Origin of the sequence: Janthinobacterium sp. PSRC1-1 (assembly GCF_049897525.1) — a bacterium.
Taxonomy (GTDB): domain Bacteria; phylum Pseudomonadota; class Gammaproteobacteria; order Burkholderiales; family Burkholderiaceae_D; genus Janthinobacterium; species Janthinobacterium tructae.
Map to the genome: position 1 here is coordinate 1 of NZ_JAFCWK010000016.1, position 110,313 is coordinate 110,313.

105 protein-coding genes, 2 tRNA genes and 1 pseudogene are annotated in these 110,313 nt (G+C 55.8%); 48 read left to right on the plus strand and 60 right to left on the minus strand.

The annotated features are described in order from the left end of the window. Positions 1 to 378 precede the first annotated feature (378 nt). The 8 genes from ACP7DW_RS25310 to hisC all read right to left on the minus strand — a co-directional run bounded on the left by ACP7DW_RS25310 (position 379) and on the right by hisC (position 7,985). A complete protein-coding gene (locus ACP7DW_RS25310; RefSeq protein ID WP_426057257.1) occupies positions 379 to 1,389 on the minus strand; it encodes a porin in 1,011 nt (336 codons plus the stop codon). Positions 1,390 to 1,459: 70 nt separating this feature from the next. Beyond that, positions 1,460 to 2,275: a thiazole synthase gene (locus ACP7DW_RS25315; RefSeq protein WP_426057258.1), complete on the minus strand. Its 816-nt coding sequence runs from the start codon at positions 2,273 to 2,275 to the stop codon at positions 1,460 to 1,462. Between the two features lie 26 nt (positions 2,276 to 2,301). Continuing rightward, positions 2,302 to 3,651 carry a D-amino acid dehydrogenase gene (locus tag ACP7DW_RS25320; protein ID WP_426057259.1) on the minus strand — a complete coding sequence of 450 codons (1,350 nt, stop codon included), beginning with the start codon at positions 3,649 to 3,651 and terminating at the stop codon, positions 2,302 to 2,304. 16 nt (positions 3,652 to 3,667) lie between these two features. Next, complete coding sequence (locus ACP7DW_RS25325; RefSeq protein ID WP_077401830.1) at positions 3,668 to 4,732, minus strand: YeiH family protein; 1,065 nt, start codon at positions 4,730 to 4,732, stop codon at positions 3,668 to 3,670. Positions 4,733 to 4,938: 206 nt separating this feature from the next. Beyond that, positions 4,939 to 5,808: an NAD(P)-dependent oxidoreductase gene (locus ACP7DW_RS25330; protein WP_426057260.1), complete on the minus strand. Its 870-nt coding sequence runs from the start codon at positions 5,806 to 5,808 to the stop codon at positions 4,939 to 4,941. An 81-nt stretch (positions 5,809 to 5,889) separates the two neighbouring features. After that, on the minus strand, positions 5,890 to 6,420 hold the full coding sequence (locus ACP7DW_RS25335; RefSeq protein WP_426057261.1) for a DUF2812 domain-containing protein: 531 nt from the start codon (positions 6,418 to 6,420) through the stop codon (positions 5,890 to 5,892). Between the two features lie 11 nt (positions 6,421 to 6,431). Next, on the minus strand, positions 6,432 to 6,761 hold the full coding sequence (locus ACP7DW_RS25340; RefSeq protein WP_426057262.1) for a PadR family transcriptional regulator: 330 nt from the start codon (positions 6,759 to 6,761) through the stop codon (positions 6,432 to 6,434). 168 nt (positions 6,762 to 6,929) lie between these two features. After that, positions 6,930 to 7,985, minus strand: a complete 1,056-nt coding sequence (gene hisC / locus ACP7DW_RS25345; protein ID WP_426057263.1) for a histidinol-phosphate transaminase — start codon at positions 7,983 to 7,985, stop codon at positions 6,930 to 6,932. A 134-nt stretch (positions 7,986 to 8,119) separates the two neighbouring features. On the opposite strand from hisC, the gene ACP7DW_RS25350 reads away from it, so the two are divergent. Continuing rightward, entirely contained in the window at positions 8,120 to 8,824 is a 705-nt protein-coding gene (locus ACP7DW_RS25350) for a hypothetical protein (protein ID WP_426057264.1), read from the plus strand. 167 nt (positions 8,825 to 8,991) lie between these two features. Here ACP7DW_RS25350 and ACP7DW_RS25355 read toward each other — a convergent pair. The 5 genes from ACP7DW_RS25355 to ACP7DW_RS25375 all read right to left on the minus strand — a co-directional run bounded on the left by ACP7DW_RS25355 (position 8,992) and on the right by ACP7DW_RS25375 (position 12,718). Then, positions 8,992 to 9,081, minus strand: a tRNA-Ser gene (locus ACP7DW_RS25355). A gap of 270 nt (positions 9,082 to 9,351) precedes the next feature. Continuing rightward, positions 9,352 to 9,441: transfer RNA gene (locus ACP7DW_RS25360), tRNA-Ser, on the minus strand. Between the two features lie 78 nt (positions 9,442 to 9,519). Next, the gene (serS, locus tag ACP7DW_RS25365) at positions 9,520 to 10,809 is read right to left on the minus strand and encodes a serine--tRNA ligase (RefSeq protein WP_426057265.1); all 1,290 of its coding nucleotides are present in this window, start codon (positions 10,807 to 10,809) and stop codon (positions 9,520 to 9,522) included. 134 nt (positions 10,810 to 10,943) lie between these two features. Beyond that, positions 10,944 to 11,147 (minus strand): hypothetical protein, encoded by a 204-nt coding sequence (locus ACP7DW_RS25370; RefSeq protein WP_219135596.1) that lies wholly within the window; start codon positions 11,145 to 11,147, stop codon positions 10,944 to 10,946. Between the two features lie 149 nt (positions 11,148 to 11,296). Next, positions 11,297 to 12,718 (minus strand): PLP-dependent aminotransferase family protein, encoded by a 1,422-nt coding sequence (locus ACP7DW_RS25375; RefSeq protein WP_426057266.1) that lies wholly within the window; start codon positions 12,716 to 12,718, stop codon positions 11,297 to 11,299. Between the two features lie 180 nt (positions 12,719 to 12,898). On the opposite strand from ACP7DW_RS25375, the gene ACP7DW_RS25380 reads away from it, so the two are divergent. Both ACP7DW_RS25380 and ACP7DW_RS25385 read left to right on the plus strand, forming a co-directional pair. Next, entirely contained in the window at positions 12,899 to 13,189 is a 291-nt protein-coding gene (locus tag ACP7DW_RS25380) for a DUF2917 domain-containing protein (RefSeq protein ID WP_426057267.1), read from the plus strand. Continuing rightward, positions 13,186 to 13,923, plus strand: a complete 738-nt coding sequence (locus ACP7DW_RS25385) for an NAD-dependent epimerase/dehydratase family protein (RefSeq protein ID WP_426057268.1) — start codon at positions 13,186 to 13,188, stop codon at positions 13,921 to 13,923. Before ACP7DW_RS25380 ends, ACP7DW_RS25385 begins: the two co-directional genes overlap by 4 nt. 1 nt (position 13,924) lies before the next feature. Here ACP7DW_RS25385 and ACP7DW_RS25390 read toward each other — a convergent pair. Continuing rightward, positions 13,925 to 14,908 (minus strand): annotated as a pseudogene (locus ACP7DW_RS25390) (replication-associated recombination protein A); the annotation flags it as partial. Positions 14,909 to 15,035: 127 nt separating this feature from the next. Here ACP7DW_RS25390 and ACP7DW_RS25395 point away from each other — a divergent pair. The 9 genes from ACP7DW_RS25395 to ACP7DW_RS25435 all read left to right on the plus strand — a co-directional run bounded on the left by ACP7DW_RS25395 (position 15,036) and on the right by ACP7DW_RS25435 (position 24,303). Then, on the plus strand, positions 15,036 to 16,316 hold the full coding sequence (locus ACP7DW_RS25395; RefSeq protein ID WP_426057269.1) for a tyrosine-type recombinase/integrase: 1,281 nt from the start codon (positions 15,036 to 15,038) through the stop codon (positions 16,314 to 16,316). A gap of 264 nt (positions 16,317 to 16,580) precedes the next feature. Next, complete coding sequence (locus ACP7DW_RS25400; RefSeq protein ID WP_426057270.1) at positions 16,581 to 17,711, plus strand: GTPase; 1,131 nt, start codon at positions 16,581 to 16,583, stop codon at positions 17,709 to 17,711. A gap of 177 nt (positions 17,712 to 17,888) precedes the next feature. Then, positions 17,889 to 18,368 carry a hypothetical protein gene (locus tag ACP7DW_RS25405; RefSeq protein ID WP_426057271.1) on the plus strand — a complete coding sequence of 160 codons (480 nt, stop codon included), beginning with the start codon at positions 17,889 to 17,891 and terminating at the stop codon, positions 18,366 to 18,368. A gap of 67 nt (positions 18,369 to 18,435) precedes the next feature. Next, positions 18,436 to 18,978 (plus strand): hypothetical protein, encoded by a 543-nt coding sequence (locus tag ACP7DW_RS25410; protein WP_426057272.1) that lies wholly within the window; start codon positions 18,436 to 18,438, stop codon positions 18,976 to 18,978. Positions 18,979 to 19,104: 126 nt separating this feature from the next. Further along, on the plus strand, positions 19,105 to 19,647 hold the full coding sequence (locus tag ACP7DW_RS25415; protein WP_426057273.1) for a GNAT family N-acetyltransferase: 543 nt from the start codon (positions 19,105 to 19,107) through the stop codon (positions 19,645 to 19,647). Positions 19,648 to 19,716: 69 nt separating this feature from the next. Beyond that, on the plus strand, positions 19,717 to 20,199 hold the full coding sequence (locus ACP7DW_RS25420) for a hypothetical protein (RefSeq protein WP_426057274.1): 483 nt from the start codon (positions 19,717 to 19,719) through the stop codon (positions 20,197 to 20,199). Between the two features lie 219 nt (positions 20,200 to 20,418). Next, on the plus strand, positions 20,419 to 20,706 hold the full coding sequence (locus ACP7DW_RS25425; RefSeq protein ID WP_426057275.1) for an H-NS family nucleoid-associated regulatory protein: 288 nt from the start codon (positions 20,419 to 20,421) through the stop codon (positions 20,704 to 20,706). 1,268 nt (positions 20,707 to 21,974) lie between these two features. Next, positions 21,975 to 22,382: a hypothetical protein gene (locus ACP7DW_RS25430; protein ID WP_426057276.1), complete on the plus strand. Its 408-nt coding sequence runs from the start codon at positions 21,975 to 21,977 to the stop codon at positions 22,380 to 22,382. An 889-nt stretch (positions 22,383 to 23,271) separates the two neighbouring features. Then, a complete protein-coding gene (locus tag ACP7DW_RS25435; protein ID WP_426057277.1) occupies positions 23,272 to 24,303 on the plus strand; it encodes a replication initiation protein in 1,032 nt (343 codons plus the stop codon). 799 nt (positions 24,304 to 25,102) lie between these two features. On the opposite strand, the gene ACP7DW_RS25440 is transcribed toward ACP7DW_RS25435, so the two are convergent. Further along, complete coding sequence (locus tag ACP7DW_RS25440; protein WP_426057278.1) at positions 25,103 to 25,564, minus strand: hypothetical protein; 462 nt, start codon at positions 25,562 to 25,564, stop codon at positions 25,103 to 25,105. Between the two features lie 438 nt (positions 25,565 to 26,002). Beyond that, complete coding sequence (locus ACP7DW_RS25445) at positions 26,003 to 26,269, minus strand: helix-turn-helix domain-containing protein (protein WP_426057279.1); 267 nt, start codon at positions 26,267 to 26,269, stop codon at positions 26,003 to 26,005. Positions 26,270 to 26,772: 503 nt separating this feature from the next. Here ACP7DW_RS25445 and ACP7DW_RS25450 point away from each other — a divergent pair. The 4 genes from ACP7DW_RS25450 (at position 26,773) to ACP7DW_RS25465 (ending at position 28,406) form a co-directional block, all read left to right on the plus strand. Next, positions 26,773 to 27,315, plus strand: coding sequence for a hypothetical protein (locus ACP7DW_RS25450; protein WP_426057280.1), 543 nt, complete (start codon positions 26,773 to 26,775; stop codon positions 27,313 to 27,315). 142 nt (positions 27,316 to 27,457) lie between these two features. Beyond that, the gene (locus ACP7DW_RS25455) at positions 27,458 to 27,787 is read left to right on the plus strand and encodes a hypothetical protein (protein ID WP_426057281.1); all 330 of its coding nucleotides are present in this window, start codon (positions 27,458 to 27,460) and stop codon (positions 27,785 to 27,787) included. Beyond that, a complete protein-coding gene (locus ACP7DW_RS25460) occupies positions 27,787 to 27,951 on the plus strand; it encodes a hypothetical protein (RefSeq protein WP_426085240.1) in 165 nt (54 codons plus the stop codon). The genes ACP7DW_RS25455 and ACP7DW_RS25460 overlap by 1 nt, the downstream gene beginning before the upstream one ends. Positions 27,952 to 28,025: 74 nt before the next feature. After that, positions 28,026 to 28,406: a hypothetical protein gene (locus tag ACP7DW_RS25465; RefSeq protein ID WP_426057282.1), complete on the plus strand. Its 381-nt coding sequence runs from the start codon at positions 28,026 to 28,028 to the stop codon at positions 28,404 to 28,406. A gap of 28 nt (positions 28,407 to 28,434) precedes the next feature. Here the strand turns inward: ACP7DW_RS25465 and ACP7DW_RS25470 are convergent, their stop codons facing one another. Next, positions 28,435 to 31,224 (minus strand): DotA/TraY family protein, encoded by a 2,790-nt coding sequence (locus tag ACP7DW_RS25470; RefSeq protein ID WP_426057283.1) that lies wholly within the window; start codon positions 31,222 to 31,224, stop codon positions 28,435 to 28,437. Positions 31,225 to 31,815: 591 nt separating this feature from the next. Between ACP7DW_RS25470 and ACP7DW_RS25475 the strand changes: the two genes are divergently transcribed. The 6 genes from ACP7DW_RS25475 (at position 31,816) to ACP7DW_RS25500 (ending at position 35,803) form a co-directional block, all read left to right on the plus strand. Beyond that, positions 31,816 to 32,637: a DNA-methyltransferase gene (locus ACP7DW_RS25475; protein ID WP_426057284.1), complete on the plus strand. Its 822-nt coding sequence runs from the start codon at positions 31,816 to 31,818 to the stop codon at positions 32,635 to 32,637. Positions 32,638 to 32,648: 11 nt separating this feature from the next. Beyond that, positions 32,649 to 33,005 carry a hypothetical protein gene (locus tag ACP7DW_RS25480; protein WP_426057285.1) on the plus strand — a complete coding sequence of 119 codons (357 nt, stop codon included), beginning with the start codon at positions 32,649 to 32,651 and terminating at the stop codon, positions 33,003 to 33,005. Between the two features lie 135 nt (positions 33,006 to 33,140). Next, positions 33,141 to 33,497, plus strand: a complete 357-nt coding sequence (locus ACP7DW_RS25485) for a hypothetical protein (RefSeq protein WP_426057286.1) — start codon at positions 33,141 to 33,143, stop codon at positions 33,495 to 33,497. A 175-nt stretch (positions 33,498 to 33,672) separates the two neighbouring features. Next, on the plus strand, positions 33,673 to 34,068 hold the full coding sequence (locus ACP7DW_RS25490) for a helix-turn-helix domain-containing protein (protein ID WP_426057287.1): 396 nt from the start codon (positions 33,673 to 33,675) through the stop codon (positions 34,066 to 34,068). A gap of 119 nt (positions 34,069 to 34,187) precedes the next feature. Continuing rightward, complete coding sequence (locus ACP7DW_RS25495) at positions 34,188 to 34,925, plus strand: hypothetical protein (protein ID WP_426057288.1); 738 nt, start codon at positions 34,188 to 34,190, stop codon at positions 34,923 to 34,925. A 125-nt stretch (positions 34,926 to 35,050) separates the two neighbouring features. Then, the gene (locus ACP7DW_RS25500) at positions 35,051 to 35,803 is read left to right on the plus strand and encodes a hypothetical protein (protein ID WP_426057289.1); all 753 of its coding nucleotides are present in this window, start codon (positions 35,051 to 35,053) and stop codon (positions 35,801 to 35,803) included. A 53-nt stretch (positions 35,804 to 35,856) separates the two neighbouring features. On the opposite strand, the gene ACP7DW_RS25505 is transcribed toward ACP7DW_RS25500, so the two are convergent. From ACP7DW_RS25505 to ACP7DW_RS25535, 7 genes are all read right to left on the minus strand, one after another. After that, positions 35,857 to 36,156 (minus strand): hypothetical protein, encoded by a 300-nt coding sequence (locus ACP7DW_RS25505; RefSeq protein WP_426057290.1) that lies wholly within the window; start codon positions 36,154 to 36,156, stop codon positions 35,857 to 35,859. A gap of 177 nt (positions 36,157 to 36,333) precedes the next feature. After that, on the minus strand, positions 36,334 to 37,065 hold the full coding sequence (locus tag ACP7DW_RS25510) for a hypothetical protein (RefSeq protein WP_426057291.1): 732 nt from the start codon (positions 37,063 to 37,065) through the stop codon (positions 36,334 to 36,336). Positions 37,066 to 37,198: 133 nt separating this feature from the next. Beyond that, positions 37,199 to 37,660 (minus strand): glycine zipper 2TM domain-containing protein, encoded by a 462-nt coding sequence (locus ACP7DW_RS25515; protein ID WP_426057292.1) that lies wholly within the window; start codon positions 37,658 to 37,660, stop codon positions 37,199 to 37,201. Positions 37,661 to 37,840: 180 nt separating this feature from the next. Next, a complete protein-coding gene (locus ACP7DW_RS25520; RefSeq protein WP_426057293.1) occupies positions 37,841 to 38,413 on the minus strand; it encodes a hypothetical protein in 573 nt (190 codons plus the stop codon). Between the two features lie 275 nt (positions 38,414 to 38,688). Then, a complete protein-coding gene (locus ACP7DW_RS25525; protein WP_426057294.1) occupies positions 38,689 to 39,186 on the minus strand; it encodes a Csu type fimbrial protein in 498 nt (165 codons plus the stop codon). A gap of 289 nt (positions 39,187 to 39,475) precedes the next feature. Further along, positions 39,476 to 39,814: a hypothetical protein gene (locus tag ACP7DW_RS25530; protein WP_426057295.1), complete on the minus strand. Its 339-nt coding sequence runs from the start codon at positions 39,812 to 39,814 to the stop codon at positions 39,476 to 39,478. Beyond that, positions 39,807 to 40,115, minus strand: a complete 309-nt coding sequence (locus ACP7DW_RS25535; protein ID WP_101484338.1) for a hypothetical protein — start codon at positions 40,113 to 40,115, stop codon at positions 39,807 to 39,809. The genes ACP7DW_RS25530 and ACP7DW_RS25535 overlap by 8 nt, the downstream gene beginning before the upstream one ends. A 697-nt stretch (positions 40,116 to 40,812) precedes the next feature. Here ACP7DW_RS25535 and ACP7DW_RS25540 point away from each other — a divergent pair. The 7 genes from ACP7DW_RS25540 (at position 40,813) to ACP7DW_RS25570 (ending at position 47,366) form a co-directional block, all read left to right on the plus strand. Next, a complete protein-coding gene (locus ACP7DW_RS25540) occupies positions 40,813 to 41,229 on the plus strand; it encodes a plasmid mobilization protein (RefSeq protein WP_426057296.1) in 417 nt (138 codons plus the stop codon). Continuing rightward, the gene (locus tag ACP7DW_RS25545; protein WP_426057297.1) at positions 41,226 to 41,525 is read left to right on the plus strand and encodes a hypothetical protein; all 300 of its coding nucleotides are present in this window, start codon (positions 41,226 to 41,228) and stop codon (positions 41,523 to 41,525) included. Before ACP7DW_RS25540 ends, ACP7DW_RS25545 begins: the two co-directional genes overlap by 4 nt. Beyond that, positions 41,522 to 42,856 (plus strand): hypothetical protein, encoded by a 1,335-nt coding sequence (locus ACP7DW_RS25550; RefSeq protein ID WP_426057298.1) that lies wholly within the window; start codon positions 41,522 to 41,524, stop codon positions 42,854 to 42,856. The genes ACP7DW_RS25545 and ACP7DW_RS25550 overlap by 4 nt, the downstream gene beginning before the upstream one ends. Positions 42,857 to 42,959: 103 nt before the next feature. Further along, positions 42,960 to 43,658 (plus strand): hypothetical protein, encoded by a 699-nt coding sequence (locus ACP7DW_RS25555; protein WP_426057299.1) that lies wholly within the window; start codon positions 42,960 to 42,962, stop codon positions 43,656 to 43,658. A gap of 223 nt (positions 43,659 to 43,881) precedes the next feature. Then, positions 43,882 to 46,287: an AAA family ATPase gene (locus ACP7DW_RS25560; protein ID WP_426057300.1), complete on the plus strand. Its 2,406-nt coding sequence runs from the start codon at positions 43,882 to 43,884 to the stop codon at positions 46,285 to 46,287. A gap of 169 nt (positions 46,288 to 46,456) precedes the next feature. After that, complete coding sequence (locus ACP7DW_RS25565; protein ID WP_426057301.1) at positions 46,457 to 46,738, plus strand: hypothetical protein; 282 nt, start codon at positions 46,457 to 46,459, stop codon at positions 46,736 to 46,738. A gap of 295 nt (positions 46,739 to 47,033) precedes the next feature. Beyond that, a complete protein-coding gene (locus ACP7DW_RS25570; protein WP_426057302.1) occupies positions 47,034 to 47,366 on the plus strand; it encodes a YegP family protein in 333 nt (110 codons plus the stop codon). A gap of 54 nt (positions 47,367 to 47,420) precedes the next feature. Here the strand turns inward: ACP7DW_RS25570 and ACP7DW_RS25575 are convergent, their stop codons facing one another. From ACP7DW_RS25575 to ACP7DW_RS25610, 8 genes are all read right to left on the minus strand, one after another. Further along, a complete protein-coding gene (locus ACP7DW_RS25575) occupies positions 47,421 to 48,626 on the minus strand; it encodes a hypothetical protein (RefSeq protein ID WP_426057303.1) in 1,206 nt (401 codons plus the stop codon). A 105-nt stretch (positions 48,627 to 48,731) separates the two neighbouring features. Continuing rightward, positions 48,732 to 49,358: a hypothetical protein gene (locus tag ACP7DW_RS25580; RefSeq protein ID WP_426057304.1), complete on the minus strand. Its 627-nt coding sequence runs from the start codon at positions 49,356 to 49,358 to the stop codon at positions 48,732 to 48,734. Between the two features lie 94 nt (positions 49,359 to 49,452). Continuing rightward, on the minus strand, positions 49,453 to 52,209 hold the full coding sequence (locus tag ACP7DW_RS25585; RefSeq protein WP_426057305.1) for a DEAD/DEAH box helicase: 2,757 nt from the start codon (positions 52,207 to 52,209) through the stop codon (positions 49,453 to 49,455). A gap of 12 nt (positions 52,210 to 52,221) precedes the next feature. Continuing rightward, on the minus strand, positions 52,222 to 53,892 hold the full coding sequence (locus ACP7DW_RS25590; RefSeq protein ID WP_426057306.1) for a site-specific DNA-methyltransferase: 1,671 nt from the start codon (positions 53,890 to 53,892) through the stop codon (positions 52,222 to 52,224). A 71-nt stretch (positions 53,893 to 53,963) separates the two neighbouring features. Beyond that, positions 53,964 to 55,268 carry a replication-associated recombination protein A gene (locus ACP7DW_RS25595; RefSeq protein ID WP_426057307.1) on the minus strand — a complete coding sequence of 435 codons (1,305 nt, stop codon included), beginning with the start codon at positions 55,266 to 55,268 and terminating at the stop codon, positions 53,964 to 53,966. Continuing rightward, a complete protein-coding gene (locus ACP7DW_RS25600; protein ID WP_426057308.1) occupies positions 55,261 to 55,707 on the minus strand; it encodes an AAA family ATPase in 447 nt (148 codons plus the stop codon). Before ACP7DW_RS25600 ends, ACP7DW_RS25595 begins: the two co-directional genes overlap by 8 nt. 70 nt (positions 55,708 to 55,777) lie before the next feature. Continuing rightward, complete coding sequence (lolA, locus tag ACP7DW_RS25605) at positions 55,778 to 56,434, minus strand: outer membrane lipoprotein chaperone LolA (RefSeq protein ID WP_257224860.1); 657 nt, start codon at positions 56,432 to 56,434, stop codon at positions 55,778 to 55,780. A gap of 6 nt (positions 56,435 to 56,440) precedes the next feature. Continuing rightward, positions 56,441 to 58,801 (minus strand): DNA translocase FtsK, encoded by a 2,361-nt coding sequence (locus tag ACP7DW_RS25610; protein WP_426057309.1) that lies wholly within the window; start codon positions 58,799 to 58,801, stop codon positions 56,441 to 56,443. 215 nt (positions 58,802 to 59,016) lie between these two features. Here ACP7DW_RS25610 and trxB point away from each other — a divergent pair, with 215 nt between their 5' ends. From trxB to ACP7DW_RS25625, 3 genes are all read left to right on the plus strand, one after another. Beyond that, entirely contained in the window at positions 59,017 to 59,970 is a 954-nt protein-coding gene (gene trxB / locus ACP7DW_RS25615) for a thioredoxin-disulfide reductase (RefSeq protein ID WP_141172421.1), read from the plus strand. Between the two features lie 7 nt (positions 59,971 to 59,977). Further along, entirely contained in the window at positions 59,978 to 60,652 is a 675-nt protein-coding gene (locus ACP7DW_RS25620) for a Smr/MutS family protein (protein WP_426057310.1), read from the plus strand. Positions 60,653 to 60,787: 135 nt separating this feature from the next. Beyond that, positions 60,788 to 61,417, plus strand: a complete 630-nt coding sequence (locus ACP7DW_RS25625; protein ID WP_071078511.1) for a trimeric intracellular cation channel family protein — start codon at positions 60,788 to 60,790, stop codon at positions 61,415 to 61,417. A 154-nt stretch (positions 61,418 to 61,571) separates the two neighbouring features. Here the strand turns inward: ACP7DW_RS25625 and ACP7DW_RS25630 are convergent, their stop codons facing one another. Then, a complete protein-coding gene (locus tag ACP7DW_RS25630) occupies positions 61,572 to 61,910 on the minus strand; it encodes a P-II family nitrogen regulator (protein ID WP_034758685.1) in 339 nt (112 codons plus the stop codon). A 59-nt stretch (positions 61,911 to 61,969) separates the two neighbouring features. Beyond that, entirely contained in the window at positions 61,970 to 63,586 is a 1,617-nt protein-coding gene (locus ACP7DW_RS25635) for an NAD+ synthase (protein ID WP_426057311.1), read from the minus strand. 91 nt (positions 63,587 to 63,677) lie between these two features. Here ACP7DW_RS25635 and ACP7DW_RS25640 point away from each other — a divergent pair, with 91 nt between their 5' ends. Beyond that, positions 63,678 to 64,823: a GNAT family N-acetyltransferase gene (locus tag ACP7DW_RS25640; RefSeq protein WP_426057341.1), complete on the plus strand. Its 1,146-nt coding sequence runs from the start codon at positions 63,678 to 63,680 to the stop codon at positions 64,821 to 64,823. Positions 64,824 to 64,883: 60 nt separating this feature from the next. On the opposite strand, the gene ACP7DW_RS25645 is transcribed toward ACP7DW_RS25640, so the two are convergent. Both ACP7DW_RS25645 and ppa read right to left on the minus strand, forming a co-directional pair. Continuing rightward, a complete protein-coding gene (locus tag ACP7DW_RS25645) occupies positions 64,884 to 65,465 on the minus strand; it encodes an HdeD family acid-resistance protein (protein ID WP_426057312.1) in 582 nt (193 codons plus the stop codon). 207 nt (positions 65,466 to 65,672) lie between these two features. Further along, the gene (ppa, locus tag ACP7DW_RS25650) at positions 65,673 to 66,209 is read right to left on the minus strand and encodes an inorganic diphosphatase (protein WP_426057313.1); all 537 of its coding nucleotides are present in this window, start codon (positions 66,207 to 66,209) and stop codon (positions 65,673 to 65,675) included. A gap of 627 nt (positions 66,210 to 66,836) precedes the next feature. Here ppa and ACP7DW_RS25655 point away from each other — a divergent pair. Continuing rightward, the gene (locus tag ACP7DW_RS25655) at positions 66,837 to 69,266 is read left to right on the plus strand and encodes a membrane-bound PQQ-dependent dehydrogenase, glucose/quinate/shikimate family (protein ID WP_426057314.1); all 2,430 of its coding nucleotides are present in this window, start codon (positions 66,837 to 66,839) and stop codon (positions 69,264 to 69,266) included. 99 nt (positions 69,267 to 69,365) lie between these two features. Here ACP7DW_RS25655 and ACP7DW_RS25660 read toward each other — a convergent pair whose 3' ends face one another. From ACP7DW_RS25660 to hemC, 4 genes are read right to left on the minus strand one after another with little or no spacing between them, the layout of a single operon-like run. Then, positions 69,366 to 70,562 (minus strand): heme biosynthesis protein HemY, encoded by a 1,197-nt coding sequence (locus ACP7DW_RS25660; RefSeq protein ID WP_081344819.1) that lies wholly within the window; start codon positions 70,560 to 70,562, stop codon positions 69,366 to 69,368. Between the two features lie 4 nt (positions 70,563 to 70,566). Continuing rightward, positions 70,567 to 71,739: a uroporphyrinogen-III C-methyltransferase gene (locus tag ACP7DW_RS25665; protein ID WP_426057315.1), complete on the minus strand. Its 1,173-nt coding sequence runs from the start codon at positions 71,737 to 71,739 to the stop codon at positions 70,567 to 70,569. Further along, complete coding sequence (locus tag ACP7DW_RS25670) at positions 71,736 to 72,518, minus strand: uroporphyrinogen-III synthase (RefSeq protein ID WP_426057342.1); 783 nt, start codon at positions 72,516 to 72,518, stop codon at positions 71,736 to 71,738. Before ACP7DW_RS25670 ends, ACP7DW_RS25665 begins: the two co-directional genes overlap by 4 nt. Beyond that, positions 72,511 to 73,515 carry a hydroxymethylbilane synthase gene (gene hemC, locus ACP7DW_RS25675; RefSeq protein WP_426057316.1) on the minus strand — a complete coding sequence of 335 codons (1,005 nt, stop codon included), beginning with the start codon at positions 73,513 to 73,515 and terminating at the stop codon, positions 72,511 to 72,513. Before hemC ends, ACP7DW_RS25670 begins: the two co-directional genes overlap by 8 nt. Positions 73,516 to 73,758: 243 nt before the next feature. On the opposite strand from hemC, the gene ppc reads away from it, so the two are divergent. The 3 genes from ppc to ACP7DW_RS25690 all read left to right on the plus strand — a co-directional run bounded on the left by ppc (position 73,759) and on the right by ACP7DW_RS25690 (position 79,768). Continuing rightward, the gene (ppc, locus tag ACP7DW_RS25680; RefSeq protein ID WP_426057317.1) at positions 73,759 to 76,599 is read left to right on the plus strand and encodes a phosphoenolpyruvate carboxylase; all 2,841 of its coding nucleotides are present in this window, start codon (positions 73,759 to 73,761) and stop codon (positions 76,597 to 76,599) included. 177 nt (positions 76,600 to 76,776) lie between these two features. Then, on the plus strand, positions 76,777 to 78,573 hold the full coding sequence (locus tag ACP7DW_RS25685) for a PAS domain-containing sensor histidine kinase (protein ID WP_426057318.1): 1,797 nt from the start codon (positions 76,777 to 76,779) through the stop codon (positions 78,571 to 78,573). Positions 78,574 to 78,628: 55 nt separating this feature from the next. Continuing rightward, positions 78,629 to 79,768, plus strand: coding sequence for an HAF repeat-containing protein (locus ACP7DW_RS25690; RefSeq protein WP_426057319.1), 1,140 nt, complete (start codon positions 78,629 to 78,631; stop codon positions 79,766 to 79,768). A 64-nt stretch (positions 79,769 to 79,832) separates the two neighbouring features. Here ACP7DW_RS25690 and rpoD read toward each other — a convergent pair whose 3' ends face one another. After that, entirely contained in the window at positions 79,833 to 82,391 is a 2,559-nt protein-coding gene (gene rpoD / locus ACP7DW_RS25695; RefSeq protein WP_426057320.1) for an RNA polymerase sigma factor RpoD, read from the minus strand. Between the two features lie 576 nt (positions 82,392 to 82,967). On the opposite strand from rpoD, the gene ACP7DW_RS25700 reads away from it, so the two are divergent. The 3 genes from ACP7DW_RS25700 to ACP7DW_RS25710 are packed head-to-tail and all read left to right on the plus strand — an operon-like array spanning position 82,968 to position 84,575. Next, on the plus strand, positions 82,968 to 83,471 hold the full coding sequence (locus ACP7DW_RS25700; RefSeq protein WP_165829359.1) for a ProQ/FINO family protein: 504 nt from the start codon (positions 82,968 to 82,970) through the stop codon (positions 83,469 to 83,471). 9 nt (positions 83,472 to 83,480) lie between these two features. Beyond that, a complete protein-coding gene (locus ACP7DW_RS25705; protein ID WP_426057321.1) occupies positions 83,481 to 84,128 on the plus strand; it encodes a 3'-5' exonuclease in 648 nt (215 codons plus the stop codon). Positions 84,129 to 84,149: 21 nt separating this feature from the next. Further along, positions 84,150 to 84,575 (plus strand): SMI1/KNR4 family protein, encoded by a 426-nt coding sequence (locus tag ACP7DW_RS25710; protein ID WP_426057322.1) that lies wholly within the window; start codon positions 84,150 to 84,152, stop codon positions 84,573 to 84,575. A 21-nt stretch (positions 84,576 to 84,596) separates the two neighbouring features. Here ACP7DW_RS25710 and ACP7DW_RS25715 read toward each other — a convergent pair whose 3' ends face one another. Both ACP7DW_RS25715 and ACP7DW_RS25720 read right to left on the minus strand, forming a co-directional pair. Next, complete coding sequence (locus tag ACP7DW_RS25715) at positions 84,597 to 84,944, minus strand: DUF4870 domain-containing protein (RefSeq protein ID WP_071078568.1); 348 nt, start codon at positions 84,942 to 84,944, stop codon at positions 84,597 to 84,599. Between the two features lie 90 nt (positions 84,945 to 85,034). Further along, positions 85,035 to 86,456, minus strand: coding sequence for a PLP-dependent aminotransferase family protein (locus ACP7DW_RS25720; protein ID WP_426057323.1), 1,422 nt, complete (start codon positions 86,454 to 86,456; stop codon positions 85,035 to 85,037). A gap of 150 nt (positions 86,457 to 86,606) precedes the next feature. Here ACP7DW_RS25720 and ACP7DW_RS25725 point away from each other — a divergent pair, with 150 nt between their 5' ends. Together ACP7DW_RS25725 and ACP7DW_RS25730 are read left to right on the plus strand one after the other, a co-directional pair. After that, positions 86,607 to 87,329, plus strand: a complete 723-nt coding sequence (locus tag ACP7DW_RS25725) for a c-type cytochrome (RefSeq protein ID WP_426057324.1) — start codon at positions 86,607 to 86,609, stop codon at positions 87,327 to 87,329. Next, entirely contained in the window at positions 87,326 to 88,600 is a 1,275-nt protein-coding gene (locus ACP7DW_RS25730) for a c-type cytochrome (protein WP_426057325.1), read from the plus strand. The genes ACP7DW_RS25725 and ACP7DW_RS25730 overlap by 4 nt, the downstream gene beginning before the upstream one ends. Positions 88,601 to 88,652: 52 nt before the next feature. Here ACP7DW_RS25730 and ACP7DW_RS25735 read toward each other — a convergent pair whose 3' ends face one another. Next, positions 88,653 to 89,288, minus strand: a complete 636-nt coding sequence (locus ACP7DW_RS25735; RefSeq protein WP_034758744.1) for an SAM-dependent methyltransferase — start codon at positions 89,286 to 89,288, stop codon at positions 88,653 to 88,655. Between the two features lie 188 nt (positions 89,289 to 89,476). On the opposite strand from ACP7DW_RS25735, the gene ACP7DW_RS25740 reads away from it, so the two are divergent. Beyond that, positions 89,477 to 90,265 carry a head GIN domain-containing protein gene (locus tag ACP7DW_RS25740; RefSeq protein ID WP_426057326.1) on the plus strand — a complete coding sequence of 263 codons (789 nt, stop codon included), beginning with the start codon at positions 89,477 to 89,479 and terminating at the stop codon, positions 90,263 to 90,265. On the opposite strand, the gene ACP7DW_RS25745 is transcribed toward ACP7DW_RS25740, so the two are convergent. Together ACP7DW_RS25745 and ACP7DW_RS25750 are read right to left on the minus strand one after the other, a co-directional pair. Further along, positions 90,262 to 91,149, minus strand: a complete 888-nt coding sequence (locus ACP7DW_RS25745) for a dihydrodipicolinate synthase family protein (protein ID WP_426057327.1) — start codon at positions 91,147 to 91,149, stop codon at positions 90,262 to 90,264. The genes ACP7DW_RS25740 and ACP7DW_RS25745 overlap by 4 nt on opposite strands. 26 nt (positions 91,150 to 91,175) lie before the next feature. After that, positions 91,176 to 91,991 (minus strand): aldolase, encoded by an 816-nt coding sequence (locus ACP7DW_RS25750; protein ID WP_426057328.1) that lies wholly within the window; start codon positions 91,989 to 91,991, stop codon positions 91,176 to 91,178. A 141-nt stretch (positions 91,992 to 92,132) separates the two neighbouring features. On the opposite strand from ACP7DW_RS25750, the gene ACP7DW_RS25755 reads away from it, so the two are divergent. Then, positions 92,133 to 92,681 carry a helix-turn-helix domain-containing protein gene (locus ACP7DW_RS25755; RefSeq protein WP_426057329.1) on the plus strand — a complete coding sequence of 183 codons (549 nt, stop codon included), beginning with the start codon at positions 92,133 to 92,135 and terminating at the stop codon, positions 92,679 to 92,681. A 64-nt stretch (positions 92,682 to 92,745) separates the two neighbouring features. Here ACP7DW_RS25755 and ACP7DW_RS25760 read toward each other — a convergent pair whose 3' ends face one another. Together ACP7DW_RS25760 and purU are read right to left on the minus strand one after the other, a co-directional pair. After that, on the minus strand, positions 92,746 to 93,288 hold the full coding sequence (locus tag ACP7DW_RS25760; RefSeq protein WP_071078577.1) for a YaeQ family protein: 543 nt from the start codon (positions 93,286 to 93,288) through the stop codon (positions 92,746 to 92,748). Positions 93,289 to 93,327: 39 nt separating this feature from the next. Further along, a complete protein-coding gene (gene purU / locus ACP7DW_RS25765) occupies positions 93,328 to 94,209 on the minus strand; it encodes a formyltetrahydrofolate deformylase (protein WP_298412192.1) in 882 nt (293 codons plus the stop codon). 360 nt (positions 94,210 to 94,569) lie between these two features. On the opposite strand from purU, the gene ACP7DW_RS25770 reads away from it, so the two are divergent. From ACP7DW_RS25770 to ACP7DW_RS25780, 3 genes are all read left to right on the plus strand, one after another. After that, positions 94,570 to 95,067 carry a phasin family protein gene (locus ACP7DW_RS25770; RefSeq protein WP_426057330.1) on the plus strand — a complete coding sequence of 166 codons (498 nt, stop codon included), beginning with the start codon at positions 94,570 to 94,572 and terminating at the stop codon, positions 95,065 to 95,067. 34 nt (positions 95,068 to 95,101) lie between these two features. Next, a complete protein-coding gene (locus tag ACP7DW_RS25775) occupies positions 95,102 to 95,497 on the plus strand; it encodes a KGG domain-containing protein (RefSeq protein WP_426057331.1) in 396 nt (131 codons plus the stop codon). A gap of 134 nt (positions 95,498 to 95,631) precedes the next feature. Beyond that, positions 95,632 to 96,144 carry a YgjP-like metallopeptidase domain-containing protein gene (locus ACP7DW_RS25780; protein WP_071078582.1) on the plus strand — a complete coding sequence of 171 codons (513 nt, stop codon included), beginning with the start codon at positions 95,632 to 95,634 and terminating at the stop codon, positions 96,142 to 96,144. Positions 96,145 to 96,159: 15 nt separating this feature from the next. Here the strand turns inward: ACP7DW_RS25780 and ACP7DW_RS25785 are convergent, their stop codons facing one another. From ACP7DW_RS25785 to ACP7DW_RS25835, 11 genes are all read right to left on the minus strand, one after another. Then, positions 96,160 to 96,705, minus strand: coding sequence for a TIGR00730 family Rossman fold protein (locus ACP7DW_RS25785; protein ID WP_282408712.1), 546 nt, complete (start codon positions 96,703 to 96,705; stop codon positions 96,160 to 96,162). A gap of 11 nt (positions 96,706 to 96,716) precedes the next feature. Then, positions 96,717 to 97,490 (minus strand): hypothetical protein, encoded by a 774-nt coding sequence (locus tag ACP7DW_RS25790; RefSeq protein ID WP_426057332.1) that lies wholly within the window; start codon positions 97,488 to 97,490, stop codon positions 96,717 to 96,719. A gap of 41 nt (positions 97,491 to 97,531) precedes the next feature. Further along, the gene (locus tag ACP7DW_RS25795) at positions 97,532 to 98,203 is read right to left on the minus strand and encodes a TetR/AcrR family transcriptional regulator (protein WP_034758777.1); all 672 of its coding nucleotides are present in this window, start codon (positions 98,201 to 98,203) and stop codon (positions 97,532 to 97,534) included. Between the two features lie 138 nt (positions 98,204 to 98,341). Next, positions 98,342 to 98,971 (minus strand): phasin family protein, encoded by a 630-nt coding sequence (locus ACP7DW_RS25800; protein WP_426057333.1) that lies wholly within the window; start codon positions 98,969 to 98,971, stop codon positions 98,342 to 98,344. Positions 98,972 to 99,105: 134 nt separating this feature from the next. Beyond that, entirely contained in the window at positions 99,106 to 102,738 is a 3,633-nt protein-coding gene (locus tag ACP7DW_RS25805) for an EAL domain-containing protein (RefSeq protein WP_426057334.1), read from the minus strand. A 301-nt stretch (positions 102,739 to 103,039) separates the two neighbouring features. Beyond that, positions 103,040 to 103,999, minus strand: coding sequence for an esterase/lipase family protein (locus ACP7DW_RS25810; RefSeq protein ID WP_426057335.1), 960 nt, complete (start codon positions 103,997 to 103,999; stop codon positions 103,040 to 103,042). Further along, positions 103,996 to 105,642: a GMC family oxidoreductase N-terminal domain-containing protein gene (locus tag ACP7DW_RS25815; RefSeq protein ID WP_426057336.1), complete on the minus strand. Its 1,647-nt coding sequence runs from the start codon at positions 105,640 to 105,642 to the stop codon at positions 103,996 to 103,998. The genes ACP7DW_RS25810 and ACP7DW_RS25815 overlap by 4 nt, the downstream gene beginning before the upstream one ends. Before the next feature lie 7 nt (positions 105,643 to 105,649). Further along, a complete protein-coding gene (locus tag ACP7DW_RS25820; protein WP_426057337.1) occupies positions 105,650 to 106,177 on the minus strand; it encodes a hypothetical protein in 528 nt (175 codons plus the stop codon). Between the two features lie 72 nt (positions 106,178 to 106,249). Beyond that, positions 106,250 to 107,446 carry an MFS transporter gene (locus ACP7DW_RS25825; RefSeq protein ID WP_426057338.1) on the minus strand — a complete coding sequence of 399 codons (1,197 nt, stop codon included), beginning with the start codon at positions 107,444 to 107,446 and terminating at the stop codon, positions 106,250 to 106,252. Between the two features lie 90 nt (positions 107,447 to 107,536). Then, positions 107,537 to 108,439 (minus strand): LysR substrate-binding domain-containing protein, encoded by a 903-nt coding sequence (locus tag ACP7DW_RS25830; protein ID WP_426057339.1) that lies wholly within the window; start codon positions 108,437 to 108,439, stop codon positions 107,537 to 107,539. Beyond that, positions 108,436 to 109,200, minus strand: coding sequence for an RNA methyltransferase (locus ACP7DW_RS25835; protein WP_426057340.1), 765 nt, complete (start codon positions 109,198 to 109,200; stop codon positions 108,436 to 108,438). The genes ACP7DW_RS25830 and ACP7DW_RS25835 overlap by 4 nt, the downstream gene beginning before the upstream one ends. Positions 109,201 to 109,395: 195 nt before the next feature. On the opposite strand from ACP7DW_RS25835, the gene ACP7DW_RS25840 reads away from it, so the two are divergent. Beyond that, complete coding sequence (locus ACP7DW_RS25840) at positions 109,396 to 110,178, plus strand: inositol monophosphatase family protein (RefSeq protein ID WP_035826389.1); 783 nt, start codon at positions 109,396 to 109,398, stop codon at positions 110,176 to 110,178. 46 nt (positions 110,179 to 110,224) lie between these two features. Here ACP7DW_RS25840 and ACP7DW_RS25845 read toward each other — a convergent pair. Continuing rightward, positions 110,225 to 110,313: integrase core domain-containing protein (locus ACP7DW_RS25845; protein ID WP_426057343.1), on the minus strand; the 89-nt coding region annotated here is incomplete at its 5' end.

Sequence of the window (110,313 nt, forward strand, 5' to 3'; positions counted from 1 at the left end):
GGGTCCATGAAGGCCGAGCCCATGATGCCGAACATGTCGGTCACGCCATTGGCGGCCAGGGTTTCCACGAACGCTTCGGAAGGCGTCATTTTTTGCGGGCCGGTGGGGGTGGCCACTGCTGCGGCGGCTTTTTGGTCGGACAAATCGGTCATGGCTCAGTCTCCTTACGGTTTTATAAGAAATCGGTATATTTTGTTCCGATATTTGAAATACATGTTCAATTTAACGGTTGCGAAATGCGCTGTCAATGAAAATTCATGAAAAATCGGACTGTTTCATTCCTGAATCCGGAATCCGTGACTTTGCGCCACTGCTGAAACAACAATGGCGGGCTATCCGCAACAGACAGCCCGCCATCGATGCGTCCTGCGCCGCGCCTTAGAACTTCAGGCGCATGCCCGCCGTGAAGGCGCTGGAGTTATGCCCAGGCAAGGGCACGCTGCCGCCGCTCGATGCGTCACCGACGAAGTTGCTGCCCGCGCCATCGTTGTTGATGCGCCCGTACGAGGTGTACAGATTGGTGCGCTTGGACAAGGCATAGGTGTAGCCGATGGCCAGCTGGCGCCCGCCGCGGCGCGCATTCGTGCGGTCATCCTTCTTGATGTACGACGCCATCACGCTGCCCGCCGCGCTGACCGGCGCGGACACGCCCAGCATGACGTTGCGGAAATCCGTGCCCGCATCGTCCTTGTCCGTCTCATACGCGGCGTGCAGCTTGGCGGGGCCGAAGTCGTAGGTGCCGCCCAGCAAAGTCACCTTTGCTGTGTTCAGCTCGCTATCCTTGCGTTTGTCGTGGGCCAGGGTCAGCACCAGCGGGCCGTTGGCATAGTCGATGGAAAAGTCGATGGTGCGGCCCAGGCTGGCGCTATCCGGCTTTTCACCGAGGCCAACCATGATGGCGGCCGACAAGCCCTTGACCTTCGGCGTTTCGTACATGATGGCGTTTTTCGTGCGCAGGCTGGCCACGCTCATCAGGTTGAGCGAGGCGCCCGTCAGACCCGTCTCGAAGGGGTCGATATTGTCCAGCGCGGTGAACAGCGGGTTGTGTTGCAAGCCCAGGTTGACGGCGCCGAAGTCGCCGGACAGGCCCACATAGGCCTTGCGGCCAAACAGCGCGCCCTGGCGGTTGGCGCCCGTATCGAGGTCGAGGCCATTTTCCAGCAAGAAGTTGACCTTCAGATTGTTGCCCAGGTCTTCCGTGCCCTTGAAGCCGATGCGGCTGCCCGACTGCACGCCGGTGGCCAGCTTGGTGACGGAACCGTCCGCGCCGCCGTGTTCGGACGTCAGGCCCGCGTCGAGCAAGCCATACACGGTGACGGACGATTGGGCGCTGGCGTTGCCGGCAAGGAAGGAGGCCAGGATGGCTGCCGCTACGAGTGTGTGTTTCATGTCATCTCCAGGTATTGTGGTTTTTATAAACGCTTGAAACGAAAATCAACTACGGTGCTACAAATCTGGCTCAGGCGATCAGCCCGGCCATCGGCGACGAGGGCGTAGCGCTCATGACGCCTGCTCTGCGGGGCATGCGTCCGGCCAGATAGGCCTCGCGTCCGCCCTGCACTGCCAATTTCATGGCGCGCGCCATGCGGATCGGCTCGCGCGCCGCCGCGATGGCGGTATTCATCAGGATGCCGTCACAGCCGAGTTCCATGGCGATGGCCGCGTCCGACGCCGTGCCCACGCCCGCATCGACCAGCACGGGGACCTTGGCTTGCTCGATGATCAGCGACAGATTCCACGGATTCAAAATGCCCATGCCCGAGCCGATCAAGGACGCCAGCGGCATGACGGCGATGCAGCCGAGGTCTTCCAGCATGCGCGCCTGGATGGGGTCGTCACTGCAATACACCATCACCTGGAAACCGTCGCGCACCAGCTCCCCGGCCGCCTTCAACGTTTCCGGCATGTTCGGAAACAGGGTCTTTTCATCGCCGAGCACTTCCAGCTTGCACAGCGGGTGCCCGCCCAGCAGCTCGCGCGCCAGTTGCAGGGTGTAGACGGCGTCGCGCGCGTTGTAGCAGCCGCCCGTGTTGGGCAAAATCGTGTATTTCGATGGCGCAATGAAGTCGAGCAGGTTCGGCTCGCCCTTTTCCTGGCCGATGTTGACCCGGCGGATCGTCACCGTGACGATCTCGGCGCCGCTTTCCTCGATGGCCAGGCGCGTTTCCTCGAAATCCTTGTATTTGCCCGTGCCTACCAGCAGGCGCGACTGGTAGGTGGTGCCGGCCAGGGTCAGGCCGGTCGGTGCTTGGCTGGGGGTGGCGTCGTCTCTCATCTTGATCTCCTAAGTTAAAGCTGGGGTCAGTCCTTCCGGGATTGGAATGTGCCCCATTGGGGCATATTCCCCCAGCGGGTCTGACCCCGGAATTCCTCTGCCGCAGACTGCGGTGCCAAGCGTTGCCCGCAAAACGCAAAATCGACTTCCGGCCGCCGTCCCGATACGAGGTCGGCGATCGCCCTGCCCGCGCCGCAGCCCATGGTCCAGCCCAGGGTGCCGTGGCCCGTGTTGAGGAACAGCTGGCGGTAGCGCGTGGCGCCGATATACGGCACGTTCGACGGTGTCAGGGGGCGCAGGCCAGCCCAGTAAACGGGGTCGCGGTAATCGCAGGCGTGGGGAAACAGCGCTTGCACGCGGCGCGTGATGGCGGCGCAGCGCACGGGGTTCAGTTCGCGCGTGTAGCCGTTCAGCTCGCACGTACCGGCCACGCGCAGGCGCTCGCCCAGGCGCGAAAAGACCAATTTATGGCCATCGTCCGTCAGGGAGACGGAAGGCGCGCTGACGGGGTCGATGATCGGATACGTGGCGGAATAACCTTTTCCCGGATACAGCATCAAGCGGATGCCCAGCGGCTGCAGCAGCGGTGCGGAAAAACTGCCCATGGCCACCACCACGGCATCCGCGTGCTCGATGCGGTGGCGCCCTTGCGCATCGATGCATTCCACGCCCGTGATGCGCTCGCCATCTGCCAGCAAGCGCGTCACCGTCGTGCTGAACTGAAAATCCACGCCGGCCGCAGCCGCGCGCGCGGCCAGGGCCGTGGTAAACAGATGCACGTCGCCCGACTCGTCGCTGGCCGTAAAGTCGCCGCCGACGATGCGGCCGCGCGCGTGGCGCAGGGCCGGTTCCAGCCGGATCACTTCATCGGCGCTGACGGTATTGCGCGGACAGCCCAGTTCGCGCAACAGCGCGGCGCCCGCTTGCGATTTGTCGAACTCCTGCTGGTCCGTATAGAAATGCAGGATGCCCCGCTCCAGGTGGTCGTAGGCGATGCCCGTCTCGCGCCGCAGCGCCTGCAAACTCTGCCGGCTGTACTCGGCCAGGGCGACGATCTGGCGCATATTGCGCGACACTCTCGACGGCAGGCATTCGCGCAGGTAGTGCAAGGCCCACCGCCATTGCAGCGGGTCCAGGCGGGGACGGAACAGCAGCGGCGCATCGTCCTTGCCCAGCCATGTGAGCACCTTGCGCAGGGTGGCGGGATTGGCCCACGGCTCGGCGTGCGAGACGGAAATCTGCCCGCCGTTGGCAAAACTGGTTTCCTGCGCGGCGCCCGCCTGGCGTTCCAGCACGCGCACGTCGTGGCCCGCCTGGCGCAAATACCAGGCCGATGCCGTGCCGACCACGCCGGCGCCGAGGACAAGGATCTTCATGGCGTGCCCGGCTCGCTTAGCGCGTCAGCAGGACGGCGATGGCGACGAAGGCGGCGATCCACACCGTTTCCATCACCAGCATGATGACGGGACGCCAGCCCAGCGAGGCCAGCGACTGGAACGAGGTTTTCACGCCCAGCGCGGCAATCGCAATGACCAGACAGGCGCGCGAGGCATTGTTGATCCAGCCATTCACTTCCTGCGGGATCAGGCCCAGGCTGTTGGTAATGACCAGCCAGACAAAGCCGATCAGGAAAAACGGCACCAGCGGCGGCGCATCGACTTCGCTCTTGCCATCCTTGCGCTTGAACATGATCGACAGGCCCAGCACGACGGGCACGAGGCAAGCGACACGCGTCAGTTTGACGAAGGTGGCCACGTCGCCCGTGTGGTTGCTCACCAGATAGCCGGCGCCCACCACTTGCGCCACGTCATGGATGGTGCCGCCGATGAACACGCCCGCTTCCGTCGGGTCAAAGCCCAGCAGCTTGACCAGCAGCGGGTAGACGATCATGGCCAGGGTCGACAGCGACGTCACGCCCACCACCGTCAGCAGCGTGAACTTTTCGTTTTCCTTGGTTTGCGGCAGCACGGCCGAGATGGCCAGCGCGGCCGAGGCACCGCAGATGGCCACCGAGCCGCCCGACAAAATGCCTTCCGTGATGGGGCGTTTCAGCCACTTGGCCAGCAGGTAGCCAAAGCCTAAAGTCGCCACCAGGCCGCCGACGACGATCAATAATGGCGTCACCCCGACCGAGGCGATCTGATTGAAGGTGATGCGCGCGCCCAGCAGGGCCACGCCCGTGCGCAGCAGGATCTTGCTGCAAAATTCGATGCCGGGCTTGCAGGTGGGGTCGGACGCGAGGAAGTGGAAGGCCAGGCCGAAGAACAGCGCGTACAGCAATTGCGGGCCGCCGTAATTGCTGGAAATAAAGGTGGCCGACAGGGCGATCACCAGCGCGATGGCCACGCCGGGCCAGCTGCGCAGCACGGCGCGGGGGCGCCAAATGGCAACGGCGGAAGACAGGTAGGGAATGTTCTTGTCGACAACGCGTGTTATCGCTGAGGAGTTGGTTTTCATGCGGGTCCGCTCATAATGTTTTAAAAATTGGGACATTTCATCTCGTTTTTTAATAATACACGATGATCTAGCGAAGTCCATGCTTTTCCATGAAAATCGAAACCGGATGTTCCGGAAACTGACGCTTTTTATTTTTACCCCCCCCGTAAACGACGAACGGCGCGGCCCTTCGCAGGGACGCGCCGCCGTTGCCAGTACTTGAAGGATTACTTCTTGCTCAAGCGGGTGATCAGGCTGGACGTGTCATAACGGTTGCCGCCTGCCTGCTGTACTTCGCCATAGAACTGGTCCGTCAAGGTCGTCACGGGCAAGTCGCTGCCGTTGCGCTTGGCTTCGGCGAGGCAGATGCCGAGGTCCTTGCGCATCAGGTCAACGGCGAAACCGAAATCGAACTTGCGTTCGATCATGGTCTTGCCCCGGTTTTCCAGCTGCCACGACTGCGCCGCGCCCTTGGAAATCACGTCCACCACCAGCGCCGCATCGAGGCCAGCGTTTTCCGCGAATGCGATGCCTTCGCTGAGCGCCTGCACCAGGCCGGCGATGCAGATCTGGTTGACCATTTTTGTCAGCTGGCCGGAACCGGACGCGCCCATATAGGTGACGGCGCGCGAGAACAGGGCGATGACGGGTTCGGCCCGTGCATACGCCTGCGCATCGCCGCCCACCATCACCGTCAGCTTGCCGTTTTCCGCGCCCGCCTGGCCGCCGGACACGGGCGCGTCGAGGAAGAACACGCCCTGCTCTTGCGCCGCCGCATGGAGGGTGCGCGCCGCTTCGGCGGAAGCCGTCGTATGGTCGATCAGGATGCTGCCCGGCGCCATGGCCGACAGCAAGCCGCCCTCTTCCAGGATCACCTGGTACAGGTCGTTATCGTTGCCGATGCAGGTAAACACGAACTCGGCGCCCGCAGCGGCGGCGGCCGGCGTGGCGGCGCTGCTGCCCTTGTGCTGCTCCAGCCAGGCGGCCGCGCGGGCCGGGTTGCGGTTGTACACGGTGACGTCGTGCCCGCCCGCCGCCAAGTGACCTGCCATGGGGAAACCCATGACGCCCAAACCGATGAATGCCACTTTTGCCATATTGTCCGTCCTGTCGAGGTATGAATCCGATTATTGTTGCACAAATGGCCGGGCATGACAGCAGTCAGCGGCCCGAAACCCCTAGAGCGCCTGTCGGCGCAGACGGCGCAAGCGGCTGATGGTACGCCAGATCAGGTAGGACATGGGCACGAGCAAGGCCAGTTGCACCCCCGTCAGCACCATCCGCAGCGCGTCCATCTCGCGGTCGCTGCTGCCCATCAGGTTGTACATCAACAACAAACCGGTCAGGCCGAAGTACGTCAGCAGGCGTTGCTGCCTGGCGATCTTCGATGGCGTATCCGTATAGATGTCATTCGGCTTGCCGTCTGCCGCAGGCTTGCGCCAGCAATAGCTGCCCCACCAGCAAAACACCAGCTCCCAGCCGGCATCCTGGCAAAGCTGCTCATAATCGCTGCTGCGCTTCCATGCGGGAAAAGAATCGAAGCGGTAGACTTCATCGGCAGGCTCACGCCGCACAAAGCTAAACCGGCAGGGCGCGAGAAAGCGCTGCAAATGCCATCCAGCCAGGGCCTGCGCGCGCAGCCATTGTTCGATCTCGCCATCATCGAGCTCGATGAACCATTTATAGACATGCGACCGTTGCTCACTCATCCTGTTTCACCTCAGTATTCTGATAAAAAGGGCGCACTCGCCTCGCCGACGCGCACCATCACCCGCAGGCGCCGCAATTGCGCCAGCAGCACATGGCGTCCCATGTCCGTCATGGTGTAGACCTTGCGCCGCTCGGCTTCCCTCACCATCACGATCAAGCCCTGTTTTTCCAGGTTGGCAAACGCCCCATACAGGGTGCCCGGCCCGATCTTGACGGCACCTTCGCTGATGGCCTCGACCTGCTGCATGATGGCGTAGCCATGCGCAGGCTCGCGCAAGGCCAGCAAAATGTAGTAGGTGGCTTCAGACAAGGGCAGCAGTTTGTCTATCGATGCATCCATATTCCTCCAGTAAGGCGATAGCCGATATAGCGCAGATCGGTATATCGTCAAGTGATATATCGGCTTGCGCTATAGTAACATGCCAATCCGGCATGCCTACACTTTTTGATAAGATCGGGAAAAACAGCGCCACCGCCGCCCTGGGCGGTGGCCGCTGGGAGGAAGCAATTACAGCAGGGCGCGCAATGCGGCCATCAAGGCTGCACACTCGGCCGGGTTGCCGATGCTGATGCGCAAATACTGGCTGATGCGCGGTGCATTGAAATGGCGCACGATGACGCAGCGAGCACGCAAGCCGGTCGCCAGTTGTGCCGCGTCGTGCTGCGGGTGGCGGGCAAAGATGAAGTTGGCCACCGATGGCAGCACCTCGAAGCCCAGCGCCGCCAAGTCTGCTGCCAGCTGTTCGCGGCTGGCGATGACGGCCTGGCGCGTCTGCTGGAAATACGCTTCGTCGTGCAGCGAGGCGACGGCGCCGGCCAGCGCCAGCCGGTCCAGCGGATACGAGTTGAAACTGTTCTTGACTCTTTCCAGCGCCTCGATCAGGTCCGCATGCCCGAAGGCACAACCCACGCGCAAGCCCGCCAAGGAGCGCGATTTCGAGAACGTCTGCACCACCAGCAAGTTCGGATAACGCTCGACCAGGGCCACGGCGCTCTCGCCGCCAAAATCCACGTACGCTTCATCGACCACCACCACCGCGTCGGGATGGGCGCGCAACATCGCTTTCACGCCAGCCAGCGGCAAGTCCACCCCGGTCGGCGCGTTGGGATTGGGGAAGATGATGGCGCCGCACGGCCCCTGATAGTCTTCCGGGCGGATGCGCATGGCGTCGTCGAGCGCCACCGTGCGGTAATCGATGCCATACAGTTTGCAATACACGGGATAGAAACTGTAGCTGATGTCGGGGAACAGCAGCGGCGCATCGTGCTTGAGCAAGGCCATGAAGGCCAGCGCCAGCACTTCGTCGGAACCATTGCCGACGAACACTTGCGCGCTGGTCAAGCCGTGGTAGTCGGCCAGGGTTTGCTTCAATTCGCTGGCGGACGGGTCCGGGTACAGGCGCAGGCTGTCGTTGGCTGCTTCGTGCAGCGCGGCCAGCACCTGCGGCGACGGGCCGTAGGGATTTTCGTTGGTGTTGAGTTTGACCAGGTCGGGCAGTTTCGGCTGCTCGCCGGGGATGTAGGGGGTCAGCTCGCTGACGATGTTGCTCCAGAATCGGCTCATTGCTTTGCTTTGGTATGGGGGCAGGATGGGGATACGGTAGATTACCATAGGCTGAGCGGGGTCAAGGTGGGCGCCGATGGCGAGGGGTAGCGTGGACAACATCGGCACCACCCCGAAGTTGAAGAGGACGCGGCATGAACAGCATGCACAAGCTGAGCGATACAAGGGTGCGGCCTGATGCGCTGGAGCGACAGGCACACCAGCGCAAGATCGATGCATGGCTGCAGGTTGCGGCCAGTCTCAGCGAACAGATCGCCGTCGAATTGCAGACTGCCACGGACCAGCTACAGGGCGAAGGAATAGTCGACCTGCAGCGCGCGACGGCACTGGCGCAACGCCTGGCCAAGAATAGCAGGGCCATGCACGATACCCTCGGGACACTGTTTGACAGGGGTAAAAAAAGCGAGGAGCATGGAATGAAACGCACGGAGGATGGCACCATGGACGAGCAGGTCAACGCACTCGCAAAAGACATGGCTGGTGTAAAACTGGATGTTGCTGATTTGAAGGTGGATGTGGCTGGCATCAAGGTGGATGTTGCGGGGCTGAAAACGGATGTTGCGGGGATCAAGGTGGATGTGGCTGGTATCAAGACGGATGTAGCTGTTCTCAAGACGGATGTAGCTGGTCTGAAAACGGATGTAACTGTTCTCAAGACCGATGTCGGCGTTCTCAAGACGGATGTCAGTGGCTTGAAACTGGACCTTGCTGTGGTGCGCTCCAATTATGCGACCAAGTCAGATGTGGCTGAGGCGAAATCGGCTGTCATCCTGTCGTGTGTGGGGACGATCATTGCCATGTCGGGCGTCGCGTTTGCGGTGGCGAGGCTGGTGCACTAGCTTGCGTTCGTTCGTGGCGGCGCTGGCTTTCAAAGCCTGAATGGAGGAAAAAACGCCTTGCGCTGCGCGCTTTGGGCGGTTTTTCTACCTGGGTTTGATGCGCTGGTGGTTTTTTGACCTTGCGGGAATAAAAAAAGCTCCCTTGCGGGAGCTTCTCTTATGTATTCTGGCGGAGAGGGTGGGATTCGAACCCACGGTACGATTTAACGTACGCTTGATTTCGAGTCAAGTACATTCGACCACTCTGCCACCTCTCCGTTTACTGCGGTCTATTCATTCAAACTGGCGTGCCGGTTTGAATGAGGCGCTATTTTAGCATGGGTGTTGTTGGGTTGGGTAGGGGTTTTATTGGTGATTTGCAACTGAGGGCTGGTAGCCAAACCAAAAAACCAATTGGACGATTCGGGGAGCCTCGCGCGAGTACGCGCTCGTCTTCGAATCCCACGCGTACGCCCCGCAGGGGGCGTACTCCTCTTCGCCGGCACAAATAAAAAAAGCTCCCTTGCGGGAGCTTTCTCTATTTGTTCTGGCGGAGAGGGTGGGATTCGAACCCACGGTACGATTTAACGTACGCTTGATTTCGAGTCAAGTACATTCGACCACTCTGCCACCTCTCCATTTACTGCGGTCTTTTCCTGCATTGCTGCGGGAAGGCAAGATTATAGCAGCCCGCAACAAAAAGAAAAGGACTATTTTTAAGCCTTCAGATGCGTCAGGCCACCCATGTACGGGCGCAGCACGGCCGGGATCTCGACGCTGCCGTCTGCTTGCTGGTAGTTTTCCAGCACGGCGACCAGGGTGCGGCCCACTGCCAGGCCGGAGCCGTTCAGGGTGTGCACCAGTTCCGGCTTGCCGGCGGCGTTGCGGAAACGCGCCTGCATGCGGCGGGCCTGGAAGGCTTCGCAGTTCGACAGGGACGAGATTTCGCGATAGGTGTTTTGCGCCGGCAACCACACTTCCAGGTCGAAGGTCTTGGTGGCACCGAAACCCATGTCGCCCGTGCACAGCGACATCACACGGTATGGCAGGCCCAGGCGTTGCAAGATCGCTTCCGCATGGCCGACCATGTCATCGAGCACCTGGTACGACGTGTCCGGGTGCACCACTTGCACCATTTCCACCTTGTCGAACTGGTGCTGGCGGATCATGCCGCGCGTGTCGCGGCCGTAGCTGCCCGCTTCCGAGCGGAAGCATGGCGTGTGGGCCGTCATTTTCAGTGGCAATTGATCGAGCGCCAGGATTTCATCGCGCGCGATATTGGTCAGCGACACTTCCGACGTCGGGATCAGGTAGAAGGTCTCGCCCTCGCCTTCCGCGCCGCCTTTTTTCACCGAGAACAGATCGGCTTCGAATTTCGGCAACTGGCCCGTGCCGCGCAAGGAATCGGCGTTGACCATGTACGGCGTATAGCATTCCGTGTAGCCATGCTCGTCCACGTGCGTGTTGAGCATGAACTGCGCCAGCGCGCGGTGCAGGCGGGCGATGCCGCCCTTCATGACGGAGAAGCGCGAACCGGTCAGTTTGGTGGCCACTTCGAAATCGAGGCCCAGCGGGGCGCCCACGTCGACGTGATCCTTGACTTCAAAATCAAACGTGCGTGGCGTGCCGACCTTGCGCACTTCCACGTTGCCCGCTTCGTTTTCGCCCGCTGGCGTCGATTCGTGCGGCAAATTCGGCACGGCCATGATGAAGTCGCTCAGCTTGGCTTGCACCAGGGTCAGCGCCGCTTCATCGGCTTTCAGCTCATCGCCCAGGCCGGCCACTTGCGCCATCACGGCCGAGGTGTCTTCCCCCTTGCCTTTCAACATGCCGATTTGCTTGGACAGCGCATTGCGCTTGCCCTGCAGTTCCTCGGTGCGCGTCTGGATCGCCTTGCGTTCGGCTTCGAGGGCGGTAAAACCGGCCACGTCGAGCGGGAAATTGCGCGTCGCCAGGCGTTCTGCGACGGTGGCGATGTCTTTACGGAGAAGTTGGATATCTATCATGGGTGGATGGCGGTGCCGATGTATCGAAAGCACTCATTGTACCAAGACCCTGTTCACTTCGATGAGTTTTGCACATGCCCTGCCATCGTCATGGCGGCACGGCTGGGCACTCGCGCCCGCTTTACAACTTGTGTTCAGATAAAGGCGGCTTTTTCGGCAGCGGTCAGGCGGCGGGCGCTGACGGTGACGACAGGCATGGTGCTGTCGGCAGCCTGGGCGATCACGGTGCTGCTGGCGCTCACTTCCACGGTGTTCGCGCCGGCGCTGGCGAAGCTGGCGCCGATGGCGATGATGGCGGCGGCGACAAAGGTGATTTCCATGTTTTTCAGTGCGTGCATGATGTGACTCCTGGTTAGTTTGCGTCGTTGACTGCTGCTGGTATGGTGGTACTTTAGCCAACGGCGACAAACAAGGCCACCGGCTTGCGACCAGCGGCGAAAAACAGGGAGCGAACGGTGAAAAACAGGGACTGAAACGCAGACAATAGTTACAAGGCCTCATGCACCAGGCGGCCCAGGCGGCCAATCGCCTGCTCGATGCGCGGCGTCCACGCATTGCCGCAATTGAGGCGCAGATAATTGCTGAACTTGCCCGAGGCCGAGAACAGCTGGCCCGGCATATACGCCACGCCGTCGGCGATGGCCTGGCCGTGCAGGGCCAGCGCATCGACTTGCGGCGGCATCTGCACCCACAGCACGAAACCGCCCTGCGGCTCGGACAGCATGCAGTCCGCCGGAAAGCTGGCCGCCACGGCGTCGGACATGCGGGCGATGCGCTGCACCAGGGTGCGCCGCATCTTGCGCAGCTGCTGGTCATAGCTGCTGCCTTCCAAAAAATCGGCCAGCACGGCCTGGAAGAAATGGCTGGTGGCGCCGCTCGACACGGTTTTCAGCAAGGCCACTTCCTGCGCGAAGCGCCCGGCCAGCACGTAGCCGACGCGCGACGCGGGCGTGATCGCCTTGGAAAACGAGGAGCACAATAAAACGTTGCCGCTCGTATCGTAAGCCTTCACGGGCCAGGGACGCTGCGCAGCAAAGCACAGGTCGCCATATACATCATCTTCCACCAGCGGAATATTGAATTCCGACAGCAACCCCGCCAGCCGCTTCTTGTTGGCCTCAGGCATGACGCAACCGAGCGGATTGTTCGCGTTCGGCACGAACAGGCACGCTTGCACGAGGCCGGCGCGCAAGGCCAGCTCCAGCGCATCGAGCGACGGTCCCGTCTTCGGGTCGGTGGGAATTTCCAGCGCCTTCATGCCCAGACTTTCGATCATCTGCAGCAGCACGAAATATGTGGCCGACTCGATGGCGATGGTGTCGCCCGGCCTGGCCACGGCGCGCAGGCACAGGCTGATCGCTTCCGTGCAGGAATTCGTCACGACGATCTCGTGCGGGTCCAGCTTGCCCCAGTCCAGCGCGCGGCGCGTCACCTGGCGCAAGAAATTGCCTTCGCTGACGTCGTAGCAGCTGACCTTGCTCAATAACGCGGGCTCGCGCCGCGCCACCGCACTGATGGTGCGCTGCATGCGCTTGACGGGCAGTATCTCGTCGGGCGGCCAGGCCGTGCCCAGCTGCACGATATTCGCCGTCTCGTTGTCCTTCAGCACGCGCATCAACAGATTGTTGATGCCGACAAAGGCCGGCTCCTTCAAATGCTGGGCGTCGGCACTGCACGGGCGGCGCGGCGCCCGGTGGCGCACGAAATAGCCGGACTGGGGCCGCGCATCGACCTGCCCCCGGTCTTCCATCAGGCGCAAGGCTTGCATCACCGTGCTGACGGAAATGCGCTTTTGCTGCGCCAGGTGGCGGATCGATGGCAAGCGGTCGCCGGGCGCGAACACGCGCGCGTCGATCAGGGCGCCCAGCTCGTTGGCCAGGTGCTCGTACAGATTCAAATGCGCGCTCATGTTCATCCCTTCAGTATGCGGCTGCCGCACGCGGCACGCACAGATACAGTTGCCCGATTTTTTGACAAGCACAGTGTACGACGAAGCACACTGTATGCATCACAATTTCGTTTTCCTGCATCTGTCATGGTTTGCCGCAAGGGCCTAAGCTGTTCCTGTCAGCACAACAGGAGCGATGCCATGCATACCGACCACGAATTACCCAGCGAACGACCCTTGCGCCTGGAGCAAGCGCACGCCAGGGTCATCGAATGCCTGTCCGGCACGGCGTGGATCACGGCCTACGCCCAGTTCGACGATTGTGTGCTGCGCAGCGGCGAACGCTACACGATACCGAATGACGGCCTGGTGCTGGTCGAAGCGGTGGGCAGCGGGCGCATCCGCGTGCATGGAAGCAGCGCACCGCGCCCCGCCCTGCTGCGCTGGCTGAACCTGGCACTGCCTCACACCTTGAATATTAGGAATACATGACTCAACAACCTTTGCGCGTCCTCGTCACGGGAGCGGCCGGCATCATCGGCAGCGCTTTCTGGAAGCGCCGGCACGGGGAATTCTCGCTGCGCCTGGCCGACCTGCACACGGACGGGCTGGCCGGAGCGCCCTGCCCGTCGATGCAGCTCGATGTGGGCGACTACGCCGCCTGCCTGGCCGCCTGCGCCGGCATCGACGTGGTGCTGCACCTGGCCGGCGTGCCGCACGCCAGCGCCGATTTCGATGCGCAGCTGCTGCAGCCGAACATCATCGGCACGCACAACCTCTTCCGCGCGGCACAGGCCCAAGGCGTGAAAAGAGTGGTGTTTGCCAGCAGCGCGCAAGCCATCGAGGGCTATCCGCTCGATATGCAAGTGCACGAGCACATGCCGGCGCGCCCGGCGAACATGTATGGCGCCAGCAAGGCCTTTGGCGAAGGCGTGGCCTCGGTCTTCGCGCACCAGCATGGCATGACGGCGATCGCCGTGCGCATCGCCAACGTGGCCCGCTTTGCGCCAGGCCAGCAGCACAGCGCGCGCGACATCGCCGCCTTCATCAGCGAACGCGACATGGTGCAGCTGCTGGCTTGCTGCGTGAGTGCACAGGTGCCGGCCGGCTACCACGTCGTGCATGGGGTGTCAGACAACCGCTACAAGCGGCTATCCATCGAAGCGACGCGCCAGCTGGTCGGCTACGCGCCGCAGGATGACGGTTTCAGCTTGCTGGGCTTGTAATTCAGCCCTTGCCGGCCGGTTTTCCTGCTTTCCTGTCCAGCTCGCGCAACCACGCCAATTTATCGGCAATTTTGCTTTCCAGGCCGCGCGGCACGGGCTGGTACCAGCCCGGCTCGGCCATACCGTCCGGGAAATAGGTTTCGCCGGCCGCATACGCATCGGGTTCGTCGTGCGCGTAGCGGTAGGCGTGGCCGTAACCGAGTTCCTTCATCAGCTTGGTCGGCGCATTGCGCAAGTGCACGGGCACTTCCTTCGATTTATCCTTCTTCACAAACGCCATGGCCGTGTTGAACGCGTTGTAGCCGGCATTGCTTTTCGCGGCGATGGCCAGATAAATCACGGCCTGACCCAGGGCCAGCTCGCCTTCGGGCGAACCGAGGCGTTCATAGGTTGCCGCCGCGTCGTTGGCCATGGTCAAGGCGCGCGGGTCGGCCAGGCCGATGTCTTCCCAGGCCATGCGCACGATGCGCCGCGACAGGTAGCGCGGGTCGGCGCCGCCATCGATCATGCGGCAAAACCAGTACAGGGCCGCATCCGGGTTCGAGCCGCGCACGGATTTATGCAACGCGGAAATCTGGTCATAGAAATTGTCGCCGCCCTTGTCGAAGCGGCGCGAATTGAGGGTCAGCGCATTGTCAACGAAGGCTGCGTCGATGGTCGTCGTGCCCGTCGAGCTGGCGGCCGTCTCGGCCTGTTCCAGCAAATTCAGGAAACGCCGCGCATCGCCGTCCGCGTAGCCGATCAGGGTGTCGGCGGCCGCCTCGTCAAACGTCAGGTGCGTCAGGGCCGTCGATTGCGCCTTGGCCAGCAGCAGCTTCATCTCGTCTTCGTTGAGCGATTTCAACACATACACTTGCGCGCGCGACAGCAGCGCCGAATTGACTTCGAAGCTGGGGTTTTCCGTCGTTGCACCGATGAACGTCACCAGGCCCGATTCGACGAAGGGCAGCAAGGCGTCCTGCTGCGACTTGTTGAAGCGCGATACACTTATTTGGACTCGTTAAAAATCAGTGAGTTATATCTGCAATAGACCGTGATATTGCACAAAACATAGGTTTTCATGCACAATTAAATGCACCACGGAAAATCATTGTGCGAATAGGGAGTTTAACATGTCGGTGTACCCGATCAAATACAAGGTTTTGAACAAGGAAACTGGCCGCAAAGTCAGTGTCACGCGCTGGCGAGTCCAGATCCGCAAAGGCGGTGAAAACATCTCCAAGCTCTTTGAGGACGAGGCCGTGGCGCGGTCCTGGGAAACTCAGGAACTTCACCGTATCAACACTGGGGTTCCTCAAAATCTCATTTTTGACATGAAGTATCAACTTGAGATGCCTGACATGCGACGGCTTCTGAGGGACTACTTCGAACAATACATGAGCAAGCACGCCGCCTCTTCACTCAAGAGCAACCATAACCGTTGCCTTCAAGCGATTCCAGCTATTCCAGTGTACATCAACGACCTTGGGGCAAAGCTTGATAATTATCGCTACAAGAATACGATTGTCGATGCAATGCTGGGCCGAACTTACGACAAGGACTTCATTGAGTTCGGCAGCTTCAAAATCGACACCGTCAACTTCTGGCTGCTCATTGCCTACATGGACTCAAGAAGGAAGGCAGGAATCAAGGACAACACCATTCTTCGTGAAATCTCCACGATCAGTTCGGCGTTTGAAAAGGTCTATAAGCTCTATCCTGAACAGTTCCCAAACGGGTTGATGAACCCAGTAAAGATGCTTCCCAAGGGCGAAAAGCCCAAGCCTTTTCTTGGACGAAAACGGGTTCTGTCCGATGATGAGGCAGTACAGATTGCTGAGTGGCTGAAGCTCAAAGCCAACCAAGAGCCCTACTACCTCTTCATTTCCTGCCTTGAGTCTGGCGCACGAAAAAGCGAAGTGCTCAATGCTCAATGGGAAAACGTGAATTTAGATCTTTGGTCCATCCACTTGCCAAAAACCAAGAATGGCAAACCAAGGGACATCATGATCCCCGACGACGACGAATTCAGGCAATGGCTGAAATCTAATCGCATTGCCAGAGGTCCCATCTTCAAACTGACACCCTGGAATTTCCGTCAATACTGGGTTGATGCGTTGAAAGCGCTTGGTCTTTATGACGATGCCGCGACACGGCTTCATTTTCATGACACACGAAGGACAGCCCTGACCAAGCTCATTCGCCAAAAACGGTTGAACAACTTCCAGATTGCCAAGGAGATGGGAGTGTCACCTCAAACGGTTGAAACCACAATTCAAGCAATGCCTGATCGCTTGGCTGCACTGTTTGCCAAGCTGCGATCTGGTCAGGCACTGTCTGAGGACGAAATCATGATGTTGGCTGGTCATAGCTCATCAACCATGACGAATGCATACTACGGCGACAGGAACTAAGTTCATACATAGAGGTGGTTTTTCGAGATGGACACTTAATGTATGCGCCAACCACAACGTCTAAATTTAAGAATCTTCCCATAACCGTTCCACCTACTCAAATCCTTGAGCACTGAACCACAGCCTTGCCCGGTTTTCTGATAGGCACAGCAAAAATTTCCATCAGGAAAGAATTAGTGATAAGCTTTACAGTAGCTTCCCCCACAGGAGGTGAGCACATCACTTCCATCACTTAACCAACTCAAATAAGTACCGCCATAATTTATGAATGCAGAAGACTCAAAAAAAGATTTTGAAAAAACTTTTGATAAAGCATATAGTGAAAAATCGCCAAACTTTGACCAGCATGTCAATATTGCACTTGTTGGGAAAGTTAGTGCAGGTAAAAGCTCCCTTCTTAATGCCATCCTTGGCTGCACTCGTACAGACCCAATAGCTATTGTAGGCGCTCACTCAGGGGTGACTACAAAAGTCACACCTTATAAGCTCGATGATCAAGTACTTATCATTGACTGTCCTGGTTTGGATGACGTCAGAAAAGAAAATAGTGAAGAAACTAAAGGTTTTTTGACATCTATTGATTTGGGAATATTTGTCGTCACAGGCTCCGCTGATGCCACACAAAAATCAAATTTTGAAGATCTTCAAAGAAGCGCAAAAAAAACGATTGTTGTACTCAACAAAATTGACGAGTGGGATGATCTTGAAGAAGAAGCGTATGAAGGCGTTGTCAATCAATGGAAAGTAGTATTAGGTGTTGATAAGATTTGGGGAACATGTACCAAAGGCTTTGATCCAAAAATGCGCAAATCTGCCGCCATGGATTTAAGGGGGGTTGAAGAAGTGAAAGAAGAAATATTTTCTTTTCTCAAAACACATAAAAAAGACATACTTCTCGCAAGACACCTTAAGAACAAAGAAGGCTACGCACTTGGAATCATTAGTTCTGCAATCGCTGCCGTCTCCGCTGAGGCTTTCATTCCTGGCAGTGCGGCTTATATCACGGCGACTCAAATAGCATCGATAACAGCCCTCAATTATCTGTATAAAGGCGAAGCACTTAGTAAATCCTCTGCTCTGGCCCTACTGCCTACCTTTGCAGGACAATCAATCGGTACTACGGCGTTTCTGTGGGCAAAGTCGTTCTTACCGCCGACCCTGGTTTTGGATTTTGCAGCAGCAGGCATCGCAGCAGTTATCACCTTTGCTATGTTAGCCGCAGTCAAGTGGATGCATGAAAATGAACATTCACTGGATGAAAAAGATTTATTAAAACAAGTCTTCAATAAATTCACAAAAATTGGCGAAGGACTCAAAGATATAAAATTTGAAGACTTTAAAAATAAACAAACTCTATTGGCTTTCTTGACTCGTCTTATGACGCAGGCATCTTAATAGATACCATATATTTAATCTGGCGGAGAAAGATCACAAAAACCAAGAAGATAGTTGACGTCGCGTTTTATCCGTCATAAAGTACCACCATCAACAAGCAAAACGGCAATGTAGTGTCTTGTTGAACCTTTCAAGCTACTACAGTCTAACTATCTAACGCATTTACTGGAGAAATTCATGGCAGAAGCAAAAAAACTCTCGTTGGCTGACATCCTTGCAAAACGCAAAGAATTTGAAGACATGGTAGCCGCTCAGTTGCAGTCCGAACGTCCTGCTGCCTTGGCAAGTGTCCTGGAGCAAATCGAGCTGTTTAACTTCACTGCTTCTGAACTCGGTCTTCATGCCGCGCCTGTCGCACGTGCTTCTACAGCCAACGCATCAAACAAAGCCGCTGGCACTCGCGTCATGACAAAGCCGCTTAAATCCACCAAGGGCGAAGAGACTGGTGTGTGGCTGGCCCACCCTCCAAAGTTCCTGGAAGCTGAAGGTGCTTTTGCAAGTTACAAGGCTGGTAAGTCTGTTGATGCATGGCTGGTTACTCCTGCCGAAAAAAAGGCCAAAATCAACTTCCTGAAGAAGTTGGCAAGCCGTGAAGGCAAGGTTCCTAACAAGGACCAGTTGGGTGAAATCACTGAAGCCGAATTCAAAGCAGTCTAAGGCTCATAGGGCAGTAAAAAGCAAGAGCACCTTCGGGTGCTTTTTTCTTGATGAAAAATAAAATAAAATGAAACTAGAAAAGAACATCCCGTCCACGCCAGCTAAGATATTAACGAGTGTCTGCTTATGGGCTTGCGTATCGTTAATATTCCCAATAATCGCTTACTTTTACAAATCTTTAGAACCAGAAAAAAATCCAACTTTAAATCATGACGAATTTCTTAAAATAGTTAATTATTTCGATAGTAGATTATTTTGGGGGATCGTTCTTGGTGGTGGTTTGCTATTGCTTGTGACAAAGCTAGTCCAGTTGGTGTTAGACAAAAATTCGATCAATCCAGATAGAGATATGATGAGCTACGTCGTCGATGAATTATTTTCTCAACTGGTTGCAATCGGTTCAATTATCACCGTTGCCAACATAATGATATTATTTTTTAACTATAAAAAATCAACATCACCAAGTATAAATCTACTTACAGATTTTGGCTGGTTAGGATTGGTTCTCTGGGCAATCGCGATAATTTTAATGTGGTTAAAACCAGCTAAAAAACACCCAACCACAGCCGACGACCAACAAGACGACACCACAAAGAACAAGCATGTCTAGATAAGTTGGTTCATATTTTTTCATTTTTACCTCCTATTGATATGAATATTTATACATCGATAGGAGTTAATGTCAACAATACCTCCTAAAAATATCTGATAAATTTAGTCAAAATAATATAATCAAATGTTCAGAAAAATATTTAGCAAAGCCAAACATCGTCTAAAATATCGAGAAATTGCCACTGTAGGGGAATTTGATTTCATCATTGGTCGTTGTACCGCAGAGGCGCAAGATGGTCATTTTTCAGACGTGTTCGGCACATCAGACCCGGATATACAGGAAGGACTCAGATACCAGATGGCTTGCGCGGTGAACGACATGCCTTACCCATTTGAACCTGGCAATCCACGTCATGGAACCGGGGCAAAGATGCTACTTATCGAACAAGGGGAAGAACGTGTTGGGTTTGTCCTGCTGTTAGAGGACATGCCTGGTTCATGGCACCAAAAGATGGAAATTCACCTGGTATCCATACTGCCTAACGTCAGAGGAACTGGTATTGGGAAGCAACTTGTCAATGACATTCCAAGTATGACCAAAGCTAAAGAAATATACGCACGCTGCTATCCGCAGTCAGTTGCTATGATGAATATATTAAAAAGGGCTGGATTCAAGACGACCAAGGTATCTCAGCAAGGAACAACAACTTTGACACTTAAGCGGTAAATTCGACTCAGCACTGAGTGCCAAGGTCTCCTTCCGTTTTTAGCACTGGATCAAAAGTGAAAGCAGAGCATGGATGAAAAGCAGATTGCAGAACTGAAGAAATTCATAAACACGTTGGCTAATCCAAAAATCGGCCCCCTGATCGATCTCAAAAAGCTATGTCAGTCAGGTATCTACAAGCTCGCTCTACAGATGGCGGCAGACCATGCATTGAAGTTCAAGGACCTGACATTCCTAAACAATATTTTCTTCTTATTCGATGGTTCACCGTATGAACGAGACTTCATCTCAGACCTTAAGCCAAAGCTTAACTTTACCTTAACCGACACTAAGCCTCGTAAGCTAAAACACGCCACTCTTGAGCAAGTAATACAGGCAACAAAGCAACCCATAGCTAAACCTACAAATCAGTCTACGGCCAAGCCAATTGCCGTTAAGAGCTCGGCCCCTAAACGAGCTAATGTATACGACGAAAAGCGTAAAGTCAGCCAAGATCTAATGGACTCACGGCTCATGCTACCTGGTAGCTATGGAACAGGAAGAAGACGATAATAAGAATGTTGATTTAAACGAAAAACTCCCCTAGTTCCTTTTTTCCTCTTCTGCACCTGATCACGTCAGTGAGAGTGCTTCGCCACTCTTCTGGCAAACATGCATATAGTGAAAGACCATCCGACGTGGAGATGCATTAATGATTCTTATTGTTAGGTTTGGGGAATTTACAAAAAATCGTGTAAAGTGCTATCTATCGTCAAACCATTGAAGGAACTTATGCCTACTTATCAGGAATACCAAGCGAAAATCGCTGAACTGCAACAACTTGCCGAAGCTGCACGCAAGGACGAAATTGCAGGCGCCAAGGCAGAAATCGCCTCTATCATGAAGACATATGATCTGAGCATTGAAGACCTGAAAGATACCAAAACGAAGCCTGTCAAAGCTCCCAAGTCAGTCGCTGTAAAGTATCGCGATGATGCCACTGGCGAAACCTGGACAGGTCGTGGACGTCCTCCACGGTGGCTCGATGGCAAAGACAAGAATCAGTTCCTGATTAAGTGATTCAGGGGCAACGTTTCCCTTGGCTTAGGTATCTCCAAGTCACTAGGTAAAAATGCGAAAAGCACCTACGGGTGCTTTTTTTCCTTCAAGAATATAAGACGGCTGACCAGAAGCTGTACTGCTGGGTATTTTTAAATTGATAAAAAACGAATAAAAAATAAAAGGCCAGTCAGTTAAGACTAGCCTTTTATTTTGTTAGATTCGGCACCACCCGGTTTCTAACAGTACACCTCTTGACAAATTAAAAATTTACAATATAAGTGTACTACCAAGAACAATTTGATAATAGTATATTAATATAAATTTGTCAACAATTAATTTTATGAGTTGCTCTTGGTAAAAAATCAAGGGCATTTTTTTTGCCCAGAAAGATAGATTGAAGTGTTATATGTCATTGGGCAGCGAGAGTGATCAAGCGATTAAAAAGACCCCTTACTCAGCGTCGTTCAATCTAGGAAGAATACAGAATTTTGAGAAAGCTTGTTGTTCATTGCGCTACAGAGCGAAGAACAAATGCAGAACTTGAGTGATTGGGAACTAATTGGCAACCAGGAAGTATCCTGTGATCCACCCAACAAGCAATTTCAATATTCTGGAAGTATTCAGTTAGTCATTTGTGTGACGAAAAGAGCATGACTCATAAAAGTAAAGTAATTTGGCGAAACAATTACAGCGATACGGCATAAGATAAGTCCGAACAGTAGAAGGTGAGAATCTACTAAATTAGCCAAATGAAACGAGTCCAATAGCACAAGTGCCACTATGCAGATAGTGGAGCTTCTTTCAAAGCTACTGACGGCAGATTATTCGTACCGATCTGCCACAAGCCAGATGTTGGATGGTGCGAGCAAATATAGGTTTAGGCTTACTTCTTTAAAAGGAAGGTCCTGGATACCCTGCACCCTACCGTTAGATTGGTAGAAAGAAACCAGGATTCGGAAAGGTTGCTAACAACCTCACGGGCCGCAGTTTAATTGAATAAACTCGGGACGAGCAATATTGCTCTGGAACTCAAATTTGTTGAGAATTTTCCAGTTTGCAAGGGATAAGGCTTTGCCGCAGTTTCTTAAGAAACAAGGTAAAGCAATGTACTATCTATAAACATATTAATTAATCATCATCCAAGCAAAGATGATGATGACTCAGTCAAGCAAAGAACATTCTCGTAGAGGTTCTATGAAATAGAATAAAATTGGAAAGCGCAAAAACTTGACAAAATCCTTTAAATTTCATAAATTTCATATATAAATAAGATATTAAGGATTTATATGAATATTGCAGAAAGAAGAAAGCTAGAAGCAGCAGCAAACAAACTTCTTAAAGGATCAGGAAAGAAGTCTAAAGCAAAATACCCTGGAACCAACCTGCCGTTTAAGATTTTCACACAAACTCAGGGGGCATTTATTCCCAATCACGCTCCTAATTGTATTGAGATTACAAAATGGGAAGACATCAATAGCCGACAAAATAAAGGCAGGTGTGAAAGCTTGCAAAATAAAACCTATTACAAAATCAATCTAAAGACCCCTGGTATCTATTTTTACCAACACATGGAGATAGTGCTACGTAAAGATTTCTATTACAAGCCAGGAAATTCTGGATTTTTCTCACTTACTATTGATGGAAAGATTCAGCCATTGACTGATAAGGAAGCCCGAGAAAGATTTTCCAAATAATTATTGACAAAACCCATTGCTCAACGCCGTAGGGTAGACGAATAGTAGGTTTAAATCGTATTTAAAAGGCTTTTATCGCATAGGTGCTCCTAGTTAACAATATACAAAAAAATACACCTGTATTGCACGTATAGCCCCTAATGAACGTTTCCTCCGTTATTAATCATATCAACTAGGCTTGTCCTGTTTCGATAGCCAAGATATAGCATTAAGTTAATTGTGGTTCATTGAAGTCAGTGGCCCGGCTGGGAGCACCTACTTCATTTGCTGCGCAAACAAAGCAGGGAGAGGTAAACCATGCAGCAAAATGACGATGAGCACCCACCAGGATGCTCATAATTTTAGCCAATGATTGATCACGTAAGTGTAGAGTGCTACGACACTCTTCCAGGACACCAAGCAGACGAAAAAAAGCACCCACAGGCACTTACGGTTCGTTATTGGTTTTTTTCTCTGCTGTTAGTTACAGATCTCATAATGCCGCTTTCCTTTGAATGACCGTTAGCTTCACTGTATGGGGCATCTTCGGCAGAGTATCCAGCTACATAGCAGTGATATTCATCACTCATTTAATTTTTTACCTTAGCTGCTTTCACAAGGAGTCCACCGTGTCATTGATAAGCATAGACCGTAGATCACAAGTTCCTTAAATCTAAAGTTCCTTAAATCTAAATTTAATTGACTTATTTGACATTCAATGAATTATTTCGTAAAACTATTCTACAAATGAAAAATGCCCAAGCGACTAAACTTGAGCATTTAAAATCCAGGAAAATTCTATAAGCTGTGGCGGCTTGACCTGATTTAGATATTAAAACGTATTTAGATTAAGATGTCAATAAGGAATTTCAGAATACTCCTGGATTTTGCAAAAAATAAAGGAATATTTATGTTTAATAATTTTATTGAGTCATTGCCAGCCAAAGTTAGAAGCACCAACGATTTTGAGTACGGGACAAGATTTAGAAAAAAAGAGAATGCTCTTCTTTATCGTTACATTGAAGTTCATCAGTTGTATAAAAAATACATAATCATTGACATAGATGACGTTAACCAAACAAACGGAAGCCCTGATATTCTTGGTTCAGCTTTTCTTTGGGAAGAAAAACGACTACCTCCACCAACCTACATAGTCATCAACCCCTACAATGCACGTTGCCATTATTTTTATGAACTGAGAACACCTGTCTATTACACTGAGAACGCTAGGCGAGCGCCACAGAAATACTATGAAAATACCGATCTTGCCTTAACGAGTGTTTTAAAGGCCGATACAGCATACCTTGGCAAGTTTGCCAAGAATCCTATGCATGACTGTTGGAAGACGATTTATCACGACGTTAAATATGACCTAGAGGATTTTCAGGAGTGGGGACTAGACTTAACAGGTCATAAGAAAAAAAGAAAGGTTGAGGGTGAGCTAGGAGGTAGAAATACATCTTTGTTTGATAACCTACGGGAATGGTCTTACAAAGAAGTTGAAAAACCATATTCCTATATTGATTTTCAGCATGTTGTTGATTGTAAGGCACAGTCTATCAACAAAACCTTCATAGACTGCCAATATGGGGTTCTTCCAGCAAAAGAAGCCCTAACAGTTTCCAAGTCAGTTGGCACCTGGACATGGAGAAATCAAGCGACTATCGGAAACGGTGGAAAGAACCGTGGGGTAATGAAATTGCCACTAGAGATGTCATTGAAGGCCAAGCAGGCTGCTGGGGCCGCATATGCTCACTCCAACACAACAGCTAAGAAAACTACTCGCGATGCTGTTATAGAGGCCGCAATAGGACTCAAGACAGCAGGAATGCCACTTACACAGAAAACAGTAGCTCTTCGTGCCGAAGTATCCCCCAGGACGGTTGCAAGCTATTGGAAAGAAATCGATAGAGAGGTTGGTCTAAATAGAAGATGGGCATAAATTCTTCGGCGCGGGGATTGTATTTGCTCTCGCAAATAGATCTTTTTTGCTGTAGTGCTATTAATTCATATTCTATGTTTTACTTAGTTGAGAATTACAACTAATATGCAAATATGGTGTCTATCAGATATATACCCATTTATGGGTGGTTTAAAGCAAAGGAGGTTCCGAAGGACTTACAACAAAAATCATGATCCCGAATGGGCTTTTCATGCACAATGATTGTCCGAAGGGCGAGTCTACAAAGAAGTAAAGAAAAATTGGCAAAAGCCAAAATAGCTTTTTAATTGGTAATATTTTTCTGTGCAGGGGTTTTTATTTTCTCTCGCAAATAGATCTTTTCTGCTGTAGTACTATTCATTCATATTCTATGTTTTACTTAGTTGGAAAATACAACTAATATGCAATACGGTGTCTATCAGATATATACCCATGTATGGGTGGTTTAAAGCAAAGGAGATTCCGAAGGACTTACAACAAAAATCATGATCCCGAATGGGCTTTTCATGCACAATGATTGTCCGAAGGACTAGTCTGCAAAGAAGTGAAGGAAAATTGGCGAAACAAAAAATTTTCGTGAAATTATTTCTGCTATAGATGATCAAAGTTTAGTGGCCCGGCTGGCAGCACCTACTTCATTTGCTGCGCAAACAAAGCAGGGAGAGGTAAACCATGCAGCATCATGACAATGAGCATCCAGGTGGATGCTCATAACCTTACCCAATGATTGATCACGTAAGTGTAGAGTGCTACGACACTCTTCCAGGAGATCATACAACGGTTATAAATACTCTCTTCCTTACATCTTTTTCTTCTTCACGTTTCTGTAAAAGTTCTTATCTATGGGATCAAATTCACCCACTTTTTCAGAAGCTGCTTTGATCTCTCCTGCCTTTTTGAAGACAAATGGAGCTAGTATAGTAGCCGGTGGTATTAAAGATAGAAATGCAAGAAATCGTCTTACCTTGAATGCTCCTTTTAAGACTCTGTCATCTGATACCACATCGCCGTTTTTAGCTTGTACAGCACAAAGGAATTGATGCTTAAAATGAGTATTGAAATTCTTTGAGTCAGCGAACTGGAAAGCTCTGCCAGTCTTCATAGCAATCGCCATTTCTTTATTCATAGCAACACTTTCAAACCTAACTGTCTCTTGATCATTCTTTATCTCAACATATTCATAGACCAAGAATTGTCCTTCATTAGTCACAATACCATTACCACATACTTGACCTGTTATTGTCTTTAATATTTCACCCATATTTTTCCTTTTCATTGTTCTTCTATTTTGACAAAACAATTAAGAAAGTCAATCAGGGTTGACAGGCAATGAATTTCTTCGTATAAAATAAAAGGGGCAACCCTGCGTTAACAGAGTCACCCCAGTTTCTTATTTAGTATGCATTACTGCATATGGATAACATCAAAAGCACAAGCAAGGCTTTTAATACTATTTTGGAGAATGATTTTTTTGTTTTCATTCTGTTCTCCTTTTCTCATTCATCAAGGTGGTCTTGATGGGGAAGCCTCTTGTGTGCCCACACTGATCATAGCATTGGTAACATCATTGGTAGAAGTTAACGTTAACCAAATATGACATCACGCTAGGGAAAAAAGACACCAACTCGCCTGTGTCCTCCTAGAACATTCAAGAAGACAGCCTGAGCACTCCGCTTTCAATCCCTGCTAAGGTCTTGAACTAGATCGCGTCACTACTAGGCGGCTTGAGCAAAATCCAAGGCTGTACGTCCAGAGAGTTGGCAATCGCCTCAATGTTAGAGAGTGAAACGTTCCAGCGCGAACGCTCCACGGCTGAAACATATGAGCGGTCTAATCCACACTCCAATGCAAGCTTTTCTTGCGACCAGCCTTTCCCTACTCTCAGCAAACGAACGTTGAACGCCACCACGCCTCGCAGATCGTCTTCGGCGGGCAATATAGTTGGGGGCTTGGGCTTGGCAGACATGACGCAACCCTACCGATGTGATACATTTGCATCCACGGAGTTTGCTTCCCATATGGGGAAATCTTAGAGCATGCAAATTCAACAACTTCGGAAGATGATCGGGCGTAAATTTAAAATGATTGGTGGCGTTTTTGCCCTGTCCTGCCTGGTGGTTGCATGCCGTGGTGACAGCAGCTCGACAGGCAATACTTCAACTCTCACTACGTTCTTATTTGCTTCTTCTATAGTTAAGTACCAGTAGATGAGATACCTACCTGAATAGCTCACTAATCAACGCCCAATCAATCTACCCTTTATTATTTTCAATATACTACTCGTGAATCTATTTTAATTCTTGTCACTATGTATCTCAAAAAATATAGAGAAATGTCAAATTTAATCAATACCGCCAACAAAGATTACTAACAGTCAACTAAATGATTTTAGATATTTCATGATGTGGGGCACAACACTTGATTTTATCAATCCCTCTGTTATAGTTGACTCATCAATTGGAGAATAGTATGAGCGCACGTCAAACCTCAGTGATTAATGGCCTCCTGGCTGAGAACATTGGCAAGAACGATTTGGTCCGCTCTTATGAGTCTAAGTCACACGCCGCTGAACGCCGGGCGTCAGATGCTGAACATAGTGCTCGTATGAATGAAAATGCAGCTAGGGTGGCTGATGTTCTGAGTCTCCGTGTTACGCGACTTGAGGCTGAACTTCGTGAAAGTAAGAAAGAAGTACAAGTACATAGAGAGCTGCTTTCTCGCCCTATGAAAGAAATCGCAGACGTGAGTGGTGACTTCAAGAAAACATATGAGATCCAACAGCAGATGCTGGCTGAATGGATTCTCGCCCAACGTGCATATCATGAAACAGCTACCAAAATCGGTATTGAAGTAGGTAAGACCCCAGAAGATATTCGGCAAATGGCGAGCCAAAATGCAAATGCGGTACTTGAAAATCGCACAGAGCATGGCAACAACTCCACTACAATCCCTCTGCTTGCCGAGTACGCCTCCGCAATCCTGGAAACCCGTAAGAAGAGCGGCAAAGCATAATTTTTAAATGGTACACTAAAGCACCCTCGGGTGCTTTTTTCACTCATCGCTGTTGACTTTAACTTTTCATTTCATATGTTGATCCTAAACAGGAGGACGGCATATGAAGTGGTGGAAATATTATTACTTAAGGATTCGCTATATGACCCCCTTCAACCAAGTCCGCAAAGAACTGAAGGCACGAGGCATTACCCCTCTTAAAAATATTGAAGAACAAATTATCATCTTTCATTTGAGTGTTGGTGAAAATATATACAGTATAATTTCTTTAATTTCACGTATTCGCAGCAGATCAATTCTGATTGATCGACTTACAAAGATTGGTATCAAGGACAGTGATTTGAGCCCTGCTGAATTAGAGTGGATCGAAGAAATTCTTAGCAATGGTCGTATAAGTATCGATGATGCAATTGAAGAGATTAAGGATGCACGCTCTAACAATAGACAGCTCAAAAACTCTAAGACTATTTAATGAAAAAAGAAACACATGCAACAACGTCTCCTCATTCATCTTCCGAAAAAAAGAAACACATTGAGCAAATTTGGAAGGAACTTATTAACTCAGAAGCCAGTAAAAATTTCCTTGATGAACAGATCAAGAAAGCTGAAAGTCTCTTAAACCTCAAGACCAAGTAAAAGCACCCCGAATGGTGTTTTTAGTTGACTAACCATTTTTATTTCATATGTTGTTCCAAAATGGAGAGGAACATATGAAATTGCTATTGCACATCTGGTTTAATTTTATTATTTTTTGGAGAAATCTAATGGCACTTAATTCTGACGATTGCATTTCTTCTATTGAAGAAAGACTTTCAGAAATAAGCGACGATGAGTATTTTGTCGCTCAAACCATGCAGGACGGTGGCATTGATTGTGAATTGATATTTACGACCTTGCTAGTATCAAGAAGAAAAATTTCTTTCATTAGGAAAATGAATAAATTAGGCATTAAAGGAGTCAACTTAGAGCATTTAGTAAAAACTTATATGAATGAGTTACGGGGCAATGCTAAAATTGATGATTTGGTTAGCAGAGCCAATCAAGAATACATCGATGCAAAGACTAAAAGGGTTGAGAGCCCCAAGCTATAATAAAAAAGCACCCCGAAGGGTGCTTTTTTTATATTCCTTTATCTATAGGTAGTGGCTCTGGCTCAACCTCTTTCTTCTTTCCCACATTTACTGCTCCATAAGCTTTAGCCATATGTGCAATCATTGCAGAGCCATCATTAGGATTTTTGCTGACTGCTTGATTGAACACATCCTGGAATTGGGGGCCAAGAGCATCTTTAGCCTTCTTCAGATCACTGACAGCCTTCACTGCTTTCCCATTGTCTATCCCACCAGTCTCGTTGTTTGCCACTGAACGAATGTAGTCACCGGCGCCGTCACCAAACTGCTCCTTTGCGTGAGCAAGTAACGAGTTTGTCACGATTCCTTTAGAGATCTCACTCACAGCCTCCTTTGCGCCTCCGTAAGAGGCAAATCCTTCACCTGCTGAGGTTTGCATAGCACCAAGAAATGCAGCCCCTGCATCTTCTCCATGAGGCTCTAATGAATTGACAGCATTGGTCAAATGATGCATCTTCTCCTGGCTTTCAAAGCTATCAATATTGTCAGCCGTAATACCCATCATGGAAGCTACCTGATCACCACCGCCACCACCTAAAGATTTATCCATACCAGCTTTAAGACCGTCAAATTCTTTTTTGTTCTTCAAGCCTTGAAAATCCTTATTCTTCGCCTCATTAGCTTCATTGTCTTTCTTTGTTTTGAAATTCTTACCAATGTCACCCAACTGTCTTGCACCATTTTGCATACTTTGAGTAAGACCACGCCCAGCAGTAAAGGATGCCACTGCTGCAAGACTTCCCTGTGATCCTTCTCCCATCTTACCTGCATATTGACCAAGCTGATCACCACCACCACCGATCCATCTCATGAGCTCATCAGGAATAATATGCATCAAACCAAATGTTTTTTTAATAAATGAAAACATAATACCTACATAGATAGCTGTGCCAGCGATCATGCCTATGAAAAATCCCAGACCTTTACCGTCACCCTGGCTAAATGAGAATACTTGGAAGAAGACTTTATTGATGAATTCACCCATTACAGAAGAGATCACAATCGCAGCTATGAAGCCGAAGATGGCCAAACAAGGTCTTAACAGAAGTCCAAGAACCATCATATATCCATTTCCACCTTTACCAGTCAAATCGTCGCCGTTTGGGTGAAGGTGCATAATTGCCCATAATGGTGCGGCAATTATACTAATTACAACAGCTATCAACCAGCCACCTAAAATGCCAAGCCACATCATAAATGGCAACATTGGTATCAAGTAGCTCGCTGTAAAAGAAGTAGCAGCCAAGGCCATGATTGGCAAACCTAGGAAGCCTATTATGATAAATAATGCATTAGATACCGTTGTAGCTATCGCAGACGCTGAAGGAAATAGTGAAGCAATACCAGCAGCACCAGTTACGCCAATGAGTGTAAGAATCATTCCTGTCCAGAACGCTTGAAGTCTGGAACCCATTTCGTTGATAACGATGACTGGATGTCTCGTGTCATTTTTCAAGTTATACAGATCAATAGAAGTCAAGCCACGAGTAAGTGCATTCATGAGGCGCCCACTATATCCCAATTCTTGAGTCGCTTTAGAAGTTTGGTTATCCTTCTTAGAATTAATTGCATTAGCTGCTGAACCATAGTCAGGGTTTCCAGCAGCAATGACCTTCAGTCCAGTAGCTTGCAGCGATTCAGCTTGATCATTAAATGCAGACTTTGAAAACTTGCTATCTGGCACCGCAGCTAAAGCATTAGTAATCTTGTTATTGGTCACAACGGTGTTCATGAAGTAGGCACCTGCCATGAACCAACCATACTTATGAGCAGATTTTGTAGTGTCACTCGGTAACATAGCAACCGCGTTAGCCGCTGTCTTCACAGCAGCCATGTAGTCCATAGTTGCTACCTTTACAGCTTTCGCATAAAACTTCCCAGCACCTTCAACATCCAGGTTGTCTCCCTCCTTAACAAGCTCCTGGGCTGCTTTTTCTGCCACTACAATCATTGCCGCTGTTGCAAGCTCATGTGTTTTATTGATTAATTGAATATCAGTTGGCTGGAACAAGTCATCTAATGGCCCCAAATATCCTCTGTTTGTTGTAGTCGGACCATCTGCTACAGATGAATTCTCAATCTTTTCCCCAAATGTCACTTCGCCACAATCGTTCTTTGACCATCCTGAAGCGATACCTTTTTGATCACCAAAGTTGTAGGTTCTATTGCTATCGTCATACACCGTAGCATAGTTATATCGGCTTTTTATCGTCAACACACTATCAGTCTCTCCGACAGCTTTCTTATTAGACTCAACACAGACCTGAGCCATGAAAATATTTTCGGCTAGTAACTTCACTTTGTCTTCAGTGTTTTTATTGATACTCAAATTGGCTGATACACCGGGGGTTTGCATGTATGAGTCCCATACAAGATCGGCCAAGCCAATACCTTGTAACACTAACCACATGACCATTTGCTGCATCATGCAGTAACCTCCAGGCAAAACTGGTAGCACCAGAGCAGTCCCAAGCGAATAGCGTATTGGTATCCAGACAGAGGAAAACTTCTTGCCTAACATCTCTCCATCATGCGCTGTTCCCAAGGTACCCGCTAGTAACGTGTAGGTAGCAAGGATGCCGCCAATGAGCAAGATTGCTCCATTAAATGTTGAGACGGCGCTGCCAAACGCATCATTGCCGCCACTAGAGACTAGTGAGCCAAATATCTGCCCTAGCACCTTTACACTAATGTCGTCGGCAACTGGCTCAAATGGGCCACTTGCAAACGCCAATCTTGGCAACATCGTTACCAAGAATAAAATCCACATCTTTTTCATGTCTACTCCCCTTTTTTATATTTATCTTATTAATTTACAAGACAAAAAACAAAAGGCAAGAAAAATTGCATTTATACCATTAATATTGGATGCTGTAGGCTGGGGTTAGGAAGGCTACGACCTTCCTCCGGGATATCAAGCAAGATAATAAATTCCATTCTTCAATGACGATTGCCCAATAAAAAAGCAAACGGATAAACCGTTTGCTTAGTAAGCCTTACAACCTGGGGAGTCTCTTGCTCATCAATCAATCTAATTGAATATATTAAATTGTCAATATATTTATTAAATTATTTTTCCATATTTCAATAAGTAAATTTATTATTAATTTATGCATGGTCTTCACCTATAGTGTGAAATATTCTAGAAATCAAAGATCAGGAATGAGCTAAACGTCAAACGTTAGGTTACTACCTTTGAGTGGCTGTACAAAATTTCCTCCCTAAAACATAATACTCACCATACAGCGACGACATACAAACAGGTAAGAAATTACCTACAGCGATTAACCCACTAACTGCCAACTAAGCGCATTAGCCACTTAGAAGGAGGGAAAAACATATGACATAAAAAAAAATAAAGGAAATAACTATGAATATCACCGAACAAAACTATCTTCTTAACATCGACGGCCAAGCTGGCATCAAAGCAGTTGCAGACCAGTCCATTGACCTGGTACTTACTGATCCTCCTTACGGCATTGCGAGTAAGAACAAGCTGACAATGGTAGGTGGGAAAATCGTTTCCACCGAAGACGCATGGGGTCACGACTTCAAAGATAGCTGGCCGTGCATTGAAGCCTACTATGAATGGCTCAAGCCCTTCATTGCTGAGTTCGTCCGGGTTCTCAAAGACAACGGCTCCCTTATCCTCTTCTTGGACCGTAAATATACTGGATTGATTGCTCACTACATCGAGCGTGACTTCCACTTGAACTTCAAGAACAAGATCTACTTCAAGAAAAAAAACCCTGTCCCAAGTACTGGCTGGAATTACAGGTCTACTATCGAAGAAGCCGTGTGGTTTACGAAAGGCAAACAGTACACCTTCAACTTCGGTAAGCAGTCCGAAATGACACAGGTCTACGAGGGTCCCATCGGTAGGAAGGACACCAAGCATCCAACCGAAAAGTACTCCTGGATGATTGAGCCCTTGATCAAGAACCACAGTAAACCTGGAGACGTGGTGCTCGATACTTTTGCAGGTTCGGCAACTACCCTGGTGATCGCAAAGAAGCACGGTAGGAATGCCATTGGCTTTGAGAAGGACACACGGTTTTTTGAGATGGCCAAGGCCCGCATCGAGGCAGCGCAGCTTGAGCTTATCTTCACCGCGCTTGGGGATGAAGCAACTATCGTGGGGGAGCTCGATAAGCTCATGGATGAAGAAATGACCTATCTGGTTGCGGCATAAGGAGAGCGGATATGAAAAATATTAACTGCCTTCAATACTGCATCAACGGAATGAATGACAGGATTTTTAGCTTTGCCAAGACCAATGAGGGAAAGGCTCTGCTCGAGGTTTTCAAGAAGTGGAGCTTCAATCATGACGAGCGTATCAAGGAACTGCTGATTGGCTACAACAGCTACTTCATGGTTCAAGCGGGAATGACGATCTGTGGTATGCCGAAAACGCCACGTTCAGTGATTGAATTCATGAGTTCAGACGACTTCACGAAGCTGCATGACGAACTGACCAAGACAATCTTGGATAACTATCCGTTGCTGATGTCTTGCCTGAAGAACAAGCAAAAGCGTAGGCTTGAAGCCCTGTTTGCATAAAATGAAAGCATCCTCTTGGGTGCTTTTTTTCTATCGCAACACGTATTCACGGCTTAGAAAGCTTTTCAAAAATTTTACCCTCTTGTTTTTTTCTAAAAATTCATTAATTTGTATTACACTACAAAGGAGAATTCTATGAGTGCAATACAAGCCAATAATGGAAACAAGACGGTTTTCAACATCATAATGGAAAATGGCCTCCCCTATAAACCATTCATCATTGCAAAAACAATTTTATTCAAACAGGACAAAAACAAGAATGCTGGAATTATTCATATGGAGCTACCTGACTCAATTATTGATCAACAGCCTGACCTATTACAGACATGCCGTATTTCAATAGACAGCGATGAGGTCTATCTTGATATTGGAGATTACTATATAGTAGGTGAGCACCACAGCAAATTTATCACTAAGTCTGCCGAAGCAAGAACATTATTTGTTAGCATTTATAAGCATGGAATTTATCTTGCAGGATTCAATACAAAATGACAACTTTCAATTTCTTATATTTCAACAAAGCGTTTGAAATTGGTAAGCAACGAAAAAATCACACTTTACTCGCACCTCAACACTAGATCATCACTCTAGTGCGCTCCTTTTCCCTTGAACTCTGCCGTGTTATCAGTCAAAATCATATGAATTTAACTACTACTACAATATCATCATGACTAATGACAGCGTGAAGCAAAAAGCAAAGCACGAAAAGCTAAAGAAACAGATTGGTTCCAGGATCAAAAGGCGACGGGAAGCGACCGGCTACACCCAAGACATGGTCGCTCAAAGGCTTGGCATAGGAACAGCAGCTTATGCAAGATACGAGCAGGGGACGGCAGAGCCGTCGATCACTAGGCTATCCGACATGGCCGACATTTTTGAATGTGGCTTGGACGAACTGATCATGGATAGCAGCGTTCGCGTTGAAGATCAAGCCAAGCGTATTTATTTGGCATTGGAAGACGTGTCGGTCTACGACCGCGAAAGCGTCATGCAAGTGCTAGAACAGGTCTGCAAGATCGCTTGGAACAAGTCACGAACACGAAAGCTGCCGCTCGACATCTAATGGATCAGAACGAGCGATAACATTGATAAATGTAACGAACTACTTCATGGGGATTTTATTGCATTCACAGCCTTGATTTATTCCTTCAATTTAATAAGATTAATTATTATGGAGGAAATATGAAAAATATCAATGAAGCAGTCGTAGGAGAATCTATTCCAGTAACGAAAAAAGATGGGAAGATAGTTTGGATGTTAAACAAATTTATACATCGTCAAAATGGTCCCGCGATTGAAAAAGTAGACGGTAGTAAAGAATGGTGGATTAATGGCAAGCTTCACCGTGAGGATGGCCCTGCCTGCCAGTGGGCCGATGGAACAAATTCATGGTATCAACATGGAAATAGACATCGTATAGACGGTCCCGCTGTTGAGAGTCCTGATGGCAGTAAACAGTGGTGGTTAAATGGTGAGCTTCATCGAGAAGACGGACCTGCAATTGAGCACGCTAATGGCAGAAAAGAATGGTATCAGCACGGCAAACTGCATCGTGAAGATGGTCATGCCCTTGAAGCTGATAATGGGATAAAAGAATGGTATCAACACGGCAAGCTTCACAGAGAGGATGGTCCTGCCTTTGAAGCTTCTAATGGCAGAAAAGAATGGTATCAGCACGGAAAGCTTCATCGTGATGATGGCCCTGCTACTGAAGACCCTGACGGCATGACTGAATGGTTCTTAAACGGCGTGGAATACACCAAATCGGATTTTCCAATTGACAAGGTCAAGAGTGTACAGTCGGCGCTTAAAACACTTGATGACAGTCAACTCAGTGATATTTCAAACATTGTCTCAGCTATGCTGGCATTAAGAAAAAAATCAGAAAAAACCAACAATACAGAAAAACCGAAGCTATAATTTTTACAATAGGTATTCCGATAGGCACTCAATTGAGTGCTTATTTTTCATCATGAAATTCATCAATTTTTTATTGACATTATTTTTACCTTAACTAGCATAATTGAAGTTGAAGGAGAATATAGATGAAAAATGGAAGACATGTTGAGTTTGGTGATGTGTATTGGTATGTAAACGGCACATTTCACCGCGAGGATGCACCTGCCATCGAATATCAAGACGGAACAATGCTCTGGTACGCCAATGGGGAAAAGCATCGAGAAGATGGTCCTGCTTGTGAATTATCAGACGGTTCTAAGTTTTGGTATAGAAATGGATTAAGGCACAGGGAAGATGGGCCAGCAAATGAATACTTTAATGGAACAGTATCATGGTACTTAAATGGAAGACAATATCTAGAAAGTGAATTCAATGAGATAATATCCAACAAGAAATTATCCAGATACACAGGCGAAATCATCCCTGCCGTTGAGAAAAGCGTCAAAGAACAATCTTCAGAAGCATCAAAAGAAACGAAATTCTTTCAAGATTCAAACAACATTCTAGTAGATGGTAAGCTAGACAGTCCAAGCATGGGGCTTGCTTTTGACATCAAAAATAAGTTGGCAAACAGCAACGGCTTGAAGAAAAATAAGTTTTTGAGACTTGGCATGGGTGTATTTCATAAGGCTGCTGTCGCAACCGATCATGCTATTGAATTCTTAGGAACGAAAGCAAAGAAGTATCTTCCAGGATCTAAATATTCTTTCGATCAACATGACAGCCCTAATATCAGAAGTTCTGCTGAAACCAAAGAGACGATTAGCGAGCTAAGAGAAGATTTTATTAAACAAAAAAGGACACTTAAAATTGATAAATCTTTCAAGTTAAAGCCATGAAACACCAAAACAGTCAGACCACTTAAGTGGTCTATGTGCCATGAAAAATATAATCAATGAAAGATATTTATCTCTCTGATCTTGCCCTTCAATGCGATCTCAACCTTCTTCTCAGTCGTGAGGCTTTTTTGATTTGTGACGTCACCAACTAAAATTCCATCTTCCCTACCATCCGTGTAATGAATATATATTTCTTGCAAGCCATAGGGATGGTTTTTCATCTTGAAGATAACTCGGTCATTTAATGGATACAAATCACCATATAACTCAACAAATTTCATCTTAAATACCTTTCTTCGATAGTTGGTTTTTCGTCTAAAGCTATTTCTTTTCTTTATTTTCCTGATACTCATGTTGCTCTCCTTTTAGAGAACAACTTACAAAATCATTTAACTCTGTCAAGATCTGTAAGCCAGAACGCTCCGACGTTCTTCCAATACATGAAGTTCCCCTTGGGGACTGGCGCCAGCCAAGGGGCAGCAAACTAACTATACTCCCCATTGTTGCCGAGACAGTATGACAATGGGTGGTCAGGTCAAATCAATTTCCAGTACGTAGGCTGGCACATGCTTACCATCATGAAAAGCCTTTCCTGCTGGGTAGTCCTTCCTCACCAGTGTTTCAGAGAACCACGACAGACTTGCGCCAGCGGCGAACACTACCTCGTTCTCATGGCCAAGAGCCATACCCTTACGTTTGTACGCGAACGCCTTTGTCGCGGACTCTGCAACTCGTATGACGAGTAGATCGATACGCCCCGCTTCGTAAGCCTTACCGTTGTGGTCTGCATTTCTCAAAGCGACTTGAGGACAGAGAGAGGTCGACAAAGGCCTATCCGTGACTAGCTCGGTCCCACCTGGCCATACTCCCGCATGGAACAATACCTGCCCTGGTGAGAGGTAGTGCCCGAACTCGTTGATCTCCTTGTTTACCTCATATGCATCGTAATGGGGATAGCTGCTTTTGTAATTTTTAAGTCCTTGCGGAGTTGCCCTTGGCATGGCGAGGCGCCACTGTTTATAGTTGTAATCGCTGTCCAAGGCATGATTGACATGATTGCCTAATGCGCCATCTGCCCCTACTTGAGCCATGTACATAGCCGCTTCAAATCCGTTAGTTACGGTAGTGATCAACTTATCGTTGGTAGTAGCGTACATCACTCCAGTTCGCCGGTAATTCGCTATCATTTCTTCTTGAGTAGCATTTCTGGTGGTCCACACTTCAAACGGCTGGCTGAAGGGATCAACTATCGGTAATATCATGTGCACTATCCTTGTCTCATTGCTGTTCTCTAAATTATGCCATATCCATAGAGCAACAAAAGCAACTCACGTGAACTGAATCCTTGAAAAGTAAAAAAGCACCCGAAGGTGCTTTTCATTTTCTAAAATTGATTCAATTTACCGCTTCAATCGTTGCCTGCTTTCCTTGCTGAGTAATCTTCACCGTCTGACCAATCCTGAAACCCACATCACTGGTCGTGATCGGCACTACCGCACCGTCAGGCATCCTTACCTGCAAATCCATGACGGATCTCAGCTCTTCCCTTTTTCCAACCTGACTCCCGGCCGCAGCACCAGCGAGAGCACCCAAGACCGTCATGGCCTTTTTGCCATTGCCCTTGCCAAACTGATTGCCCAACACACCACCGGCCACACCACCGACTACAGCACCAGTCGGGTTTGCATGCTGCTCCAGCACTTGGCGAGGCTGTGCCGCAACGACCTGGCCGTAGATCACCAGTGGCGGTTCTCCCCGAACTGCTGCACAGCCTGTCAAAACCACCACGATGACCAGCAAGCCATTCCTTGCGGCGCCAATACATTTGCCTCCATACCCCTGGTGCAGCTTCTTCATAATTCCCCGTGCAGTTGTCGTTCGTCGGAATACCTTGCCAACCGGCCAAGGCATTATCAACTCAGAACTTAAACCGAGTGTTCATAATTGATATCCAACTTTAACGTACGTTCATCTTTTTCGGGCTTAGAATCTACCACCATAGAACGAAATAGACGAAGAAGATCTAAACGGCGAGGATTACCACTTCGGCTTAACACCTCTAGACGTTTCACCTTCGTCAAAAAAATCTTTTCTCAGAGCCAAAATTCTGTTCTCTACAACTTTCACTGACTTACCGTAATAACCACTAACATAGGCAAGCTTTCTGGAGTCAAACGGCTTCGGTAGGAAGTCTTGGTCTGGAATCTTAATCCCATACCGGTACCACTCCGTTACGCCGTCAGAACCTTCTACAGCCGGCCCCTTCATACGGTGTAGCTTTCCCTCTTGGTACCAAGCCCTTGCTCCACTAGCAGCTTCTACTGCTGGCCCGTCGACACGGTGCAACTGACCGTCTCTATACCAAGAGCAGCTACCGTCCGCATTGACGACTGCAGGACCGCCGATACGGTGTCTAAGGCCACCAATCCACCATTCCTTGGCACCATCTCCCCATATGACTGCTGGACCATCTTCTCTGTGCAACTCCCCCTGGTGATACCAGGATTTTGAACCATCACTCTCTATACACGCAGGGGCATCTTCTCTATGCAGTTGATCATTAAAATACCAAAGTTCCAAGCCATCTTCTTCATATCGTCCATTCTTCAAAGGGGAATCTCCTAATTTACCCCTAGAACGAGACTAGCGTATTGCGAGAAAATATCAATATAGCTTTAGGTATCGACTTAAGCATGATTTTTAAGTGATAACAAATCAGCGATAAATTTTCTTAAGTTAATTCGTGCCACTATCTGCCCAATTCATCAGATGCCTGCTGTATAGGTTAGCTGAACTAGCGTCAGCTTTAACAGTTTAACTCAGGCCCACATGGAGTAGCAATCTAAAAAATAGCACCCGAAGGTGCACTTGTTAAATTTATGGAATTAATAATACACTGAAACAGTCAAATTATCAGCGTATGTATCTGGTTTTATATATTGACCTGATTCCACTTTTCCATAAACGGTTATTGTCTCAACTTTGCCAGTTCCGTCTCCTGAATAACTGAATCCGCCATCGCCACCGTAACGGTTACCACTAACAATTATTTGTGTAGCAGCGTCAGCATAAAGGTTGTAGGCCAACTTATCAGTATTTCCCGCAACCGCACCAGCCATCTTTCGTGCAGCAACACTTCCATAACTACCAGCATTAATAGTCACATAATATGGAACAGACTTACTACAGATATAAGTGATGGTTCCAGTTCCATTAGTGGCCTCTGATTGGTTAATAGTTCCAAAATCCACATTGGTGGCTGTCAACGTGCAACTTCCTTCTAGCACTGCACTTGCTTGGAAGTTACTCGTCGCACTTCCAGCCATCGCAGTGCTAGAAGCAAAAGTAACAAGTAACGCTGCTAATATTTTTCCCTTTTTCATTTCTATTTATCCTTTTTTATAGTTATATTTTAATACTAACAATTGGCATTCACAAGTCAACATAAGATTATTTCAAATTAAAAACTAATTCATGCCAACAACATAAAAGCCGACCCTTACCTGGCACAGCGCACAAAGCAAATGCTGGCAATGCAAGCATTGCTATGACTCATCCCACAGCCTCAAAACCTTATTCTTGGGTGGAATGTAAGTGAGAGAGTGCTTCGCCACTCTTCTACACATGAGGTCCCTTGAGGGACCGGCGCAAGCCAAGGGTGCTTCTTAAAGGTTATTCACCATCCTCGTCACTCTCCGCACCCTCGTTTACCTTGGCACTAGCCAACTGCCTTTTGAACTTATCTCTCTCTTTTTTCATTGCATGGAAATCCTTAGTCAATTTTAAGACCTCTCGCTCAAGTGATTCTTTCTCATCGGCCCATTCTTTGGTTTGCCTCTCAAGCTTTATTTCGTTGCTTTTAGCTCTAAGCATAAACGTCAAAAAGGTAGTGTTGAAACTAAACTTACCTCCATCGTCTATGACTTCCAAAACGTTCAAAGGAAGATAATAATTCAGAGGCTTTTCCCCACATGCTTTTAAATATACCAACCTATCGTCAGGCTCACTCATCTTGATCGCCTCCACGATCTAAATTGTTGGAATCAAAGAGGCTGCTATCAACATCACCTGAATTCTTGACCACGTTCCTAAGACCTTCAAACTTCTCATGCTCTCTCTTATTCAATCCATCGAGAAACCACTTCTGCTTCATCTGATACTCAATATCTTTATCAAGTAGCTCTTCAATTCTTTCTTCAAAACTCATCCCTTTAGTGGCATAAATATACTTTGCCTGCATGTATGTCGCTCTGGAAATACGCGGACCTATCCGTACCGTACCCTTTACAGCTTTAATTATTTCTTTTGCCATGATTCATTCTCCTAATGGTTCCCAAATCATTTAAGCGCAAGCTTTACTGAAGTCAACCCCAGTAACTCATCTTCTTTTTCTGGCACTGAGTCATAGCCGTCATGGATAAAAAATAAAATTACACAATCAGTTCATGTCGCATAGACACATATATGTCGCATGGGATTTATCACAAATAGAAATAACTATTCATTGCGCTCATGTCTCATAGACACAAACATGTCGCATGAAACTTAACGCACACAGAAATTACGACGCATTGGCCTCATGTCTCATAGACACAAGCATGTCTCATGAACGTGAAACCACATAGGAATTACAACACATTGGCTTCATGTAGCGTGGACTCATTCGTGTCTCATGAACACGATTACACATAGAAATTGTGAATCATCAACATTAACTTCCATGCAAATTATGAATCATCAACATTAACTTCCATTCAAATTCTTAGACATGAAATATTTACTCATGAGACGTGAGTAAATTTGACATCCAAAATCGTTACGCTAATCTTTAAAGGAGGGTCGTTACTCCTACCCCATACAAACAGGAAAAAACAAAGAAAGTAAGTTAAAGCAAGGTCAATCAATCCTACGTTACCCATTTCATGGCTACTTTAGGTTGAATATTGTGGGTTTCACCCACACCCGCTGCTGCGCGAGGCTCGAAAAATTAATAATAATAGGATCGTTAAATGAAGTATCAAAAAAAGAATATTGACCCTAAAGTCAAACAACGCTCAGGTCAAACCGGCGTCGAAGCCAATAAATCAAAACGAACGAAGCGTTTTGAAATCAGATTCACCCCTGAAGAGTGGGCCGCCCTTCAAGAAAGAGCAATCGAAGCAGGAGCTTCTTCTACCGCCATCCATGCTCGTGCTTTACTTCTACCAAGTAATCACCAGGCTAACAATGAGACAAAGGTAGAACATAAGCTTCGTCTTCAGCTTCTCGCTTCATTGGGAAAAATAGGTAGCAATATCAATCAGATTGCCCGTGCTCTCAATCGCATGAAGGTTTGGAACTCTACAACACAGGGAATGTTCGAAGAACTGACAAAAATTCAAGATGGCGTTTCCACCATAACAACAATATTTAAGGAACGAAAATGAAGAACGGAAGATATGAAAATGTTGAAGCGGTCTACTGGTATTTGAATAACCAACTACACCGTGAAGATGGTCCAGCTATTGAACGTCTGAGTGGCACCAAGGAGTGGTATCTGAACGGCCAGAGACATCGCGAAGACGGTCCTGCTATTCAATACTTCAATCGAAAAAAGGAGTGGTGGATCAATGGAGTTGAACATTCTGAAGAAGAATTCAACCAGTGGCTTGACAAGAGGAACCTGAATGAAAAGCTTCAATCTTTCCCAAATAAATCTACGGAAAAGAGGTTAAAGATATGAATATAACGATTTTTCCAACTGGTAAAGGAGGTGCAGCTTCAGCAGTCAACTACTTACTTTCCGACACCGACCATGAAGGCAAGAAACGCTCTGTGCCACCTGAAATACTTTCTGGCGATCCCAATTCGTTTGAGGCCATAGCCAATGCAACCAACAGGCTGCACAAGTATACTTCGGGTGTCGTCGCCTTCCGTGATCACGAATCCATGACACCTGAACAGATCAACACCGTCATTGAAACCTTTCGCTCGACGTTCATGCCTGGTCTGAAGGTGGACGAGAATTTTGCAGACTTCTGGGTGGCCCACAGGGACAAGGGCAATCTTGAGCTCCACTTCCTGGTTGCCAACACAGAACTGACCACCGGCCAGCAGCTCAACATTCATCCACCTGGTGAGAAAAACATAGCTTTTTTCAACGCATTCTCTGCCGTCATGAACGACAGCTTGGGCTTCGCCCAAGTTGTGGCCGATCCTCTCAAAATCTCTCTTAAGCCTTTTGAGGCCAAGTCCCCAAACGGCAAGAAGGACAAAAAGGCTAAGAACGACTTCGCCAAGGTTCTCCACTCAGAAATCACCAATGGCTTTGTCAGCAATCGCAATCAACTCATTGGCTTCATGAAGCGCAACGGTGTGGATGTGGAAAAGGTAGGCACCGACTTCATAACCGTGCGACTACCTGGCGCACAGAAAAACACCCGCTTGAAGGGACCACTGTTTGCCAAGGACGGCGATTATGCAGCAATCGTTGCCGATCATCACCAAGCCAAGGTCCCAAGGTTTCTGTCCTATTCTGAAGCCCAAGAACAGAAGGACAAGCTGGTAGCAGGAATCGAAGCCAGAACGGCTTTCAATCAGCGTCGCTACCTAACTCCCAAACCTGGTGCGAATCGCAACAGAGCCACTGCCAAGAGCTTACAACCACGTCCTGACACCAAGCACAAGCAAGTCAAGGAACATCAACCTGGCAAGGACAGCGCCGGCACTTTGGACAAGCACCTAGTCACATTGAGGGAACAAGCAGATCCTGCCACGACTGGTCCACAGGCGAACCTTCCACACCGAGTAGCACGCCGCAACGACGATAAGGAGCAGGCCAGCACGTTACCTTCAGTCATGGGTTCGGCTCTTGGTGGATTGGAAGCGCAGATAGGCAGCATGTCCATGCAGTACCACAGCCTTCTTCTTATGCTGGCAAGTGCCAAGGGGCCAAGAGCTTCCAAGCTCAAGTCCCAGATTATGATCATAGAACAAAAACTGGCAGCATTAAATCTTGAGCTTGAGAAAAAGAAATTACAAACAATCGATCCTAACAAACCAATCATTCATTAACGCACTAAGCACTTAACCGTGCTTTTACTACACAGTTAAAATCATATGATTTTAACTTGACAGACGCCTTACTCCTGCTATATGTACAAAAACAGGAGAAGTCATGATCAAGAAAAAGAACAATACATATAAGCACATAAAAGACAATATCGCCAAGCTAACTCTAATTCAACAAGCAACAAGCATATCACCAGAAACACTAACAGCAATTTTTCTCTCCACTGTCGAAGAAGAAAATCTTCACATAAGGAAGAAGACTCAAGAGGGATACTGGAATTGGGACTTAGCCGACAAAACAGCTTACAAATACTTCGGAAGACAGTCAGCCAAATATCGCAAGGAAATGCAGTCTAATGATAGCTTTACCGTTATGCTTGAATTTATAAAATCAGCATACTTGAGCAAAGAATACTTCGGGTATAACTATAACGTATTAATAGCCGACTATCGGAACGAGGAAGCGATACTAAAGAAATTTGTACGTAAAGCTTTCATTGAGGTCCACCCAATCACGCCAGGCATGTCACCGAAAGAGAAGGCATTGAGAAATCAACGATTGGGAAAAATCTCTGTAGAGCATTGGATAGGTGATATTGTTCATTACGACTACTTTAATCAAGCACCCGGCTTCATGATGGAGAAAGTGATATGCGCCATTGACGCCATTAAATTGTATGCAACGAATCTTCTCAATGACAAGCAATTGGACATCGATCTCATGAAACTGACAACTAACCAAAGGCTCGAAGTAAAACTACAACCTAAACCACAGGTAGCGAAGACGAAAGTGATCAAGATATAAGCCTTCAGCACCTAGTAAAAATCCACGTATCCCAGTCAGAAAATGCCGGTAGGCCAGAACGCAGCGACGTTCTTCTAAGCTATGAGGTCCGCGGACCGGCGACAGCCAAGGCGATCAGGAGGAATTGCTTTTTTTGACATTGCATACTGGCATCGCCTACCTATCCGCTGTAGACTCACAGTAACATTCTGTTACAACCTGCCGCGAGGCGAACATTGAAGGGATGGGATCTGTGATCAATCAGATAGATATACCGAACTTTGGCAGCTTCAGCGGTTTGGAGTGGAAAAAATCCGTTAAAGATAGCGGAAAAACTGTACAGAATTTCAAACGACTGAATATCCTTTATGGCCGGAACTATTCTGGCAAAACAACGCTCTCGCGCATATTCCGTTCGCTGGAGACTCGCAAGCTACCCCTGAATTATGCAGGTTCCTCTTTCGCGGTGACAGGTGACAAGGGAGCTGTCACCCATACAGGTCTGCCAACCCACAACTACGACGTGCGGGTCTACAACCGCGATTTCGTGACCGACAATCTCAGTTTTCTAGTCAACCAAGAAATCGGTGGCGTCATCAAAACCTTTGCCATTGTCGGTGAGCAAAACAAGGAAATTGACGATGCCATAGCCGCCATTGAGGCCAAGTTGGGCAGCGTGGAAGGCAAGGCGGGACTACGTTTTGATTTGGAGGCTAAACGGAAAGAACGCGACCGCACTAAGTCTGCCCACACGACCGCTTCCGGTGGATTAGATGAAAAACTCCGTTCCCATGCAGCGGAGAAGATAAAGAAGAATCCCAACTATCGCTCTCCCGTATATAACATTGAACACATAAAACGGGATATTGCCGCCATCAGCAAACCGGGATTCATCGCATTAGAAACAGAGCAGCTACCAGGCAAACTCAATTTGCTCAAGCAAGAAGCCTTGCCTGACATCACAGGTACCTTGGCCGTCACCCTTAAGCTTGAGTCTTTAACCGCCACCGCCGAACCCCTGCTGTCCAAGACGATTACACCGACCAAGGCTATTGAAGAACTGCTCAAAGACAGTGCCTTGCAACTTTGGGTTAAGCAGGGGATCGGACACCACCGCGACAAGCGCGATACCTGCGCCTTCTGCCGACAAGATTTACCTCACGACATTTGGCAGGTTTTAGATGAGCACTTTAGCAAGGAATCTGGCGACCTGGAAAGGGCCTTAGATGCAGCCATTACTTCAGTCACGGACGAAATCGCTACTATTGCAGGGCTCAACACCTTCACAGGTACTCAGTTTTACGCCGACGAGCGCACTGCATTTGAATCCAGCAGCCAAGCCCTGTCCCAAGCACTAGCAGTTTATAAGAAGGATCTGGAGGTACTAAAAAAATCGCTGGAGACTCGGAAGAACAACCTCTTCCAGCCTGTTTCCCTTAAGGCTCCTTGGTACAACGCGAAAGAAATTGAAAAGCACGTTCAGGATATCAATGCACTGATCACCAAGAGCAACGGCAAGACTACCACCCTGGAAAAGGACAAGACCACCGCCAGAGAAGCACTGCGCTTGGCTGACGTGTTCGCATTCGTTGATACGATCACTTACGATAAAGAACTTGGTCGAATCGCCACTTTGAAGACAGGGGCAGACACGGCGGACACGGCCTACACGGATGCGGAGAAAGTAATTCGTGAGGCCGAGGCGGAGGTTCAAGCTTTGAGGGCCAAGCAGAAGGACGAGCGAAAAGGTGCGGAACGGGTCAACTCCCTGCTCAACAATTTTTTCGGCCATGACGGTATCAAGTTAGAGGCACGTGACGGTGCCGACAAAGCCACCGTAAAGTTTGAAATCACACGAGATGGTAAGGCTGCATATAATCTCAGCGAAGGTGAGTGCAGCCTTATTGCATTCTGCTACTTCATGGCAAGACTTGAAGAACCAGAGAGTAAGGGAAAAGACTTAATCATCTACATTGATGATCCAATCTCAAGCTTGGACGGAAATCATATCTTCTTCATGTACAGCTTGATTGAAAGCCTGATCGCCAAGCCCTTGAAAAATGCTGACGGCTCAAACAAGTATCGCTACAAACAGCTTTTCATCTCTACACACAATCTGGACTTCCTGAAATACCTCAAGAAGCTGTCGCTACCACCCGAAAAAAACCACGGCGGCAATCAGCACTTTTTGATCGAAAGGAATGGCGGAGCTAGCGCTATCTCGTTAATGCCATCTTATCTCAAAGAATACATTACCGAGTTTAATTACCTTTTCCACCAGATCTACAAATGCCGTGATGCAGAATACGCAAAGGTTTCGCATGAGCCATTTTACTCATTCGGCAATAATTTACGGAAATTCCTTGAGGCATTTCTCTTTTACAAGTACCCTCATCACGACAATCAGAGCGATAGCTTTGAACGCATGAAGAAATTTTTTGGCGATGATGATTTAGCCGTCGCGTTAATCAATCGGTTAAATAACGAGCTTTCGCACTTAGAGTCCATATTTGACCGAAGTATGAAGCCGGTAGAGATCCCAGAAATTCCAAAACTAGCTAACTATGTTCTGGATAAAATCTATGAGAAAGACCCACACCAGTATAATTCCTTAGTAAAAAGCATCGGAGAGCCAGAGCGAGCAGGTTGAGCACGCGAGATGCACAAACCATAAATCAAAGCCTCTCTCGGTGCTTTGATTTCCGATGTCAAACATCCAGTTAAATTCATCTGAATTTAATTAAATCAGTATTTCAATTGCATAGGCAGTTGACTTATCGCACCACTTCAATATAATCTTCTCAAAAATGGAGCGATATATGAATTGGCGTAAGTTGATTTTGCAAATAATTAAAAATTACTTTAGAAAGATATTTTCTATGTATTATGTTTTAAGAGTCAGATTTAAAGCAAACAAAGAGATCGAACAATGCGATATCGGTTTCATCGCGCCCCCGGATTGTGAGATGTTTGTAGTCATCAAAGGCGGTAGAATTTTACACGACCACGAGGGACTTCATTTCACCGTCGAACAAGCTAATGCGGCATGTGAGAAATTTCAAGAATTAGAAAGACTAAAAAAACAATACGGAAACAATTAAATTAAAATCTTCGATTAATTCTTATTTATAGTGACATGCTTGGACGGCTGCCCGCTATGCTAGAACGGCTACGACCGTTTTCCAACCTGTGAGGTCCGGGGACCGGCAACAGCCAAGGTAACTGAAAAGGCTGTTGCATAATTGCAAAATAATCCATTGAAGATTTTGCAAAATATTTCTCTTTCATACACTTGAAACACGTGAGGCCGATCCAATCTGTAGAGAGTCCCAAGTCAGTGGGATGCAGCAACTACTTTAATGATAGTTATAATCCAAACCACTAAGGAATCTTCAAATGCCAGGCTATTATGTTATCCAGAAAGGACCTACGGGCCAGTTTCATTTCAACCTGAAGGCAGATAATCACGAAACGATTCTGACCAGCGAATCGTACACATCGAAGCAAGGTGCCCATACCGGCATCGCTTCCTGCCAGATCAACAGCCCACTTGATGCGCGCTACGATAAACGTCTCTCTTTAATCAGTCAGCCTTACTTCGTTTTGAAAGCTGCTAACGGTGAGATTATCGGAAATAGCCAAATGTATTCGTCGGCAGCAGCACGTGACAGCGGCATCGCATCGTGCAAAATCAATGGCCCGACCACCGTTGTTAAAGACCTGAGCTAAATCTACCTCGTGTGGATGAAAAAAGCCGCTTGATGTTCAGCGGCTTTTTTTACATTACTCCTTCTTGGCTTTTTCTTCGTAGAAGATCGCATCGAGCATGGCAGCGCGTGCATTCCAAGCTTCTCTTTCAAGAGCATTTGACGGCTCAGGAGATTGCCACCAAGGAGACTGCCTTAGCCGCTCCACCACCTCTTCCCAATAACGCTCATAGTCAAGCTTATCAGCACGTACAATGCCAACGTCTTGGGCAAGCCTCTTTAGATTCTGAGCATCGACACACAGGAAGACATCGGGTCGTTTCATGGCAAGCAGGCGTGTAGCGGTACCGAGTCCGTCACGTCCGCTTTCATAGGCCTTGAGGTACTGCACTATGAAACGATCATAGTGCTCGCGCCGAATCTCACCGACAAGCGGGATCTCGTCCAGCGCCAACGAAAACGCTTTATTGCTTGCATTGATAAGCCCTGCAAAAGTGCCAGCGCCCTTCATGCTGCCGAACCAAGCCCAATTCTTGATAACTCTGTTCGTGCTGGGCAACCCGGCAATACCTTTACGAACATCAAGATCCATGTCGTTAAAGTGCTCATGATTCTGAAAATACTCCCGAATTTCGGCGATCAAATCAAGGCGATCTTTGAAGCCGTGAGACTTGTCCTTCTTCAACTCTGCGAGATACTCCTTCCACTCCATCGGCATGATCTTTGATTGCGTAGCTGGCTTAGTAGCTTCTTGGTCCCCAAAAATGTCCGCAACCTTCTTTAGATCTCGCGCTTTAAGCTTCCAGAGGCTGCGGTAGTTCTCGGCCTCGGCACGTAGAACAGTTTTCGCATCATTCCAATATCCAGCAATCACGCCAGCGATCTCGTCTTTCAGGTCAGTTTGACCGTCTTTGCTGCCGATGAGTACAGACAACTCCGAGTTCTTCGTCAATGCTCCAACGGTTAGATTAGGGCTGCCGATGACGACTTCCCAAGCTTCGCTGCTCCAGAATAAGTACACCTTGGGGTGGAAAACACCACCAGGTTGGAGAATGAATTTCACTTTCCTAGAACCCACGAATTGGTCTAGAACATCAGGGTGCGTCTGATAGAAGTGCGTGCCAATGACAGCCTTGACGATCTTACCTTCATGGCTCACCAGCGCACGAAAAACATCTGTATCAGCAGAGGCCCACGCAGTAGCAATGGCAATATACGGATATTTTTCTATCAACCTTTTAAGCTGCTTTTTTAATTCATTACTAGTGCTGATCAGCTTCATTCATTCCTCTACATTTTGTTTGCGCCGCCAGGCCAAAACGGCTGCGACCGTTTCCTAAGCTGTGAGGTCCGGGGACCGGCGACAGCCAAGGCGTCATAAGTCAAATCAAGCCCTCAATGCTTTCATCGCATTGAGAAGATCCATAGGATCAGGCGGATTGGTCTTCGCAAAGAACTCTGTGCCTACCAAGATTGGTTGATACGCAACTCTGTATCGAGCCACCATCTCAACCGCCCTTCCAATGAACATCATGTCGTTGAAGTGTTCCGGGGCCTTATAATCCCGTGCCAGACGTGGCGGCAGCGCCGCGTCAACGATGGTGTCACCTCCCAGCGAAATCCACGCATGAACCTTTTGCTCACCCTGCAAATGCTCAGTGGCCTGAACCTCCTGCTGCAAGCCTTCCAAGGTTGTCTCAAACTCGTCAGTGCCATTGATGATGACATTGCCCAAGACAATATTTGCAGCAATGCCTTGGTTGTTCAAGTGAGCAAAGATGTTGGTGGAAAGTGTCTGGCAAGAGTTACCCCAGTAGCCAGGCACCACCCTATCTAAAAATCCTGAAAACTCTCCCAGGAGCTGTGAAGTTCTCCGCAGCACACCGTCATCAATCTCTGCTTCCGGGGAGATGATCAGTGGCCGCGAGAAGCCCAACTTTGCTGATTCTGCAACAGCATTCGTCAACATGCCACGGTAAATCTCGGTGTATCCAAAAATTTCTTCTTTATTCATTCCAGCCCAACTTTCTTCTGGTATTTGGTTATTCTTCAACGCGTAAGCGACCTCTGCAAATTAAAAAAGCACCCAACCGGGTGCTTTCGTCCTGTTACAGTGCTTCTACGAGTTTAAGAAGTTCGGCAACGGAATACCCTCCGTCAATGCGATTATTATCAAAGGCCATCATGTAGTGATAACGGTATCCTGTTTCGTGCGTAATTTGATTAGCTTGTGCTTGCCAAATTTGGCCCAACTTTAACTTATCCTTAGAATCCGAATTATCCCGATCATCACCTTTCGTTTCTACAATAATGATGTTTTTGTTCTTAGTAAGCACCACGAAGTCAGGATAGTGGTTCAGGAAGCCATTAATGAAAAAACCCTTGCCTCGCTCAAGATTTCTGTGCCACCAGACGACATTTTCTAGGTCCGCCACGCTACGGATGACTTTAGACTCCAAGCCGTTCACGCCAGCTTCTGTAACATATAAGCTCTTGCTGATGGCCGGGGCGTTCTCGCTAGGCATGATAGTTGCTGAGAACGAGAACGCGGGACGAAGCGTAATCTTTTGAGTGGTCAACCAGTGACCAAATTCCTTCGCCGCATACTCGTTTGCTAGGCTCTGGATCTTTTCTTTGATAAGCTTGACATAGGCATAGTCTCGCTCAAGGCAATCCGACCGCTGTTCAGCACTCATAACCTCAACAATTCGTTTGAGATAGTGTTTTACATCGTTATCTTCAATTGGATAAAAATAATTCTTTCCAAGAAGACTGAATAACCGGCCAACGATGGATGTAACTTGTCCAGAAAGAGGCTGGCTCTTGATGATACTATTGAATCGATCCTTCTGTTCTTTCTTTACCGCTTTAAAGGCAAGGGCACTTTCACCATTTCCGATATCTTCTGCATCAACCGCATAGACATCAGATTCAATAGCCGTGAAGTTTATTGTGGCGTCCAAATTCGCAAGCAAAAAGTTGGACAACAAGTTCTCTTTAGCCAGTTTATGCCACTCGTCACCAGTGTCAAAGAATCCCCCCTCAGAAGGAAGTTTGATGAAAAACTGAGGTAATTTAATGGCCTGTGCTGACTCTTCAAATACTGGTTTTATTTTATGCTCATTCATGTGCGCTTTGAGTTCTTCAGGTGAGCTATCGCCAGTGGCCGCGTCTGCCTGCTGCTCAAACTGTTTAGCTTGAGCCACCGCTTGAGCCTTAATTTCCTCAACGCCTGTGCCATCTCCTGCGCCAGCAATAGCCGTTTGACCAATCACAGCACCGGCAGTCTCCAGCGCTACACCTGAAGCAACCGCTGCTTGCTGGACAGCCTGCTCTTCCCAGTTCTGGTTAAGCTTGCTCTTATCAACGTCTATATTGGCTTCTTCCGAGGCCGCAGCAGTCTCATCGGGATTAGTTGCATCAGAAGGTTGCCCAGTGAGGTCAAGTTGCTCCTGAGTGCCAGTCGGATGCGTTGGCGGCTCTTCCGAAGTAAGCGCTGTCAGATCCACTTCACGATAATCACGCTTGGAAAATCCAGCCTTGTTCAGACCAGCCACAACCTGGCTCAAGGTACTTTGGAACTGACTTGACGAGGTGAAGACATAGCTCAGATTAAGCAGTTCTACGCTATGCTTGCGCGTGTAAGGCATACGCAAAACCCGGCCAAGAATCTGCGTCACATCCACCACTGAGGACTTGTTTGCCAACGTCGCCAGGACATATGCAAACGGACAATCCCAACCTTCCTTCAGGGCATTGACGGTGATGATGTATCGCACCGGACAACTACGATCCATCAAATCTACGTTCTTCAACTCATTGACGTTTGCCGTTTTAATCGCAATATGATCAGGTGGAATATTTAGGTCAAGTAAAATTTTCCGCACCTTCTCAAAGGTAGTCGTATCGTCTTTATTCTTTGGTTCGGCCTGAAATAGAACAATAGGACGGATGTAACCTCCGCCATTTTTCTCAGCCCTCTTGGCAAACTCTTCTAATTGGCGACGCATATTAAGCGCTGCCATAATCACATCTTCTTGACTTCGTTGATTAGCTACAATCACAGGAAGCTTGACCATGTTCTGCTTCTTAAGCCTCAGTGCATCTATATAACTAATAATATTGCTGTTGTCTCTTGGTGTAGCTGTGAGATCAAAGATGAAGCTTGGGTTGAGGTTACGAAGCATGTCCACCGAAAGAGTACTTTCAGCATTGTGGCTTTCATCCACCACCACAACGGGCTTGAGGCTTCGCATCACATTAATGAGCGCGGAAGGATCGGTTCCCTCCAAGGGCTCTACTACTTCGCTGTCATCGTTCAAGAACGAAGCAAGATAGCCGTTCTCTTGGAATGCCTTGCGATTTTCCTTATTCGTCGCTTTGAGCGAGTCAAACGACATGACTACGATGGAAAGCTGCTCTCGTACAGTATCTGCATTGAAGCCTGCCCCCTGAAGCACATCAGCCTTTTCGTAAATTTGGACACGTCCATTGAAGAGATCATTTAACCGCTGGCGATATGGATGATCAATGTTCGCCAAGTTCTTAACGGTCTGTTCCAAGATCGTCAGCGATGGGACCAACCAAACCACAAATTTAGGGCGTGTGGGATTATATTCTGCAAAAGCAGAGAAAATTCTGTCCAATGCATTCACTGCAATGAAGGTCTTCCCACCAGCTGTTGGCACCTTTACACAGACATGAGGAACTTCTTTAATGTTATTTTTATATACTTGATTGAGTACGCCCCGATCCTGCCAAAAATTGGTGAAAGATTTAGCAAGATGCCCCTTGCTTTCAAGAAGGGTATCTAAATATTTGCTAAGATCGTTCAGTACATCAGCTTGATAATCTTTGAGTTCCATATCTTATTCTTCTTAGAATCGCGTAATGTCGCGTGGAATGCGCTTGAACGTGATCGAGTGTTTGTAGAGAAAGTCTTTATCCAAGGCGCATTTGTCGGCATAAATTACGAACTGTTCAGGCCGAGACGATAGATTCTTAATACCGAGAGAAGCAAGAAAATCTAGATCAAGAGCAGTTACCCTATCCTTTTCATAGTAAAAAATACATAGGGCAGTATCTCTAACACCTAGAGCATATGGACTCACAACATTCAGTTGATCAAACCGCGTTTCTGAAGGAATGCTTTCCGTATAGGCAACATAGTCTCTAATGGTGCTCACACCAACTTCTTCATTGATATTTTTATCTTCCTTGAATAAAGTCAGACCCAAATCATAAAATTCAAAACCACCGCCAGTGCCAGCAACAAACTTAACCCCTTCTCCATACCCATTGATTACGCGGCGCACTCTCTCTGCTGTAACTTCTTCAGCATAATCCATCATTTCACACAAGATAAACTGCCGATTACCGCCGTCCTGCGCATTTAACTTCAAGACTGCCTGCGCAGTAGTCCCACTGCCACCGAATGAATCCATAACGATGGCTTCATCGTTATCGCAAAGTTCCAAACAGTCAACAATAAGATCTACAGGCTTAGGAAATTCAAATCTCGAGGCAAGGCCAAGACGTCCAAGTTCGGTTGTTCCTTGCTCACTAATATATTTTGTTTCGGTCCAAATTGACTTCGCCTTAACCGTTTCTTTCCTATATTTCTCGAACACACGCCAAGCACCTTCACGAGTTTGTCGAGCATACAAAAATTCTGTTGTACCCGCTTTTGTCTTAAGAGTGAATTTATCCTTACCCCACCGCCAACAACTCTCAACACCCTCACTATTATGTGGTTCAATCTTGAAAGAGTCGGGATGTTCTTCTAACGTGACCAAGTAGTTGCCGTTCTCGTCAACCACGCCAGGACGAGCATAAATAGGGTAAAAAAGATTGGGACGGTTGAATCGACCAAATTTAGGATTACGGTTTCGTAACTCTCTTGATGAGTAAGAACCAAAATTGTCTTTCTCAGGTAGATTCGTACCTTCCGTTGATAGCTCACCGAGTTCCGACAAGGCACTCTTACCAAAACAAAGTAGATACTCATGAGTCTTGGCAATTTGCTTATAGGTTTGCCCACGCTTATTAGATTGGACAATGATTTGGGCCAAAAAATTAGACTCGCCAAATATCTCATTTAACATCAATCTAAAATGAAAAATCTCGTTATCATCTAGACTAACGAAAATCACTCCATCTTGAGCTAAGAGCCTATGCAATAACTTAAGGCGAGGATACATCATGCAAAGCCATTTATCATGGCGACTCAGATCTTCACCTTCTTTTTTTACAACCTCGCCAAGCCATTTTCTGATTTTAGGATGATTAACGGCATCATTGTAAGCCCAACCTTCATTGCCGGTGTTATATGGTGGGTCAATGTAGATACAGTTGACCTTACCTTCAAATTCAGGCAGCAAGCTTTTGAGAACTTCAAGATTATCGCCATGAATTATTCGATTGTTGACAGAGTTCTTTTGTGCGTCACAGCTTCCTGAAAAGCTATATTTTTTATTAAGCAATCGGAAAGGCACGTCATGGTGATGATTGACAACTGCACTCTTTCCGACCCATTGTAGTGTTGGCATGAATTTATTTTCTTATATAATCGTTGGCAATTTTTGCCAGAATTTTTTTTCTTAAATTTTTTGGTAAAATTTTACTTCCCTGCTTCTTTATCCCACTTTTTCAGCACGGCCAGCTTTTCACCAATCTTGATCTCTAACCCCCTTGGGACGGGTTGATACCAACCTGGTTCCTCTATGCCGTCAGGAAGGTAAGTTTCTCCCGCAGCGTAAGCATTAGGTTCGTCGTGAGCATATCGGTATTCATGCCCATAGCCAAGTTCTTTCATGAGCTTAGTCGGAGCATTACGCAAGTGAACGGGCACTTCACGGCTTTTGTCTTTCTTTACAAACGCCCTAGCCTGGTTGTATGCGTTGTAGCCAGCATTGCTTTTAGCAGCAACTGCCAGATAGATGACTGCCTGGCCCAAAGCTAACTCCCCTTCTGGACTGCCAAGGCGCTCATACGTTAACGCTGCATCGTTGGCAATCTGCATGGCCCTGGGGTCGGCTAGGCCGATGTCTTCCCAAGCCATGCGAACAATTCGCCGGGACAGGTAGCGAGGGTCAGCACCACCGTCCAACATTCTTGTCAGCCAGTAGAGAGCCGCATCAGGATTAGAGCCACGCACCGACTTGTGCAAAGCCGATATCTGGTCATAGAAATTGTCCCCGCCTTTATCGAAACGGCGGCTATTCAAGGTCAGAGCATTTTGAAGAAAGTCAGCGGTAACAGTAGCTATGCCAGAGGTTTTAGCTGCTGTATTGGTCTGCTCCAATAAGTTCAAGAACCGCCTTGCGTCCCCGTCTGCATAGCCAATCAGAGTATCAACTGCTTGTTCTTCAAACTTGAGATCACCAAGAGACTTTTCCTCTTGAACACGCTTTAGCAACAGCCTCAGTTCTTCGTCGGTGAGCGATTTCAGAACATAGACCTGAGCACGCGACAACAAGGCCGAATTGACTTCAAAGGAAGGGTTCTCTGTCGTAGCTCCAATGAACGTCACCAAGCCGCTTTCCGCGTACGGAAGAAGGGCATCTTGCTGGGACTTATTGAACCTGTGAATTTCGTCTACGAACAGGATTGTGTGCTTACCAAGAGCTAAATTTTGCTCTGCCTGCTCCATTGAGGCACGAATGTCTTTAACGCCTGAGAACACGGCTGAGAGGGCTATAAACTCGCATTTGAACGCTGAGGCTGTCAGGCGTGCCAAGGTCGTCTTACCCACCCCAGGCGGCCCCCAGAAGATCATGGAATGTGGCTGGCCCGACTGGAAAGCCAGTCTCAGAGGCTTACCTTCTCCGAGCAGGTGGGACTGTCCTACAACCTCATCCAAGGTCTTGGGGCGAAGGGCTTCAGCGAGTGGTGCAACAGGCTTTTGAGAGAACAAATCAGCCATGCTTTACCTCCACTGAACCAGAGGTAAGCACAATTATTTGCACAATGAGCTTTCTAAGCCTTTGTTTTATAAAGTAGTTGACTGCTTTGTTGAACCTGTGGATTTCGTCGACGAACAACAAAGTGTGCTTGCCGAACTGGTCCAGGCTGTGACGCGCCTGGTCCATCGCGGCGCGAATATCTTTCACGCCGGCAAACACGGCCGACAGCGCGATGAATTCGCTGTCGAAAGCGTTCGCCATCAGGCGCGCCAGCGTCGTCTTGCCCACGCCGGGCGGCCCCCACAGAATCATCGAATGGGCCTTGCCCGCCTCGAACGCGAGGCGCAGCGGCTTGCCCACGCCCAGCAGATGCGTCTGGCCGATGACTTCGTTGAGAGTGCTGGGGCGCAAGGCTTCGGCCAGCGGCTGGCGCGGTGCGGTGGAAAAGAGATCCGCCATAATATGTACCGGGTAAGAATGCAAAGGCCCCGCATCGCTGCGAGGCCGGTCAACAACAGGAGGTCAACAATCAGTTATTAATGACGTCTGCGCCTTTTGGCATCACGAATTTGAAATGGTTCGCGGACAAGGCAGGATTTTTCTGGAAATTCTTGAACGCCAGCACCGACGTCTGGCCGAACGAGTCGCGCAATTCCATCGCTTCGGGCACGCCATTGCGCAGGCCGATGGTGATTTCATCGAAGGTCGTGTCCTTGGCTTTCGGCGTGGCTTTCAGCCATTCCAGCCCATCGCGCGTGCCCGCTTCGGCCAACGTAAAATTCTTTTCCAGGTCGTTGCTGCCGAACAAGATGGCCGCTGGCGAGGAACCGAGCGCGTCGCCCAGTTTCTTGACCGTCACCTGGCTCAAGTCCTTGTCGTAGATATACAGCTTGTCGCCATCGGCTTGCAGCAATTGCTCGTACGGTTTCAGGTAGGTCCAGATGAACTTGCCTGGACGGGCGAATTCAAACGTGCCGCTGGCGGGGGTCGATACTTTCGCCTTGCCGCTGGCGTCCGCCTTCTTGACTTGCCGCTGCACGAACTCGCCCTTGGCCGACTTGGTGCCGGCGGCAAAGCTCTTGAACTGCTCCAGCGCGCTGGCCGAGGCGCTGGCCGCGAACAGCAGGCTGCAGGCGACGCTGGCCGCGCCGATGATCATTTTTGTTGCGAAAGTCGTGTTCTTCATTCTGTTTTACCCTTGTTCACTACTCGCCGCCGGCACCAGGATTTCCCGGTTGCCATTGGATTGCATGGTTGATACCACCCCGCTCTGCTCCATCTGCTCGAGCAGACGGGCGGCGCGGTTGTAGCCGATGCGCAAATGACGCTGCACCAGAGAAATCGAGGCGCGGCGGTTTTTCAGCACCACCGCCACCGCCTGATCGTACAGGGCATCGGCCTCGCCGCCACCCTCGCCCGGCGCGCCGCCTTCGGCGCCGTCGCCTTCCAGGGTGCCGCCTTCGAGGATGCCCTCGATGTAATTCGGTTCGCCCTGCAGCTTCAGATAGCTGACAACGCGGTGGACTTCTTCATCGGACACAAACGCGCCGTGCACGCGCATCGGCAAGCCGGTGCCGGGCGGCATGTACAGCATGTCGCCCATGCCCAGCAAGGCTTCCGCGCCCATCTGGTCAAGAATCGTGCGCGAGTCGATCTTCGACGAGACCTGGAAGGCGATACGCGTGGGGATATTCGCCTTGATCAAGCCCGTGATCACGTCTACAGATGGGCGCTGCGTGGCCAGAATCAAGTGCAAACCGGCGGCGCGCGCCTTTTGCGCGATACGCGCGATCAATTCCTCGACTTTTTTGCCCACCACCATCATCAAGTCGGCCAGCTCGTCGATGATGATGACGATGGTCGGCAGTTTATCCAGTGGTTCCGGCGAGTCCGGCGTCAGGCTGAACGGATTCGGGATGTGTTCTTCGCGCTTTTTCGCGTCGGCAATCTTCGCGTTGTAGCCGGCCAGGTTACGCACGCCCATCTTGCTCATCAGCTTGTAGCGGCGTTCCATCTCGTTCACGGCCCAGTTCAGCGCGTGGCCCGCCTGGCGCATGTCGGTCACGACGGGCGCCAGCAAGTGCGGAATGCCTTCATAGACGGACATTTCCAGCATCTTCGGATCGATCAGGATCAGGCGCACGTCGAGCGGGTCGGATTTGTACAGCAGCGACAAAATCGTCGCATTGATGCCCACGGATTTACCGGAACCGGTGGTGCCGGCCACCAGCAAGTGGGGCATCTTGGCCAGATCGGCCACGACGGGCTTGCCGGCGATATCCTTGCCCAGCGCAATCGTCAGGCTGGACACGCCATCGTTGTAGACCTTGGAGCCGAGGATTTCCGTCAGGCGCACGATCTGGCGTTTGCTGTTTGGCAATTCCAGCGCCATGTAGTTCTTGCCGGGAATGGTTTCCACCACACGAATCGACGTCAGGGACAATGAACGGGCCAGGTCGCGCGCCAGGCCGACGATCTGGCTGCCTTTGACGCCCGTGGCCGGCTCGATTTCATAGCGCGTGACCACAGGGCCGGGGTAAGCGACCACTACCTTGGCATCCACGCCAAAGTCCGACAATTTCTTTTCGATCAGGCGGCTCGTAAATTCCAGCGTTTCCACGGATACCGTTTCCACCACGGGCGGCGCCTCGTCGAGCAGGGACAGCGGCGGCAGCTTGCCGTCGCCGGGGGTTTCAAACAGATGCGCCTGGCGTTCCTTTTCCACTCTTTCGGATTTCACCACCGTCACCACCTGCGGCTCGATTTTGACGGGCGGCGCGGCGACGTGCTTTTCCACGTGCTTGGCCCGTTCGATGACCACCACTTCGTCGCGGCGCACGGCGGCCACTTCACCCTGGCGGCGGTCTTCACGGTCCTGGTAGCGCAGCACGAACCAGTTGAACGCGTCTTCGATGGCGCCGCCGATGCGCTCGGCCACTTGCAACCAGGAGACGTGGAAGAACAGGGAGAAACCCAGGCCGAACAGCAGCAGCAACAGCAAGGTGGCACCCGTGAAACCGAAGGCCACGTGGGCCGAGTGGCCCACCAGCTGGCCCAGCACGCCGCCCGGCTCGCGCGGCAGCTGCACGTGCAGGCTTTTCGCCATGCGCAGGTATTCCAGGCCCATGCTGCCGATCAGCATGATGGAGAAGCCGACGATGCGGATCAGCATCTCGACATGGTGCTCGCGCTCCCCCTCTTCCTCTTCGAGCAGGAAGCGCTTACTCAGGCGGCGATAGCCATTCCATACCGTGCGCAGCAGCCAGATGCACCACCACCAGGCGGAAAAGCCGAAGATATACAGCAACAAATCGGAGAAGGTCGCCCCCAGCTTGCCGCCCAGGTTGGCCACCTTGTCGACGGAGGTCGCGTGCGACCAGCCAGGGTCGAGCTTGTTGAAGCTGGCCAGTATCAGCACGAAATACAGGGCAAACGCGGCCAGCGCGAACCAGCGCGCCTCGGACAGCAGCCGCACCAGCCGGTTCGGCAGAGGCCGGCGTTCGACCGGTTTACGGGTGTAGCTATTTTGATTGGCCTGGGCTGGTTTAGTCATTCTGGGAAGCGCTGCAAGGTGATAAATGTTTCTGAAAGGGAATTTCCCATAATAAGGAAGTATTCTAAGCCATATATGCCCCGGACGGCCCCACGATTCGTCGCTACAGGCGGCTTGGTCTATAATCGTGGATTGCTTGCGCAAGCGCAATACGCCCTTGTTCTTCGCGCGTATGCCCCCAATTCGGACAGACCCCACTCATAGAGAAGCCTCCCATGACCACTACCAAACACGCCCGCGTTTTGATCCTCGGCTCCGGCCCAGCCGGCTACAGCGCCGCCGTCTACGCCGCCCGCGCCAACCTGAACCCGATGCTGGTCACCGGCGTGGAACAGGGCGGTCAATTGATGACCACCACGGACGTGGAAAACTGGCCCGGCGACCCGATGGGCGTGCAAGGCCCGGACCTGATGCAGCGCCTGCTGCAGCACGCCGAGCGTTTCAATACGGAAATCGTGTTTGACCATATCCACACCACCTTCCTGAATGAAAAGCCGATCCGCCTGAAGGGCGACAGCCACGAATACACGTGCGACACGCTGATCATCGCCACGGGCGCATCCGCGCAATACCTGGGCCTGCCATCCGAAGCGGCATTCATGGGCAAGGGCGTGTCCGCCTGCGCCACCTGCGACGGCTTCTTCTACCGCAACCAGGAAGTGGCCGTCGTCGGCGGCGGCAACACGGCCGTCGAAGAAGCGCTGTACCTGTCGAACATCGCCAATAAAGTCACGCTGATCCACCGCCGCGACAAGTTCCGCGCCGAAGCCATTTTGATCGACCGCCTGAACGCCAAGGTTGCCGAAGGCAAGATCGTGTTGAAATATAACCACACCCTGGATGAAGTGACGGGCAACGACAGCGGCGTGACGGGCTTGAACATCAAGTCGACCATCGACGGCAAGGTCGAAGCATTGAACGTGCACGGCGTGTTCATCGCCATCGGCCACAAGCCGAACACGGGCATCTTCGAAGGCCAGCTGGACATGCACAACGGCTACATCAAGACCAAGACGGGTCTGGAAGGCATGGCCACCGCCACCAGCGCGCCGGGCGTGTTCGCCGCCGGCGACGTGCAAGACCATATCTACCGCCAGGCCATCACCAGCGCCGGCACCGGTTGCATGGCAGCACTGGACGCCCAGCGCTACCTGGAAGGCCAGGAGTAAGCGTCGCATGGCGTCGATGAAAGACTTTGCCGACCTGAAAGCGGTCAGCAAGCAGCTCAAGGAGCAGGCCGATGCGCGCGCGCAAGCCGCGGCTGAGCGCGCCCAGCAGGTCAAGGTGCAGGCCGTGGAAAGCAATCTGTTCAAGGCCAGCATCGGCGGCGTCAAGCGCCTGCCCGAGTCGGACCGCTACGTGCCCAGCCTGCCCAAGGCGGGTGCCATGGCGACCCAGCAACCGGCGCGCAAGCTGACGCCCGAAGAGGACCATGCGGCCGTGCTGCGCGAGTCGCTGTCGGACTTGTTCGAGGTCGACCATTACCTGGAAAACGATCCGGCCCTGAACTACGCCCGCCCCGGCGTGGGACCGGACGTGGTCAAGAAGATGCGCAAGGGCCACTGGCCCATCCAGGATGAGCTCGACTTGCACGGCTTGCGCCGCGACGAGGCGCGCGACGGCATCGGCGCCTTCCTGAACCAGGCGACGCGGCGCAAGCTGCGCTGCGTGCGCGTGATCCATGGCAAGGGTTTTGGCTCGAAAGGCCAGGAACCGGTCTTGAAATCGATGGTGCACAGCTGGCTTGTGCAAAAGGATGAAGTCGTCGCCTTTTGCCAGGCGCGCCGTTCCGAAGGGGGCGATGGCGCGCTGGTGGTCTTGCTTTCCGCGGCCCTGCAACCCATCCGCTGAGCTTGCCAGCAAGAAATCACCATTCAGTCACAAGTTACACCCTGCACACGGCCCCGTTTGTCACCATTCGGGGCCGTGTCATGTTAACCTGTGACAATTATTTCCTGCTTAGCGTCTCGTGCACGCGCTCCCCCCATGATGCCACCCCAATTGCCACCTGGCTCGCTGATCAAGATCATCGAGGTCATCGCCATCCTGGTGGGCGCGTTTTCCGGCTTCATCGAAGCGCGCCGCAAGCGCATGGACCTCGTCGGCGTGTTCGTCGTGGCCTTCATCACGGCGTTCGGCGGCGGCACCCTGCGCGACATCCTGCTCGACAAGCGGCCCCTGTTCTGGGTCTCGCACCAGGAATACGCGATTCTCATTTTCGTGCTGGCCCTGACGGCCGCGCCCTTGATCCAGCATTTGCGCCAGATCGTCTCGGAACGCCTGATCGTCATCGCCGACGCCATCGGCCTGGGCATGTTCGCCATCGCCGGCGTGGCCGAAGCGATGCGCGCCGGCATGCCGATCTTCATCGCCTCGATGATGGGGGTGATTACGGGGATTTTTGGCGGCGTGATGCGCGACATCGTCTGCAACGAAGTGCCGATGGTGTTTCGCGACGGCAAACCGTACGCCATCTGCGCGTTTTTCGGCTGCTGGGCTTATTTATTGCAAATGCACTTCGGCGCCCAGCACGACTTCGCGCTGTGGACCAGCGCCAGCGGCATCACGATTCTGCGCTTGATATGCTGGAAATTCGACATGCGCCTGGGGCGGTGAAGCGCGCTGCTGTGCAATCCGGCAGCTTTGGTGGCTCAGCAGCGTCGGCTTACGCGCTGGCGCGCTAAGCCGACCTACGGCATGACACACCTTGCTACACGTAGGTCGGATTAGGCTCGAAGAGCCGTAATCCGACAACATTGTTGACCCAGACTTACACCGCGTCTGGACCCGTTTCCCCGGTGCGGATGCGGATCACCTGCTCCACGTCGCGCACGAAGATCTTGCCGTCGCCAATCTTGCCCGTGCGGGCCGCCTTGATGATGGCGTCGACCACCAGTTCCGACACGCTGTCGTCCACCACCACTTCGACTTTGACTTTCGGCAAGAAGTCGACCACGTACTCGGCGCCACGGTACAGCTCGGTATGGCCCTTCTGGCGGCCGAAGCCCTTCACTTCCGTCACGGTCAAGCCCGTCACGTTCACATCGGCCAGGGCCTCGCGTACTTCGTCGAGCTTGAATGGTTTGATGATGGCGGTAATCTGTTTCATGGCTTTCTCCTAATTGGTAATCGTCAGTTCTTCATTAGCTGGCTTAACGGAACGCCGCCTTACTCGTAAAACTTCGAGGTAATCGGGTAGCGCCAGTCGCGGCCGAAGCCACGGTGCGTGACGCGGATGCCCACCGGCGACTGACGCCGCTTGTATTCATTGATCTTGATCAGGCGCGTGACCCGGGCCACATCGGCCGGCGGGTAGCCAGCCTCGATAATCTCGGCGATCGGCCGGTTTTCTTCCATGTACAGCTGCATGATGCCGTCGAGCACGTCATACGGCGGCAAGGAATCCTGGTCCAGCTGGTCGGCGCGCAACTCGGCCGACGGGCCGCGCGTCAGGATGCGCTCGGGGATCACGTCCGACACGCTGTTGCGATACGCGCATAAACGGTACACCAGCGTCTTGGCGATATCCTTGATGACGGCAAAGCCGCCCGCCATGTCGCCGTACAGGGTGCAATAGCCGACCGCCATCTCGCTCTTGTTACCCGTCGTCAGCACGATGCTGCCATGCTTGTTCGACAGGGCCATCAGCAAGGTGCCGCGGATGCGCGCCTGGATGTTTTCTTCCGTCGCGTCTTCCGCCAGTCCCGCAAATTCGGTAGCCAAAGTGGCGCGGAAGGCGTCGAAGGTTTGCTTGATCGGAATTTCATCGTAGCGCACATTGAGGCGTTTTACCATGTCGCGCGAATCGATCCACGAGATATCGGCCGTAAATTGCGACGGCATCATCACGGCGCGCACCTTGTCGGCGCCCAGCGCATCGACGGCGATGGCCAGCGTCAGCGCGGAATCGACGCCGCCCGACATGCCGATCAGCACACCCGGGAAACCGTTCTTGACTATGTAGTCGCGCACGCCCAGCACCAGCGCCTGGTACACCTGCGCCTCCGTCGTCAACGGCGTGGCCAGCGGCTGCGGCACGGGGGTGGCGCCATCGAACTCGACGATCTGCAAGTCTTCCTCGAAGTGGCGCAACTGGGCGCAAATGGTGCCGGCCGCGTCCATGACGAACGAGTCGCCGTCGAAAATCAGCTCATCCTGGCCACCGACCAGGTTGGCGTACACGAGGGCCATGCCTTGCGCGCTGACGTTCTTGCGCATGGTTTCATAGCGCAGATGCTGCTTGTTCATGTGATAGGGCGAGCCGTTCGGCACCAGCAGCACTTGCGCGCCGGCCGCGCGGGCGCGCATCGGCGCGTGCTCGAACCACGTGTCTTCGCAGATATTGATGCCGAAACGCACGCCCTTCACGCCAAACACGAAAGCCTGATCCGACGACGTAAAGTAACGTTTTTCATCGAACACGGTGGTGTTCGGCAAGTCGTGCTTGCGGTAGGTGCCCAGCACTTCGCCATTGACCAGCACGGAGGCGGCATTGTGGCGCACGCCCTTCTCGTCCTGCAGGGGCAAGCCCACCACCACATGCAAATCGGTGAACTGGGCCAGATCCGCGGCCAGCCCCGCAAACGCTTCCTGCGTTTTTGCGTAGAATGCATTGCGCAGCAATAAGTCCTCGGGTGGATAGCCGACCAGCGACAATTCCGGCGTGAGCACGATATCGGCGCCCGCTTCAAAGGCGCGGCGGGAAAGGTCGAAGATCTTGGCACGGTTGCCGGCCAGATCGCCGACCGTACTATTCATTTGAGCAATTGCGACTTTGACTGTCATGATGATGATGGATATTTTCGTTCTATTAAACAAGACAGGGGCGCGCAGGCCGACGGCGGCGCCCCGAGAGTGATGAATGCACACTACAACAATGAATTATCGCACGGCTATCGTCTCTACCCTGGCTGAAATTGGCGAAGCGGCCTGGTCTGAACTGCTGGCCAGCCAGCAGGATGCCAATCCCTTCCTCTCCTACGCCTTCCTGCACGCGCTGCACGAGTCCGGCTGCGCCAGCGCGGACACGGGCTGGCAGCCGAATTACCTGGTGCTGTGGCAAGGCGAGACCCTGGCCGCCGCCCTGCCCCTGTACCTCAAAATGCACTCGTATGGCGAGTACGTGTTCGACTGGGCCTGGGCCGACGCGTATCAGCAGCATGGCCTGGAATATTACCCGAAACTGTTGTCCGCGATTCCCTTTACGCCCGTCAGCGGCACGCGCCTGCTGGCCCGCGATGGCCAGGCGCGCGCGGCCCTGCTGGCCTTTCTGCAGACGCAGCAGCAAGCGGCCGACGTGTCGTCCTGCCACATCCTGTTTCCGCCGGAAAGCGAAGCGCAGCAGCTGGAGCAAGCCGGCTATCTGATGCGTAGTGGCGTGCAGTTTCACTGGCTCAATCCCGGCTACACGGATTTCGAGCAATTCCTCGCCACCCTGGAACCCAAGAAACGCAAGAATATCCGCGCCGAACGGCGCAAGGTACGGGAAGCGGGCGTGACCCTGCGCCAGGTGCGCGGCAGCAACGCCACGGAGGCGGACTGGAAATTGTTCCACCGCTGCTACAGCAATACCTATGCGGAACACCGCTCCTCGCCGTACCTGAGCCTGGAGTTCTTCCAGCGCATCGGTGCCAGCATGCCGCAGAACATTTTATTGGTGATCGCCGAGCGCGAAGGCCGGGCCATTGCCGCCTCGCTGGTGATCCATACCAAGGACACCCTGTATGGCCGCTACTGGGGCGCGCTCGAACACGTGCCGTGCCTGCATTTCGAGACGGCGTATTACCAGCCGCTGGAATTTTGCATCGCCAACGGCATCGCCACCTTCGAAGGCGGCGCCCAGGGCGAGCACAAGATGGCGCGCGGCTTCCTGCCGCAAAAGACCTGGTCCGCCCACTGGCTGGCGCACCAGGCCTTTGCCGACGCCGTGCAGCGCTTCCTCGAACGCGAACGGGGCGGCATCGATGCCTACCTCGATGAATTGAACGAGCACAGCCCGTTTCGCTCCGCGGCGGCGCCATAAGAAAAAACGCTCCCGGCCAAGTGGCGGGGAGCGCCTGTCGTCATGCCGGCACCAGCGGGATCAGGCGGCCGAGCGGCCCGCACCGGCACCGAAGGCGCCGTCCTTTTTCAGCCGGTAGGCGCGCCATGCCAAGCTCAGCAACAAGATACCCGTCAGCAAGGCATACACGCCGATCATCCACACGAGGGCAAAGGTGCCGGCGGCGGGGAATGCCAGGATCAGGATGCCGAAGGCGATGGAAACGATGGCATTGAGCACCAGCAGCCATTCGCCCTGGATGGCCTTGCGCAGGCGGATCGCCAGCACGATATCGAATACGCCCGAAATCAGCGCATTGACGCCAATCAAGACGATCAAGGCAAACGTCGTCAACAGCGGGTAGATGATGGTCAGGATGCCCACGGCCAGGCCGCAGATACCCAGCAGCAGCAAGGCCCACCAGTCGCCGCCATGCTTGCGGTTGCTGAACGCCCCGACAACGGACGCGCCGCCGCCCAGCAGCGCGTAGGCGGCAAACACCATCAGCAAGGACAATACCGTCACACCCGGCAGCACCAGGGTGATCACGCCAAAGGCGATCGCCGCCAGGCCACGCAGGGCCAGCACCCACCACGAGCGCATGAATAAATGGTCAGAATGCATATCACCTCCCGGATAACTTGCTGTGAGATTAACTTTTTGATAACTATTTTAGCGTGCGAAAAGAACCCCATCCATCACCAAGCATGATGCATGTGGCCATAAAAAAACGCACCCGGCCATCATAGCAGGGTGCGTTTTTTACTCGCACACGAATGAAAACAGGCCAGGCCCGGGGTGGGCGGCCGTCTTCTGACGCAGTATCAATGCTTAGGCAGCATCTTTCTTGTAGGCGGCGACGCCATTCAGGATTTCTTCCTTGGCCACGTCAGGACCATACCAGCCGTCGATCTTGACCCATTTGCCTTTTTCCAGATCTTTGTAGTGCTCAAAGAAATGCTGGATCTGGCGCAAACGCAGTTCGTTCAAGTCTTCCGGCTTTTGCCAGTGGCTGTAGATCGACAGGACCTTGTCGACTGGCACGGCCAGCACTTTCGCGTCTTCGCCCGACTCGTCGGTCATTTTCAGCACGCCGATAGGACGGCAGCGCACGACCACGCCCGGGATCAGCGGGAACGGGGTGATGACCAGCACGTCAACCGGGTCGCCGTCCGGCGACAGGGTGTTCGGCACGTAGCCGTAGTTGCACGGGTAATGCATGGCGGTACCCATGAAGCGATCGACGAAGATCGCGCCGCTTTCCTTGTCGACTTCGTACTTGATCGGATCGGCATTCATCGGGATTTCGATGACGACGTTGAAATCGTTCGGCAGGTCGCGGCCGGAAGAGACGTTATTCAAACTCATGGGGTTCCTCATTAGCGGATGGTGTTTTAACCGCGCAATTATAGCGAAGTACAGGCGGCTTGTGCGATGCAGCAGCGGCCTGCCGGCGTTTTGCGCAACAAGCCAACAACAGTGGCATGCACGCTCCGCTGGTCCCCGCAACCTGCTGGCGCAAGAATAAACAGGCCGCCGGAAACAATAAGTAGAAACACTTAAGTAATACTACGACCATGCCAGAGATAATACCTTGAATATCTGTGTATTTTCATTTCAATATCACCCTGCGGTAGGCATGGTTATTATAATCGGAATTGCATTTATTGCAGCGGTTTATAACAACAATTTCATTAGCATGCATCCCGCGATGTCTTCGCATAATGACGCAGGTTCCGCAATATGCTACGCCGAACGGCTGCGCCGCCCGGCAATCCACTCTTCCAGCATAATATTTGCGCTTATTTGAAGCATGCATTTGATTCAAATAGCGCCCCAGCCAAAAAAGGGCGCGCCCAGAAGACAATCACCAATTCTGATAAACTGCAACATTCCGGTGATTCCAAACTTTGTATATTCTGCAATCGACGCTTTCCCTGAATTCAATATGGCGCATCAACGCGCCACCGATAAATCCTTGCAAAAAGGAATATGATGATTCCCTCTTTCCGGCCCGGTCCTTTATTAAAGGTTACCGGCGTTATTTTCGTTCTGTTCGGCCTCGCCCTGCTGGGCGGCGGCATCTGGCTGGCCACGCTCGGCGGCTCCTGGTACTACTTGCTGGCCGGCATCGGCATGCTGATCGCAGGCGTGCTCGTCTTCAAAGGCAAGCGCAGCGCGCAAGCCTTCATGGCGCTGCTGCTGATCGCCACCCTGATCTGGTCCGTGATTGAAGTGAAATTCGACTGGTGGCAATTGCTGCCGCGCCTGGACATCTGGTTTGTCGCCGCCGTCTGGCTGCTGCTGCCCTTCGTCAGCCGCCGCCTGGCGCCACCCGCCGCAGGTGCAGCGAAACAGCCGCAGGCAGGCAAGACGGCGCTCTGCGCCGCCGTGGCCCTGACCGTCATCGCCGGCGTCATCGCCCTGTTCCAGGATTACCATGACCTGCATGGCGAGGTGCCGGCCGAAAACATGGCCGCCACCGCCAGCGGAGATTTCGCTCCCGGCGTCGAGCACAACGACTGGTCCGCGTATGGCCGCTCCGGCTATGGCGACCGCTATGCGCCGGCTGCGCAAATCACGCCGGCCAATATTTCCGGCCTGAAAGAAGCCTGGACTTACCACACGGGCGACTTCAAGGGTCCGAACGACCCGGGCGAGATCGCCAATGAAGTCACGCCGCTGAAGGTCAATGACATGCTGTACCTGTGCACGCCGCACAATATCGTCATCGCCCTGAACCCGGACACGGGCAAGGAAATCTGGCGCCACGATCCGAAGATCAACCGCGATGCGGCCAGCTACCAGCACATGATCTGCCGCGGCGTGGCGTACTGGGACGTGAACGCGGGCCGCGCCAAAAACAACCCTGCCCCCGAAGCTGCCAGCATGGAGTGCCCGCGCCGCATCCTGGCGCCGACCATGGACGGCACCATGATCGCCGTCAACGCCGATACGGGCGAGTCGTGCAAGAGCTTTGGCAACAACGGCGTCGTCAACCTGTATAAAAACATGGCCATGATCAAGCGCGGTTTCCTGATGCCAACGTCCCCACCGGCCGTGGCGCAAAACGTGGCCGTGATCGCCGCCAGCGTGACGGACAACCATTCAACGGAAGAGCCATCGGGCGTGATCCGCGGTTACGATCCCGTCACCGGCAAGCTGCTGTGGAACTGGGACCCGGCCACGCCGGAAGATACCAAGCCCTTCCCTGAAGGCAAGAACTACACCAACAACTCGCCCAACTCGTGGGGCGTGGCCAGCATCGATGAAAAGCTGGGCATGGTGTACATTCCGATGGGCAATGAAACCCCCGATACCTGGGGCGGCAACCGCAACAAGAATGGCGAGAAATTCAACAGCGCCATCGTCGCGCTGGACCTGGCAACCGGTAAAGTACGCTGGGTGTACCAGACCGTGCACCACGATATCTGGGACATGGATATCGGCGGCCAGCCTTCGCTGGTCGACATCGACACGCCGAAAGGCAAAGTTCCCTCCGTGGTGGCCACGACGAAACGCGGCGACATCTATGTGATCGACCGCCGCGATGGCAGCCTGGTCGTGCCGGCGCCGGAAAAACCTGTGCCGACGAGCAATCCTGCCGCTGGCGACACCTTGTCGCCCACGCAGCCGTTCTCGGCCCTGACTTTCTTGCCTGAGCGCAATATCAGCGAAGCGGACATGTGGGGCACCACGCCGTTCGACCAGCTCGCCTGCCGCATCATCTTCAAGGAACGCCGCTATGAAGGCCCGTTCACGCCGCAAACGGCCGGCAAGGGCGCCGTCATCTCGCCGGGTCCCTTGGGCATCTTCGAATGGGGCGGCGCGGCCATCGATCCCGTGCGCCAGTTGTTGATCGTCAACCCTGACTACATGGGCTTCCTGGAAAAACTCGTGCCACGCGCCGAAACGACGGCCAAGGGCGGCACGGGCGGTGAAATGGGCTTGCAGCCACAGACGGGCGTACCGTTCGCCGTGGAAATCAAGGCCTTCCTTTCGCCGCTGGGCTTCCCATGCCAGGCACCGCCGTGGGGCTATGTGGCCGCCGTCGACCTGCGCACCATGAAAAAAGTGTGGATGCACAAGAACGGCACCACGCGCGACAGCGGCCCCGTGCCGATTCCCTTGCCACTGGGCGTGCCCAGCCTGGGCGGCATGGTCACCACCGGTGGCGGCGTGACCTTCCTCAGCAGCACGCTCGACTACTACATCCGCGGCTACGATGTCAGCAACGGCAAAGTACTCTGGAAAGCACGCTTGCCGGCAGGTGGCCAGGCTACGCCGATGAGCTATGTGTCGAACAAGTCGGGACGCCAGTTCGTCGTCGTCATGGCTGGCGGCCACGGTTCGCTGGGCACGAAGATGAGCGACACCCTGATCGCGTATGCCTTGCCCGAAGGCACTGCCGCAGCGAAGAAGTAAGTTAGTTAGCAGCGCACTGCGCCATGCAGTGCGCACAAAAAAAGCCGTTCAGTCTGCACTGAACGGCTTTTTTACGTCTGAGGAAATGATCTACAAGACTTACAGGATGGTGGCCAGCGCGCACTGCCGGTAATGCGCGGCGGCCTGTTCCGTCTGCTGCAAGGCATCGTGCATCTGCGCCAGCTTCAGGTGGGCGTCGCGCACCATTTGCGGCTCGTTCGCATCCGACAACGCCTGCTCCAGGTGACGCTGGGCCTTGCCCCACAGTTTTTGCTTGAGGCACAGGGTGCCCAGGGTCAGCGCCAGCTCCGCATCGAGCGGACGCTGTTTCATCCATTGCTCGCAATGCTCGATCTGCAGCAGCAGGGCCGGCGTGCCGGCCGGCGCCGCCGCTTCGCGGTAGGCGCGCACGACGCGCTCGTCCCAGTCGGCGGCCAGCGACTCTTCGCACACGAGGCGCGCTTCATCGTGCAGGCCGCGCGCATTCAGGGCCGTGGCGGCGCGGCAGGCGATATACGGCTTGACCCGGTCGCTGCTGGGCACGGTGGACCAGACGCGCATCAGCGATTCGGCGTCATGCGAAGGATCGGATAGCAAATGGTCGTAGGCCAGCTCGCGCAGGCGCGACGACAGGGCCGGATGCAGGGCGCGGTGCTTGTCGAGCGAACGCACGAGACGCAGCACTTCCGGCCAGTTCTTCGCCTGCTGCTCGGCCTTCAGCGACCATTGCAGCGCGTGGATATGGCGCGTGCCGCTGGCATTGAGTTCGCGTACGGCCGCCAGGGCCGCTTCCGGTTGATGGTCATCGACCAGCAATTCCGTCACCGTCATCAAACGCGCCGTTTTCAGGCTGGCATCGCCTTCGACACGGGCCAGCCAGCTGTCGCGGCGCTCGGACTGGCGCATGCGGTGCGCGGCGCGCGCGCCAATCAGCGCGGCCAGGCCGGCATTTTCTTCCAGCTCGGCGGCGCGCAGGGCGGCCTTCTCGGCATGCCCGAAACGGCCTTCGAACAGGGCTTTCAAGGCTTCGCGCAAGCCCTTGTTGCCATCGCGCTCACGCTTGCGCTGGCGGTAGGCCGCCACTTGCGCCGGCATGCGCACGGTGGCGCGCACGGCGCGTACCAGCAGATACAGCAGCACGAACAGCACGACCTGCAGCAGCAGGAAGAAGTTCAGCGACAAATCGATGCGGTACGGCGGATAGAACAGCACCACGTTGCCGGGGTTGAAACGGGCCGTCACGGCGATACCGATCGCCGCGGCCATCAGGGCGAGTAACCAGAGAAATAGACGCATGGGCTCAGGACTTCGCTTTGTAGTTGCGCACAGCCGCCAGGCTGTCGGACAAGGTTGGCATTTCGATGGCCAGGTTGCTGCCCTGCACCTGGCGCAGCAAGGCTTGCGCCGTCTGCGTGCTCTTGGCGCGGGTGTCGAAATACTTGGCCAGCGCATCCTGGGCGGCGATCAGGTCATTCCTGAATGCCGTTTCATTGCGCGACAACAAGGCCATGCGGGCATTCAGCAAGCGCAGCTTGACGTTTTCCCGCAAGAAATACGATTGCGTCGGCGACAGCATCAGCGCTTCCGGCGTATCGACTCTGCGGATGCGGATCAATTGACGCACGTCATTCCACATGTCGCCGCTCCAGGTATTGAAGCCGTCGCGCACTGTTTGCAGCAGCGGTTCCGGCTCAGGCGGTCCGACCAGCTTGCCGCTGGCATCGCGCACGGGCTTGGCTCCGGCCTTGGCCTTGGCCTTGGCCTTGCCCGGCTTTTCCGGCGCGGCCGGCAAGGCCGGCGTTTCGTCGGACAGCATCGGCAAGGCGTCGATCTGGGCGATCACGGCATCGAGGCGCAGGGCCACGCCCGTCGAATCGACGCTGGGCAGGGCCTTGAGTTTTTCCATGTCGCGCCCGATGGCACGGCGGATGGTGATGAATTGCGGCTTGTCGGAACGCGACAGGCTGCGGTCGGCGTTTTGCAGGGCGATCAGCGCGCCGGGCACATTGCCGGCCAGTTGCAGCTGCTGGCTGGCCGTCGACAGCACTTGCTCGATTTCCGTCAGCGCCCACTCGTCGCGGTTCTTCGACAAGTCGTTATACAGTTGTTCCAGCGCCAGCTGCTGGCTTTGCGTTTCGCTCTGGCGGTTTTCCAGCGCGCCCACCTTGATTTGCAGCTCTTTCGTGCCTTCTTGCACGTTGCGCGCCAGCACGCCCGTTTCAGCGTTGCTGACATCGCCCTTTTGCAGGCGCTTGGCCACTTCTTCGCGCAGGTTGCGGATCTGCTTGCTGGTCGACCAGCTTTGCGCAGCCAGCAGCACGGCCAGCACGATGACGGCGATGCTCATGGGCTTTTGCAGCTGTTCGAGCAAGGTCGGCACGCGGCCAGCAGGTTGGTCGGCCGCCTGCGGCGCCGTCTTCACGGCGCTGCCAGGCGTTGCATTCGGTTCGGAGAGTGTAGGCATTTCGTTCATGGTCGTGATTGTAACGCGGCGAGCACTCCTGCGTCGCCTGATCCTGTCAAGGTGACACGGGCAAAACCCAGGGCCGCCGCCGTTTGTGCAATGCGCGCGTGCGGCACGATCAAATGCTGCTGTTGCATTTTCACAACAGCCATCTTTTCATCGCCCATTTCGCCCAGCAGCGCCAGCAAACCGCGCAGCGCTTCCGAGCTGGTGATGATCCAGTCATTATTATGCTGCAACAGGTTTTCCAGGGTCGCGCGCAAGGCCGGCGTCAGCGTTGGCACCTTGCGGCGGTAAGCCGTGACGAACTCGACTTCCGCCCCGGCCGCGCGCAAGCCGTCAGCCAGGTAGTCGCGTCCGCCGTCGCCGCGCACGATCAGCACGCGCTTGCCGCGCAGGGCCGGCAAGTCCAGCGCCAGCAACAGATGTTCGGAATCGCTGCGCGCCGTGTCAAACGGGCTGGTGATGCTGGCGTTGGCGTGCGTGACGCCATGCGCGGCCAAGGCCATCTTGCTGCCCTCGCCCACCACGGCCAGCGGCACGCCAGGCGGCCAGGCGGCCAGGTGCGCAAAGACGCAATCGATGGCGTTGGGCGAAACAAACGCCACCAGGTCGTAACCGGTCAGGCGCGCCAGCACGGCTTGCAGCTGCGCGCATTCGTCCTCGCCGTCCAGCGCGTGGATTTCCAGCAGCGGCAGCAGGGTCACGGGCCAGCCCAGCGCCGCAATTTTGGCGGCCAGCGGCCCCGCCTGCGCCGCGGGCCGCGTGATCACCACGCTGTCAGGCATGCGGCGCCAGGCCTTCATGGTTGTCGGGTGTGACCGCGCACGAGGCGAGGATGCCGGCGGCGTCCTGGCCGCGCAGCAATTCGGCCACTTGCTCGCCCAGCAGTTCCGGCGCGCTGGCCGGGCCGCTCACGTCGGCGCTGGCCATGCGCGCGCCATCGGGCGTGGCGACCATGGCGCGCAAACGCATCTGTTCGCCCTCGACGGTGGCGAAGGCGGCCAGCGGAATCTGGCAGCTGCCGCCGAAAATCTTCGACACCTTGCGCTCGGCCGTGACGGCTTGCGCCGTGGCCGTGTGGTTCAGCGGCGCCAGCAGGCGCACCAGGTCGGCACCATCCAGACGCCCGCTGCGAATCTCGATCGCCATGGCGCCCTGCCCTGCGGCCGGCAGGCTGTCTTCCGGCGCCAGCACGGCGCGGATGCGCGATGCCAGGCCCAGGCGTTTCAGGCCGGCGGCGGCCAGGATGATGGCGGCGTAATCGCCACGGTCCAGTTTGCCCAAACGCGTATCGAGGTTGCCGCGCAGTGGCAGGATCGTCAGGTGCGGGTAGCGCGCGGCGATCAGCGACTGGCGGCGCAAGCTGCTGGTGCCGACCACGGCGCCGTGCGGCAGCTCGGCCAGGCTGGCGTAGTCGTTCGATACGAACGCGTCGCGCGGGTCTTCTCGCTCGAGGATGGCGGCCAGGCTGTAGCCTTCTGGCAACTCCATCGGCACGTCTTTGAGCGAATGCACGGCCAGGTCGGCGCGGCCTTCTTCCATCGCCACTTCCAGCTCCTTGACGAACAGGCCCTTGCCGCCTACCTTGGACAGGGCGCGGTCCAGAATCTGGTCGCCGCGTGTGGTCATGCCGAGAATTTCAACGCTACACTGCGGATACAGGGCGGCCAGGCGCGCGCGCACATGTTCAGCTTGCCACATGGCAAGACGGCTCTCGCGCGTGGCAATCACCAGGCGGGCGGGAATAGTCAATTCGTTCGGGGTCAATTCGGATGCTTTCAAAACAAGTTCTTTCGCTGTGGCGGTCGTTGTCATTATCGTTGCCAATTCGCCCGTCCGATATCAATTTATATCGAAAAGGCACCCGGCGTCGCTATAATCGTTATCCCTTGGCCTAGAAGGCCAAGTCAGGCTAGCGTCCATGTTGAAGACCACAAATTTTATCATGCGCCCCCTCCCCTCTGCGGCCAAACGCCCGGTGCGATCCACATTCCCTTGCTTTTACACTTACTTTGGTTCTTTATTATGCTCAATGACGCAGTAGCACCAGAAATAGTTCCAGCGGCCGGCTCCGACAAGGATGCGCCACTGAAAGAAGATATCCGCCTGCTGGGCCGCCTGCTGGGCGACGTGTTGCGCGAACAGGAAGGCGACGCCGTCTTCCATGTGGTCGAAACCATCCGCCAGACGTCCGTGCGCTTCCGCCGCGAAGCGGACGCCGGCGCCGCGCTGGAACTCGACGCCATGCTGAAAGAACTGAGCCGCGAACAGACGATTTCCGTGGTGCGCGCCTTTTCCTATTTCTCGCATCTGGCCAACATTGCGGAAGATCAACACCACATCCGCCGCCGCCGTGCCCACCTGCTGGCCGGCTCGCCGGCGCAAAAGGGCAGCGTCAGCTTCGCGCTGAAAAAACTGCGCGCCGCCGGCGTGCCGCGCGCCACCGTCGACACCTTCTTCCAGGATGCCCTGATCGCCCCCGTGCTGACGGCCCACCCGACGGAAGTGCAGCGCAAGAGCATTCTCGACGCCGAGCACGACATCGCCCGCCTGCTGGCCGAGCGCGACCTGCCGCAGACGCCGAAAGAGCGGCACGCCAACCTGCAGCTGCTGCGCTCGCGCGTGGCCACCCTGTGGCAGACGCGCATGCTGCGCTACTCGAAGCTGACGGTGGCCGACGAAATCGAAAACGCCCTGTCCTACTACCGCATCACCTTCCTGCGCGAACTGCCGGGCCTGTATGACGACATCGAGGACGACATCGCCGCCGAGTACCCGAACGGCGACGGCACGATCGAGCCGATCAACGCCGCCTACGTGCAGATGGGCAGCTGGATCGGCGGCGACCGCGACGGCAACCCGAACGTCAACGCGGGCACCATGCAGCACGCGCTGGCGCGCCACGCCACCACCATCCTCGACTTTTACCTCGACGAAGTGCACGCGCTGGGCGCGGAATTGTCCGTCTCGACCCTGATGGTGGGCGTGAGCGCCGAATTGCAGGCGCTGGCTGACCAGTCGCCGGACGCCTCGCCGCACCGCAGCGACGAACCGTACCGCCGCGCCCTGATCGGCATCTATGCGCGCCTGGCCGCCACCGCCCGCGCGCTGGGCGCCACCAACATCTTGCGCAAGGAAGTGGGGCCGGCCGCCGCCTATCCGGACGCGGCCGCCTTTGTCGCCGACTTGCGCACCATCGTCGCCTCGCTTGAATCGCACCACGGCGCGGCCCTGGTGCGCCCGCGTCTGGCCACCCTGGCGCGCGCGGCCGACATCTTCGGTTTCCACCTGGCATCGCTGGACATGCGCCAGACGTCCGACGTGCACGAGCGCGTGCTGGCCGACCTGTTCGCGCAAAGCGGCGTGGCCGCCGACTACACGTCCCTGTCCGAGGAAGACAAGCAGGCACTGCTGTTGAGCGAACTGGCCCAGCCGCGTTTGCTGTACTCGCCCTACATCAGCTATGCCACGGAAACCGATTCCGAGCTGGCGATCCTGCGCGCGGCGCGCGACATCCGCCAGCGCTACGGCGCGCGGGCCATCCGCAACTACATCATTTCGCACACGGAAACCGTGTCCGACCTGCTGGAAGTGTTGCTGCTGCAAAAGGAAACGGGCTTGCTGCGCACTGACTGGCAAGCTGGCGAGAGCACGTGCGAGCTGATGGTCATCCCCCTGTTCGAAACGATCCCCGACCTGCAGCGCGCGGCCGGCATCATGAGCGAGGTGATGGCCTTGCCTTTGGTCAAGCAATTGATCGCCAAGCAGGGACAGTTGCAGGAAGTCATGCTCGGCTATTCCGATTCGAACAAGGATGGCGGCTTCCTGACGTCCAACTGGGAACTGTACAAGGCCGAACTGGCGCTGGTGAGTGACTTCCAGAAGGCCGGCGTCAAGCTGCGCCTGTTCCATGGCCGCGGCGGCACGGTAGGCCGTGGCGGCGGACCCAGCTACGAAGCCATCCTGGCCCAGCCGCCAGGCACCGTCAACGGCCAGATCCGCCTGACGGAACAGGGCGAAATCATTGCCTCGAAGTTTTCCAACGCGGAAATCGGCCGGCGCAACCTGGAATTGCTGGTCGCCGCCACCCTCGAAGCGAGCCTGGCGCCGCAAGCGGCCAATCCCGCGCACGCAGGCGAGCTGGCGCAGTTCGAAGGCGTGATGGCGCAGCTGTCGGACCTGGCCTATCACGCCTACCGCCACCTCGTGTATGAAACGCCGGGTTTTACCGAGTATTTCTTCTCGGCCACGCCGATTGCGGAAATCGCCGAGCTGAACCTCGGTTCGCGCCCCGCCTCGCGCAAGGCCAACCAGCGCATCGAAGACTTGCGCGCCATTCCCTGGGGCTTTTCCTGGGGCCAGTGCCGCTTGCTGCTGCCGGGCTGGTTCGGCTTCGGCAGCGCCATCGAGGCCTGGATCGACCAGGCCGACGGCGCGTCGAAAGATGAAAAAATCGCCACCCTGCGCGCCATGTATGCCGAATGGCCGTTCTTTGCCACCTTGCTGTCGAACATGGACATGGTGCTGGCCAAGACGGACCTGGCGATTGCCTCGCGCTATGCGGAACTGGTGGCGGACCAGGACTTGCGCGAACGCATCTACAAGCGCATCACGGACGAGCATGGCAATACCTTGCGCTGCCTGGAACTCATCACCGGCAACACGGAGCGCCTGGCGGGCAATCCGCTGCTGGCCCGCTCGATCCAGAACCGCTTCGCCTATCTCGACCCGCTGAACCACTTGCAGGTGGAATTGATCAAGCGCAACCGCGCCCTGTCGGCGGAAAGCAAGATCGACGAACGGGTCCACCGCGGCATCCAGCTGTCGATCAACGGTGTGGCGGCCGGTCTGCGCAACACGGGCTGATCGCGCCAGGCTGCCATCGGCAGACAGGGGCCGGCACCGCAAGGGCCGGCCCTTTTGCTTGCCCAATTGCAAAATATTCTCAATAAAGCAACAATTGGTATTACACTAGCGCTGGATACTTTTCCCTCTCCGGCGCCAGGTGCACCGCAGCGGCCAACCATGACGCCAGGGGCGCGGATGAGCAAATGGTCGATTGAAACGCTGAGTGCGGCCTGCGCCGCCCTCATCCTGATCATGCTGGGCTGGCTGGCCGGTGCGGCCTGGCAGGAACTCGATTTCTGGGAACACATCTGGCTGACCCTTCTGCTGGTGGCCGCCGCCGGCACGGCCATGTGGCTGATGCGCAGGCTGCGCACCCATCTCGCCAGCACGCGTTCGCAACTGGACGCCAGCCTCCTGCGCTACCAGCACCTGAGCGAAACGGCGCAGGACGGCATGTGGCAAACGGATGCGCAAGGCCGTATCCTGTACGTCAACCAGCGCCTGTGCGACATGCTGGGCGTCCCCGCCGGGCAGCTGCTGCACCACTCCATGGAGGAATTCCACGACGAGGCCACCTTGCTGCGCCTGTGTCCGCTACGCCAGACGGCGAGCGATAGCTGCATGGGCGAATTGCAATACCAGCATGGCGACGGTACACAGCGCTGGGCCATGCTCAGCGGACGCCGCCTGTACGACCGGCGCGGTGACTTGACGGGAGCGCTGGTCATGCTCAGCGACATCACCGAACACAAGCGGGCCGAACACGCGTTGAGCCTGGCCCATGCGGAGCTGGAAAGCCGCGTGGCCCTGCGCACGGCCCAATTGCTCGATGTCAATCTCCAGCTCTCCGCGGAAATCGCCATGCGGGCACAAACGGAAGCGGCCCTGGCGCGCAGCGAAGAGCGGCTGCAGGACATCATTTCCATGATGCCCCTGTCGCTATTCCTGAAAGATGCCGATTCGCGCATGCTGCTGATGAACCAGGCCTGCGAGCAGCAATGGGGCGTGCAATTCCAGGATATCGCCGAAGGACGCGACGTACGGCACTTCCCCGCGGAGCAGACCCAGGGATTCCACGCGGCGGACCAGGAAGCGTTTGCCAGCCGCCAGGTGGTGATCCGCGAAGAACTCGTGTGGAATGCGCAGTTGCAGGAAAACCGCCTGCTGCAGACGCATAAAAAACCCATCTTCGACGCGCAAGGCCGGCCGCTGATGATCATCGCCATGGGCATCGACATCACGGAAAGCAAGCGCAACGAGGAAAACCTGCAGCGTACCCTGGCCCAGCTGCGCGAACTGAGCGACCACCAGCAAACCATCAAGGAACAGGAAAGACGCCGCATCGCGCTCGATATTCATGACGACCTGGGCCAGAATCTGATGGTGCTGCGCATCGATGTGTCGCTGCTGCATGCGCGCACGGCCAGCACCCATCCGCGCCTGCACCGCCACGCACAGCGCGTGCTCGACACCATCGACGCCACCATCCGCTCCGTGCGCACCATCATCAATGACTTGCATCCCAGTACCCTGGAGCTGGGACTGGGCCCGGCGGCCGAGTGGCTGATCCGCCAGATGGAGAGCCGCGGCGCCATCCGCTACCGGCTCACGCTCGACAGTGAGGCGCCCGACCTGGGCCTGGACCAGCGCCAGACGTCGGCCATCTTCCGCGTGCTGCAGGAATCGTTGTCGAACATCGTGCGCCACGCCCAGGCCAGCGAAGTGGAAGTGGCGCTGGCGCAAGATGCGGACGCCATCGTCCTGCGCATCAGCGACAACGGCATCGGCATGCAGCCGGGCGACCACGGCAAGCGGGCCGCCTTCGGCCTGAAAAGCATACGCGAACGTGTCCATGCACTGGGCGGCGAACTGCGCATCGACAGCCAGGCGGGCAGCGGCACGGCGCTGGCCATCCACCTGCCCCGGCAGGCAGGCCAGCGCCATGCAGATCATATAAAAACACAAAAATTAGCAAAAATAGTAGTAAATTAAGTATGCATTTACAGCATAAAAAAGTATAGTAAGTTTTTTCTTTGAGGAAACTATCATGCCGCCACGGTTCGCCTGCTTCCCCGCCCCACTGCTCAGCCTGCTCCTGCTGGCCGCCATCCCCACCGCCAGCGCCACCATGTATGCCGAACGCGGCTTTGGTGAAAGGGATGGCAATGGCAGCATCGCTTCCGACCTGAACCCGGCCGGCCTGGTGGCCGGCATCATCATGGAAGAAGCGGGACGGCGCCGCGCCGTGACGTATCAGCATGGCCGCATCCGCGAACTGGGCACCCTGGGCGGCAATGAAGGCTTCACCAAGGCCATCAATACCCATGGCGTGGTGGTCGGCTCGGCGCAAACGGCCAGTGGCGCCTGGCACGCCTTCCGCTACGACGCGGCGGGCGGCATGCGCGACCTGGGCACCCTGGGCGGCACCAGCAGCTATGCCACGGCCATCACGCGCGACGGCATGATCGCCGGCTATGCCGACACCAGCGCCGGCGATTTCCACGCCTTTGTCACGAATGCCGACCACAGCCTGCAAGACCTGGGCACCCTGGGCGGCGCCAGCAGCTATGCCAGCGGCCTGAACAGCCATGGCGTGGTGGTGGGCACGGCGCAGCGCGGCGACGGCTACCGCCGCGCCTTCGTCTACCGCCCCGGCACGGGCATGCAGGAAATCGGCACCCTGCCCGGCGGCCGCATCAGTTCGGCCACCGCCATCAATGACGCAGGCCTGGTCGTGGGCGCATCGGAAACGGAGCAGCGCCGCTGGCACGCGTTTGCCTGGGACGGCAAGCGCATGCTCGACCTGGGCGCCATGATCGGCCAGGGCGACAGCTACGCCACGGCAGTCAACGCGGCCGGACACGTCGTCGGCAGCGTCAGCATCAAAGGCTTTGAACCGATGACCTTTGTCTACAAGGAAGGCGTGATGACGGTGCGCCGCCGCGACGACGGCCTGTACCTGACCAACAAGATCACCGATGCGGGCCTGGTGGTCGGCGCCATCTACACGGGGCATAAATTCCAGGCCTTCGCCGTGCCGTCGCAAGCGGCGCCCGCACCGCAGCGCAGCAATCCATTGGACTGGCTGCTCATCACCATCCTCATCTCCGCCAGCGCCGTGGTGCTGTACAAATTGCAGCGCAACTATCGCCTGGGCCTGCTGGGCGCGCGCACGCGTTTCATGTAAGCCAACGCTAGGGCTGGACGAAAAAAAGAGGCTTGCGCCTCTTTTTTGTGTGCTTGCCGTACGCTTAGTTTTGCGTCAGGAAAGTTTTCAGTTTGTCCGAACGCGAAGGCTGGCGCAGCTTGCTCATGGCTTTCGCCTCGATCTGGCGGATGCGCTCGCGCGTCACGTCGAACTGCTTGCCCACTTCTTCCAAGGTGTGGTCGTTCGACATTTCCACGCCGTAACGCATGCGCAGCACTTTCGCTTCGCGCGGCGTCAGCGAGTCGAGCACTTCCTTGATCACATTGCGCATCGACGCATGCAGTGCGGCATCCAGCGGTGCCAGGGTGGTGTTGTCTTCGATGAAGTCGCCCAGTTGCGAATCGCCATCTTCGCCCATCGGCGTTTCCATGGAAATCGGCTCTTTCGCGATCTTCATGATCTCGCGCACCTTGTTTTCCGGCATTTCCATCTTGACGGCCAGTGTCGCCAGGTCCGGTTCGCTGCCCGTTTCCTGCATGATCTGGCGCGAGATGCGGTTCATCTTGTTGATCGTTTCGATCATGTGCACCGGCACGCGGATGGTGCGGGCCATGTCGGCGATCGAACGCGTGATGGCCTGGCGGATCCACCAGGTGGCGTAGGTCGAGAACTTGTAGCCGCGACGGTATTCGAATTTATCGACCGCCTTCAGCAAGCCGATGTTGCCTTCCTGGATCAGGTCGAGGAATTGCAAGCCGCGGTTGATGTATTTCTTGGCGATCGAAATGACCAGACGCAAGTTGGCGACCGTCATTTCGCGTTTTGCGTGACGCGCACGCTTTTCGCCGGCAGCCATCTGCTTGTTGATCTTGCGCAAGTCCGCCAGCGGCAGCGCCACGCGCGCTTGCAGGTCGATCATCTTCTTTTGCAGTTCCTTGACGGCAGGCACGTTGCGGCTGAGGATGGCGCTGTACGGATACTTGCAATCGACTTCGCGGTCGACCCATTCCAGGTCGCATTCATTGCCCGGGAACACCTTGATGAAGTGGGCGCGCGGCATGCCGCATTTGTTCACGCACAGTTCCAGCACGGCGCGCTCGATGTGGCGCACTTCTTCCATCTGGCCGCGCAGGGTGTCGCACAGCTTTTCGACGACCTTGGCCGTGAAGCGGATGCCCAGCAATTCCTGCGAAATGGCTTCCTGCGCCTTGACGTAGGCTTTCGAGTTGTAACCCTCGGGCGCCTTGCGCATCTTCTCGTACTGCGTCGAAATGACGTTGAATTTCTCCAACGCATTCTTTTTCAGCTGCGCCAGCTGCTCGCTGGAGAAGCCGGCCGCGCCGCCATTGGCGTCGCCATCTTCTTCCTCGGCTTCTTCTTCCTCTTCCTCGTCGTCACCGCTGGCGGCGGCGGGCGCGGGAGCGGCGGCAGGCGCCGGGGCATTGCTTTCGTTCAAGTCGACGAAACCGTCGACCACTTCATCGACCTTGATTTCGTCGCGCGCGATTTTTTGCGACAGCGCAACGATTTCGCCGATGGTGGTGGGGCAGGCGGAAATGGCCTGGATCATGTCTTTCAGGCCGCCTTCGATGCGCTTGGCGATCTCGATCTCGCCTTCGCGCGTCAGCAGCGCCACGGCGCCCATTTCACGCATGTACATGCGCACGGGGTCGGTGGTGCGGCCGAAGTCGGAGTCGACCGTCGACAGGGCGGTCGCGGCAGCCGCTTCCACTTCATCGTCGCTGGTGACGGTGGCGACGTTGTCGGTCAACAACAGGCTTTCCGCGTCAGGGGCGCGCTCGTAGACGGCGATGCCCATGTCGTTGAAGGTGGCGATGATGCCTTCGATCGCTTCCGGATCGATGATGTTTTCCGGCAATTGGTCATTGATCTCGGCGTAGGTGAGGAAACCGCGTTCCTTGCCCATGTTGATCAGGCCCGTGATCTGCTTGCGGCGGCGTTCCAGGTCCGCTGCCGAGGCTTCCGGATCGCCCAGTGCATCGGCCAGACCGCCCTTGGCCTTGCGGTCGCGCGCTTTCGATACGGCCTTCAATTCGGCGCGTTCGACGGCGTTGAGTGCTGCCACTTCATCGTTTTCCGGCGTGAATTCGCTTGGTTTGCGGCCACGGCGGCCTGGCACCTTGACGGTCGGCAAGAAGTAATTCGAGGTATCGATGGCGGCCAGGGCATCGGCGTCCGTGGTCTTGCTGACCACTTGCGCGCCGGTGATGATGGTCACGGGCGCCACTTCAGGCTTGGCGCGCACGACTTTCGAACGGGCTGCCGTCACCACCTTGTTCGTGGCGGCGCTTTCGCTGATCTTGCGCGGCGCAACCGGGGCCTTGGCGCCGGGGGCGATCTTCACGCTTGGCGTCTTGGCCGGTACGGCTTCGGCGGCCTCGGCCACGTCGGCAACAGCCTCGGCAGCCGGGGCGCTGACGGCCGCTTCCACAGCCGCATCGGCCGGTGGCACGGCGGCCAGGCGCGAGCGGCTTTTCTTCACCACCGTCACGACGGTGGGCGCCGTCGTCACGGTCGCTTCCGGATTCGCTTGCGCATTATCGATGAAGTAAGATAAAGTCGTTTTGGGTACGGCAAGTGGTGCCGCGGCTGGGCGTGGCGCCTTGGCGGACAACGTTAAAGTTTTTGGCGTATTCTTCATGAGATATCTCTTAATGCGAGACCAGATGGTGTCGGCGCGAAGTGAATGATTCCACCTAAGCCTGCGAAACCGGACTCGATGGAGCGTATTGTTGCGGCTGCCGTTAACGGCAGCGGCGCCTGCTTATCAGGGCGCTCAAAGCCCGCGCATCCCGTAACGAGGGCGGCGGGGCCGAAGCCGGATCAGATAAATAAGCGATGTACATTGCGGAATGAAAAAAAGCCCGTACCAGAACGGGCTTGAATCTATTGTTGTTCAGTGAAGACACAGCGGAGAGCAAGATTATGCACGAAGGCCAGTTATCTGGATAATTGATAAGCAAAATATCTGATATCAAAAATATCAATAATGATGGCCCTGCACCGCACTGCTCCTATCCCCTGCACACCTGAGCCAGACCGTCAAACACGGGGCCCAGTCATCAGCGCAAGCCGACATTATACACATTTCCCGCATTTCGCGCTGCATGCACTGTAGTACCGCCCCGCTTATCTGTGCGCAAGTTGCCAAAAAAGACAATGCACTTGCCTGTGGCGCGTGCTATGCTCCCCTTTTATAGCCCAACCAATGATGTCGATGACCAGCTCCACGCCAGACCAGCAAGCCACCACTCCTGACACGCCAGTCGATGCAGCCCCAGCGGCGGCACCGGCCGCAGCGGCGACCACGCCGGCACCTGCCGGCCTGACCGCGCGCGCGCTGCTCAAGCAGTTCCAGGAGCAATTCCCGCCTTTCCGCGATTGCCTGCCCTTGTCGATCGGTATCGACAAGCAGATCCTGGCGCGCCTGCCAGACCTGGACCGCAAGCTGATGCGCACGGCGCTGGGCATCCACACGGGTTCGCTGCGCTACCTGCGCATGATGGAAAAAGCCAAGATCCGCTACGACCTCGACGGCACTGCCGGCGCGGAAGTGACGCAAACCCACCGCGACCACGCCACGCAAGTATTGCAGCAGCGCTTCAAGAAAGAAGCCGAGCGCAAGAAAGCCGAACGCGACGCGGCGGCGGCCGAAGAAGCGAACCGTTTGCGCCTGGAAAAACTGAATCAGCTGACCGCGAAATTCTCGCGCAAAGGCTGATCCGGTTTCATGGACACCGCTGCCGCACCGCCACTGCCCCCGTATCAAGGCATTGCACTCGAGCACGTCAAGCTGGTACGCACCAGCGATGATGCAAAAGCGGCCATGGCCGCCCTGCTGGCCGCGGACGCCATCGGCTTCGATACGGAATCGAAGCCGACGTTTGTCAAGGGCGAGTCCTCCACGGGGCCGCACCTGATCCAGCTGGCCACCGACGACATCGCCTACCTGTTCCAGGTGGGCAGCACGCCGGCACCGGCCCTGGCCGAACTCAAAGCCATCCTCGAATCGAGCACCACCCTGAAGGTGGGCTTTGGCCTGTCCGACGACGTCAAGCGCCTGCGCAACAAGCTGGGCATTGTTCCAGCTCAGGTGCTGGACCTGTCCGTCGCCCTGCGCGGCGGCCAGCGCAACGACCTGGGTGCGAAGACGGCCGTGGCCAAGTTCTTCGGCCTGCATCTGCAGAAATCGAAAAAAATCTCCACCACCAACTGGGCCACCTCGCGCCTGACGGAAAAGCAGATCCTGTACGCGGCCGACGACGCGCAAGTGGCCCTGCGCGTGTACCGCCGCTGGATCGCCGATGGCGGTAAAGTAGCGCAGCAAAAAGCCCCGCGCGCCAGCACGCCACCTGTCCCGCCGCCTATCGCCGCCTGAGCCGGCGCGCCATCCTGCCGCATGAGCAAGAACAAGTCCATCGGTACCAGCGAGGCAGTGATCGCCGCCGCCGAACAGGCGCTGGGGCGAACGCTGCCCGCGTCCTACGTGCAATGGTTATTGGTTAACAATGGCCGCGCGCTGGGCGCCTTGAGCGTGTTTCCCGTCTACGATGAAGCCAATGCGCGCAAGACGTGGGAATCGATAGCGCGCCACTACAACACGAGCTGGCAGGCATGGCTGGAGAATGTGGATGGCGGCAACGATGCGCGTACCCTGCTGCCCTTTGCCCAGTTCGGCACGGGCGACTATTACTGCTTTGACTATGCGCAAACGGGGCCGAGCGGTGAACCGGTGGTTGTGCTGTGGTCGCACGAAACAGGCGCCACCAGCACGGTGGCGCCCGACTTTGCCGCCTTCCTGGCCCTACCCGGCCGTCCGGGATGAAACCCGGCGGCCGGCGCAAGCTTATTTGACGAGGCGCAAGGTCAAGGGATAACGATAAGTGATGCCATTGCTGGCCTTGACGGCCGCGACGATCGAGCACACCAGGTTGGCCAGCGCCACCACCCAGAACAGGAACAGGCCAATCAGCACGAACGACAGGATGAAGCAGGCGAAATACCAGATGATCAGGGTGATCTGGAAATTGAGCGCTTCGCGGGCGTTCTCGGCCGAAAATTTATCCGCATCATCTTTCTTGATCAAGTAAATGATCAGCGGCGCCACCCAGCTGGTGAACAAGCCGCCAACGTGGGACAAAATGGCCAGCGTCGTATCTTGCGTACGACCTGCTTCCGGCTGCGTGTTATCCATTATCATTCCCATCATTAGTTATAGATACATCAATATAACAGCAATATTTCTTTTTGGAATGAAACACTTGCTGCCGCAAGGGACTTTTTTTCACGCGCCGCTTGCCGCCGCCAGCGCCAGCCGCCCCAGCGTGGCGATGGCTTCTTCCAGCTGCGCGCTCCACGGGTGGCCGTAATTGAGGCGAATGCAATGGCGAAACGCGCGCGTGGCGGAAAAGATGGGGCCGGGCGCGATGCTGATGCCGGCCGCCAGCGCGCTGCGGTGCAAGGCCAGCGCATCGATGCCTGCAGGCATCTCGACCCAGACGAAATAGCCGCCCTGCGGCCGCGTGACCCGTGTGCCGGGCGGAAAATGCACGGCGATGGCTTGCAGCATGGTGTGTTGCTGCGCCGCCAGGGTCAGCCGCAGCTGGCGCAAATGGCGGTCGTAGCCGCCGTGCGCCAGGTAATCGGCCAGCGCCATCTGCAGCGGTATCGGCGCCGACAGGCTGGTGGTCAGTTTCAAACGCTCGACCTGGCGCGCGTAGCGGCCCGCCACGGCCCAGCCCAGGCGGAAACCGGGCGCCAGGGTCTTGGAAAACGAGCTGCAATGCATGACCAGGCCCGCGCTGTCATGGCTTTTCGTCAGGCCGGGGCGCTGCTTGCCGAAATACAGCTCGCCATACACATCATCCTCGATCAGCGGCACGCCATGGCGCGCCAGCAGGTCGACCAGCGCACGCTTCTTTTCCGGCGGCATCAGGCTGCCCAGCGGATTCTGGAAACTCGTCATCAGCCAGCACGCCTTGGGCTGGTGGCGGTGCAGCAACTCTTCCAGCGCCGCCAGGTCGACGCCGTCGCGCGGGCTGGTGGCGATCTCGACGGCCTTGAGTTCCAGCCGCTCCAGCGCCTGCAGGCAGGCATAGAAGCTGGGCGACTCGATCAGCACCGTGTCGCCGGGCCGCGTGACGGCTTGCAGGCACAGGTTCAGCGCTTCCAGCGCGCCATTCGTGATGACGATGTCGTCGCTGGAAACGAGTACGCCGTCGAGCTGGTAGCGCAGCGCGATCTGGCGGCGCAATTCCGCATTGCCCAGCGACAGATCCGTGACGGTGCTCCAGGGGTCGAGGCGGCGCATGCTGGCCGACACGGCACGCGCCAGTTTTTCCATCGGGAACAGATGCGGGCTGGGAAACGCCGAGCCGAAGGGCACGATATCGCGCGCCCCCACGGCACCCAGCACCTCGAACACGAGGTCGCTGACGTCGACCGTGGTGCTGGCGTCGAGCGGGCGCGAACTGTCCGGTTCGGGGGCCAGCGCGGCGCGCTGCGGCGCCACATAATAACCGGAGCGGGGCCGCGAGACGATCATGCCGCGCGCTTCGAGCAAATAATACGCCTGGAACACCGTCGACGGACTCACGCCCCTGCGCGCATGCTGCTGGCGCACGGATGGCAATTTATCACCAGGCAACAACAGCTGCGTGCTGATCATGGCGGCGACTTCTTCCGCCAATTCTTCATAGCGTTTCAACCCTGCTCCTCAAACTGATCCGTATTTTTATTGCACAACTGATCCTGTCACAGTGACAGCGCCCGTTATATGCTAGGGTAATAATATCCGGGCAACAACACCGGCACGCCACCGACCGACGAGACAGGTTACTTTTCCATGCAACTCTCCATGCTACTGCATTCCCCCCTCGCGCTGTTGCTGGCCATTGCCTTGCCCGCCACGGCGCTGGCCGCACCGGCCAGCGTACCAGCCGGCCACGACAGCCTGGAACAGCGCATCAAGGCGTGCACGGCCTGCCATGCTCCCAAGGAACGCCACGACGCCTTCTTTCCCCGCATCGCCGGCAAGCCGGCCGGCTACCTGTACAACCAGCTGCTCAATTTCCGCGAGGGAAGGCGCCAGTATCCGATGATGAACTACATGGTCGAGCACTTGCCGGACGATTACCTGCGTGAAATCGCCGAGTATTTTGCGGCGCAGCACCCTGCCCCGCCGCCGGCCCAGCCCAGCAGCGCCGGTGCGACAGCCCTGGCGCGGGGCAAGCAGCTGGTGCTGCACGGCGACAGCGGGAAAAAGATTCCTGCCTGCATCGCCTGCCATGGCGAGAAATTGTCCGGCGTGGCGCCCGCCATCCCCGGCTTGCTGGGCTTGCCGCGCGACTACATCAACGCCCAACTGGGGGCCTGGAAGAACGGCATCCGCCGCGCCCATGCGCCCGACTGCATGGCGCAAGTGGCGCAGCGCCTGTCGGACGCGGACGTGGGCGCCGTCTCGGCCTGGCTGGGCACGCAGGTGGCCAGCGCCGACGCGCGTCCCGCCAGCGGCATCGCCCTGCCCTTGCCGCTGCACTGCGGCGGCGTGCCAGGCTCTACCGCGCAGGTGGCGCCATGAAGAAATGGATGATCACGGCCGGCCTGGTGCTGATCGCCGGCGGCAGCGCCAAGTTCCTGCTGTACCCGGACGACGACATCGGCCCGCCCGCCGTTGCCAGCACCCTGAGCCCGCAACAGCTGGTCGCGCGCGGCGCCTACCTGGCCAAGGCGGGCGATTGCATGGCCTGCCACACGACGCGCGGCGGCGTACCGTACGCGGGCGGACGGGCCTTGCAGACGCCGTTCGGCAAGGTGCTCTCACCCAACCTCACGGCCGACAGGGAAACGGGCATCGGCAGCTGGACGGCAGACGATTTCTGGCGCGCCATCCACAACGGCAAGTCGAAGGATGGCCGGCTGCTGTATCCGGCCTTTCCCTACACCAGCTACACCAAGGTGCGGCGCGAAGACAGCGACGCCCTGTACGCGTATTTCCAGAGCGTGCCGCCGCACAGGCAGGCGAACGCGCCGCACGCGCTGCGCTTCCCCTACAACCAGCAGATCGCGCTGGCCGCCTGGCGCGCGCTGTATTTCAAGCCGGGCGTATACCAGCCGCTCACGACTAAAAGCATGGAATGGAACCGCGGCGCCTACCTGGTGCAGGGCCTGGGCCACTGCAGCGCCTGCCATAGCAGCCGCACCACCCTGGGCGGCAGCGACGACGGCCTGTCGGGCGGCCTGATCCCCGTACTGGGCTGGTATGCGCCTTCGCTGACGTCGGACGCGGAAGCGGGCCTCGGTGACTGGGACACGGCGCATATCGTGGAATTGCTGCAAACGGGCGTCTCGCCGCGCGCCACCGTCTTCGGCCCCATGGCCGAGGTGGTGCGGCAAAGCCTGCAGCACATGGAGACGAGCGACGTGCGGGCGATGGCCGTGTACCTGAAAAGCTTGCCCGGCCCCGCGCAAGTGGCGAAAAAGGCGCCGCGCGACACCTCGGAGCAAGCTCGGCAGCAACTGGCGCTGGGCGCGCAACTGTATGAAGCGCAATGCGCGAGCTGCCACCAGGCCGACGGCAAGGGCGTGCCGCCCGGCTACCCGCCGCTGGCCGGCAACCGCGCGCTGACGACGGACTCGGCCGTCAACGCCATCCGCCTGGTGCTCAACGGCGGCTTTGCGCCGGGGACCACCGGCAACCCGCGCCCCTACGGCATGCCGCCGTTCGGCCCCGTCATGGATGATGCGGAAGTCGCGGCCGTGGTGACGTATCTGCGCGCCTCGTGGGGCAATGATGCGCCAGCCGTGAGCGCTCTGGAAGTGAACCGCTACCGCAGCGTGCCGCTGGAGTAACAGGCATGAAAAAACCGGCAGCGCCGGTTTTTTTCATGTCAGGCAGCCGCTCTCAACGGAACTTGCTTTTATGTCCCGTCTTGAGGTCCAGCGCATAACGCACGCCATTGTCCGTCAGCATGACTTCATCGGGCGGCTCTTCGCCGGCCAGGGCGCCGTCGATCAGCGGCAAGCCTTCGCCCTTGCGCATCAGGTCGTCGCAGCGCTCATACACGTTCGCACAGCCCGTGGAAGCCATCAGCGATTGCACGATGGCCACTTTCCACGCGTCGACGCCGCCGGCATTGAATTCGCAAATCAGATAGCCTTGCACGCCGCCAAACAGCTGCACCACCAGACCCGGCAAGCCCTCGTCTTCGCCCTTGATCAGGGTCAACAGCTGGTTCTCGCCCGCCTTCTTGATGGCTGGCAGCTTTTTCTCGATGGCGGCCTTGACGCGGCGCTTGATCAGCGCGTGGTCGACCGGTTCGTCTTCCTTGAAGCTCCAGATGCGCGCGCGGATCTGCGACTTCGAATTGTAGGCGGCGCGGGCGATGAATTGCTTCGACGAGCTTTGCACGATGGCCGTCGAGCCGGGCTTCATTTTTTCCTGCGGCTTGCCTTCGACTTTTTCAATCGCGGACGCGTAAATCCACGATTGGCCCAGCAAGCTCTTTTCCTTGCCCTGTTTGATGGTGATGATCAGCATGTAATTCCAGTAGTGTGAGCGGCGCGTACCGCTCGTCGTATGTCCAATACCGGCATGATACCTCATGCCATCCTGTCGCATCCTCCTGCATTCCATGCCGCCGCTGGCGCAGTCTGTCGCAGCGCGGTTCACCGGCGCCACCGGCTGGCATACCATGCAGGCAGTCCAATTCAAAACAGGGAGCAAGAATGACACAGCCACTTTTCCACCCGCGCCAGCGCCGCCACGCCGCCACCGCCCTGCTGCTGGCCGTCTGCGCCCTGGCCATGCCGGCCGCGCCGGCGCTGGCGTCGCCGCTCGACTGGATTTCCGGCAACAGCATCCAGGGCAGCGGCAAGCTGCAAAAACAGACGCGCGAAGTGGGCAGCTTCCATGGCGTGGCGCTGAATGTGCCGGGTACGGTCGAGCTGCGTATCGGCAACACGGACAGCGTCACCATCGAGGCCGACGACAATATCCTGCCGCTGATCGAGACGGTGGTGGAAAACGGCACCCTGCGCATCCGCCCCGCCAGGCGCAACGCCAACTTCCGCCAGAGCGGCCTGACCATCGTCATCCAGGCGCGCCAGGTGGAACGCATCAGCGTGGGCGGCTCGGGCAACGTCACAGCGACGGGCTTGCGCGCCGAGAAACTGCGCTTCGACGTGGGCGGCTCGGGCGCCATCGATGCGCGCGACCTCGACAGCCGCGCGGTGGCTGTGGCCATCGGCGGCAGCGGCAACTTCAAGGCCAGCGGCAAGACGCAGCAGCTGACGGCGTCGATCGGCGGCTCGGGCAACATCCAGGCGGGCCGCCTGGCCGCACGCGAGGTGCAGGTGAGCATCGGTGGCTCGGGCGAGGCGCAAGTGTGGGCCAAGGATGACTTGAGCATCAGCATCGGCGGCTCGGGCGAAGTGAGCTACTACGGCGACCCGCGCATCAGCCGCAGCATGCAGCGCTCGAGCAGCATCAAGCGCCTGGGCGCTGCGCCGAATTAGGCCGCCAGGCCGGCCAGCACGGCGGCCAGTTCGCGCGTGGCCGCCTCGCCCAGCGGCTGCAGCGGCGCACGCGGCGTACCCACATCGAAGCCCCGCAGCGCCAGCCCCGCCTTGACGGCCGGCGGCAAGCCCCCTTTCATCAGGCATTGCAGCAATGGCAATTGCCGGAAGAACAGTTCGCGCGCGCGCGGCAAGTCGCCCGCCTGCACGGCCGCATACAGGGCCAGCGGCAAGCCCGCATGCAGGTTGGGCGCGGCCGTGCACCAGCCGCGGGCGCCGGCCGCCAGCGCGGCGAAGGCCAGCGTGTTGCTGCCGTTATAGAACGGCAACTCCCCCCCGCTCAGCTGCGCCAGCCGGTGCATGCGCTGGATGTCGCCCGTGCTTTCCTTGACCATCGTCACATTCGGCACGTCGCGCCAGATGCGCACGATCAACTCGGGCGACATGTCGATACCGCTGGTGGCCGGATTGTTGTACAGCATGATCGGAATACCCACGGCATCGCCGATGCGCGCCACGTGGCGCACGATTTCTTCCTCGCTCAGTTTCCAGTACGACAACGGCAAGACCATCACCGCGTCGGCGCCCTGCTTTTCCGCAAAGCGGGCGCGGCGCATGGCGCCCGCCGTGGTCAGGTCGGAAATACCCACCACCGTGGGCACCCGTTTGGCGACGGCGGCCAGCGAGGTGGCGGCCACGGCATCCCACTCCCCGTCCTGCAGGTAGGCGCTCTCGCCCGTGCTGCCCAGCGGGGCGATGCTGTGCACGCCGTCGGCGATCAGGCGCTCGATCAGTTGCCGCAGGCGCGGCAAGTCGACGTCGCCGCCAGCGGCCGTGAACGGGGTGACAGGGTAGGCAATGATGCCTTGAAATAAGGTTTGCATGATGTGGTGTCCTCCAGTGAGTGTCGTTAAGCCAGGCAATCGGCATGCTGGCGCAGGGCGCGCCGCGCGTAATAGGCGAAGGTCACGCTGTCGCGCCGCGCCGTGGAAATCCAGTCGTGCGCCTCGCGCGCCAGGGTCGGCGGCAGCGGCAGGATGGTGCCGGCAGCCATGGCCAGCAATTGCAGACGGGCGGCCCGTTCCATCAGCAAGGCCAGCATGCACGCCTCTTCCACCGTGCGGCCCACCACCAGCTGGCCGTGATGGGCCAGCAGGATGGCGCGCTTGTCGCCCAGGGCGCCGGCGATGATCTCGCCCTCTTCATTTCCTACCGGCACACCCGGCCACGAGGGCAGGAAGGCGCAATCGTCAAACAGGGGGCAGGTATCCATGTGCGACACGAGCAGCGGCTGCTCCAGCATCGACAGCGCCGCCACATGCGTGGGATGCGTGTGGATGATGCAGGCCACGTCCGGGCGCTGGCGGTAGATCCAGCTGTGAAAGCGGTTGGCCGGGTTGGGAATGCCCTCGCCGTGCACCACGCGCAGGTCGTGGTCGACCTCGATCAGGTTGCTGGCCGTGATTTCATCGAAGCCCAGGCCCAGCTGTTGCGTGTAAAACGTGCCGTCCTGAGCGCCACGGCAGCTGATCTGCCCTGCCAGGCCGGAATCATGCCCGCCATCGAACAGGATGCGGCAGGACAGCGCCAGGGTTTGCAGCGCCGACCACGGGCTGTCCTGCGTGACGCTGGCCAGGCGCCGCTCGGCGATGGCCACCAGTGCGTCTTTCGACAAGGCCAGGCTGGCGCCCGGGGCGGCGACTTCATACGGAGTAGTTTGCTGCATCGTCTTTCCTTCACTCATGCTGACTACGCTTCCCGGCATGCACGGCAGTGGCCGCGCAACCCAATCCAAGGAAACTGAGTGTATTTTAGGACACTTTGTGTCATGAGGTACAATAGTTTTTTTAAATCGACCGATGCAACCATGGCTATGCGTCTGAAACTGCTGAGAAAACACAAGGGCTGGACCCTGGAACAGCTGGCGGAAAAGAGTGGCTTGACGAAGAGTTACCTGTCCAAGGTGGAGCGGGGCCTGAGCGTGCCCTCGATCGCTGTGGCGCTGAAACTGTCGCACGCCATGCAGGTGGACGTGGAGCAGCTGTTCAGCGACAGCCACCAGCAGGCGGCCGTCACCATCACGCGCGCCGGCGATCCGCGCAGCGCGGGCGCGATGCCGCCGCTGCCGCATTTCGCCAGCATCGCGGCCGGCGTGGCACCAAAGAAAATGCTGCCCTTCATGGTGTATCCGGCGCCCGATTTCGTCGCCTCCGCCTTCAAGGAACATGCCGGCGAGGAATTCCTGTTCGTGCACCAGGGCACGATTGAAATCGAGTTTCCCCAGGAAACCGTGCAGTTGCAAACGGGCGACTCCGTCTATTTCAACGCCCTGATTCCGCACCGCACGCGCAGCATCGGCGCACAGCAGGCGCAGCTGCTGGTGATCGTCAGCAACGACGAAGACGCGGCCGCATAAAAGCGCTACCGCAACGCAAAAAGCCCGGAGCGATCCGGGCTTTTTGCGTTTCAAACAGTCAACATCAGCGCGCCGGCTTCACCGGTTCGCGCTCGATCAAGACCGTGTTGACGCTGTCGGTCAGCCAGATCTGGCCATCCTGGATCGTGCATTGCAGCTGCATGTTGCGCTGCGCCAGCTTGCTCATGTCTTGCGCCGCCTCGGAGGGCAGGTTAATCACGGTCAAGTTCTTCGCCCGTTCCAGCTTGTTGGCAATCTGCTTCCACCAGATGTGACTGGTTGCGCCATAGCTATAGACGATGACCTGTTCCGAACGCCCGCAGGCCTTCAGGATGCGCTTTTCGTCGGGCTGGCCGACTTCGATCCACAACTGGATGGCGCCCGTCAGGTCTTTCTGCCACAGGTCGGGCTCTTCCGTGTCGAACAAGCCCTTGGTGAAGGTCAGCGCCTCGTCGGCGTGGATGGCGAACGCCAGCAGGCGCACCATCATGCGCTCATCCGTTTCGGACGGGTGGCGCGCCAGGGTCAGCGCGTGATCCTGGTAGTAATTGCGGTCCATGTCGGCGATCTGCAGATCGGCTTTGAAAATGGTTGCTTTGAGGGCCATCGTGTTTCTGTCTCGGTAAAGTGAATAGTGAAGTCGGTATCAGCGGAATACCACGGTCTTGTCGCCATTTTTCAGGATGCGGTGCTCGACGAACCATTTCACGGCGCGCGCCAGCACCACGCATTCGACGTCGCGGCCGATGGCCGTCAGGGTCTCGGCATCCATCGCATGGTCGACGCGCTCGACATCCTGCTCGATGATCGGGCCTTCGTCCAGGTCGCCCGTGACGAAATGGGCCGTCGCACCGATCAGCTTGACGCCGCGGTGGTGCGCCTGCGCATACGGCTTGGCGCCCTTGAAGCTGGGCAGGAAGGAATGGTGAATATTGATGGCGCGCCCGTCGAGCGCCTGGCACAGGCCGGGCGAGAGGATTTGCATGTAGCGCGCCAGCACCACCAGGTCGATCTTGTGCGTGTCCATCAGCTCGATGATCTTCGCTTCCTGCGCCAGCTTGGCCGCTTCCGGCGCGCCGGCCGCCAGCGGCAAGTGGTGGAAGGGAATATTGTAGCTGGCCGCCAGCTGGTAGAACTCCATGTGGTTAGAGACGATGGCGGGAATTTCCACGTTCAGCAAGCCGCTCTTGTAGCGGAACAGCAAATCGTTCAGGCAATGGCCGATCTTCGACACCATCAGCATGACGCGCGGCTTGACACGCGCATCGTGCAATTGGCCATGGAATTGGCCATTGAGCTGCATGACTTGCGACAGGTCGGCGAAGTCGCTGCGCAACTGGGCGTCGCTGACGGCGCCGTCTTCCAGCGCGAAATGCACGCGCATGAAGAACAGCTGGGATTCCTGGTCGCCGAACTGGGCGGAATCGAGGATGTTGCAGCCGTGTTCGGCCAGGAAGCCGGACACGCGGTGCACGATGCCGCGCTGGTCCAGGCAGGACAGGGTCAGGATGTATTCGGGATGCGTCATGGTCGCGGAATAAGGCAAAAAAGGTGGGCTATGCTCGGCTCAGCCACGCGCGCCGGCCATCGGCTGCGCTGCCGCGAGTCGGCTATTGTCGCACGGCCGGGCTTGTAAACCTGCATTTTCCACGCAAGCTGCATGGCAACCGGCGGTGACGAGCCGATTGACGTTCCTTTGATCTGGCACAAAGTCATCGCGTTTTTCCGCCTGCCAGGCATCATTCTCGCGCCAAACCGGCACCTGGCGTGGAACCTGGCACGCCTTCCGGCGTCTATCTCTTTGCTTGTTTCAGCACACGTCGCATCCGGTACACCGGGTGTTTCTCGGACCAGATTTTCATTGAGGTAGAACATGTTCACAAACAGTATGTCCCCCAGTCTCAGCCCCGCCCTGAAGTCCCACCTGGAAACCCAGCTTAATTTCGCCACGGAACTATCGCGCAAGCTGTTCGATACGGCGCAGCAACTGAGCGAGCTGCATCTGCGGCTGGCGCAAGACTTGCTGCAGGAATGGAGCAATGCCAGCCAGCAACTGCTGTCTGCGCGCGATACGGGCGAGTTCATGTCGCTGGCCGCCGCCCAGTTGCAGCCGGGCAGCAACAAGCTGCGCCAGTACCAGCAGCAACTCGGCAACCTGGTCGCCAACGCCAATGTCGAGATGAACCGCACGGCGGAAAACCACCTGCCCGAAGCGAGCCGCACGGCCGTGGCCTTCGCCGATGAAGTGGTGCGCAAGACGGCCGAGGAAACGGAAAAAGCCACGCAGCGCCAGCGTGACATGATCGAAAAAATGCATGCCACGGGCCACCGCGATGGCGCGGGCCAGGGCCGTGAGACCGGCAGGCAATCCGATCAGGCGCATTGAACAGTGACCCCCACCCGACAGCAAGGAGAGCGACATGGCTAACAGTAATGAGCAGGGCAAAGGCGCTGGCAGCAGCCAGAAAGCGGGCGAATCGGGCAGCAGCAAAGGCACGAGCAAGCGCGGTTTCGCCGCCATGAACGAGGAGCAGCAACGCGAAATTGCAAGCAAGGGCGGTCAGGCAGCCCATCAAAAGGGCACGGCGCATGAATTCGACTCGGAAGAAGCACGCCGGGCCGGGCAAAAAGGCGGTGAAGCCGTCAGCCGCAACCGCGAACACATGGCGGAAATCGGCCGCAAGGGCGGCGAAAGCCGGCAATCGGCCCAGCGCGCCAATGAAAGCCGCGGCAGCACGGCGGCACGCGGCGGCAGCGCCGAGCAACAGTCGAAGGCCAGCCGGCAGGGCAACAAGGACGAAGACGACAAGGGCTGACCTGGCACGCGGCTTGACGACGGCACGGGGCGGCCCTGGCAGCCCCGTGCCGGGGCTGGCGCAGCGCGGGGCGCGGCGGTATGGTACATTCTCGCCTTACTGACACATTCGCGCCCCGCCCCGCCCTTCCCCGCATGCAGCCATCCCTGAAATACCTGAGCGCCTATTCCGAACAAACGCAAGCGCAAGTGCAACAACTGATCGCGCAGGACAAGCTGGGCGAAGTGCTGTTAAAACGCTACCCGAATGCGCACGATGTGCGCAACGACAAGGCGTTGTATCAGTACGTGCAAGACTTGAAGAATGAATTCCTGCGCAATGCAGAACCCATCAACAAAGTGGCGTTCGACAGCAAGATCCACGTGATCCAGCATGCGCTGGGCTTGCATACCTCGATCTCGCGCGTGCAGGGCGGCAAGCTCAAGGCCAAGCATGAAATCCGCGTGGCCACCATGTTCAAGGAAGTGCCGCTGGAATTCCTGCGCATGATCGCCGTGCACGAACTGGCGCATGTAAAAGAAAAGCAACATGACAAGCCGTTCTACAAGCTGTGCACGTATATGGAACCGCAATACCACCAGTACGAATTCGACGTGCGCCTGTACCTGACCCAGCTCGACCTGTCGGGCCAGCGCCTCTGGTCGTGAAGCGCGGCGCAAGCACTAGGGCGCGCATTCCTTCAGGCGTTGCACCAGCGCGGCGGGATCGGCGTCGGCATTGAGGAAGGCTGCATGCTGCGGGCGGATGAAGCCCTGTTCCTTGCCGTTATCCACGAACGCCAGCAAGCCATCATAGAAACGGTCGACATTGAGCAGGCCGATGGGCTTGGCATGCAAGCCCAGCTGGGCCCAGGTGAGCATCTCGAACAGCTCTTCCAGGGTGCCATAGCCGCCGGGCATGGCGATGAAGGCGTCGGACAGGCTGGCCATCATCGCCTTGCGCTCATGCATGTCCTTCACGATGAACTGGCGCGTCAAGCCCATGTGGCCCACTTCGCGTTCCACCAGCTGGGTGGGAATCACGCCCGTCACCTCGCCGCCCAGGCGCAGCACTTCATCGGCGATCACGCCCATCAGGCCGACCTTGCCGCCGCCATACACCAGTGAAATATTTTCCGCCACCAGCACGCGCGCCAGTTCGCGCGCCGCCACCGCATAGTCAGGCGAGACGCCCGCGTTGGCGCCACAGTACACACATAAAGCCTTGATCACAGTCGTTCCTAACCTTTCAATTCATCGATCGCCGCCTCGACCTCGAGGCGCTCCTTGGCGTCCAGTGCCTCGCACTCGGCCGCCTTTTCATACAGGGCCAGCGCTTCCGCCAGCTTTTTCTTTCCGTCAAGCATGTTCAAGGCGCGCGCATACTCGCTGTGCGCCAGCGCCGAATACGGCATCAAGGCCAGCGCCGTCTTGAAGTGCTGATAGCCATCTTCCTTGTTGGCGCCATAGGTCAGGCTGCCGATCATGGCGCCGACCTTGTCGATAATTTCCGTATGATAAATCCCAAACGCAATATGCGCTTCCGCATGCATGGGCGCCACCGTCATCGTGCGGTCCAGGCTGTTGCGCACGCGCGCGCCCATGCCCTGCGCCAGGGCCTTGACGACGGAGGTGCCCAGCGCGTAGCGGCCCAGGCTGTAGGCATGCCAGTAGTAGCCGGCCGGGTTGTCCGGCTGTTCGCTCTGCTGGCGCTCGCAGCGCTCCGCCACCTCTTCGTACATGTCGAGTTTCTGGCGCTCCTCCACTTCCAGGTGCGTGGCATAGATGCAGGTCGCCTTGTGCGCCACCGCATAGCCGGGCACGCCGACGGCCAGGCCCAGCTTCACCGCGCGTTCGAAGTCGCCCGCGTGAAAGGCCAGCCAGGCTTGCACCAGCGCCGCGTGCGTGGGAAACGGTTCCACATCGCCCGCATGCAGGCGCGCCCAGGCCGCTTCCAGGGTTTGCGGCGTGTAGACATAGGCTGCGTCCGGATAGGGGAATTGTTTCCAAGCCATATATCTCTCCTGTAATGGACGACGTGACGCCAGCAACCGCGTCAGTCGTTCTTGAGTTTGGTCACATACTCTTCCGACAGTTTGCGAAACAGCAAATGCGTTTCATTGCGCAAATACGGGCCGATCAGGGACAACACCTGGTAGCAGCCGCGTGCCAGCGCATCGGACATCGATTGCTGCTCGCTGTACTTGCGCGGGTTGCGCACATATTCGTACGACAGCCAGTAGGTGGCGACGACCACCATATTCGTCGCCATGGCAGCCACTTCCATGTCCGACGCTTCCAACGACTGTTCGCTGCGCAAATCTTCGCACAGCTGCGTGGCCACCTTGATCTTGTGCGCCAGGATCAGCTTGAAGTGCAGTTCCAGCTTGCGGTTGCGCGACAGCAAATCATTGAGGTCGCGATAGAAAAAACGGTAGCGCCAGATCAGTTCGAACATCAGGTGCAAATACAGCCAGACATCCTCGATATTCGAACGGCGCCCGTCAGGCACGGTCAGGATGCGTTCGATTTCCGCCTCGAACTGGACGAAGATCGAGTTGACGATGTCATCCTTGTTACGGAAGTGGTAATACAGGTTTCCCGGCGAAATATTCATCTCTTCCGCAATCACCGTCGTCGTGATATTCGGCTCACCAAACTCATTGAACAGGCGCAGCGACAACTCCAGGATGCGTTCGCGGGTACGGCGTGGTGCTTTTTGTAGCATGGCGGGCAATCTCTCTGTGTTCTGCCTCAAGCATACCACCTAAGATAGCCGTAATGAAACACTGCGCCCCACGGCGCAGGTGAAAAACGCGGGCAAAAAAAAGCCTGCGCGAGCAGGCTGGAGGGATGCGGCGCCTGCTCAGGCGCTTGGCGCTTTTTTCTTTGCCGCCGGCCTCGCGGCGGGTTTGCTCACCGCTTTGCTCACTGGCTTGCTCACCGGCTTGGCTGCGGCGCGCGGTGCGACCCTGGCCGCCGGCTTGGCCAGGGCCTTGTCGACGGCCGCCTTCGGTGCTGCCTTCGGCGCGGCTTTCGCTACGCTGCTCGGCGCCGCTTTCACGGCGGGCCTGGCCACCGCCTTCGGCTTGGGCGCCGGCGCGGCCTTGGCCGACAGCGCCGCCACCTGCAAGCTCAAGGCATCGATCTTGGCATGCAGCGCGGCGATATCGTTTTGCATCGGCACGCCGATGGTGGCCAGCGCGCGCGCCACGCGCTCCTCAAACACCTGTTCCAGCTTGTCCCAGGAGCCGCTGGCCTGCTTGCCCACGCCATCGGCCAGTTTGCTGACGCTGTCGCCGACATCGGCCACCTTGTCTTCGGCGCGCTTCTGAAATTCCGTGCCTTCCTTGACCAGCTTGGAAAACACGCGCCCGCCCTCTTCCTGCGCCTTGGCGAAGGCACCGAGGCCCGCTTGCCAGATCTGCTGCGCGGACGAGCGCACGGCGCTCGCCAATTCCTTGTCTTCCGTCAATTCCTTCAATTTCTTCACCATCGCCCGCTCCCGTCATATGAAAGGCCATGCCACTTCATGGATGCTTTTATTCTAGAGAGCAAAACTAGAGACGGGAGTCTAATTCGATGCAAAGCTGCGTCTGAACGTGCGCCAGCACACGCAGTGGCAAGCGCCTAGGCGGCCGCTTTCACCTGGCCATGCAACAGCTTGTGCAGGCGGAAGCCTTCGCGGATATTCTCGCGCAGCACGGCGCCTTTCCACGGCTTGGTATAGAAGCGGTCGACGGCGCCACGGTTGATGGCCGCCATGATGGGCGTCAGGTCGGCAAAGGCCGACAGCATGATGCGGAAAGTATCGGGGCACAGGTGCTTGACCCGCTCCATGAATTCGGTGCCGCTCATGAGCGGCATGCACTGGTCGCACAGGATCACCTGCACCTTGTGGCGCGCCAGGATGTCGAAGCCCTCGGCGGCCGTCTGCGCCGTCAGGATGCGGTAGCCGTCCTGCGCCAGGAAGTCGCTGAGCACGTCGAGCATGAAGACATCGTCGTCGACGATCAGCAAGGTTTGCTGCTCTTCGCTGCCCGCATCCTGCGGCGCCTGCAGCAGCTTGCCCGCCATCAGCATCTGCTCGAATTCTTCCTGCGGCACGGGGCGGCTGAAATAATAGCCCTGCATCTCGTCGCAGCCGTGGCGCCGCAAATAAGCCAGCTGCGCATCGTTTTCCACGCCTTCGGCAATCACTTCCAGCTTCATGCTGTGCGCCATGCTGATGATGGCCAGCACGATGGCCGCGTCGTCCGGATTGCTGGTCACTTCGCGCACGAAGGCGATGTCGATCTTCAGCTTGTCGATGGGGAAGCGCTTCAGGTAGGCCAGGCTGGAATAGCCGGTGCCGAAATCGTCGATGGAAATCTGGATACCCAGCGCCTTCAGGTTGCGCAGCACGGCGATGGTTTCCTCGGCGTTCGACATCAGCGAGCTTTCCGTCAGCTCCAGCTCCAGCAGGTCGGGCGCGATATCGTGCTTGCTGATCGCCTTGAGCACCTCTTCTTCCAGGCCGCCGACGAAAAACTGGATGCCCGACACGTTCACCGACAGGTGCACCGGGCCGATGCTGCTGGCACCCCACTCGCTGATCTTCTTGCAGGCCTCGTCCAGCACCCAGTTACCGACGCGCACGATCAGCCCCGTTTCTTCCAGCAGCGGGATGAACAGGGCCGGCGAGACCATGCCGTGGCCGGGGCGGCGCCAGCGTATCAGCGCCTCGGCGCCGCTGATGCGCCCCGAGATGATATTCACCTTGGGCTGGAAAAACAGCACGAATTCCTCGTTGTCGATGGCACGCCGCAGGGCATTTTCCATGTCCAGCCGCGCCATCGATTGCGCGTTCATTTCCGCCGTGAAGAAGCGGAAGGCGTCGCGCCCGGCCTCCTTGGCGCGGTACATGGCCGTGTCGGCATACTGAATCAGGGTGTCCGCATCGACGCCGTCGTCGGGAAACACGGAAATGCCGATGCTGACCGTCACCGTCACCTCGTGGCCCTGCAAGTCGAAGGGCTTGCGCATCGCTTCGCGGATCTTCTCGACCACGCCCACGGCATGCTGGACGCCTTCTGGCAGCACCAGGATGGTGGCAAATTCATCGCCGCCAAAGCGGCCGCTGGTATCGCGCACGCGCAGGCAATCGACCAGGCGGCTGGAAAACTGGCGCAGCAGGTCGTCGCCGATGGTGTGACCCAGGGTGTCGTTGATATTCTTGAAGCGGTCGATGTCCATGAACAGCACGGCCACGGCCCACTGGTGTTCGGCCGCCTGGGACAGCGAATGGGTCAGCGAGGCGTAAAACTGGCTGCGGTTCGGCAAGCCCGTCAAGGTATCGAAATGGGCCAGCTTCATCAGGCGCTGCTCGGCATCCTTGCGCTCGGTGATGTCGCGCGCCACGGCCACCAGAATCCAGCTCTGCCCCGAGCGCAGGGTACGCCGCTGCACTTCCACCGACAGCGGCGAGCCATCCTTGCGCTGCAGCTGCAATTCCGTCATCGGGCCGCCCTGGTCGCCGGCCAGCAGCTTGTTGTACAGCTCTTCCAGCGGGGTCTCGCCCTCGTTCGCGCGCCCCGGCCCCACGCGCAGGAAATCCTCGCGCTCAAAGCCGAGCATGCGGCAGGCAGTCTGGTTGACGTCGACGAAGCACATGCCGGCGCGGTCGACGAGAAAAATCGCGTCGGCGGTGGCATCCATGGCCAGGCGGAAGCGGCGCAAGTCTTCATCGAGACGGATGCGCGCCGCCATGTCCAGGGTCAGCTGCTCATGGTGGCGCTTGATCTCGTCGTACAGCAGCAGGTTGTCGTAGGCGACGGCGATCTGCGCCGCCACCGTGGCGGCCACGCGTTCGTCGACTTCGGAAAACTCGTTCGCCCCAAGCTTGTCGACCAGGTACAGCCAGCCGTGGCTGCGCTCGCGCGAGGCGATGGCGACGCCCAGGAAGGAGTGCACGGGCGGGTGCGTGTCGGGCAGGCCCAGCGCGCCGGGGTCGCCTTTCAAGCCATTGACACGGTAGGGCTGGCGCTGTTCCAGCAAGCGGTTCAGGATGCCCGTGCGCGGCGCGCTGGCAATGCGCTCGAGGTCTTTCTCGGCGCCGCACGAGGAAAAATAACTGAGCTTTTCGGCGCCCTCTTCCAGCACGCCGATGCAGGCATACCTGGAGACGCAGATATTCTGCGCCACCTTGCAGCCCGCCTCGATCAAGGCGCGCGGATCGCGTTCGGCGCCCAGTTCGATGCCCAGCTCGATCAAGGCCGTCAGGCGCAGGCTCACCGCCTGCAGGCTCGACAGAGAGCGCGACAGGCGCTCCGTCATGATGCCCAGGTCTTCGGGGAGGGCGGCTTGGCCGTCGCGCTGGCTGGCCAGCTGCGAAATCTGCTGGCTGCTCGATTCGAGTTCGTCGAGGTAGCCGCTGACCTGGTGATCGATGGCGGCCAGCTTGCCAGTGGCGGGCAGGGGCGCAGCACTGCCCGCCACAATGGGCGCCTGGGCGGCCGCCGGCATCAGTCCCAGCGCCTCGTTGACCGTGCACACGATGACTTCAGGGTCGGACGGCTTGGGCAACACCCAGCGCACGCCGCACGCCTGCGCCAGCAAGATCGCTTCCTGCTCGCGGTAGGTGGCCGTATAAAAAATGATGGGCACGTCGATCAGCGCGGGATCGGCATGCACGCGCGTGACGAATTCGTAGCCGTCCATGTTCGGCATGAGGATGTCGGAGATGATCAGGTCCGGCCGCTCGGTGCGCAATATTTCCAGCGCGTCGGCGCCATTGGCCGCCTCCAGCAGGCGGTGGCCGCCGTAGCCCAGCAGCGCGGTCAGGAATTCGCGGTTCAGCACATGATCGTCGACGATCAAGATGGTAGCTATGTCGTTTTTAACTGGCGTCGACGGCGCCCCGGGTAAAAAAGACTCCAGCTCCGCCACGAACAGGTCCGGCTCGATCGGCTTGCCGATATAGCCATTGAAACCCGCCTCGAGCAGGCGTTCGCGGTCACCCACCATGGCCAGCGCCGTCACGGCCAGGGCCGGAATCTTGCGCAGCAGCGGGTCTTTCTTCAGCTCGGCCACCACGCCATAGCCATCGAGCTTGGGCAAATGCACGTCGCAGATGATCAAGTCCGGCAATTCGCTGCGCGCCATGCGCACGCCCTCTTCGCCGTCATAGGCGGCCAGCGGCGTGTACCCGAAGGCACGTAACAGGTACACCATCAATTCCATATTGGTGGCGTTATCTTCGATAATCAGGATACGTGCGGACAATTAGCACCCCCCATGAAAACTGCATAGACTCATATTCTGCCTGCACCGATCTTTCCGCTTGCGCGGCAACATGCTGATCCTACAACATCCTGCCATGCATCCCCGCAAATATCTCGCATGCGGATCGCTGTGGCGCGGCGCATACGGCCTCGGCAATGATTGCTGGCCGTCACCTTCGTGATGCTAGCTTAATACAGGACGCCAGTGGAAAACAGCATTTTCTGGGCCTGACCCTGTTAAACCTGGGCAACAGCAGAGTCAAAAGAGACAGTCTTGCCATGCTGATAAAACACAACAGGATTCAGGAAAAATGGGGGCTGGAAGGGGGCTGGGCGACTTCGCACTTGATAGTAATTTCCGCTAACAGCTGGCGCAGGACGCGCGCATCGCTGGCCAGCGCCACGTGGCCGATGCCGCCGAAGGCAATATTGCGCGCGCCGGGCAAGTGCGCGGAAGTTTGCGGCGCGACAATATTATCGTGGTGTGAATATATCGAGGTGATCAGGGCGCGCGTTTCCGCTGCCTCGCTGGCGGCCAGCTGCGCCAGCCAGCCGCTCGGTGCGCCATCGATACGGCTCATCTGGCGCGCATTCGCGCCCGCCGCCAGGTTGGCCAGCGCCGTGCCGTGGTGCGGCGTGCCGATGGTGATAATGCGCGCCACGCGGGCCGCGCCGTAATGGCGCAGCCAGGCACGCGCCACCAGGCCACCCATGCTGTGGGCGACGAGAATCACGCGGTCGCTGCCCGTGCGAGTACACAGCTCGGTGATGGCTTGCTCGACCTGCGGCACGAACGCCTCGATGTCGCCGTCGATCGGCTCCAGGTCGATCGCCTTGTGCACGATGCCCGCCTGCGCCAGCTGCCGGCTCAGCTTTGTCCAATAGCCGCGGTTGCACACATAGCCGTGCACCAGCAGCACCGGCAGGCCCTGGCCAGATGGGATCATGTCGGCCGCATGCAGGCGCGGACGCAGCATGCCCCACGACGAGGTCCACAAGGTGGCGCACAGCTCGCCGAAAAACAGACGCGCGGCACCCATGGCGCCCAGCTGGTATTCAAGCGGTACCGGGCTGCCCAGGCGCCGGCTTTCCCAAAAATTGCGCGCCACGATCAGCGCGCGCACGGCCAGCAGCATGGCGCCCGCCAGCAGCACGGCCAGCACCGGCGAGGCGACGCCCCACGCCTGCATCGCCAGGTACACCACGCCCAGCACGGCCAGCACCTGCAGCAGCATCAGCCACTTGAGGATGCGCGCGATCATGCAGTGGCCGGGGCGGCGACAGGCATGGGCACGGGGGCAGGCTTGCCCGTCAACTGCCGCGCCAGGCCGCTGGCCAGGCGCGCCGCCAGCGCATAGATGCTCAGCTGCGGATTGGCGCCGATCGAGGTGGGGAACAGCGAACCGTCGTGCACGGACAGGTTGCGCACGCCGTGATAGCGGCCATCGGCCCCCGTCACGCCCAGGCGCGCATCGTCCGACATGGCGCAGCCGCCCATCACGTGGGCCGACACCACGCGCGCCAGCAGCGCCTTCATCGGCAAATCGCCGATGGCCTGTTTCGCCTGCGCCCAGCTGGTGTAGTGGCGGGCCAGCTCATGCACGGGATACACGCTCTTCGCGCCGGCCGCGAACTGGATTTCCGCCATCGACAGCAGCGCGCGCCGCGCGCCATCCCAGATGAAGGGCGTGAGCGGATAGTCGAGCACGGGCGCACCGAAGCTGTCGATCGACACGCTGCCGCCCGCCGAGTCGTGGTGAAAGCCGTCGCGCAGCAGCGCCAGCAAGCCGTGCGCATGGGGAAATGCGCGCATGGTGCGCGCATGTTCATCGCCGAAGCCGCCCATGGTGGTGGCCATCAGCAGCGGGTGCAGGGGCGGCGCCTCAAGCTTGTAGCCGATAGGGCCATCGATGGGCGCGGCGTGCAGGAAATGGTCGGAATAGATCGTCTGCGGCGCGCCCGCATAGGCATCGACGCGCTGGGGAAACAGGCCGGCCGAGATCACCGTCGGATGCAAAAAGGTGCGCTGGCCCAGCAAGCCATGCGGGTCGGGCGCCTGCGAGCGCAGCAACAGCGCCGGCGAGTTGATGGCGCCGCCAGCCAGCACAAAGTGTTTCGCGCGCAGCGTCAGGCGCACGCCCGTCGGCGCCTGCCCTGCAGCGTCCAGCGCCGTCACCTGCAGGCTGTCGATGCGCTCGCCCTTGAAGCTGAAACGCTCGGCGCGCGCATGCACGAGCAGACCGGCGCCCAGCGCCAGCGCCGACGGGATCGTCGTCACCAGCATCGATTGCTTGGCGTTCGTCGGGCAGCCCATGCCGCAGTAGCCGAGGTTCCAGCAGCCGTTCACGTTGCGCCGGATGGCGGCCGTGGGGATGCCCAGCGCCGTGGCGCCACGGCGCAATAAGTCGTTGTTTTCGTTGGGCGGCGCGGCCCAGTCGCTCACGTGCAGGCGTTTTTCCATCATGGCGAACCACGGCGCCATGGCATCGACGGCATAGCCGGACAAGCCGAAATGCTGGCGCCAGTAGTCCAGCGTGCCGGGCGGCGTGCGAAAGCTCGAGGTCCAGTTGACGGTGGTCGAACCGCCCACCGTGCGCCCCTGCAGGATGTTGATGGCCTTGTCGCGCGTCTTGCGCGCGGCAGATTCCTGGTACAGCGTGGGATAAGCGTCCGCTTCGCGCATCTTGAAGTCTTTCGAGGACTTCAGGCCGCCCTCCTCGACGATCAGCACTTTCAGGCCGGCCAGCGCGAGGATTTCCGCCGTCACGCCGCCACCGGCGCCGCTGCCGATGACGACGACATCGGCCTCAAAGGTGCGATCGGCGGCCAGGCTGCTGGCGTCGGTGACGTTCCAGCCGCTGGCAATGCCGGCGGCGATGGGGTCGGGTATGGGGGATGTGCTCATGGATGCCTTATGCGCTCAGTTCGGGCAGCGGTCCCGGATAGCCGATGGCGGCCCAGTGGGCGGCATCGGCATACCAGGCGCCGAGGATCAAATCGTGCAGGGCCAGGTAGGCCGTCTGCAGGGTGGCCAGGCGGTGCGTGCGCCACGACTGCAGGAAGGCTGCCACCTGGGCCGGGTCGGCCTCGGGCCAGCCATCTTTCACGCCGGCGACGAAACGCCGCGCGGGTGCCAGCGCCAGCAAGCCAAACAAATCCTGCACTTCCTGCTGCGCCGCCAGCGGCAAGCCATGGATGGCCGTGTCCACACCGGCGATGGCGCCGTCGAGGGCCCGGCTGCGCGCATCGCCCCCGTGCGGCAAGGCCTCGCCCAGCATGGCCGGCACGATGGCCGCCAGCGCCGCGCGCGCCGCGCCATCGAGCACGAAGCGGCCAGGCGCCGCCGGCCCCCGCAGCGCGCGGTACGCGGCGCCGCCGGCGGCCAGCGCGCAGGCGCCCAGCACGCCCAGTTTCAGAAACGATCTGCGTTGCAATCCCATGTGTCCCCTTGTTTTGTACCGCCTTTTGCCGGCCAGTGTACGCCAAAGGCAGGGGGCGTTTGAACGCAAAAACTAGAGCGGCGCGTCTAGTTTGCGCGACTGGAAGCACAGCAGCAGCATGGCCAGCAGCGCCGCCAGCGCGCCGCCGATGGCGATGCTGGGCAAGCCGAAGGTGACAATCAAGGTGGCGCCCAGCGCGCCTCCAAGGGCCGTGCCCGCATTGAAGGCCGCGATATTCAGGCCCGCCGCCACGGCGTCGCTGCCCGGGCAATGCCGCTGTGCCAGGAGCAAGAGGCGCATGGTCGACAGGGTCACGAGGGCAAAGAACAGCATGCCCAACGTGCCGCACAGGGCCAGCATGGCCAATGGCTGGGCGCGCAACAGATAAAACCCCAGCAGATTGAGCGCCAGCGCGGCCAGCGCCAGCACGGTGGAGCGCAGCGCGGACGGGCGATCCGCGCACCAGCCGCCCAGCAGGTTGCCGCCGATGGCGCACGCGCCAAAGCACAGCATGGCGGCACTGAGCCAGCCCGCGTCGAGTCCGCCCAGCTGCAGCAGGAAGGGCGAGATATACGTGAAAAAGCTGAAGGTGGCCACGCTGACCAGCGCCGCCACGCCAGCGGCCAGCAGCAGGGGCGGCTGCAGGATGGCGCGCAAGCTGGCCAGAGCCGATACGGCGGCAAGCTGCTGGCGCGCCGCCGGCATGGCGCAGCGCAAGCCGGCGCCGCCGCACAGGGCCAGCACGCCGATGGCGGCAAACACCCAGCGCCACGACGCGACGGCGCCCAGCCACGTCCCCAGCGGCACGCCGCCGGCCAGCGCCAGGGTCAGGCCCAGCCAGACGATGGACAGCGCCCTGCCCGCGCGGGACGGATCGACCAGGCTGGTGGCCGCGTGCGAGGCCACCGCCATGAACACGCCGTGCGCCAGGCCCACGGCAAAGCGCACACCCAGCAGCGCGCCCAGTGCCGGCGCTTGCGCCATCGCCACGCTGCCGGCCGCCAGCACGAACATGCTGGCCACCAGGATCTGGCGCACGGGCCGGCGCGCCAGCATGGCCGTCAGCACGGGCGCGCCGATGGCCGCGCCCAGCGCATACGCGGCGATGGCGCCGCCGGTCGCCGCCACGCTGGCGTGCAAGTCGCGCGCCATGGGCGACAGCAAGCCGGCGGCGATGAATTCGCACAGGCCGAAGGCGAAGCTGCACAGGGAGAGCAGATAAATCGCGGGCGGCAGGGATGCCGCGGTGCGGATAGATACAGGAGACATGGCGCTTCCAGCAAATCAAAACGCCATGCTGGCCCCTGGGCCATCATCTGTAAAATATCTTATTTATCTTGAAACGAGACGTTCAAAGTTTCATTGAGTGGCGCACAGCCGCAGCTGCGCCAGCAGCCGCTCGCGCACGGGAGACGTGCGCCGCGGGTCCCACGCCATGTACAGGTCGAGCTGGCGCAGCGGCGCGGGCGCGTTGCTTGCCAGCGGCAGCATGACCACGCCGGCCGGCATGCACGCGCCCAGGCTGGCCGGCAGCAGGGCCACGCCGAAACCGGCCGCCACCAGGCCCAGCACCGTTTGCAGGCGGCGCGCCTGCTGCGCCACGTGCGGCACGAAGCCCGCATGCAGGCACAGGCTGGCCAGCTGGTCGTGGAAACCCTGGCCCAGGTCGCGCGGCGAAGCGACGAAATCGTCACCGGCCAGCTCCGCCAGGTCCACGCGCGTCTGGCCCACGCAGCGGTGACCGGATGGCAGCGCGATCACGATGTCTTCGCCGGACAAGCGCTCGAAGCGCAAGCCCGGCGTGCTGCGACCGGGCGCGCGCAGCAGGGCGATATCGACCTCGCCTTTTTCCAGCCACTCGACCTGCTGCTGCGTCGACGCTTCACGCAAGGTCAATTGCACGGCCGGCGAGGCGAGGCGGAAGGCGCGCAAGGCGTCCAGCACGTGGACATACGGCGTGATGTGGATGAAACTCAGGCGCACGTGCCCTTCGATGCCCTGCGCCACGCGGCGCGCGGCGGCCACGCCCTCTTCCAGACTGGCCAGCACCTGGCGCGCCGTGGCCAGGAAAGCCGTGCCGGCCGACGTCAGGCTGACCTTGCGATTCGTGCGCTCGAATACGGGGTAACCCAGGGCTTCTTCCAGCCGCAGGATCGCCTGCGACAGGGGTGGCTGCGCCATGTGCAGCCGTTCGGCCGCGCGCCGGAAGTTCAGTTCCTCGGCGACGGCGATGAACTGGCGCAGCAGCCGCGTCTCGATCATGGGCCTTTTTTCGCCACCGCCAGGATATGCCGCGCGATGCCGCGCAGGATATTGACTTCTTCCGTCTCCAGCCCCGTGCGCGAAAACAGGCGTTTCAGACGCGGCATGAGCTTTTTCGGATTGTCGGCATCGAGGAAATCGATGGCCACCAGCGCCTGCTCAAGATGCGCATACATGCCGTCGACCTGCGCCAGGCTGGCCGCGTCGCCATGGAAACCGACGGGACTGGCGAGCTGTCCATCGCCGAGGGCCGCCACGCGGCATTCATAGGCGACCACTTGCGCCGCCTGCGACAGGTTCAGCGACGAGTACGCGGGATTGGCGGGAATGTTGATCAGCACATTGCACTGCTCGACGATCTCGTTGGGCAAGCCGAAGCGCTCGTTGCCGAAGATGACGGCTGCGTGCAGGTCTGCGCTGGCGGCCAGCTGGCTGGCGATGGCGCGCGGGGCGGTGACGGGCGGCGAGAATTCGCGCAAGCGGGCCGACACGGCCGCCGCGTAATTGCAGCCTTCGAGCGCCTCGGCGATCGAGCCGACGATGCGCGCGCCGGACAAAATATCCTGCGCGCCGCTGGCGAAGGCCACCGCTTCCGCGTCCGTCAAGGCGTCGGGGAAACGCGGGTTGACCAGCACCAGATCGGAAAAACCCATCGTTTTCATGGCGCGCGCGACGCCGCCAATGTTGCCAGGACGACTAGTTTCGACAAGAATAAATCGCAGGCGTGTGAAAAGAGACGTGTTGATTTCGGGCAGATTCATTTAAAATAGCGCTATTGCGCGGTATCGATACAGGAAATTTCGGGAAACGGAGTCACAAAACGCTGACGCCAGGCCGGGATTTTAACCACTTCGGCACCGCTCCGCTCTTTAATTCATTCTTGCACTCTATCGTACCGGCGCCGCAAGGCGGCCATGGGCGGTGGCGTGCTTTTAACGGAAGCTCACATGCACCCAATGCTCAACACGGCGATCAAAGCCGCCCGCCGCGGCGCCGCCGTCATCAATCGCGCCTCTTTTGACCTCGACCGCGTCGTCGTCACGGAAAAACAACATAACGATTTCGTCACCGACGTCGACCAGGCGGCCGAACAAGCCATCATCGAGGTGCTGTCCAAAGCCTACCCGGACCACGCGTTCCTGGCTGAGGAATCGGGAGCTTCCGCCAACTCGCACGACGAGAATGAATATCAGTGGATCATCGACCCGATCGATGGCACCACCAACTTTATCCACGGTTTCCCGCAGTACTGCATCTCGATCGCGCTCGCGCATCGCGGCGTCGTCACGCAAGCCGTCATCTACGATCCGGTCCGCAACGACCTGTTCACGGCCACCAAGGGCGCCGGCGCCTACCTGAACGAAAAACGCATCCGCGTCACCAAACTGGACCGCATCTCGAACGCCCTGCTGGGCACCGGCTACGTGGCCGGCAGCGCCCGCGCGCTGGACGAATACCTGAAGATGTACGCGATCATGGGTGAACGCAGCCAGGGCGTGCGCCGCGCCGGCTCGGCCGCGCTGGACCTGGCCTACGTCGCCTGCGGCCGCCTGGACGGCTTCTACGAAAAAGGCTTGAAGCCTTGGGACATCGCCGCCGGCGCCCTGATGATCACGGAATCGGGCGGTATCGTCGGTGAATTTTCCGGCGAATCGGACTACCTGTACAAGGGCGACGTCATCGCCGCCAGCCCGAAGATCTTTGGCCAGATGATCACCCTGCTGACGCCTTTCGCCTGATCGCCAGACGCGCTCTGTGTCCAGTCCTAAAATAGGTTGACAGTATTTACTGCTGTAGAAACGCCCGATGCACCGCATCGGGCGTTTTGTATTGCAAGGCCGTATGCGGCCGTTCCTGGTTATAGATGCGCACCG

What these genes read in the sequence shown, in the direction of transcription:
- trxB (WP_141172421.1), top strand. Translation starts at nt 59,017, where the DNA reads ATGACCACTACCAAACACGCCCGCGTTTTGATCCTCGGCTCCGGCCCA.
- ACP7DW_RS25645 (WP_426057312.1), bottom strand. Translation starts at nt 65,465, where the DNA reads ATGCATTCTGACCATTTATTCATGCGCTCGTGGTGGGTGCTGGCCCTG.
- ACP7DW_RS25840 (WP_035826389.1), top strand. Translation starts at nt 109,396, where the DNA reads ATGCTCAACACGGCGATCAAAGCCGCCCGCCGCGGCGCCGCCGTCATC.
- ACP7DW_RS25770 (WP_426057330.1), top strand. Translation starts at nt 94,570, where the DNA reads ATGTCCCCCAGTCTCAGCCCCGCCCTGAAGTCCCACCTGGAAACCCAG.
- ACP7DW_RS25700 (WP_165829359.1), top strand. Translation starts at nt 82,968, where the DNA reads ATGACCAGCTCCACGCCAGACCAGCAAGCCACCACTCCTGACACGCCA.
- ACP7DW_RS25595 (WP_426057307.1), bottom strand. Translation starts at nt 55,268, where the DNA reads ATGGCTGATTTGTTCTCTCAAAAGCCTGTTGCACCACTCGCTGAAGCC.
- ppa (WP_426057313.1), bottom strand. Translation starts at nt 66,209, where the DNA reads ATGAGTTTGAATAACGTCTCTTCCGGCCGCGACCTGCCGAACGATTTC.
- ACP7DW_RS25630 (WP_034758685.1), bottom strand. Translation starts at nt 61,910, where the DNA reads ATGAAACAGATTACCGCCATCATCAAACCATTCAAGCTCGACGAAGTA.
- ACP7DW_RS25370 (WP_219135596.1), bottom strand. Translation starts at nt 11,147, where the DNA reads ATGCACGCACTGAAAAACATGGAAATCACCTTTGTCGCCGCCGCCATC.
- ACP7DW_RS25545 (WP_426057297.1), top strand. Translation starts at nt 41,226, where the DNA reads ATGAAGAACGGAAGATATGAAAATGTTGAAGCGGTCTACTGGTATTTG.
- ACP7DW_RS25580 (WP_426057304.1), bottom strand. Translation starts at nt 49,358, where the DNA reads ATGAATAAAGAAGAAATTTTTGGATACACCGAGATTTACCGTGGCATG.
- ACP7DW_RS25550 (WP_426057298.1), top strand. Translation starts at nt 41,522, where the DNA reads ATGAATATAACGATTTTTCCAACTGGTAAAGGAGGTGCAGCTTCAGCA.
- ACP7DW_RS25485 (WP_426057286.1), top strand. Translation starts at nt 33,141, where the DNA reads ATGAGTGCAATACAAGCCAATAATGGAAACAAGACGGTTTTCAACATC.
- ACP7DW_RS25740 (WP_426057326.1), top strand. Translation starts at nt 89,477, where the DNA reads ATGACACAGCCACTTTTCCACCCGCGCCAGCGCCGCCACGCCGCCACC.
- ACP7DW_RS25755 (WP_426057329.1), top strand. Translation starts at nt 92,133, where the DNA reads ATGGCTATGCGTCTGAAACTGCTGAGAAAACACAAGGGCTGGACCCTG.
- ACP7DW_RS25810 (WP_426057335.1), bottom strand. Translation starts at nt 103,999, where the DNA reads ATGATCGCGCGCATCCTCAAGTGGCTGATGCTGCTGCAGGTGCTGGCC.
- ACP7DW_RS25410 (WP_426057272.1), top strand. Translation starts at nt 18,436, where the DNA reads ATGAAACTAGAAAAGAACATCCCGTCCACGCCAGCTAAGATATTAACG.
- ACP7DW_RS25475 (WP_426057284.1), top strand. Translation starts at nt 31,816, where the DNA reads ATGAATATCACCGAACAAAACTATCTTCTTAACATCGACGGCCAAGCT.
- ACP7DW_RS25450 (WP_426057280.1), top strand. Translation starts at nt 26,773, where the DNA reads ATGAGCGCACGTCAAACCTCAGTGATTAATGGCCTCCTGGCTGAGAAC.
- ACP7DW_RS25470 (WP_426057283.1), bottom strand. Translation starts at nt 31,224, where the DNA reads ATGAAAAAGATGTGGATTTTATTCTTGGTAACGATGTTGCCAAGATTG.
- ACP7DW_RS25745 (WP_426057327.1), bottom strand. Translation starts at nt 91,149, where the DNA reads ATGCAAACCTTATTTCAAGGCATCATTGCCTACCCTGTCACCCCGTTC.
- ACP7DW_RS25480 (WP_426057285.1), top strand. Translation starts at nt 32,649, where the DNA reads ATGAAAAATATTAACTGCCTTCAATACTGCATCAACGGAATGAATGAC.
- ACP7DW_RS25560 (WP_426057300.1), top strand. Translation starts at nt 43,882, where the DNA reads ATGGGATCTGTGATCAATCAGATAGATATACCGAACTTTGGCAGCTTC.
- ACP7DW_RS25660 (WP_081344819.1), bottom strand. Translation starts at nt 70,562, where the DNA reads ATGCGTCTATTTCTCTGGTTACTCGCCCTGATGGCCGCGGCGATCGGT.
- purU (WP_298412192.1), bottom strand. Translation starts at nt 94,209, where the DNA reads ATGACGCATCCCGAATACATCCTGACCCTGTCCTGCCTGGACCAGCGC.
- ACP7DW_RS25510 (WP_426057291.1), bottom strand. Translation starts at nt 37,065, where the DNA reads ATGATATTACCGATAGTTGATCCCTTCAGCCAGCCGTTTGAAGTGTGG.
- ACP7DW_RS25515 (WP_426057292.1), bottom strand. Translation starts at nt 37,660, where the DNA reads ATGAAGAAGCTGCACCAGGGGTATGGAGGCAAATGTATTGGCGCCGCA.
- ACP7DW_RS25820 (WP_426057337.1), bottom strand. Translation starts at nt 106,177, where the DNA reads ATGGGATTGCAACGCAGATCGTTTCTGAAACTGGGCGTGCTGGGCGCC.
- lolA (WP_257224860.1), bottom strand. Translation starts at nt 56,434, where the DNA reads ATGAAGAACACGACTTTCGCAACAAAAATGATCATCGGCGCGGCCAGC.
- ACP7DW_RS25780 (WP_071078582.1), top strand. Translation starts at nt 95,632, where the DNA reads ATGCAGCCATCCCTGAAATACCTGAGCGCCTATTCCGAACAAACGCAA.
- ACP7DW_RS25400 (WP_426057270.1), top strand. Translation starts at nt 16,581, where the DNA reads ATGAATGCAGAAGACTCAAAAAAAGATTTTGAAAAAACTTTTGATAAA.
- ACP7DW_RS25375 (WP_426057266.1), bottom strand. Translation starts at nt 12,718, where the DNA reads ATGAGCGCGCATTTGAATCTGTACGAGCACCTGGCCAACGAGCTGGGC.
- ACP7DW_RS25490 (WP_426057287.1), top strand. Translation starts at nt 33,673, where the DNA reads ATGACTAATGACAGCGTGAAGCAAAAAGCAAAGCACGAAAAGCTAAAG.
- ACP7DW_RS25565 (WP_426057301.1), top strand. Translation starts at nt 46,457, where the DNA reads ATGAATTGGCGTAAGTTGATTTTGCAAATAATTAAAAATTACTTTAGA.
- ppc (WP_426057317.1), top strand. Translation starts at nt 73,759, where the DNA reads ATGCTCAATGACGCAGTAGCACCAGAAATAGTTCCAGCGGCCGGCTCC.
- ACP7DW_RS25775 (WP_426057331.1), top strand. Translation starts at nt 95,102, where the DNA reads ATGGCTAACAGTAATGAGCAGGGCAAAGGCGCTGGCAGCAGCCAGAAA.
- ACP7DW_RS25325 (WP_077401830.1), bottom strand. Translation starts at nt 4,732, where the DNA reads ATGAAAACCAACTCCTCAGCGATAACACGCGTTGTCGACAAGAACATT.
- ACP7DW_RS25575 (WP_426057303.1), bottom strand. Translation starts at nt 48,626, where the DNA reads ATGAAGCTGATCAGCACTAGTAATGAATTAAAAAAGCAGCTTAAAAGG.
- ACP7DW_RS25620 (WP_426057310.1), top strand. Translation starts at nt 59,978, where the DNA reads ATGGCGTCGATGAAAGACTTTGCCGACCTGAAAGCGGTCAGCAAGCAG.
- ACP7DW_RS25625 (WP_071078511.1), top strand. Translation starts at nt 60,788, where the DNA reads ATGATGCCACCCCAATTGCCACCTGGCTCGCTGATCAAGATCATCGAG.
- ACP7DW_RS25730 (WP_426057325.1), top strand. Translation starts at nt 87,326, where the DNA reads ATGAAGAAATGGATGATCACGGCCGGCCTGGTGCTGATCGCCGGCGGC.
- ACP7DW_RS25440 (WP_426057278.1), bottom strand. Translation starts at nt 25,564, where the DNA reads ATGGGTGAAATATTAAAGACAATAACAGGTCAAGTATGTGGTAATGGT.
- ACP7DW_RS25380 (WP_426057267.1), top strand. Translation starts at nt 12,899, where the DNA reads ATGCATACCGACCACGAATTACCCAGCGAACGACCCTTGCGCCTGGAG.
- ACP7DW_RS25430 (WP_426057276.1), top strand. Translation starts at nt 21,975, where the DNA reads ATGAATATTGCAGAAAGAAGAAAGCTAGAAGCAGCAGCAAACAAACTT.
- ACP7DW_RS25715 (WP_071078568.1), bottom strand. Translation starts at nt 84,944, where the DNA reads ATGGATAACACGCAGCCGGAAGCAGGTCGTACGCAAGATACGACGCTG.
- serS (WP_426057265.1), bottom strand. Translation starts at nt 10,809, where the DNA reads ATGATAGATATCCAACTTCTCCGTAAAGACATCGCCACCGTCGCAGAA.
- ACP7DW_RS25760 (WP_071078577.1), bottom strand. Translation starts at nt 93,288, where the DNA reads ATGGCCCTCAAAGCAACCATTTTCAAAGCCGATCTGCAGATCGCCGAC.
- ACP7DW_RS25815 (WP_426057336.1), bottom strand. Translation starts at nt 105,642, where the DNA reads ATGAGCACATCCCCCATACCCGACCCCATCGCCGCCGGCATTGCCAGC.
- ACP7DW_RS25725 (WP_426057324.1), top strand. Translation starts at nt 86,607, where the DNA reads ATGCTACTGCATTCCCCCCTCGCGCTGTTGCTGGCCATTGCCTTGCCC.
- ACP7DW_RS25525 (WP_426057294.1), bottom strand. Translation starts at nt 39,186, where the DNA reads ATGAAAAAGGGAAAAATATTAGCAGCGTTACTTGTTACTTTTGCTTCT.
- ACP7DW_RS25640 (WP_426057341.1), top strand. Translation starts at nt 63,678, where the DNA reads ATGAATTATCGCACGGCTATCGTCTCTACCCTGGCTGAAATTGGCGAA.
- ACP7DW_RS25460 (WP_426085240.1), top strand. Translation starts at nt 27,787, where the DNA reads ATGAAAAAAGAAACACATGCAACAACGTCTCCTCATTCATCTTCCGAA.
- ACP7DW_RS25750 (WP_426057328.1), bottom strand. Translation starts at nt 91,991, where the DNA reads ATGCAGCAAACTACTCCGTATGAAGTCGCCGCCCCGGGCGCCAGCCTG.
- ACP7DW_RS25635 (WP_426057311.1), bottom strand. Translation starts at nt 63,586, where the DNA reads ATGACAGTCAAAGTCGCAATTGCTCAAATGAATAGTACGGTCGGCGAT.
- ACP7DW_RS25310 (WP_426057257.1), bottom strand. Translation starts at nt 1,389, where the DNA reads ATGAAACACACACTCGTAGCGGCAGCCATCCTGGCCTCCTTCCTTGCC.
- ACP7DW_RS25455 (WP_426057281.1), top strand. Translation starts at nt 27,458, where the DNA reads ATGACCCCCTTCAACCAAGTCCGCAAAGAACTGAAGGCACGAGGCATT.
- ACP7DW_RS25555 (WP_426057299.1), top strand. Translation starts at nt 42,960, where the DNA reads ATGATCAAGAAAAAGAACAATACATATAAGCACATAAAAGACAATATC.
- ACP7DW_RS25665 (WP_426057315.1), bottom strand. Translation starts at nt 71,739, where the DNA reads ATGAACGAAATGCCTACACTCTCCGAACCGAATGCAACGCCTGGCAGC.
- ACP7DW_RS25690 (WP_426057319.1), top strand. Translation starts at nt 78,629, where the DNA reads ATGCCGCCACGGTTCGCCTGCTTCCCCGCCCCACTGCTCAGCCTGCTC.
- ACP7DW_RS25320 (WP_426057259.1), bottom strand. Translation starts at nt 3,651, where the DNA reads ATGAAGATCCTTGTCCTCGGCGCCGGCGTGGTCGGCACGGCATCGGCC.
- ACP7DW_RS25340 (WP_426057262.1), bottom strand. Translation starts at nt 6,761, where the DNA reads ATGGATGCATCGATAGACAAACTGCTGCCCTTGTCTGAAGCCACCTAC.
- ACP7DW_RS25670 (WP_426057342.1), bottom strand. Translation starts at nt 72,518, where the DNA reads ATGCCTGACAGCGTGGTGATCACGCGGCCCGCGGCGCAGGCGGGGCCG.
- ACP7DW_RS25425 (WP_426057275.1), top strand. Translation starts at nt 20,419, where the DNA reads ATGCCTACTTATCAGGAATACCAAGCGAAAATCGCTGAACTGCAACAA.
- ACP7DW_RS25600 (WP_426057308.1), bottom strand. Translation starts at nt 55,707, where the DNA reads ATGGCGGATCTCTTTTCCACCGCACCGCGCCAGCCGCTGGCCGAAGCC.
- ACP7DW_RS25835 (WP_426057340.1), bottom strand. Translation starts at nt 109,200, where the DNA reads ATGAATCTGCCCGAAATCAACACGTCTCTTTTCACACGCCTGCGATTT.
- ACP7DW_RS25535 (WP_101484338.1), bottom strand. Translation starts at nt 40,115, where the DNA reads ATGGCAAAAGAAATAATTAAAGCTGTAAAGGGTACGGTACGGATAGGT.
- ACP7DW_RS25350 (WP_426057264.1), top strand. Translation starts at nt 8,120, where the DNA reads ATGAACAGCATGCACAAGCTGAGCGATACAAGGGTGCGGCCTGATGCG.
- ACP7DW_RS25500 (WP_426057289.1), top strand. Translation starts at nt 35,051, where the DNA reads ATGAAAAATGGAAGACATGTTGAGTTTGGTGATGTGTATTGGTATGTA.
- ACP7DW_RS25540 (WP_426057296.1), top strand. Translation starts at nt 40,813, where the DNA reads ATGAAGTATCAAAAAAAGAATATTGACCCTAAAGTCAAACAACGCTCA.
- ACP7DW_RS25710 (WP_426057322.1), top strand. Translation starts at nt 84,150, where the DNA reads ATGAGCAAGAACAAGTCCATCGGTACCAGCGAGGCAGTGATCGCCGCC.
- ACP7DW_RS25570 (WP_426057302.1), top strand. Translation starts at nt 47,034, where the DNA reads ATGCCAGGCTATTATGTTATCCAGAAAGGACCTACGGGCCAGTTTCAT.
- ACP7DW_RS25495 (WP_426057288.1), top strand. Translation starts at nt 34,188, where the DNA reads ATGAAAAATATCAATGAAGCAGTCGTAGGAGAATCTATTCCAGTAACG.
- ACP7DW_RS25505 (WP_426057290.1), bottom strand. Translation starts at nt 36,156, where the DNA reads ATGAGTATCAGGAAAATAAAGAAAAGAAATAGCTTTAGACGAAAAACC.
- ACP7DW_RS25590 (WP_426057306.1), bottom strand. Translation starts at nt 53,892, where the DNA reads ATGCCAACACTACAATGGGTCGGAAAGAGTGCAGTTGTCAATCATCAC.
- ACP7DW_RS25465 (WP_426057282.1), top strand. Translation starts at nt 28,026, where the DNA reads ATGAAATTGCTATTGCACATCTGGTTTAATTTTATTATTTTTTGGAGA.
- ACP7DW_RS25445 (WP_426057279.1), bottom strand. Translation starts at nt 26,269, where the DNA reads ATGTCTGCCAAGCCCAAGCCCCCAACTATATTGCCCGCCGAAGACGAT.
- ACP7DW_RS25335 (WP_426057261.1), bottom strand. Translation starts at nt 6,420, where the DNA reads ATGAGTGAGCAACGGTCGCATGTCTATAAATGGTTCATCGAGCTCGAT.
- ACP7DW_RS25800 (WP_426057333.1), bottom strand. Translation starts at nt 98,971, where the DNA reads ATGGTGAAGAAATTGAAGGAATTGACGGAAGACAAGGAATTGGCGAGC.
- ACP7DW_RS25825 (WP_426057338.1), bottom strand. Translation starts at nt 107,446, where the DNA reads ATGTCTCCTGTATCTATCCGCACCGCGGCATCCCTGCCGCCCGCGATT.
- ACP7DW_RS25685 (WP_426057318.1), top strand. Translation starts at nt 76,777, where the DNA reads ATGAGCAAATGGTCGATTGAAACGCTGAGTGCGGCCTGCGCCGCCCTC.
- ACP7DW_RS25405 (WP_426057271.1), top strand. Translation starts at nt 17,889, where the DNA reads ATGGCAGAAGCAAAAAAACTCTCGTTGGCTGACATCCTTGCAAAACGC.
- rpoD (WP_426057320.1), bottom strand. Translation starts at nt 82,391, where the DNA reads ATGAAGAATACGCCAAAAACTTTAACGTTGTCCGCCAAGGCGCCACGC.
- ACP7DW_RS25655 (WP_426057314.1), top strand. Translation starts at nt 66,837, where the DNA reads ATGATTCCCTCTTTCCGGCCCGGTCCTTTATTAAAGGTTACCGGCGTT.
- ACP7DW_RS25395 (WP_426057269.1), top strand. Translation starts at nt 15,036, where the DNA reads ATGTCGGTGTACCCGATCAAATACAAGGTTTTGAACAAGGAAACTGGC.
- ACP7DW_RS25610 (WP_426057309.1), bottom strand. Translation starts at nt 58,801, where the DNA reads ATGACTAAACCAGCCCAGGCCAATCAAAATAGCTACACCCGTAAACCG.
- ACP7DW_RS25415 (WP_426057273.1), top strand. Translation starts at nt 19,105, where the DNA reads ATGTTCAGAAAAATATTTAGCAAAGCCAAACATCGTCTAAAATATCGA.
- ACP7DW_RS25585 (WP_426057305.1), bottom strand. Translation starts at nt 52,209, where the DNA reads ATGGAACTCAAAGATTATCAAGCTGATGTACTGAACGATCTTAGCAAA.
- ACP7DW_RS25435 (WP_426057277.1), top strand. Translation starts at nt 23,272, where the DNA reads ATGTTTAATAATTTTATTGAGTCATTGCCAGCCAAAGTTAGAAGCACC.
- ACP7DW_RS25735 (WP_034758744.1), bottom strand. Translation starts at nt 89,288, where the DNA reads ATGCTGATCATCACCATCAAACAGGGCAAGGAAAAGAGCTTGCTGGGC.
- ACP7DW_RS25330 (WP_426057260.1), bottom strand. Translation starts at nt 5,808, where the DNA reads ATGGCAAAAGTGGCATTCATCGGTTTGGGCGTCATGGGTTTCCCCATG.
- ACP7DW_RS25420 (WP_426057274.1), top strand. Translation starts at nt 19,717, where the DNA reads ATGGATGAAAAGCAGATTGCAGAACTGAAGAAATTCATAAACACGTTG.
- ACP7DW_RS25830 (WP_426057339.1), bottom strand. Translation starts at nt 108,439, where the DNA reads ATGATCGAGACGCGGCTGCTGCGCCAGTTCATCGCCGTCGCCGAGGAA.
- hisC (WP_426057263.1), bottom strand. Translation starts at nt 7,985, where the DNA reads ATGAGCCGATTCTGGAGCAACATCGTCAGCGAGCTGACCCCCTACATC.
- ACP7DW_RS25790 (WP_426057332.1), bottom strand. Translation starts at nt 97,490, where the DNA reads ATGGCTTGGAAACAATTCCCCTATCCGGACGCAGCCTATGTCTACACG.
- ACP7DW_RS25315 (WP_426057258.1), bottom strand. Translation starts at nt 2,275, where the DNA reads ATGAGAGACGACGCCACCCCCAGCCAAGCACCGACCGGCCTGACCCTG.
- ACP7DW_RS25530 (WP_426057295.1), bottom strand. Translation starts at nt 39,814, where the DNA reads ATGAGTGAGCCTGACGATAGGTTGGTATATTTAAAAGCATGTGGGGAA.
- ACP7DW_RS25705 (WP_426057321.1), top strand. Translation starts at nt 83,481, where the DNA reads ATGGACACCGCTGCCGCACCGCCACTGCCCCCGTATCAAGGCATTGCA.
- ACP7DW_RS25795 (WP_034758777.1), bottom strand. Translation starts at nt 98,203, where the DNA reads ATGCTACAAAAAGCACCACGCCGTACCCGCGAACGCATCCTGGAGTTG.
- ACP7DW_RS25385 (WP_426057268.1), top strand. Translation starts at nt 13,186, where the DNA reads ATGACTCAACAACCTTTGCGCGTCCTCGTCACGGGAGCGGCCGGCATC.